General features: G+C 40.2%; 102 protein-coding genes, 1 tRNA gene and 3 pseudogenes (2 of these 106 cut by a window edge). 31 read left to right on the top strand and 75 right to left on the bottom strand.

Translation table 11 applies throughout. The features are described 5' to 3' along the window. A protein-coding gene (locus ACIQ0H_RS01545) for a hypothetical protein (protein WP_403409907.1) crosses the window boundary here: on the top strand, positions 1-356 show its final stretch. 565 nt of this gene lie to the left of the window's left edge; 356 of the gene's 921 nt are visible here — the last part of the coding sequence; its start codon lies beyond the left edge, outside the window; it ends in the stop codon at positions 354-356. Between the two features lie 53 nt (positions 357-409). Here ACIQ0H_RS01545 and coaD read toward each other — a convergent pair whose 3' ends face one another. From coaD to ACIQ0H_RS01530, 3 genes are all read right to left on the bottom strand, one after another. After that, positions 410-892, bottom strand: a complete 483-nt coding sequence (gene coaD / locus ACIQ0H_RS01540) for a pantetheine-phosphate adenylyltransferase (RefSeq protein WP_403409904.1) — start codon at positions 890-892, stop codon at positions 410-412. Between the two features lie 10 nt (positions 893-902). Further along, a complete protein-coding gene (rsmD, locus tag ACIQ0H_RS01535; RefSeq protein WP_403409901.1) occupies positions 903-1,451 on the bottom strand; it encodes a 16S rRNA (guanine(966)-N(2))-methyltransferase RsmD in 549 nt (182 codons plus the stop codon). Between the two features lie 236 nt (positions 1,452-1,687). Continuing rightward, positions 1,688-3,103, bottom strand: a complete 1,416-nt coding sequence (locus ACIQ0H_RS01530) for a hypothetical protein (RefSeq protein WP_403409898.1) — start codon at positions 3,101-3,103, stop codon at positions 1,688-1,690. A gap of 57 nt (positions 3,104-3,160) precedes the next feature. Between ACIQ0H_RS01530 and ACIQ0H_RS01525 the strand changes: the two genes are divergently transcribed. Further along, positions 3,161-3,556, top strand: a complete 396-nt coding sequence (locus ACIQ0H_RS01525) for a DUF7147 family protein (RefSeq protein ID WP_403409895.1) — start codon at positions 3,161-3,163, stop codon at positions 3,554-3,556. A gap of 3 nt (positions 3,557-3,559) precedes the next feature. Here the strand turns inward: ACIQ0H_RS01525 and ACIQ0H_RS01520 are convergent, their stop codons facing one another. Further along, positions 3,560-3,832, bottom strand: coding sequence for a YlbG family protein (locus ACIQ0H_RS01520; protein ID WP_403409892.1), 273 nt, complete (start codon positions 3,830-3,832; stop codon positions 3,560-3,562). Between the two features lie 277 nt (positions 3,833-4,109). Here ACIQ0H_RS01520 and ACIQ0H_RS01515 point away from each other — a divergent pair, with 277 nt between their 5' ends. Beyond that, on the top strand, positions 4,110-5,021 hold the full coding sequence (locus ACIQ0H_RS01515; RefSeq protein WP_403409889.1) for a glycerophosphodiester phosphodiesterase family protein: 912 nt from the start codon (positions 4,110-4,112) through the stop codon (positions 5,019-5,021). Between the two features lie 82 nt (positions 5,022-5,103). On the opposite strand, the gene ACIQ0H_RS01510 is transcribed toward ACIQ0H_RS01515, so the two are convergent. Both ACIQ0H_RS01510 and ACIQ0H_RS01505 read right to left on the bottom strand, forming a co-directional pair. Next, complete coding sequence (locus tag ACIQ0H_RS01510) at positions 5,104-5,547, bottom strand: YlbF/YmcA family competence regulator (protein ID WP_403409886.1); 444 nt, start codon at positions 5,545-5,547, stop codon at positions 5,104-5,106. A 56-nt stretch (positions 5,548-5,603) separates the two neighbouring features. Further along, entirely contained in the window at positions 5,604-7,043 is a 1,440-nt protein-coding gene (locus ACIQ0H_RS01505; protein WP_403409883.1) for a UDP-N-acetylmuramoyl-L-alanyl-D-glutamate--2,6-diaminopimelate ligase, read from the bottom strand. 110 nt (positions 7,044-7,153) lie between these two features. On the opposite strand from ACIQ0H_RS01505, the gene ACIQ0H_RS01500 reads away from it, so the two are divergent. After that, positions 7,154-7,885: an amino acid kinase family protein gene (locus tag ACIQ0H_RS01500; RefSeq protein ID WP_403409881.1), complete on the top strand. Its 732-nt coding sequence runs from the start codon at positions 7,154-7,156 to the stop codon at positions 7,883-7,885. 13 nt (positions 7,886-7,898) lie between these two features. Here the strand turns inward: ACIQ0H_RS01500 and ACIQ0H_RS01495 are convergent, their stop codons facing one another. Then, positions 7,899-8,969 (bottom strand): CAP domain-containing protein, encoded by a 1,071-nt coding sequence (locus tag ACIQ0H_RS01495; RefSeq protein WP_403409878.1) that lies wholly within the window; start codon positions 8,967-8,969, stop codon positions 7,899-7,901. Positions 8,970-9,267: 298 nt separating this feature from the next. Between ACIQ0H_RS01495 and ACIQ0H_RS01490 the strand changes: the two genes are divergently transcribed. Both ACIQ0H_RS01490 and ytvI read left to right on the top strand, forming a co-directional pair. Beyond that, a complete protein-coding gene (locus tag ACIQ0H_RS01490; protein ID WP_403409875.1) occupies positions 9,268-9,633 on the top strand; it encodes a YugN family protein in 366 nt (121 codons plus the stop codon). Positions 9,634-9,906: 273 nt separating this feature from the next. Then, the gene (gene ytvI, locus ACIQ0H_RS01485; RefSeq protein ID WP_403409872.1) at positions 9,907-10,965 is read left to right on the top strand and encodes a sporulation integral membrane protein YtvI; all 1,059 of its coding nucleotides are present in this window, start codon (positions 9,907-9,909) and stop codon (positions 10,963-10,965) included. A gap of 566 nt (positions 10,966-11,531) precedes the next feature. Here the strand turns inward: ytvI and ACIQ0H_RS01480 are convergent. From ACIQ0H_RS01480 to cyoE, 7 genes are all read right to left on the bottom strand, one after another. Next, positions 11,532-11,993, bottom strand: coding sequence for a DUF420 domain-containing protein (locus ACIQ0H_RS01480; RefSeq protein ID WP_403409869.1), 462 nt, complete (start codon positions 11,991-11,993; stop codon positions 11,532-11,534). Between the two features lie 34 nt (positions 11,994-12,027). After that, complete coding sequence (ctaG, locus tag ACIQ0H_RS01475) at positions 12,028-12,954, bottom strand: cytochrome c oxidase assembly factor CtaG (RefSeq protein ID WP_403412300.1); 927 nt, start codon at positions 12,952-12,954, stop codon at positions 12,028-12,030. Positions 12,955-13,185: 231 nt separating this feature from the next. Continuing rightward, a complete protein-coding gene (locus ACIQ0H_RS01470; protein ID WP_403409866.1) occupies positions 13,186-13,533 on the bottom strand; it encodes a cytochrome C oxidase subunit IV family protein in 348 nt (115 codons plus the stop codon). Position 13,534: 1 nt separating this feature from the next. Next, positions 13,535-14,161, bottom strand: a complete 627-nt coding sequence (locus ACIQ0H_RS01465) for a cytochrome c oxidase subunit 3 (protein ID WP_403409863.1) — start codon at positions 14,159-14,161, stop codon at positions 13,535-13,537. Beyond that, a complete protein-coding gene (gene ctaD, locus ACIQ0H_RS01460) occupies positions 14,161-16,035 on the bottom strand; it encodes a cytochrome c oxidase subunit I (RefSeq protein ID WP_403409860.1) in 1,875 nt (624 codons plus the stop codon). Before ctaD ends, ACIQ0H_RS01465 begins: the two co-directional genes overlap by 1 nt. Before the next feature lie 47 nt (positions 16,036-16,082). Then, a complete protein-coding gene (coxB, locus tag ACIQ0H_RS01455) occupies positions 16,083-17,150 on the bottom strand; it encodes a cytochrome c oxidase subunit II (protein ID WP_403409857.1) in 1,068 nt (355 codons plus the stop codon). A gap of 99 nt (positions 17,151-17,249) precedes the next feature. After that, a complete protein-coding gene (cyoE, locus tag ACIQ0H_RS01450; protein WP_403409854.1) occupies positions 17,250-18,167 on the bottom strand; it encodes a heme o synthase in 918 nt (305 codons plus the stop codon). Between the two features lie 324 nt (positions 18,168-18,491). On the opposite strand from cyoE, the gene ACIQ0H_RS01445 reads away from it, so the two are divergent. After that, positions 18,492-19,403: a COX15/CtaA family protein gene (locus ACIQ0H_RS01445; RefSeq protein ID WP_403409852.1), complete on the top strand. Its 912-nt coding sequence runs from the start codon at positions 18,492-18,494 to the stop codon at positions 19,401-19,403. 225 nt (positions 19,404-19,628) lie between these two features. Here ACIQ0H_RS01445 and pyc read toward each other — a convergent pair whose 3' ends face one another. From pyc to ACIQ0H_RS01430, 3 genes are all read right to left on the bottom strand, one after another. Continuing rightward, positions 19,629-23,066, bottom strand: a complete 3,438-nt coding sequence (pyc, locus tag ACIQ0H_RS01440; RefSeq protein WP_403409850.1) for a pyruvate carboxylase — start codon at positions 23,064-23,066, stop codon at positions 19,629-19,631. 18 nt (positions 23,067-23,084) lie between these two features. Beyond that, positions 23,085-24,248: an FtsW/RodA/SpoVE family cell cycle protein gene (locus ACIQ0H_RS01435; RefSeq protein WP_403409847.1), complete on the bottom strand. Its 1,164-nt coding sequence runs from the start codon at positions 24,246-24,248 to the stop codon at positions 23,085-23,087. Between the two features lie 63 nt (positions 24,249-24,311). Next, complete coding sequence (locus ACIQ0H_RS01430) at positions 24,312-24,593, bottom strand: Fpa/YlaN family protein (RefSeq protein WP_403409844.1); 282 nt, start codon at positions 24,591-24,593, stop codon at positions 24,312-24,314. 183 nt (positions 24,594-24,776) lie between these two features. Between ACIQ0H_RS01430 and ACIQ0H_RS01425 the strand changes: the two genes are divergently transcribed. Both ACIQ0H_RS01425 and ACIQ0H_RS01420 read left to right on the top strand, forming a co-directional pair. Continuing rightward, on the top strand, positions 24,777-25,277 hold the full coding sequence (locus tag ACIQ0H_RS01425) for a molybdopterin-binding protein (RefSeq protein WP_403409841.1): 501 nt from the start codon (positions 24,777-24,779) through the stop codon (positions 25,275-25,277). 14 nt (positions 25,278-25,291) lie between these two features. Continuing rightward, a complete protein-coding gene (locus ACIQ0H_RS01420; protein WP_403409838.1) occupies positions 25,292-25,495 on the top strand; it encodes a YlaI family protein in 204 nt (67 codons plus the stop codon). A 21-nt stretch (positions 25,496-25,516) separates the two neighbouring features. Here ACIQ0H_RS01420 and ACIQ0H_RS01415 read toward each other — a convergent pair whose 3' ends face one another. Together ACIQ0H_RS01415 and typA are read right to left on the bottom strand one after the other, a co-directional pair. Next, on the bottom strand, positions 25,517-25,852 hold the full coding sequence (locus tag ACIQ0H_RS01415) for a YlaH-like family protein (protein ID WP_403409835.1): 336 nt from the start codon (positions 25,850-25,852) through the stop codon (positions 25,517-25,519). A gap of 90 nt (positions 25,853-25,942) precedes the next feature. Beyond that, entirely contained in the window at positions 25,943-27,772 is a 1,830-nt protein-coding gene (typA, locus tag ACIQ0H_RS01410; RefSeq protein WP_403409832.1) for a translational GTPase TypA, read from the bottom strand. Between the two features lie 98 nt (positions 27,773-27,870). On the opposite strand from typA, the gene ACIQ0H_RS01405 reads away from it, so the two are divergent. Then, on the top strand, positions 27,871-28,056 hold the full coding sequence (locus ACIQ0H_RS01405; protein WP_403409830.1) for a YlaF family protein: 186 nt from the start codon (positions 27,871-27,873) through the stop codon (positions 28,054-28,056). Positions 28,057-28,195: 139 nt separating this feature from the next. On the opposite strand, the gene ACIQ0H_RS01400 is transcribed toward ACIQ0H_RS01405, so the two are convergent. Together ACIQ0H_RS01400 and ACIQ0H_RS01395 are read right to left on the bottom strand one after the other, a co-directional pair. Next, a complete protein-coding gene (locus ACIQ0H_RS01400) occupies positions 28,196-28,990 on the bottom strand; it encodes an inositol monophosphatase family protein (protein WP_403409827.1) in 795 nt (264 codons plus the stop codon). 314 nt (positions 28,991-29,304) lie between these two features. Then, positions 29,305-29,502 carry a hypothetical protein gene (locus ACIQ0H_RS01395; protein ID WP_403412297.1) on the bottom strand — a complete coding sequence of 66 codons (198 nt, stop codon included), beginning with the start codon at positions 29,500-29,502 and terminating at the stop codon, positions 29,305-29,307. 158 nt (positions 29,503-29,660) lie between these two features. Between ACIQ0H_RS01395 and ACIQ0H_RS01390 the strand changes: the two genes are divergently transcribed. Then, entirely contained in the window at positions 29,661-30,290 is a 630-nt protein-coding gene (locus tag ACIQ0H_RS01390; RefSeq protein ID WP_403409825.1) for a YktB family protein, read from the top strand. Positions 30,291-30,375: 85 nt separating this feature from the next. On the opposite strand, the gene ACIQ0H_RS01385 is transcribed toward ACIQ0H_RS01390, so the two are convergent. The 7 genes from ACIQ0H_RS01385 to ACIQ0H_RS01355 form a co-directional block, all read right to left on the bottom strand. Beyond that, positions 30,376-30,654 (bottom strand): UPF0223 family protein, encoded by a 279-nt coding sequence (locus ACIQ0H_RS01385; protein WP_403409823.1) that lies wholly within the window; start codon positions 30,652-30,654, stop codon positions 30,376-30,378. 15 nt (positions 30,655-30,669) lie between these two features. Next, positions 30,670-31,635, bottom strand: coding sequence for an NAD(P)H-dependent flavin oxidoreductase (locus ACIQ0H_RS01380; RefSeq protein WP_403412294.1), 966 nt, complete (start codon positions 31,633-31,635; stop codon positions 30,670-30,672). A gap of 185 nt (positions 31,636-31,820) precedes the next feature. After that, positions 31,821-33,233 (bottom strand): dihydrolipoyl dehydrogenase, encoded by a 1,413-nt coding sequence (lpdA, locus tag ACIQ0H_RS01375; RefSeq protein ID WP_403409820.1) that lies wholly within the window; start codon positions 33,231-33,233, stop codon positions 31,821-31,823. A gap of 4 nt (positions 33,234-33,237) precedes the next feature. Continuing rightward, positions 33,238-34,572, bottom strand: coding sequence for a dihydrolipoamide acetyltransferase family protein (locus ACIQ0H_RS01370; RefSeq protein WP_403409817.1), 1,335 nt, complete (start codon positions 34,570-34,572; stop codon positions 33,238-33,240). Between the two features lie 36 nt (positions 34,573-34,608). After that, the gene (locus tag ACIQ0H_RS01365) at positions 34,609-35,586 is read right to left on the bottom strand and encodes an alpha-ketoacid dehydrogenase subunit beta (RefSeq protein WP_403409815.1); all 978 of its coding nucleotides are present in this window, start codon (positions 35,584-35,586) and stop codon (positions 34,609-34,611) included. A gap of 3 nt (positions 35,587-35,589) precedes the next feature. Beyond that, positions 35,590-36,705, bottom strand: a complete 1,116-nt coding sequence (gene pdhA / locus ACIQ0H_RS01360; RefSeq protein WP_403409812.1) for a pyruvate dehydrogenase (acetyl-transferring) E1 component subunit alpha — start codon at positions 36,703-36,705, stop codon at positions 35,590-35,592. Between the two features lie 267 nt (positions 36,706-36,972). Next, positions 36,973-37,701 carry a YkyA family protein gene (locus tag ACIQ0H_RS01355; protein WP_403409809.1) on the bottom strand — a complete coding sequence of 243 codons (729 nt, stop codon included), beginning with the start codon at positions 37,699-37,701 and terminating at the stop codon, positions 36,973-36,975. 48 nt (positions 37,702-37,749) lie between these two features. Between ACIQ0H_RS01355 and def the strand changes: the two genes are divergently transcribed. The 3 genes from def (at position 37,750) to rnjA (ending at position 40,449) form a co-directional block, all read left to right on the top strand. Further along, positions 37,750-38,307: a peptide deformylase gene (gene def, locus ACIQ0H_RS01350; protein ID WP_403409806.1), complete on the top strand. Its 558-nt coding sequence runs from the start codon at positions 37,750-37,752 to the stop codon at positions 38,305-38,307. Between the two features lie 262 nt (positions 38,308-38,569). Beyond that, complete coding sequence (locus ACIQ0H_RS01345; RefSeq protein ID WP_203246083.1) at positions 38,570-38,779, top strand: RNA polymerase epsilon subunit; 210 nt, start codon at positions 38,570-38,572, stop codon at positions 38,777-38,779. A gap of 2 nt (positions 38,780-38,781) precedes the next feature. After that, positions 38,782-40,449, top strand: coding sequence for a ribonuclease J1 (gene rnjA, locus ACIQ0H_RS01340; protein WP_403409803.1), 1,668 nt, complete (start codon positions 38,782-38,784; stop codon positions 40,447-40,449). A 101-nt stretch (positions 40,450-40,550) separates the two neighbouring features. Here the strand turns inward: rnjA and ACIQ0H_RS01335 are convergent, their stop codons facing one another. The 4 genes and pseudogenes from ACIQ0H_RS01335 to ACIQ0H_RS01320 all read right to left on the bottom strand — a co-directional run bounded on the left by ACIQ0H_RS01335 (position 40,551) and on the right by ACIQ0H_RS01320 (position 43,163). Then, entirely contained in the window at positions 40,551-41,210 is a 660-nt protein-coding gene (locus ACIQ0H_RS01335) for a potassium channel family protein (protein ID WP_403409800.1), read from the bottom strand. A 793-nt stretch (positions 41,211-42,003) separates the two neighbouring features. Then, positions 42,004-42,456, bottom strand: a complete 453-nt coding sequence (locus ACIQ0H_RS01330) for a TlpA family protein disulfide reductase (RefSeq protein ID WP_403409797.1) — start codon at positions 42,454-42,456, stop codon at positions 42,004-42,006. 123 nt (positions 42,457-42,579) lie between these two features. Beyond that, positions 42,580-42,714: pseudogene (locus ACIQ0H_RS01325) on the bottom strand (peroxiredoxin); the annotation flags it as partial. A gap of 125 nt (positions 42,715-42,839) precedes the next feature. After that, on the bottom strand, positions 42,840-43,163 hold the full coding sequence (locus tag ACIQ0H_RS01320; protein WP_403409795.1) for a hypothetical protein: 324 nt from the start codon (positions 43,161-43,163) through the stop codon (positions 42,840-42,842). A 291-nt stretch (positions 43,164-43,454) separates the two neighbouring features. On the opposite strand from ACIQ0H_RS01320, the gene ACIQ0H_RS01315 reads away from it, so the two are divergent. The 6 genes from ACIQ0H_RS01315 (at position 43,455) to ACIQ0H_RS01290 (ending at position 49,275) form a co-directional block, all read left to right on the top strand. Then, a complete protein-coding gene (locus ACIQ0H_RS01315) occupies positions 43,455-43,997 on the top strand; it encodes a helix-turn-helix domain-containing protein (RefSeq protein ID WP_403409792.1) in 543 nt (180 codons plus the stop codon). A 14-nt stretch (positions 43,998-44,011) separates the two neighbouring features. Then, a complete protein-coding gene (locus ACIQ0H_RS01310) occupies positions 44,012-45,115 on the top strand; it encodes an ABC transporter ATP-binding protein (protein WP_403409789.1) in 1,104 nt (367 codons plus the stop codon). Continuing rightward, the gene (locus tag ACIQ0H_RS01305) at positions 45,105-45,929 is read left to right on the top strand and encodes an ABC transporter permease (RefSeq protein WP_403409786.1); all 825 of its coding nucleotides are present in this window, start codon (positions 45,105-45,107) and stop codon (positions 45,927-45,929) included. The genes ACIQ0H_RS01310 and ACIQ0H_RS01305 overlap by 11 nt, the downstream gene beginning before the upstream one ends. Then, positions 45,913-46,713, top strand: a complete 801-nt coding sequence (locus ACIQ0H_RS01300) for an ABC transporter permease (protein ID WP_403409783.1) — start codon at positions 45,913-45,915, stop codon at positions 46,711-46,713. Before ACIQ0H_RS01305 ends, ACIQ0H_RS01300 begins: the two co-directional genes overlap by 17 nt. After that, positions 46,710-47,783 carry an ABC transporter substrate-binding protein gene (locus tag ACIQ0H_RS01295; protein ID WP_403409780.1) on the top strand — a complete coding sequence of 358 codons (1,074 nt, stop codon included), beginning with the start codon at positions 46,710-46,712 and terminating at the stop codon, positions 47,781-47,783. The genes ACIQ0H_RS01300 and ACIQ0H_RS01295 overlap by 4 nt, the downstream gene beginning before the upstream one ends. A gap of 289 nt (positions 47,784-48,072) precedes the next feature. Beyond that, entirely contained in the window at positions 48,073-49,275 is a 1,203-nt protein-coding gene (locus tag ACIQ0H_RS01290) for an MFS transporter (protein WP_403409777.1), read from the top strand. Positions 49,276-49,318: 43 nt separating this feature from the next. Here ACIQ0H_RS01290 and ACIQ0H_RS01285 read toward each other — a convergent pair whose 3' ends face one another. The 12 genes from ACIQ0H_RS01285 to fadH all read right to left on the bottom strand — a co-directional run bounded on the left by ACIQ0H_RS01285 (position 49,319) and on the right by fadH (position 65,168). Continuing rightward, a complete protein-coding gene (locus tag ACIQ0H_RS01285) occupies positions 49,319-51,913 on the bottom strand; it encodes a VWA domain-containing protein (protein ID WP_403409774.1) in 2,595 nt (864 codons plus the stop codon). Continuing rightward, complete coding sequence (locus tag ACIQ0H_RS01280) at positions 51,897-53,660, bottom strand: vWA domain-containing protein (protein WP_403409771.1); 1,764 nt, start codon at positions 53,658-53,660, stop codon at positions 51,897-51,899. Before ACIQ0H_RS01280 ends, ACIQ0H_RS01285 begins: the two co-directional genes overlap by 17 nt. 12 nt (positions 53,661-53,672) lie before the next feature. After that, positions 53,673-54,545 (bottom strand): DUF58 domain-containing protein, encoded by an 873-nt coding sequence (locus ACIQ0H_RS01275; protein WP_403409768.1) that lies wholly within the window; start codon positions 54,543-54,545, stop codon positions 53,673-53,675. Continuing rightward, positions 54,545-55,537, bottom strand: a complete 993-nt coding sequence (locus tag ACIQ0H_RS01270) for an AAA family ATPase (protein WP_403409765.1) — start codon at positions 55,535-55,537, stop codon at positions 54,545-54,547. Before ACIQ0H_RS01270 ends, ACIQ0H_RS01275 begins: the two co-directional genes overlap by 1 nt. 108 nt (positions 55,538-55,645) lie before the next feature. Next, complete coding sequence (locus ACIQ0H_RS01265) at positions 55,646-57,079, bottom strand: hypothetical protein (RefSeq protein WP_403409762.1); 1,434 nt, start codon at positions 57,077-57,079, stop codon at positions 55,646-55,648. 15 nt (positions 57,080-57,094) lie between these two features. Continuing rightward, positions 57,095-57,946: an ABC transporter permease gene (locus ACIQ0H_RS01260; RefSeq protein ID WP_403409759.1), complete on the bottom strand. Its 852-nt coding sequence runs from the start codon at positions 57,944-57,946 to the stop codon at positions 57,095-57,097. A 2-nt stretch (positions 57,947-57,948) separates the two neighbouring features. Then, positions 57,949-58,878, bottom strand: coding sequence for an ABC transporter ATP-binding protein (locus tag ACIQ0H_RS01255; RefSeq protein WP_403409756.1), 930 nt, complete (start codon positions 58,876-58,878; stop codon positions 57,949-57,951). Beyond that, positions 58,875-61,292 (bottom strand): hypothetical protein, encoded by a 2,418-nt coding sequence (locus tag ACIQ0H_RS01250; RefSeq protein WP_403409753.1) that lies wholly within the window; start codon positions 61,290-61,292, stop codon positions 58,875-58,877. The genes ACIQ0H_RS01255 and ACIQ0H_RS01250 overlap by 4 nt, the downstream gene beginning before the upstream one ends. 100 nt (positions 61,293-61,392) lie before the next feature. Then, a complete protein-coding gene (locus tag ACIQ0H_RS01245) occupies positions 61,393-62,286 on the bottom strand; it encodes a transcriptional regulator CcpC (RefSeq protein WP_403409750.1) in 894 nt (297 codons plus the stop codon). Beyond that, complete coding sequence (locus ACIQ0H_RS01240; protein ID WP_403409747.1) at positions 62,273-63,760, bottom strand: MDR family MFS transporter; 1,488 nt, start codon at positions 63,758-63,760, stop codon at positions 62,273-62,275. Before ACIQ0H_RS01240 ends, ACIQ0H_RS01245 begins: the two co-directional genes overlap by 14 nt. 67 nt (positions 63,761-63,827) lie before the next feature. Beyond that, positions 63,828-64,268 carry a cyclic-di-AMP-binding protein CbpB gene (cbpB, locus tag ACIQ0H_RS01235; RefSeq protein WP_403409744.1) on the bottom strand — a complete coding sequence of 147 codons (441 nt, stop codon included), beginning with the start codon at positions 64,266-64,268 and terminating at the stop codon, positions 63,828-63,830. A 141-nt stretch (positions 64,269-64,409) separates the two neighbouring features. Further along, the gene (gene fadH / locus ACIQ0H_RS01230) at positions 64,410-65,168 is read right to left on the bottom strand and encodes a 2,4-dienoyl-CoA reductase (RefSeq protein WP_403409741.1); all 759 of its coding nucleotides are present in this window, start codon (positions 65,166-65,168) and stop codon (positions 64,410-64,412) included. A gap of 544 nt (positions 65,169-65,712) precedes the next feature. Here fadH and ACIQ0H_RS01225 point away from each other — a divergent pair. Further along, entirely contained in the window at positions 65,713-66,183 is a 471-nt protein-coding gene (locus tag ACIQ0H_RS01225; protein ID WP_403409738.1) for a YkyB family protein, read from the top strand. A 252-nt stretch (positions 66,184-66,435) separates the two neighbouring features. Here the strand turns inward: ACIQ0H_RS01225 and ACIQ0H_RS01220 are convergent, their stop codons facing one another. After that, positions 66,436-67,302, bottom strand: coding sequence for an NAD(P)-dependent oxidoreductase (locus ACIQ0H_RS01220; RefSeq protein ID WP_403409735.1), 867 nt, complete (start codon positions 67,300-67,302; stop codon positions 66,436-66,438). A 295-nt stretch (positions 67,303-67,597) separates the two neighbouring features. Next, complete coding sequence (locus ACIQ0H_RS01215; protein ID WP_403409733.1) at positions 67,598-67,756, bottom strand: aspartyl-phosphate phosphatase Spo0E family protein; 159 nt, start codon at positions 67,754-67,756, stop codon at positions 67,598-67,600. Positions 67,757-68,069: 313 nt separating this feature from the next. On the opposite strand from ACIQ0H_RS01215, the gene ACIQ0H_RS01210 reads away from it, so the two are divergent. Together ACIQ0H_RS01210 and ACIQ0H_RS01205 are read left to right on the top strand one after the other, a co-directional pair. Then, entirely contained in the window at positions 68,070-68,267 is a 198-nt protein-coding gene (locus tag ACIQ0H_RS01210) for a YkvS family protein (protein WP_403409730.1), read from the top strand. Positions 68,268-68,315: 48 nt separating this feature from the next. Then, positions 68,316-68,930, top strand: a complete 615-nt coding sequence (locus tag ACIQ0H_RS01205) for a hypothetical protein (protein ID WP_403409727.1) — start codon at positions 68,316-68,318, stop codon at positions 68,928-68,930. Positions 68,931-69,009: 79 nt separating this feature from the next. Here ACIQ0H_RS01205 and ACIQ0H_RS01200 read toward each other — a convergent pair whose 3' ends face one another. After that, positions 69,010-69,450, bottom strand: coding sequence for a MarR family winged helix-turn-helix transcriptional regulator (locus ACIQ0H_RS01200; protein ID WP_403409724.1), 441 nt, complete (start codon positions 69,448-69,450; stop codon positions 69,010-69,012). 101 nt (positions 69,451-69,551) lie between these two features. Further along, positions 69,552-70,988 carry an ATP-binding protein gene (locus ACIQ0H_RS01195; protein ID WP_403409722.1) on the bottom strand — a complete coding sequence of 479 codons (1,437 nt, stop codon included), beginning with the start codon at positions 70,986-70,988 and terminating at the stop codon, positions 69,552-69,554. A 190-nt stretch (positions 70,989-71,178) separates the two neighbouring features. Between ACIQ0H_RS01195 and ACIQ0H_RS01190 the strand changes: the two genes are divergently transcribed. Next, positions 71,179-72,933 carry a B12-binding domain-containing radical SAM protein gene (locus ACIQ0H_RS01190; RefSeq protein ID WP_403409719.1) on the top strand — a complete coding sequence of 585 codons (1,755 nt, stop codon included), beginning with the start codon at positions 71,179-71,181 and terminating at the stop codon, positions 72,931-72,933. An 86-nt stretch (positions 72,934-73,019) separates the two neighbouring features. Here ACIQ0H_RS01190 and ACIQ0H_RS01185 read toward each other — a convergent pair whose 3' ends face one another. The 7 genes from ACIQ0H_RS01185 to ACIQ0H_RS01155 all read right to left on the bottom strand — a co-directional run bounded on the left by ACIQ0H_RS01185 (position 73,020) and on the right by ACIQ0H_RS01155 (position 85,192). Further along, positions 73,020-74,369 carry a TrkH family potassium uptake protein gene (locus tag ACIQ0H_RS01185; protein WP_403409716.1) on the bottom strand — a complete coding sequence of 450 codons (1,350 nt, stop codon included), beginning with the start codon at positions 74,367-74,369 and terminating at the stop codon, positions 73,020-73,022. Between the two features lie 628 nt (positions 74,370-74,997). Then, positions 74,998-75,765, bottom strand: a complete 768-nt coding sequence (locus ACIQ0H_RS01180; RefSeq protein WP_403409713.1) for a TerC family protein — start codon at positions 75,763-75,765, stop codon at positions 74,998-75,000. A gap of 249 nt (positions 75,766-76,014) precedes the next feature. Further along, a complete protein-coding gene (locus tag ACIQ0H_RS01175; RefSeq protein WP_403409711.1) occupies positions 76,015-77,103 on the bottom strand; it encodes an SDR family oxidoreductase in 1,089 nt (362 codons plus the stop codon). A gap of 216 nt (positions 77,104-77,319) precedes the next feature. Beyond that, entirely contained in the window at positions 77,320-80,385 is a 3,066-nt protein-coding gene (locus ACIQ0H_RS01170) for an efflux RND transporter permease subunit (RefSeq protein ID WP_403409708.1), read from the bottom strand. A gap of 454 nt (positions 80,386-80,839) precedes the next feature. After that, positions 80,840-82,414: a peptide chain release factor 3 gene (locus ACIQ0H_RS01165; RefSeq protein ID WP_403409705.1), complete on the bottom strand. Its 1,575-nt coding sequence runs from the start codon at positions 82,412-82,414 to the stop codon at positions 80,840-80,842. Between the two features lie 221 nt (positions 82,415-82,635). Beyond that, entirely contained in the window at positions 82,636-84,126 is a 1,491-nt protein-coding gene (locus ACIQ0H_RS01160) for a UDP-N-acetylmuramoyl-L-alanyl-D-glutamate--2,6-diaminopimelate ligase (RefSeq protein ID WP_403409702.1), read from the bottom strand. 13 nt (positions 84,127-84,139) lie between these two features. Then, positions 84,140-85,192 (bottom strand): M42 family metallopeptidase, encoded by a 1,053-nt coding sequence (locus ACIQ0H_RS01155; protein ID WP_403409699.1) that lies wholly within the window; start codon positions 85,190-85,192, stop codon positions 84,140-84,142. A 100-nt stretch (positions 85,193-85,292) separates the two neighbouring features. Between ACIQ0H_RS01155 and ACIQ0H_RS01150 the strand changes: the two genes are divergently transcribed. Continuing rightward, positions 85,293-86,867: an ATP-binding protein gene (locus ACIQ0H_RS01150; RefSeq protein ID WP_403409697.1), complete on the top strand. Its 1,575-nt coding sequence runs from the start codon at positions 85,293-85,295 to the stop codon at positions 86,865-86,867. An 18-nt stretch (positions 86,868-86,885) separates the two neighbouring features. Here ACIQ0H_RS01150 and ACIQ0H_RS01145 read toward each other — a convergent pair whose 3' ends face one another. Next, positions 86,886-88,274 (bottom strand): aldehyde dehydrogenase, encoded by a 1,389-nt coding sequence (locus ACIQ0H_RS01145; RefSeq protein ID WP_403409694.1) that lies wholly within the window; start codon positions 88,272-88,274, stop codon positions 86,886-86,888. Positions 88,275-88,311: 37 nt separating this feature from the next. Continuing rightward, on the bottom strand, positions 88,312-89,250 hold the full coding sequence (locus ACIQ0H_RS01140; protein WP_403409691.1) for a Gfo/Idh/MocA family protein: 939 nt from the start codon (positions 89,248-89,250) through the stop codon (positions 88,312-88,314). 144 nt (positions 89,251-89,394) lie between these two features. On the opposite strand from ACIQ0H_RS01140, the gene ACIQ0H_RS01135 reads away from it, so the two are divergent. Next, positions 89,395-89,538, top strand: coding sequence for a hypothetical protein (locus tag ACIQ0H_RS01135; RefSeq protein WP_403409689.1), 144 nt, complete (start codon positions 89,395-89,397; stop codon positions 89,536-89,538). Positions 89,539-89,659: 121 nt separating this feature from the next. Here the strand turns inward: ACIQ0H_RS01135 and ACIQ0H_RS01130 are convergent, their stop codons facing one another. Beyond that, positions 89,660-90,505, bottom strand: a complete 846-nt coding sequence (locus ACIQ0H_RS01130; protein WP_403412291.1) for a DNA-3-methyladenine glycosylase family protein — start codon at positions 90,503-90,505, stop codon at positions 89,660-89,662. A gap of 128 nt (positions 90,506-90,633) precedes the next feature. Here ACIQ0H_RS01130 and ACIQ0H_RS01125 point away from each other — a divergent pair. Continuing rightward, a tRNA-Val gene (locus ACIQ0H_RS01125) sits at positions 90,634-90,706 on the top strand. 139 nt (positions 90,707-90,845) lie between these two features. Here ACIQ0H_RS01125 and ACIQ0H_RS01120 read toward each other — a convergent pair. The 4 genes from ACIQ0H_RS01120 to ACIQ0H_RS01105 form a co-directional block, all read right to left on the bottom strand. Further along, the gene (locus ACIQ0H_RS01120; RefSeq protein WP_403409686.1) at positions 90,846-91,988 is read right to left on the bottom strand and encodes a site-specific integrase; all 1,143 of its coding nucleotides are present in this window, start codon (positions 91,986-91,988) and stop codon (positions 90,846-90,848) included. A 718-nt stretch (positions 91,989-92,706) separates the two neighbouring features. Next, complete coding sequence (locus tag ACIQ0H_RS01115; protein ID WP_403409684.1) at positions 92,707-92,895, bottom strand: helix-turn-helix domain-containing protein; 189 nt, start codon at positions 92,893-92,895, stop codon at positions 92,707-92,709. 697 nt (positions 92,896-93,592) lie between these two features. Next, on the bottom strand, positions 93,593-94,177 hold the full coding sequence (locus ACIQ0H_RS01110; protein WP_403409681.1) for a hypothetical protein: 585 nt from the start codon (positions 94,175-94,177) through the stop codon (positions 93,593-93,595). Further along, on the bottom strand, positions 94,146-94,811 hold the full coding sequence (locus ACIQ0H_RS01105; RefSeq protein ID WP_403409679.1) for a toxin C-terminal domain-containing protein: 666 nt from the start codon (positions 94,809-94,811) through the stop codon (positions 94,146-94,148). Before ACIQ0H_RS01105 ends, ACIQ0H_RS01110 begins: the two co-directional genes overlap by 32 nt. 637 nt (positions 94,812-95,448) lie before the next feature. Here ACIQ0H_RS01105 and ACIQ0H_RS01100 point away from each other — a divergent pair. Then, positions 95,449-95,532 (top strand): annotated as a pseudogene (locus tag ACIQ0H_RS01100) (helix-turn-helix domain-containing protein); the annotation flags it as partial. Between the two features lie 224 nt (positions 95,533-95,756). On the opposite strand, the gene ACIQ0H_RS01095 reads toward ACIQ0H_RS01100, so the two are convergent. Together ACIQ0H_RS01095 and ACIQ0H_RS01090 are read right to left on the bottom strand one after the other, a co-directional pair. Further along, positions 95,757-97,343 (bottom strand): hypothetical protein, encoded by a 1,587-nt coding sequence (locus tag ACIQ0H_RS01095; RefSeq protein WP_403409676.1) that lies wholly within the window; start codon positions 97,341-97,343, stop codon positions 95,757-95,759. A gap of 452 nt (positions 97,344-97,795) precedes the next feature. After that, positions 97,796-98,746, bottom strand: coding sequence for a hypothetical protein (locus ACIQ0H_RS01090; protein WP_403409673.1), 951 nt, complete (start codon positions 98,744-98,746; stop codon positions 97,796-97,798). A gap of 543 nt (positions 98,747-99,289) precedes the next feature. On the opposite strand from ACIQ0H_RS01090, the gene ACIQ0H_RS01085 reads away from it, so the two are divergent. The 3 genes from ACIQ0H_RS01085 to ACIQ0H_RS01075 are packed head-to-tail and all read left to right on the top strand — an operon-like array spanning position 99,290 to position 102,655. After that, positions 99,290-100,582, top strand: coding sequence for a tyrosine-type recombinase/integrase (locus ACIQ0H_RS01085; protein WP_403409670.1), 1,293 nt, complete (start codon positions 99,290-99,292; stop codon positions 100,580-100,582). Positions 100,583-100,593: 11 nt separating this feature from the next. After that, positions 100,594-101,688: a tyrosine-type recombinase/integrase gene (locus ACIQ0H_RS01080; protein WP_403409667.1), complete on the top strand. Its 1,095-nt coding sequence runs from the start codon at positions 100,594-100,596 to the stop codon at positions 101,686-101,688. A 1-nt stretch (position 101,689) separates the two neighbouring features. Further along, on the top strand, positions 101,690-102,655 hold the full coding sequence (locus ACIQ0H_RS01075; RefSeq protein WP_403409665.1) for a tyrosine-type recombinase/integrase: 966 nt from the start codon (positions 101,690-101,692) through the stop codon (positions 102,653-102,655). 314 nt (positions 102,656-102,969) lie between these two features. On the opposite strand, the gene ACIQ0H_RS01070 is transcribed toward ACIQ0H_RS01075, so the two are convergent. The 11 genes and pseudogenes from ACIQ0H_RS01070 to ACIQ0H_RS01020 form a co-directional block, all read right to left on the bottom strand. Next, positions 102,970-103,158, bottom strand: coding sequence for a hypothetical protein (locus ACIQ0H_RS01070; protein ID WP_403409662.1), 189 nt, complete (start codon positions 103,156-103,158; stop codon positions 102,970-102,972). Next, positions 103,155-103,259, bottom strand: a pseudogene (locus tag ACIQ0H_RS01065) (AAA family ATPase); the annotation flags it as partial. The gene ACIQ0H_RS01070 and the pseudogene ACIQ0H_RS01065, both read right to left, overlap by 4 nt. A gap of 20 nt (positions 103,260-103,279) precedes the next feature. After that, positions 103,280-103,453, bottom strand: a complete 174-nt coding sequence (locus ACIQ0H_RS01060) for an ATP-binding protein (RefSeq protein WP_403409659.1) — start codon at positions 103,451-103,453, stop codon at positions 103,280-103,282. Between the two features lie 86 nt (positions 103,454-103,539). Continuing rightward, the gene (locus tag ACIQ0H_RS01055; RefSeq protein ID WP_403409657.1) at positions 103,540-103,689 is read right to left on the bottom strand and encodes a hypothetical protein; all 150 of its coding nucleotides are present in this window, start codon (positions 103,687-103,689) and stop codon (positions 103,540-103,542) included. 403 nt (positions 103,690-104,092) lie between these two features. Further along, positions 104,093-104,278, bottom strand: coding sequence for a hypothetical protein (locus tag ACIQ0H_RS01050; protein WP_403409654.1), 186 nt, complete (start codon positions 104,276-104,278; stop codon positions 104,093-104,095). 515 nt (positions 104,279-104,793) lie between these two features. Beyond that, positions 104,794-108,633 carry a YobI family P-loop NTPase gene (locus tag ACIQ0H_RS01045; protein ID WP_403409651.1) on the bottom strand — a complete coding sequence of 1,280 codons (3,840 nt, stop codon included), beginning with the start codon at positions 108,631-108,633 and terminating at the stop codon, positions 104,794-104,796. 107 nt (positions 108,634-108,740) lie between these two features. Then, positions 108,741-109,652 carry a protein NO VEIN domain-containing protein gene (locus ACIQ0H_RS01040; protein WP_403409648.1) on the bottom strand — a complete coding sequence of 304 codons (912 nt, stop codon included), beginning with the start codon at positions 109,650-109,652 and terminating at the stop codon, positions 108,741-108,743. A 1-nt stretch (position 109,653) separates the two neighbouring features. Next, positions 109,654-111,570, bottom strand: a complete 1,917-nt coding sequence (locus ACIQ0H_RS01035; RefSeq protein ID WP_403409645.1) for a DEAD/DEAH box helicase — start codon at positions 111,568-111,570, stop codon at positions 109,654-109,656. Next, positions 111,518-112,705: a hypothetical protein gene (locus tag ACIQ0H_RS01030; protein WP_403409643.1), complete on the bottom strand. Its 1,188-nt coding sequence runs from the start codon at positions 112,703-112,705 to the stop codon at positions 111,518-111,520. Before ACIQ0H_RS01030 ends, ACIQ0H_RS01035 begins: the two co-directional genes overlap by 53 nt. 174 nt (positions 112,706-112,879) lie before the next feature. Then, complete coding sequence (locus ACIQ0H_RS01025) at positions 112,880-114,766, bottom strand: N-6 DNA methylase (protein WP_403409640.1); 1,887 nt, start codon at positions 114,764-114,766, stop codon at positions 112,880-112,882. A gap of 174 nt (positions 114,767-114,940) precedes the next feature. Next, positions 114,941-115,343, bottom strand: the 3' portion of a protein-coding gene (locus tag ACIQ0H_RS01020; RefSeq protein WP_403409638.1) for a hypothetical protein. It continues 203 nt past the right edge of the window; the window shows 403 of its 606 coding nt (coding positions 204-606); its start codon lies beyond the right edge, outside the window — the gene reads right to left on this strand; the stop codon is at positions 114,941-114,943.

Raw genomic sequence — 115,343 nt, 5'->3', positions numbered from 1 at the left:
AAGAAAGTTCGGCGGTGATCATTCTTGTCGCCACTACCGTCATTTTCTTTTCCTCACTCGGGACGGTCCTGTCAACAATCGGCACCGCCGCTTTTTCGGTCGATACAGGCATTGCAAAAACCATTGCACTATCTTTTTTCGAAATGACGTCAGGCGTTAAATCGGCAACAGATCATTTCTATGATCTTCCCATATTCCCTTTTCTCATCGCTGCAATCCTTTCACTTAATGGGCTCAGTATCCATATGCAAGTTTTTGTTATCGCGAAAACCTGCCGCATCCCGATGACCCCTTATGTAATTGGGCGAATATGGAGTGTCATTCTTGTTCCTATTATCTTTTACTTTATTTTTTGAGACAAAAATGGTTATGATGAAAAGCTTTTTTCACCATAACCACTTTCTACACTTTACGATTTGAATTTCTTTTTCAACGCATCTTCAACTTGCTTCGGCACGAGTTCTGAAATAGCCCCGCCATACTTTGCAACTTCTTTGACAATACTTGAACTAAGAAATGAGTATTGATTGTTTGTCATGATGAAAAACGTTTCGATACTTTCATCTAGGACTCGGTTCATCGACGTAATTTGCATTTCGTACTCAAAGTCTGTGACAGCCCTTAGACCACGGACAACTGCAGTTGCACCGATGCTTTTGGCATAATCTATCATCAGTCCATCAGAACTTGCAACGCGCACATTCGGAATTGTAGCTGTTACAGCCCGGATCAATTCTATTCGCTCTTCGGCAGTAAACAGCGAATTTTTTGCTGAGTTATTCATTACAACAACATTGACTTCGTCAAAAACCCGTGCCGCCCGTTTGATAATATCCAGATGTCCATTTGTCAACGGATCAAAACTTCCCGGCACAACCGCAATTTTAGACAATAGTGAAACCTCATTTCTCATAAATAGATACAGCGCTATTTCCATAGACTGAACTTTTAATTTTGTGATAGGAAGCATACGATTCCGGTAATACCAATTGTTTGTCATGCTCACAGACGATGACAGCATTGTCCGTCAACAAATCCGCTTCCGCAAAATCCCTCGCCAAATCATAGAACGCTATTTCCGCGTAAGGAGGGTCAATAAAAAGTAGCTTGACCTTTTTTTGCGTTGCTTGTAACACTTTCTCTGCATTCCGTGCATCTGCCCGGTGGATCCGTAATTCTTCAGTGAATCGGCATTTTTCCGCATTTGCCTTAATAATGGCACAGGCTTTTGCATTTTTTTCAAAAATAAATGCCTCATCTACTCCCCTTGATAATGCCTCTAAGGAAAGGGAACCACTGCCACCAAACAATTCAACAGCAACGCCTCCATCAAAATAAGGGCCAATGATATTAAAAATAGATTCTTTTACTTTATCGGATGTCGGACGCGTGTCCGTACCTTGTAATGATTTTAACGGAATACCTTTTCTTGACCCTGCAACAACCCTCATTGAACGGCCTCCTCTACCACTTTTTAATCAATTGCGCCTCGGCGTAATTGCGTTCAAATTTCGAACTGCGCTTGCGCAATTTACTCCCTTCAAAATTTGTAACATCCGCCGGAGGCTTAACAGGGATGAATTGAAATTCATTCCTCCTTATTCAGCAAAGAATTTGCCCCCTCACTGATTTATAGGCATCTTATCATTCATACCGCCATTTATGGTAGTGGGGGACTTATGCTGAATTAAGTTAAATTAACAATATCTATAGTATCTGCCGTCTTCTCAATTTTGAACAAGAACAAGCGCTTAAACCAATTCTCCTCAAAATAAACTTCCCCGGCTATTACTTCAAACGGAGCTGTGATGACATCAAATTTCCGATCATTATATACATAAAACAACTCTTTTTTTGGAAATCTAAACTGTCTACTATCATTCACAATGTAGATCGATTGCTCGTTCGTTGTAAACGAATAATCCGCAAGGCTTAAAATGGCCTTCGCGGGATACAGCACTTTTCCGTCTTTCACAATGATTCGAATGCCTGCTTGACTTGTCCCATCTACTTGAAATTCCCGGGTATCCTCGAAAAGAAACGGATAATCTGCTACTTCATCCTGCAAAGTCGTCGTGAAAAATGAAGTCTTCAACCCCACTACTTTGCCTATCATATCGTCCAAAACAGACGCATTCATTTTTTGCCCCGACTTATGGCTTAGTGACTCTTTCAGCCGTTCCAGTTCTTCAACAGTAAGCGCCGCAATAAGCTTCTCATAAGCTTGACGCGATTGCTCCGTGCCTGTCGCCTTATTTCCTAAAATGGACGCCATAACTTCAGCTATCAGCCGTTCATTTTGCGGTATTGAAAAATGAGCATGCATGGCAGACCTGAAAGATTGATCGATTACTTGATCGATATCCTCATTTCCTGTAACGACAAATCGCTGTGACTGGACAGCTATATTCGTATGATCCATGACGATTGTCAAATGACTGGCTCCAATATCTTTAAGTACTTTATCAAACGCTTTGAATCGCCCAGCATCGCCTTTTTCTCCATAAACAGTTAGCCGTTCCCCTTCGTAAAGAAGTGGCACACTATTTTGCTGCCAATAAAGGTCCTTAACCTCTCCCGAACCGTTGAAGAATGCATAGTCTATGAGATCCATTTTTTTAGCGCCAACCTGCTCTAAACCATTTACCCACATCCCACCAATCCCCGTTTCATCAGTCATATGAAATAATGTAGAGGTGGCTGTAGCTCCATGTAGGCTAGCAAATGGCTCAAGGAACAAAGCGGCCTGTTGCATAGACCCCTCTTTCGATATTTTATATGAAAGAGATTGCTGCCCATTGTTTTCATCTAGAAAAGCTGTCAAATTGTCATCCAAATAATCGCAGGAAGTTGCAGTTACGGGATAACACGAACGTTCCACACTTACTTCCGGCCAAACAATTTCAAGGCGCCTTTGAGGCAAACCACTAAAATGATGACGGACATACAATGCATCTTGACGGTTAATCACTTCAATTTCCTGATGATACATCAGCGTTTCAGGTTCTTTTGCAATGACATCCTCTGCCTGTTTATAATGCATATAAATAAGTAATAAATTTACAACAAGTAGGATTGCAACAGTTCTTGCGATAAATTTCAAGTTCTACACCCCTTAAGCGTGTTATAATTGACGTAATTTAGAAAGGTAGTGTTATGTATGATTTTAAATCAAAACTTTATAGAACTTGGTGAAGGCTATGGGGATGTCTACGAATTATGTGAATTGATCAATACCAATACTAGTCGTTTACACAGAACTTTTATCCTAGCTTCACCAACGTCCTCAGGCCATGCTCTATCACTTGCCGTGGCGTTCGAACCCGCAAATGGCGGCTACTTCATGCCTGTCTATATTTGTAGAGAAGGTATTATTCAGCTTGATGAGCAAAAATCGAAACGCAGACTGCTCTTTGAACAAGCTGCCGAAAAAGCCGGCAGCACACCTGTTTATATCGAGTTGAAACACTCCTCGGAATTCGCTGAACGAGACCTTTTCTTTCAATATGTGACAGGTATTCTACGTCTCAATCATTTGTTACCGCCATTAAAATAAATATTATAATCCAGCTTTATAGTCATATTCTTTCGCTTTATCCGGTTTTGCATTTTCGTATTCCGTTTTCACGTATGGACGATAAGATGGCAACACCTTTTTCACGGAAGGAAGACGTTCAATTTTACTCATGACCGTGTCAACGTCCTCCTTATCGCAATAAAGGACGACATACTTCATTTTGCGTGATATATAATGGACGTGACCATATTTCCGAAACGATTTTGCCTGCTTCAAATGTTGCAGATAGACGATAATTCCTTGACGTTCGACCATAGATTTCCCCTCTTTCCTTATCCCATACAATACCATAGGAATGAAAAAACCTGCAACATAAGAAAAGCGGAAGCACCTTGGTAGGGGCGTAAGGCGGAACAGCGACGCGGTGCCTTTTGCCGCATAGCTGGTCTGACTTACGCCTGTCGCTCCTAGGTGCTGGAGCTAGACAATTGAAAAGCAGAAGGCGCTTACATAGACACTGAACATTGCTGACAGCATCATTCTTTTGACTTATAATGAAAAAAGCACATGTAATTGATAAGGAGGATCCTTAATGGGTAGAAAAACAAAAGTTGCCCTTACGGTAGGCGCTGCAGGAGTTGCAGCATGGGCAGCTTCCAAAGTTGTCGCAAAACCGATTCCGCGTGAAGGTAAAGAAGCACTCAACTTTCAAAAACCAGTTATTCTAGCTCATCGGGGCGGTCATTCCGAAGCACCTGAGAACACACAAGCCGCATTCTCTAAAGCGGCTGAACTCGGCGTACATGGATTTGCAGTCGATATTCGGTTAACAAAAGATGAAGAAATTATTGTCTTTCACGACGAATTCACCGATCGGACAACCGATTTCTCCGGACGAACTGCCGAATACACACTTGACGAATTGAAAAAAGCGGATGCAGGCTATCGTTTTGAAGATGAAGCCGGCGACTTTCCCTATCGCGGAACAGGAGAAGTCATCCTAACCCTACGTGAACTATTAGAAAGTTTTCCACATATGTTAATTGCCATCAATCTAAAAGATTCCCCCGACACATACGAGGGAAGTTTGATGCCATCGAAGCTTTGGAGACTTCTTGATGAGCTCGGTGCTTGGGATCGTGTCGCTGTGACAGGGCCCTATGATGAGCAGACCGATCGATTCAACTTATATGCTCAAAATCGTGTAGCAACTGGTGCTGGAGATAATGAAGTGAAAAAAGCTTACGCCGCTTTCACAAGTAAATTAGGACATCTTTACAGTCCCCGTGCCGATTTGTTTAGAATTTCAGAAAAACTTGGCGTCTTCCCGCTAGGCACCGAAAGTTTTATCCATTTTCTTAAACAATTGAATGTCGTTGTTTACTTTGAAGATGTCCATGACAAAGAGACATTCATCAAGTTATTATCGATTGGCGCAAGTGGTTTCATCACCGATCGCCCGACTTTAGCAATGGAAATTATCCAAGAACATATAGGTGAATAATAAAAACAGGTTGCATGTCATGTCGACTTTCCGACACACATGCAACCTGTTTTTAATTTGCTTCAGCAGATTACGCTTGATTTTAAGCAGAACACGAGCAACTTCCGCCCGTTCCGCATCCATCCCCGCAAGATGAACCCGAAAAGAATGCACTTTCCGCCGGTACTTTGACCGTATCTGAAACTGATTTGGCAACAATTGAGCCGACTTGGTCAAATAAATATTGAACATCATTCTCTGCCAATCGAAGTGCCGCTACCCGTTCATTCACATCAAGATTGCGTTTCTGAACACGAATGCTTTTCATCACTATATTATAATCCGGATGATATCTTCCGAATCGTTGAACTTCCTCATATCGTTCTTTCATAGCTGTAAATGCCTGGATTTCTGTGACCAGCACAGCATCTGTATAGACAGCATCATAAGCTTTGCGATACTCATCTACCACATCTGAAGAAAGCAGCATATCCGCTAGCCCTTCAGCCTGCTCAATGATGGTGATCCACTCGCCAGTCATCATCATATAATGATCCCCTCCCATCATTGCTTATCATACCAGATGAGAGAGTCTACATGCACCTACGGATGATTTATTTCATTAAAATCCAAAAAGGTTTTCTCGAAAAGTGCTCGCTCTGCTTCTTCGAAATCAGAAAAAGGAAGCAATCCATCTGCCGTATGTTGCGTTTTTTCGTGACCTTTCCCAGCAATAAGCACAATATCTCCTGGTGCCGCACTAAAAATCGCCTTCCGAATGGCATGTTTTCGGTCCAACACCACTTCGACTGCTGAACAATCACCACCAAACCCTTCCAGTATATCCTCGATAATTGCCAACGGATCCTCATTTCTTGGATTATCTGATGTTACAATGACATTCGCTGAATAGAAAACAGCAAGTTCCCCCATATCTGCCCTTTTTCCTTTATCGCGTTCACCGCCACAGCCAAAAACAGTGATCAGTTTACCGTAACACGAATTTGCCAACGTACATAAGACCGCCTGGAGCGCATCTGGTGTGTGCGCATAGTCGATATAAACACTTACACCATCACGCTCCAATTGCTGCAATCTGCCTTCCGGTAGCTGTAATTGGCTACAATACTGCAAGATATCATCTAAACGATAACCAAGTACGACAAGTGCACCTATTGCTGCCAATGCATTCATCCGATTATAATTCCCCGGAATCACAAACTTTTTTTCAAAATCTGGCACTTGGATACCCGCTAACGAATCTACCCCAAAATAAACCACTGGAACGGTTGCATCTTTAACCATTTCCACACATTGTTCATCTTCCCCATTGACAATCATCGTTTTTACCATCTGACTTAAACGCTTTTTCGCAAGAATATAAGCTAGCTTTCCTCCATGTTCTTCATAATGGTCCGTTCCGATATTCATAAGAATCCCAATGTCAATTTCGCAATGTGCCAAACGATTTGAAGACAATCCAAGTGAAGAGGCTTCCAGCACAATATGCGTCACGCCTTGGTCTTCACATTTCTTCAACAAAGGATGAAGGTATTCTGCGGGTAACGTCGTCATTTTCGGGCTATCATACTCCATCTTCATGCCGTCTATAAAAACCCCAGTTGTGCCGATGACAGCTGCGTGATTACCAAAACAATTCAATAATTGACCAATAAAATGCGTGACTGTTGTCTTTCCATTTGTTCCTGTTACCGCAATTACTTTTAGTCGCCTTGCGGGATAACCAGCAAATCGAGCACTTGCGTGAGCCATGAACACTCTACAATCTGGTACGGTGACGACGGGCACGTTGGTCGGCAGATTGGTTAAATCAGTACGATCGACAACAATTGCTACAGCTCCCTGTTCAATCGCTTGTTGAATAAGTAGCGTTCCATCGCTATGCCCGCCTTTTCTTGCAACAAAAACAAACCCATTCTTTACTCGTGAAGAATTCTCAGTAATCCCCGTGACTGGTGATCTAATTTCGCCTCCACTAACTGTGCAAGGCCAGTCTTTTAATAGCTCCGTTAAAAGCAGCACCACTCTCCCCTTCCCGAACATTTTCTGAGACAGCGAATATATTGAGAGCGAACATACTTTATCGTATGAAGAAAGTGCAATGAACGTCACGAAGAAAGTTGGGAGCATTTATGATTATCCAGAAATTCGGTGGGGTTGCAATGAAGGATGAAATGATGAGATCGAATTGTATTAATCATATAAAAGAAGGACTTCATGAATTCGGGGAGGTTGTCGTTGTTGTTTCCGCTATCGGACGCTTCGGTGACCCCTATTCTACGGACAGCCTTCTACAAGTCACTGATGCCTTCTCGTCTTCTACAGCGGCAAGTGATCTTGTGGCGTCATGTGGGGAACTCATTGCGGCAGCGGTATTATCTGCAGAGTTAGCTCGTGCAGGCGTCGAAAACACCATCCTCCACGGTGTTAAGGCAGGGATATGGACTGATGGGGATTTCGGGGACGGTTCTATTAGTCGTATCGATACTTCGTCAATTCTCGAAAGTCTTGAGCAAACCCACTGTGTTATCATTCCGGGTTTTCAGGGGATAGATGAAGCGGGTCACGTGATGACACTTGGAAGAGGCGGCAGTGACCTTACAGCCATTGCACTTGCAGGGGCATTGGATGCCTCGCATGTGGAATTCTTTAAAGACGTACCTGGCGTCATGACGCATGATCCTCGTGAAGTCGAGAATTGCAACAAGCTGGACCTGTTAGAAATGGAAGAATTCCTTGTTCTACTTGATTGTGACAGACCCATTATCCAAAAACGGGCTGCGATTCATGCCATACAAACAGCGACACCTCTTTATATACGAGGTATCGCTAGCTCAGAATCCGGCACATGGATTATCCCCTAGGCAGTGATGTCATTTATCGCTGCCTCTTTTCCTCTATCGTCATACGAACAAAGTTCTGTGTATAATACTTGCTATATGCACCTGTACCAAGATGTGTGAAATCCTTATCAAGTAAAACATCACGATGTGCTGTAGAATTGAGCCACCCATGAACTGCCTCTATCGCATCTACATAGTTGGATGCGATATTTTCTCCTGCCTTACGATGTTCAATTCCCGCCTCTTTTAATCTATCCGCAAAGCTTCCGGTCACAGGCGATTCATGAGAGAAGTAATTTTGCAATGCCATATCTTCACTATGTTTACGTGCTATTTCTCCCAAATAATAATCACTGAAAACCTTGTCCAAACCGTGCTTCTCGCGGTAGATATTCGTCAATTCAAAAATTTGACGTTCCATCGCCCGATCGACCTCCATTTGCATCGAAGACGAAGGGCGTTGGGGGTTAACGATTTCACCCATGTAGGCCATATCATAGGGTTGATGAAGAACAAGTGTAATAGGGTCAATGTAACGAACCGCCTCCAACATCTCATCAACAGTGTCAATATACAGCTGTGCGTAGACTCCGTCATATTCAATCAATAATCTAGATTTCAGGTCATCTCCATTCAACGTGAACGTGTAGACACTATCATCCACTTCCACAGCTACCTCGGTTTCCACAATCGTAAATCGATAAATGTCTTGTACCTCCTGACCAATTGTAAACGGAGCAATATCAGACGATAAATTCGCTGTGTAAATTTGATTCACTCGCTCGTCGGATACACCTACCATGAATTCCAAATCTGCAGTATAAATCCACCAATCATAACCATAATCAGACGGTTCAACCCTATCTGGCTTCCCCATCTCGTCAATTAGCTTATCGACTGATTGCCCAACAAATAGCGATAGACCAGCTTCGGGTCTAGCGGGATGTGCTGTTGTCAATCCATCTCCAGTTCCCGGTACCGGTATTGCTGTACCATGTTTCACCGGAGATTCGAGCGGCTTATTCTCCTTAACACGATCATCCAGAATATAAAAAAGTACAAGGACGATAATCAGTAGAAGTACTATTTTCCAAAGTACTTTCATTTTCCACACCACTTTCACAATGAATTTGTTAAGGCAAGTTAACATCTGTTACACCGCCTGGATAATTTACAAAATTTAGTTATTTATAGATGAAGGGGTTCCTCTGGAATGCAGGTACATGATTCCCTCTTTTTATTATACTTCGGCAAGTAGATAAAAATGTTGAGGAATGTCTTATTCCCTACAATAATCGAGTTAAGGCAATGACACAATCTTGTCATTGCAACTACAGGCAATTTGCTCTATTATAAATAGGTATAGGGAATTGGCTGAACGATTTATAAGGAGGATATGAACTATGTATATTGAAGATACAGGCATCGAAAATATTGTTGCCGACTTATCACTACTTGATGAAATTATGCTAAAGCACGACCTTATCCGCGGAGGTCAGTGGGACTATGAAAGAGCGACTTTCGATAAGAAATACGAAATCAAAGAAGGTACATACTATCTACGTGTCTTCAGTTACACAATTGATGGTAATGTAGATTCACGTCATGCAGAAATGATCCTTAAAAAGCCAGTCATCGGTAAGTACTACTATCCGCATGGTGTAGAATATGGCGAAGGCGAACATTTCCCTGCAAGCCTGGTCAAAGACTGTGTTGCAACATTAAAAGCAGTACACGCTGAACTACTTCCTTATAATCTTAAAAAATAATCGAGTAACGGAATGCCGGAGACCTTAAAGTTCTCCGGTTTTTTCTATCCTCCATCCTCAGCTCTGTCTTTTCTATCTACTGACTATTGAATCGTCTATATCTTGGTTATAATTGAACTATATGGACAACTATGTAGTTTGGGCGCAAACATCCTTCAAATGATAGCTGAAGTGGCTATGCTTTTGAAGGTTGGCCTTTTTAGGTACCAAAGCTAATTCGAAGGGACTCTCTTTATCAACACTTATCAAGTGAAAACTTTGGGGGAATGACTGTTGACGAAATGGCTCACAAAACGTAATTTTATTATAACAGTAACTATAATCATTACAATTTTAATTTTAATCTTTATTATTCCTGTTTCACTACCCCTCATTTTTGCACTCCTTACCGCAATAATGATCGACCCGCTTGTTCGGCTAACCGAAAAAAAATTTAAGTGGAACCGAAAACTATCGGCCATGTCTGTTTTTATTTTTGTCCTTACCATTATCACATCCATACTGTATTATACGGTTACTCAATTAATCGGAAAGATTATTAAGTTCACGAAAGCCGCACCTGATTATTTAAATTCATTATCCGGTATATGGATAGATAGTCAAAGTAAATTGTTTCAATATACTTCCGTATTCCCTGAGGAAGTTATTAAACCCATCCGTAAAGAATTCAAAGATATATTCGAATCCATGCGCGAATCCATTCTGAGTTTACTCAATTATGAAAAAGTACTGGGTCTAATGACGGAAATTCCAAACTTCCTTGTTAGTTTTATTGTTTTTTTAATTGCTTTATTCCTTTTTATGCTCGAATTACCAGAGCTAAAAAAAATCCTTTTCAGACACTTGACCACAGCAACTGCAGAAAAAGTTCGCTATATGATCACCAAACTTAATTCCGTTATTTTTGGTTTCATGAAAGCCCAGCTATTGGTTAGCCTTATCATCCTTGCCGTCACATTTGTCGGTCTACTGTTAATCACACCTAAGTATGCAATCGTGATGTCGCTTGTCATTTGGATTATCGATGTCATCCCTATTCTCGGCTCCATCATTGTCCTTGCCCCTTGGTCACTGTATTTGTTCATAAGTGGGGATGTCGCTACCGCTACAAAATTAGCCATTCTAGCGGCGATTTTACTCATCATACGCCGAACTGTTGAACCAAAAGTGATGGGTTCCCAAATTGGCTTATCACCACTTCCAACGCTGATTGCTATGTTCATCGGATTGAAACTAATGGGATTTCTCGGTTTTTTTGTCGGTCCACTCCTAGTTATCTTGTTCACAACAGCACGCGAAGCAGGAATCATCAAAGTCAACTTTAGAATTTAAATTAAGTACCTTCTTTCTCACTCGTTCATTTTCGGTCCGCTTTCGGTCATAGATTCACGATAGTTAAAAGGAATTGAAGACTAGTGTGGATTGGAAGTGCCCGAAGATATAATTTCGGGCACTTTTGCACATTGTACAATGAGTTTTTCCCTTACTTCTCATCATGTAACTCTGAATAGATAGTGACATTTCCAGAAATAACAATAGATCGTATCATGACAGAAGAGCATCAGCGGACAAAATTGTATCTTTGGCCGCTTTTCACCAAGTAAGAAATCCTCTATTCCCTTGTTTCCATAAAGTATTTGTACTTCGTGAATGCGTATTTTGGGATACCGACGTTTGAACGAACACCGTTCGATTACCGAAAACACTGTAGGGCTGCTACTTGGTCGCACCCCTACAGATCTAAGGCACCCCGGTAATCGTATAGAAATCGTTCAATCCAAAACATTACAAAAAGAACTATTCACGTAGTACTAGGTGTTTGGTTATTTTTGTCTAAACAACAGCCGTAAAAAAAACACGCAGTCCACACAATATACATGTGGACTGCGTGTTTTTATTTAGAAACCAAAGATTGCCTTGAAGACCGACGTCGTTTCTCCACCCTTGTAGAATACATAAAGGAGAAGATAGACCGCAACACCAGTAATCGCTGTAAAGAGCCAAATCACAGCTGTTATGGGACCTATTTTTCGATGCTTGACCAATTTATTCTTCAATCCGGTGTAAATGGCCACAGTTCCAAGTACTGCACCTGTCATCGCAAGACAGATATGAAAAACAAGGAACGTCGTATAATATACTTTTAAATGATCCGGACCACCAAACGCAGTATTGCCAACAAATATACTACGCGATATATAAATGATTAGAAAAAGAAGTGCCGATACCGCCGCTGCTAACATCATTTTCTTATGCGCTTCTACTTTCTTTTTTCGAATAAGATTCCAGCCAACCGCTACAAAAATAGCCGATAGGACAATCAAAAATGTACTAATTGTAGGCAGTAATGGTACAGTCATTCCTAAGTTCCCCTTTTCTTAAATCCTACTTTATTTATTGTTGGTGTATCGATAATCTTTGTCGCTCCACTAGGGCCTTCTGCGTAATTTCGTCCGCATTATCTTGTTCATCCTTGTACCACTTAATGAAGACTTTACCGATAAATACAATATAAATAACTTCTTGAATAATCTTCATAAGAATTCCACCTAGTTGTTGATCGACCAAAGTGGGCATAGTCGTAAACAACTCTGGGCCAGAAATTCCTAATCCGGAAAGTCCTGCAAGTGTTCCAGCAGGCACACACAGCGCCATTGCTTTTAACCAGGCCTCTCCACTTTGATACGTTTCGTATACAGGCACATCTACAAAGATGATCAGTGAACACGCAGGCGTGAAAAAAATCGCACTCAATATGATATAACCAATTTTTTTCAATCCATGAAGTTGCGGCTGCCCCTTCAATGTATTGACGACTGGCCACCAAAAAAACATAGCTGCAAAAAACAAAGTTATCGTAAAAATGGAATGTAACGGTGCACTTAGTTTCACATTATCCAATATAATTGGAATGTGATAAATCGAAAACATACCTATAAATAATGTGATGGCAATAACCGGTTTAGTAAAGAAATTGATAATACGTTCAATTTTTTTGATATCGAATACCTTTTGCCACATCCAATTTGGGATACCCATAATAAGTAGTGGGGCAACTAATAATAATAATAGCGCCATTTGGACCATATGCATTGTAAATAAAATATGACCCAATAAATCTACAGGCGACCCTTTCACGATATAAAGCAAAACCATCGATAAGAGGAAAAAAATTAATTGCTTGCGAGCAAGTGGTTCGCTCCCTTCAAATCGATGACGCATTTTGGTTGTAAGAAATATATACAACGCGATGACGATTAGGAGGGTTACTAAAAACCACGGACTCCATAGTGCACGAAAACCAAATATGCTTAAAGGCATCATTGCCATTGCTCCTTCCATAAGCTCTCTATCCTTTATTATAAAACGAATAGGGCTGTAACTCAATGTACGAACTATGACATTTCATCAAAAAAACGAGCAAAAAGCACTGGAGCCAAGACGCAAAATCTATATGTCGCAATTTAACCGCAGCTCGAGATTTTATGATTTACTAAGCAAAGAAAAAGCCTGTAGAAGATTAAATCTCCACAGGCTTTTTCGACTGTTTGATTACCACCATACGATTGTGAAGAATGTCAACACAACTGTGAACGCAAGCAATGCACCCGTAAACATAAACATTTGTGGGATACCGTGCCCTTTTTCGCTCATATGCATGAAGTAATACAATTGTAAACCAACTTGAACTGCTGCTAACAACAGTAACATCGGGAAAATGAAGTACTTCGAGAATCCGGCAACGTCATTTTGAAAAGCTGTAACCATTGTGAATGAGATCAGCGTCAGGAAAATCATTAACGAAAACATCATGACCTGATTGCGCATTGCACTTTTCGCACGTCTTTTACCGAGCTCAAATTCCGCAGGTGATTTTTTGTAAACTGGAATGTCCGCCATATTAACCTATCACTCCCATCAAGTAGACTACAGTGAAGATGAATACCCAAACAACGTCAATAAAGTGCCAGTATAGCGAGAACGTATAATACTTAGACGCATTATACAAGTTCAATCCACGCTTCGCGTTACGGAATATAAGTAGCGTAATCCAAACAAGTCCGATGGCTACGTGGAAACCGTGAGTCCCTACAAGCGTATAGAATGAAGAACTGAATGCACTATTACCGAACGTGAAACCTTCATGTACATAGTGTACGAATTCATACACTTCAAGCATAAGGAATCCAAGTCCAAGTAACGCAGTAATGGCAAGCCATAATTGCATTTTCTTGAAGTTATAGTTTTTCAAATGATACATCGCATATACACTTGTTAATGAAGATGTAAGCAAAAGCATCGTCATCACTAAAACAAGCGGTAATTGATATAACTCTTGTGTTGAAAAACCAAAACCACTTGGGCCTTTGTTTTTCAGTGCAAGATATGTTGCAAAGAGCGTAGCGAAAAGAATCGTTTCTCCACCAAGGAAAAGCCAGAAACCAACAAACTTATTCTTCGCTTCCAACGTTGCTTTTTCCGGATGTTCCGGCCACGTTTCAGGGGTGAATTTTTTATTCAAATCCATTAGTTTTGACCCCCTTTACGTTTTAAATCTTTTAAGATATCTTCTTTCTTAACATGGTAACCCAAGTCATCCTTCACAGAACGAAGCGCCATTGCGATGAATGTCCAAACTAGACCAATGATAAGAACTGGAAGACCCCATGGATAGTCAAGGCGGAACATTGCACCAAATCCAGCGATGAACAAACCTAAACTCATGAAGAATGGAATTATTGAACCATGTGGCATGTGAATGTCTGTGACAGGCTCAGCCGGTGTAATTCCAGATTTATTACCTTCCATTTTCTCAATCCAGTACGTATCAAGTCCACGTACTAATGGAGTTTGAGCAAAGTTATAGAATGGTGGTGGTGACGGAATTGCCCATTCAAGCGTACGTCCATCTTCCCATGGATCGTTTCCAACACGTTCGTTTTTAATTGTTGTCTTAATAATATTAATAACAAGTACAATTACACCGATTGCCATGAATAGAGCACCGACTGAACTGATATAGTTCGCTGTGTTCCAACCTTGGCCGTCCATATATGTCCAGACACGGCGTGGCATACCCCATAGTCCTAACCAGTGTTGAATTAGGAATGTTAGATGGAAACCGATGAAGAAGAACCAGAAAGTAATCTTTCCAAGTGTTTCACTCAACATTGTTCCAAACATTTTTGGCCACCAGAAATGAACACCTGCTAAAATCGCAAGGACAACCCCTCCAACAATTACATAGTGGAAGTGAGCTACGATAAAGTACGTATCATGTAACTGATAGTCAAGTGGTGCTGTACCAGCCATAATTCCCGTTACTCCACCCATAACAAATGATGGGATAAAACCAAGTGCATAAAGCATAGGTGTTGTAACTTTGATATTTCCGCCCCAAATGGTGAGCAACCAGTTAAAGATTTTCACACCAGTTGGAATAGCGATTGTCATTGTTGCTACAGCGAATATTGCGTTTGCTGTTGGCCCAAGACCTACTGTAAACATATGGTGAGCCCAAACCATGAACCCAAGGAATCCAATTAAAACAGTGGCAAAAACCATTGCCGAATAACCAAATAGACGTTTTCGTGCGAAAATCGAGAATATCTCTGAGAAAATACCGAAAGCCGGTAAAATCAAGATATATACTTCAGGGTGACCAAATATCCAGAATATATGCTCCCAGATAATCGTATTTCCGCCCATTGTATGGTCAAAGAAGTTACCACCAAACATTCGATCGAATGTAAGGAAGAAAAGTCCAACCGTAAGTGGAGGGAATGCAAAAAGAATCATAGCTGACGCAACAAATGTAGTCCACGTAAACAGCGGCATACGCATGTATGTCATCCCCGGAGCACGCATGTTAATGATTGTAACAAGGAAGTTAATCCCACCCATTAACGTACCACCACCGGCTATTTGAAGTCCGATTGCATAAAAGTCAACGCCGTGTCCTTCTGAAGCAAGGGACAGTGAAGCGTAAGATGTCCAACCAGCATCTGGTACTTGACCGAAAAACCAAGAAACGTTCAAGAACAAACCACCGAAGAAGAACATCCAAAAACCTAATGAGTTGATGAATGGGAATGCAACGTCACGCGCTCCAATTTGGAGTGGCATGATGGCATTCATAAATCCGAATAATATTGGCATGGCTGCTAGGAAAATCATCGTGGTCCCGTGCATGGTAATAACTTCGTTAAAAAGTCCCGCACTGATGAAATCACTGTTTGGCTTGAGAAGCTGAATCCGAATCATTAATGCTTCGATACCGCCGAGCACAAAGAAGAATCCTCCACCAAGGAGATAAAGGATACCAATCTTCTTATGGTCAACTGTCGTCATCCAGTCCCACAGCGTTGCGCCAAAACTTCTTTTTTGAGCAACTGAACTCAATTTGTTTACCTCCCCTTCAAAATCACATTCAAATTCTTATGCAACAATTATTTTTCGACTTTAAGTCCCATGAGGTACTCTGCAAGTGCGTCGAGTTCCGCATCAGTAAAGTGTGTAGATGCTGGCATCTTGTTCCCCGGTTTGTATTTCTGAGGATCAACAATCCACTTTTTTAAGTCTTCTTTCGAATGGTCCAAAAATCCAGCTACACGGTTACGGTCACCAAATGTTGCTAAGTTTGGCCCCTGTGCACCCGTTTCGCCTACAGCTGATGTCGCGTGACATCCGATACAGCTATTTTGTGCAAATAATTCTTCACCTTGACTAGTAGCCGGGTCTGAAACACGAGTATCTGTTGCCTGCATTGCTGCTACCCACTCGTTAAATTCCGGACGTGGCATTGTTTTCACTTTGAAGTCCATAAGTGCGTGTGAAGGACCACAAAGCTCAGCACATTTACCGTAGAACACGCCATCTTTTAGATTTTGTGATTCTTTTTCAAATTCCAAATAGAATTTATTAACGTTTTCAACGTTGGTATCGAGCTTCCCACCAACTGCTGGAATCCAAAATGAGTGCTTTACGTCTGCAGCAAGTAGGTTGAAGTACACTTTTTCGCCCGTTGGAACGACAAGTTCCTGTGCAGTGACGATTCCAAGATCAGGATATTCAAACTCCCACCAGTAAAGTTTCGCTGTTACATCAACGATTAGGTTCTCTGCATTACCATCCTCGTCGACAGCATCCATTGCCGATACATCACCAAATTTATATGTGTAATAAACAGTTGGAACAGCAAGAATTATTACAAGAATTACTGGAATTACTGTCCAAATCAATTCAAGTGTATGACTTCCTTCAACTTGCTTAGGAATATGGTCTTCACCTAATTTTGAACGTCTAAAACGGACAATTGCAATGACATAGATGAGTACAACTACAATGATTACCAGAAGCATGATTACCGATGTTAACATCAGCAATTTGAATTGATCCTTTCCGACTTGACCAGCCGGAAGAAGCGTAGATAGCTCTTCTTGACCACACCCTGCCAGGAACACAGTTAGAGCTGCCAATAGAGAAAAGAGACGCCACTTTTTAAGTCCTTTCATCATAGCTTAATGATACCTCTCTTTCTAAAAAATTGTTTTTTTACTTATGAGGACTGCTGACCTCTCTATATGAATTCCTGTTAAAAGAAAGAATTCCGGGTATTAAATAAATATCGAAAAAATGATCATCGCAACAAATAAGATTGTCATATAATTTAGCGAATAAATGAACATAGCTGATGCCCATTTCAAATCATCTTTTGCTTTGAAGCCTTTCAGTGCAAGATACAGCCACCCGATATTCAATACGGTTGCGAGTACGATGAAACTAATCCCAAGTTCCGTTAGAAGGAACGGTAATGGGAATAACAACAACACCCAAACCAACATCGATTTCTTCGTTCTTGCAAAGCCTTTTACAACAGGTAGCATCGGAATGTTTGCAGCACGATATTCTTCAGTCCTACGCATCGCAAGTGCATAAAAATGCGGCGGTTGCCAAATGAACATAATTAAAAATAATGCCCATGCACCTGCACCTAGTGCTGGTTCCACGGCAGCCCATCCAATTAAAGGTGGAATTGCCCCTGAAATACTTCCGACAATTGTGTTACTGACATGTCTCCGTTTCGACCACATCGAATAGAGTACAACATAACTGAAGATACCCGCAAGCCCCCAAAGACCGGCTGCTGGTGATGCGGCAAACAATAGGGCTTCACCTGCAATAATAAATGTGAACGCAATTGCCCAGACAGTGGATGCTTTGAATCGTCCGGTAACTGTCGGTCTTGACTTAGTTCTAGACATGATTGGATCAATATCACGATCAATCAGGTTGTTGAGTGCGGCAGATCCGGCAATAATCAATCCCGATCCCCCAAGGGCATATATGAGTAAATCTATATGTTGGAGAAAGTTCTTGCCTGAGAATTGAAATGCTAAGAATAAACCAGTGAACGCCGTAATCATATTAGAATTGACAATGCCTATTTTAATGAGTGCTAAAAAATCCTTCAGCACTGATACCGTTTCAATATCCGACTCAGTAGCTGTAGAAATTGTTCGATCGTTCGACATACTTCCCCTCCTTTCAAAGTTGCCGGCGAAGACCGTCATGCTTAACTATATCGAAACTTAAGTAATATTTCTATACTAAAACGAAATTCCACGCTTTTTGCTAGAATATCTTCATATGTATTACATTCCACTTCTTATAGTAAATCATTTCTACCTACCTTTTGTGAAGTAAAAACGTCTTTTTTATGAACAATTTGTGAAAAGGGCTACTACTGACCTATTTCTAATCGATTGCCGTTGTTTTTTCGCCATTTCTTCGTTATCATCAAAAAAGCAGGGACCTTTTCCACGATGGTCAACAATTATAAAGAAGGTGTCTAACTTTTGCGATATAACAAGTATTTAAAATGGTTTGCAGTCGCTTCAACTATCGGCATGCTACTAATTCTTCTAGGCGGAGCCCTCGTAACAAAAACCGATAGCGGTATGGGCTGCGGTAGGCATTGGCCTGGTTGTAATGGACAACTTATTCCCGATGAAATTACAGCTGAAGTGCTCATTGAATTTTCACACCGACTTGTCACCGGATCAGTCGGAATCTTTATCGTCATATTAGCTGTTTGGTCATGGAAGTCCATTGGACATATTCGTGAAACCAAATTTTTAGCTTCAATGGCCGTATTCTTTCTTATTTTACAAGCATTAATCGGAGCTGCCCAAGTGTTATGGGGACAAGGTGATTTTATACTTGCACTCCACTTTGGTATTTCACTCATTTCCTTTGCATCAGTATTTTTATTAACACTTCTTATCTTCGAAGTAGACAAAAAATTTGATGCTGATAAGTTACGAGTAGGTACAAAATTGAAATGGCATACAATCGGTGTATCCGTATACTCCTATATTGTTGTCTATACTGGTGCGCTTGTCCGTCATACTGAATCTGGCCTTGCTTGCGCAGACTGGCCACTATGCCGCAATGAATCTTTTCAGCTTCCTCAAAATATGTACGAGTGGGTACAGATGGGTCACCGAACAGCCGCAGCATTGATCGTTGTTTGGTTGGGAATCATTATGATTCATGCCATTCGAAATTACAAAAATCAGCGCGTCATCTACTGGGGCTGGATTATTGCATTTACGATTGTAGTTCTTCAAGCATCTACAGGTATGCTGGTAGTCCTCACAAGACTTAATCTCTATATTGCTTTGCTCCATTCACTATTCATCACATTATTATTTGGCTTACTAACGTATATGATTTTACTTGTTTCAAGAAGTAAGATTAAAAAGTAAACATTGAAGGGCTGTCTGCTATTTTTGGAACAGTCCTTTTTTGTTCCAAAAAAATATCCAAAGAATCCCGCCCCACTAGCCATACACTAGTACGGAAGAATTCAATTCCCCTTCAAACTCATTTCAATAGGTTAGGTTAACTATTCCCTACTTTTATACCATACCCTGTTTATCTTGCATCATAACAAAAGCACTCGAAATAATTCTCCGAGTGCTTCCGTCAAATCAGTGCTCCAATTCAATAAGCAAATCGCCCGTCGCAATGGATTCCCCCGCAACGGCATAAATCTCTTTTACCGTACCATCAAATGGTGCTTGAATCGTTGTCTCCATTTTCATGGCTTCCGTAATGAGAAGATGTTCGCCTCTCTTTACTTTAGCCCCTTTTGAAACTGCCACTTTCAAAACAGTACCAGGCATTGTTGCCGCAATATGTGCATCATTTGACGAATCTGCCTTCTGCTTCCGAACGGTAACAGACTCCACGCTCAGATCCTCAATAATAACTTCACGTGGTTGACCATTCATTTCAAAATAGAGCACTCTTGTTGCATCTGATTGTGGTTCGCCAATCGACACTAGCTTAACGATTAACGTTTTTCCTTTTTCAATCTCTACTTCAATTTCTTCACCAAGACGCATTCCGTATAAGAATTCAGGCGTATCAATCACCGATACATCGCCAAACTCATTATTCGTCTGAGAATACTCATCGAATACTTTTGGATACAATGCGTATGAAAGTACTTCATGGCTTGTCACTGGACGTTCCAACTTACCATTCAGTTCATTCCTTAACTGTTCGAAATCGACTGCCTCTAGCAACTCCCCAGGGCGCACAGTGATTGCTTCACGCTCTTTCAAGATGACCTTTTGTAGTTCCTCTGGGAATCCACCATACGGCTGACCAATATAACCCTCAAAAAATTCAATGACTGATTCTGGGAAATCAATTGTTTTCCCGCGAACCAGGACTGATTTTTCATCAAGATCGTTTTGAACCATAAATAATGCCATATCGCCAACTATTTTAGATGAAGGAGTCACTTTCACAACATCACCAAATAGTAAATTGACGCGAGAGTACATATCCTTCACTTCTTCCCAACGTTCGCCTAAGCCTACTGCTTTAGCTTGTTGTTGCAAGTTCGAATACTGGCCGCCAGGCATTTCATGCACATAGATCTCCGAATGCGGACTCATCATGCCACTTTCAAAGTGTTGATAATACTTTCTGACATCTTCCCAGTAATAGGATAAATCCTCAAGTGATTTAACATTTGCACGGACACCGCGTTTACCGCCTTGTAGCGCATAATGAAGTGAGCCTGCTGAAGGTTGTGACGTTAGACCCGCCATTGATCCTAAGGCCGTGTCAACAATGTCTACACCCGCCTCAATCGCTTTAGCATACATATAAATTCCATTACCGCTTGTATCATGCGAATGCAGATGTATTGGCAAATCCACAGTATCTTTCAATTCGGAAATTAGTCGATATGCAGCTTCCGGTTTCAACAATCCGGCCATATCTTTGATTGCTAAAATATGAGCACCGGCTGCTTCCAGTTGCTTTGCCATATCCTTATAGTAGCCAACCGTGTATTTCGCTCGTGAATCATCAAGGATATCCCCTGTATAACAGATGGCAGCTTCCGCGACTTTACCAGCGTCACGTGTCGCATCAATGGCAACTTCCATTCCTTTAATCCAGTTCAAGCTATCGAATATCCTAAATACATCAATCCCTGCTTCGGCCGACTTTTTAACGAATTCGCGAATGACATTGTCAGGATAATTCGTGTAACCGACAGCGTTGGCACCACGGAATAGCATTTGGAACAGCACATTAGGAATTTGTTCACGCAGTTTCAATAGCCTGTCCCATGGACTTTCTTTCAAGAATCTGTAAGAAACATCGAATGTTGCGCCGCCCCACATTTCATACGAAAATAAATCTGGCATTAGTCTAGCAGATTCCGCGGCAATCGACGTCATATCAGAAGTTCGTACGCGAGTCGCCAGTAGAGATTGGTGCGCATCACGGAACGTTGTATCAGTTAATAGAACATCATCTTGTTCTTTGATCCACTTGACGAGCCCTTCTGCACCCCGTTCATCCAATATTTGCTTCGTCCCAGGTGTTGGTGGTGTTAACAGGTCCACTACTGGTTTTCTGACAGGATGGAATACAGGCTTCGATTGTTTCCCAATCCCAGGGAATCCATTAATCGTGACATTCCCGATATAATTCAACATTTTTGTTCCACGGTCTTTTCGATTCGGGAACAAAAACAGCTCTGGCGTTGAATCAATAAAACTTGTATTATAGTTCCCCGTTAGGAAATTGTTATGTTTCACTACATTTTCAAGGAACGGAATGTTCGTCTTAATACCACGAATCCTGAATTCCTGCAAATTTCTGTCCATTTTAGATGCAGCTTCACGGAATGTCATTCCCCACGTAGATACTTTAACAAGCAAAGAATCATAGTACGGTGTAATGACAGCCCCTTGGAAACCATTACCCGCATCCAGTCGGACTCCAAATCCACCACCAGATCGATAAACCATTAACTTACCTGTATCCGGCATGAAGTCATTTAGTGGGTCTTCTGTCGTTACACGAGATTGAATGGCGTATCCGAATAAAGGAATCTTATCTTGTGCCGGGATACTCGCTTCGCCTTCATGAAGATTTTTTCCATCGGCAATATGGATTTGTGAGTGAACAATATCAATTCCCGTTACCATTTCTGTAATCGTATGTTCAACTTGGATACGAGGATTTACTTCGATGAAATAAAAGCGGCCATCAGCAACGAGGAATTCCATAGTACCCGCATTGATATATCCGACATTTTCCGCTAATTTTACGGCAGCATCGCAAATTTGTTCACGCAGTCCATCCTCAAGTGAGATGGAAGGTGCAATCTCCACCACTTTCTGATGGCGACGTTGAATCGAACAGTCTCGTTCGTACAGATGGACGACATTACCGTATGTATCTCCAAGTATTTGTACTTCGATATGTTTTGGTTCAAAAACATATTTTTCAACATATACTTCGTCAGAACCAAATGCTGACTTCGCTTCTGACCGAGCACGTTCAAATGCCTCAAGAACTTCGTCAGCAGCATTGACAATCCGCATTCCACGTCCGCCACCACCGAGAGATGCCTTAATAATAATCGGATAGCCATTCGTATCCCCAAAAGCAGTGACCTCTTCAACGGAAGTAACGGGGCCATCAGTACCAGGTATCACAGGAATTCCTGCTTTGATTGCCTGCTCTCTAGCTTTCACTTTATCTCCAAACATATCAAGATGCTTCGAAGTCGGACCGATAAAAATAATTCCCTCTTCTTCAAGGCGTCGTGCAAAGTCTACATTTTCAGCAAGAAAACCATAGCCCGGGTGTATAGCGTTTGCGCCGGAGTCTTTGGCTAGTGCGATAATCCCTTCAATATCCAGGTAAGCATCGATGGGTTTTTTCCCTTTCCCCACAAGGTATGACTCATCTGCCTTGTAGCGATGGAATGACCCACTGTCTTCTGTTGAATAGATCCCTACTGTAGGAATATTCAGCTCCGTACAAGCACGAAAAATACGGATAGCAATCTCCCCGCGGTTAGCAACTAGGATTTTCTTAATCTTATCCATCACAAGGCACTTCCTTTTCTATTTGTTTTTTTCATATTTTACGAACATTGAGACATTCATCAATATTCCTAAACTTAAAGATAACAGAATAATTGAAGTTCCGCCATAGCTAATAAACGGCAAGGTTACCCCCGTAAGTGGAATTAGTCCCGTCAAACCACCTAAATTGACGAATGATTGAATGCCAATTAAACTACCAACTCCGGCAGCTAGCATTCGAGCATGCGGATCTCTTGCCTGAAGTGCAATCCATAAAGCCCTCATAACGATGAAGCCTAGTCCACCTATCACAATAATCGCTCCGATTAATCCCATTTCTTCAGAAATGACCGCCATGATGACGTCGGTATGTGGTTCAGGTAAATACCCAAGCTTTTGAACGGAGTTGCCTAATCCAAGACCTTGGAGGCCCCCATTACCGATAGCAATATATCCATTGGTAACCTGAAACCCCGAACCTAAGGCATAATCAAAGGGATTTAAATACGCAAGAAGACGACCTTTCCTACTATCTGTCATTATGAAATCCCACGCAAAATACATACCGATGACTACCGGAACGAGAGCTATAGAAACGATTCCGATCATTTTTATAAAGGTTTGCTTTTTAATCCCACTAGCCGCTAATACAGACAAGGCAGCCGCTATGATGATGATCGATGCCCCAATATCTGTCTCTGTCATAATTGACGCTACCGCTATGGCCAGAATAATAACGGGTGGCACAATCGCTTGGTTAAGGTTGTCAATCGTCCCAGCTTCATACTTCTTAGCGAAGACACTAGCAAAGTATACAATGATTACTAGTTTCGCTAATTCAGACGGTTGAATATTACCAATTGGAAGGGCAATCCAACTTTGGGCACCAACATCTCCACCAAATCCAATAACATGAACGAGGAATAAGAACAAAAACATAACAATTAAAGCTGAAGCCATTACCCCTTTTCTCTTATAGTTTTGATAAGGAAATAAGGACGCAAGAAAAAAAGCAGGAATGGCAAGGGCTAGATTACGCAGTTGTCCAATATAAAAATGGTCTGGTTCATATCCATATTCGCTAACAGCCCAGACCATACTAGCGCTATAAATTGCCACAAGGCCAAACAAACAAAGTAGCAGATAGACAAAGAATAGCGGGAAGTCAAAATTCCGTAATATTCGTTTCATATATGTTTTCATCGTCATGACCTCATTATCATTAAACAAAAAACCCAAACCTTTATGTCAGTTTGAGTTTTCAGCTTATTTTTTCGTATATAGTTCGTGCAAGACTGTCATTTCCTTCTCAAGTAAAGAAAGGATTTCATTCCCGCCCTGACGATCAATCAGGTCTAGCTTTACTGCAAAATCAATTTCACGGGCCAACCCATACATCTGTGTGTCTAGCACTTCTTCGTATAGAGGGCATTGCGGCATCGTCAAATGGTCCATTTGCACTTTGATAAGTTGTGCAATCTTATCAGCATCGGCTTGAAGTTGCTTCAATGCCTTTTCCTGATAGGTTTCTTGTAAGTCTATCTCCATGAGGACGCCCCCATCAACCTTTTATTTCTTAACGGTTATTATGAATAAATTGTAACTTTTGAAACAGAAAAATGCAAGTGTTTCCCCTTTAACTCTTCACAACAAGTCTGTATTCCTTTTCCAAAGGCCATTAAAGCGTTATACTAGATGAAAAAGCTTTTTTAATAGTAGGAGGATATGGACTTGGAAGCAATAATTCCGATTAAAGGTAATGTGCGTTATGCAATAACACTCGATCCAGGCGTTTGGATTTTTGATGATCGCCGGATTGATTTGAAAACTTTCTTTACTGATAGTCATATTGAAAAAGACGATCTTGAAGAATATAAAAAAGAAATGGGTAAGCATTGGTCACGCGAAATTATGGAGGGTGCAACATTTCCACCCACATTGAAAACAGAAAAGAAATTTGAAAAAACAAAAGTGTTAACAGGTACCTATGGCATTCTACTCAATCATTTTTTAAAAATCGCCGAGCCCGCTAAAGATGCCACCACACTTACTTTTGAAATAGTCGATGGTACAAGCCACTCGTTTCCAATTGCAGAGGCAGAAGAATTCATCTTCAAATTTAGTGAAGATGGCAAACCACTTATCAATGATGGTCTGGTACACGTCCTCTTGAAAGATGGTTCAAATACAGACTCACCAATTCGAGATGTCACCGCGATTAGAATCGACTAAAAGGAGGACTTCCAATGCGCGTTAAATGTGTCATTTGCGATGAAGTTGGACAACTCCCAGACGATGCACCTTTAGCCAAAACACTGAGGAACCGTCCTATTCATACGTATATGTGTGATCAGTGCAACGAGCGAATTGCCGATAAAACAATTGCTCGTATCGCGACCGGAAATTTTGTTTTCCGGCGCAGCTCGCACTCTATCGAAAACAATTTTTAAAAAAAGAAGACTCTGTTGCGATTATGCAACAGAGTCTTCTTTTTTATATTCATTCATTCTGCGGACGCGGTAGATGATTAAAATCAAAGCCGCTACAATTAGTCCTTCTACGATTGGAAGGAATAATGCTAAAAACGTCAATACTAAACAACCAATGAACAAAGATATATAGATTATTATATTTTTTAACAGTGGTAGTTTCTGAGCAAACCCAAGTTTATAAACAATTGCCGACATGAGAAAGACAAGGGCTAAAAGCACGTAACCAGCTGCATCGTCAGAAGGCATCACTTCATAAATGAACCTTGCAATACCCGACATCCGTCCCATTACGAGTTCCGTTTCCCCAACACTCATTCAACACAGTCCCTTCTATAGTGCACATCTTCAAATACACCGGAAGTAATAACATTATCCAGAAAGGTAATACCTTTCCGGATAATTGTATTATTTCTTCTTCTGCGAACGCTCACGCTCATTTTTATCAAGTATCTTCTTACGAAGTCGAATTGAAACTGGTGTGATTTCGCAATACTCATCATCATCCAAGTATTGTAATGCTTCTTCAAGTGACATAATACGTGGTTTTTTCACTGTAACAGTTTGATCTTTCGTAGCTGAACGGACGTTTGTCGCTTGTTTAGCTTTTGTTAAGTTGATTGTCAAATCGTTTTCGCGTGTATTTTCACCGACGATCATTCCTGCATAGATATCAGTTCCAGCGGCAACGAACATAGTACCACGGTCTTCTAGCTGCATGATACTGTAAGGTGTAGCTGTTCCGTTCTCCATAGAAACAAGTACACCATTTCTACGTCCTCCAACTTTTCCTTTTGCCATTGGCTGGTAAGAATCGAATGTGTGATTCAAAATTCCGTACCCTCTAGTCAACGTCAAGAATTCAGTTGAATAACCAATTAATCCACGGGCCGGTACATTGAAAGTAAGTCGAACTTGTCCGTTACCATTGTTGACCATATCGATCATTTCACCTTTACGCTCACCCATCGATTCGATGATTGAACCCGTATGCTCTTCTGGAATATCGATTTGCACACGCTCAACTGGCTCCGAACGAATACCGTCGATTTCTTTTACGATAACAGATGGTTTCGAAACTTGTAGTTCGAATCCTTCACGACGCATGTTTTCAATCAAAATCGACAAGTGAAGCTCCCCGCGTCCTGAAACTGTCCACACATCTGGTGAATCCGTTGGATCTACACGAAGTGAGACATCTGTTTGCAATTGCGCTTCAAGACGTTCTTCGATTTTTCTCGAAGTTACCCATTTACCTTCTTTTCCTGCAAATGGACTGTTGTTGACCAAGAATGTCATTTGAAGCGTCGGCTCATCGATGAATAGTTCAGGTAGCGCCTCTGGATGATCTACCGGACAAATCGTTTCACCAACGTCGATATCTTCCATACCAGATACCGCAATCAAATCGCCTGCTTTAGCTTCTTGAATATCTATTCGTTTCAAGCCAAGGAACCCTGACATTTTTGTTACACGGAAGTTCTTCACAGAGCCATCACGTTTCAATACAGAAACTTGTTGACCAACATTCATCGTTCCGCGGAACACACGTCCAATACCGATCCGTCCAACATAGTCACTGTAGTCAAGAAGTGACACTTGGAATTGTAATGGTTCTTCACTATTGTCGATTGGCGCTGGAATATGCTCAATAATTGCATCATAAAGCACACGTAGCGTATCTTCCTGTGAAGTTGGGTCTGGAGACAAGCTCGCTGTACCGTTAAATCCAGATGCATAAACAACTGGGAAATCTAATTGCTCATCATTAGCGTCTAGTTCGATGAACAACTCAAGTACTTCATCGACAACTTCTTCTGGACGTGCAAATTCGCGGTCGATTTTGTTAACAACAACGATCGGCTTAATGTTTTCTTCAAGCGCTTTTTTTAGTACAAAACGCGTTTGTGGCATACAGCCTTCGTATGAATCGACAACGAGAATAACGCCGTCAACCATTTTCAAAATCCGTTCCACTTCGCCACCAAAGTCAGCGTGACCAGGTGTATCTAAAATGTTGATTTTTGTATCTTTGTATTCAATTGCTGTATTCTTTGCAAGAATTGTAATTCCGCGTTCGCGTTCAATTTCATTCGAGTCCATGGCACGTTCATCTACTTGTTCGTTAGAACGGAAAATGCCCGATTGTTTCAAAAGTTGATCGACTAACGTCGTTTTTCCGTGGTCGACGTGAGCGATAATTGCTATGTTACGTAAATCATTGCGTGTTTTAGTCATGATTTCACTCCATTATTCTTTTTTCAGGTGATTAACTGTGTTATCATAACACATGATGACACAATACAAAAACATTTTCTACGGATAGAGGGATTTTTTTGAAAAACATCAAATGGATTTTCGTCTTTTATTCCATCGCCGCAATTGCATCTATGTGCGCAATCGGTGTAGCCGTTGCTATGCGTAGCATACCCATTGCTCTGCTTGCTATCCTTGCGCTTATCCTGATAATGGGCAATGGATTCAAAACAAAAAAAAGAATGCGCGAGCAAGGTGCTCTCTAGTCTTATTCACTTCTGAAGAACTGCCAAGTAACCGGAAAAACCGGCACTATGGGCAGTTCTTTTTTTAGAGCAAAGAAAGTATACGCTTTTTAACTTGGAGTCGTGTCTAGACTCCAGCGCCTAGGCGTTTACGCTCTTCTTATTCTTTCATCCGAATATAATTCGTTAAGATGTCATGATGCAGCCCTGGTCTCGCAACAATGAATGGTTCTTGACCAAGCAAATGTGGTGCTTCCCCTTGCATATTACTTGCGACTGCACCCACCTCCCTTGCAATTACCATACCTCCAGCAATATCCCAAGGCGATAATCGCATAGATATATACGAATCGATTCGGCCAGCCGAAACATAAGCCAGTTCAATCGCAGCAGAGCCATACGATCTTGTTCCCCTGCAATGTTGGACTAGCTCCATGATTTTTTCATTGTCCACATAGCGATTCGGGGCTAACCAACTTGCACTAATCCCAATAACAGCTTGCTCAAGGGGTGTAATCTCTAGCTGCGGTAGCCGCTCATCATTTAAGTATGCCCCTTCACCTTTTGCCGCACTGTAAAAGTCATCCCTCATCACATCGTATATGTAACCAAGCATTCCGACCCCATCTGCGTAAATGCCAAGCGATATTGCGAAATTTCGTTTTTGATGAACAAAATTCATCGTCCCATCAATTGGATCCAGCATCCAAATAACACCATCTAGCGTTTGAACAACATCTCCAAATCCTTCTTCACCTAAAATTCGATGCTCCGGAAAATCTCGTTTAATCCTACTGATAAAAAACTGCTCTACTTCCCGATCAATATTTGTGACCAGATCATTGACATCTGCTTTTGAGTCAATGTCAATCTGGTTAAAAAAAGAATTACGGATTATATGACCCGCTTCTTTGATCAAAGACTTCGCATAACGATCAATATTTCCCCAGTTCATGGCATCATCACTCCCCACTATCGGTTACACCTTGGCGTAACCGCGGCCAAAATTTGAATTGCGCTTGAATCCTATAGGCGAACCACATCCTCCCTTGTAGGTTATGCAGTCATTGCAACAGGACGCCGCAACCTAAGACAGCCCTCCTAAATTCCCTACAATGGTTGCCGATGGCTCAGGCAAACAGGGAATTTAGGCATCTGCTGATTCAAGTAAAACCTCTTAATCATAGTATAACGAAAAAAACACCCCATTACACATTCTTCGTTTCCGAAGGATGTGACGGGATGTCCTTTTTGGTAAACCGATGCTGATTATGCAAAGCCATTTAAGATCTCCAATTCGTGACGAATCTCCATGAGCCTACGTTTACTTTTCGTTTTCTGCTTTGCATCATTTTGCTGTAAAGCATCAAACAACGTAGCCAATTCATAATCCAATTCAAGGTTTAGTAGCCTGACATATTCTTTCTCAACATCCGCCTTTCGAATGACATGGACAACTTGTTTCATAATCAACACCCCATCTCCTGGATATAGTCCAAATTTTCCGTTAGTTATAATTACAATATGCCGCAGTTTAAATCTGCATTAGTTATAAGCCTTGTTACTAAAGATTGTTCCCCGTTTTCTGTTAAGATAAACGTGAATATCTAATTGGGGGATTGACTTTGAAGAACCATTTTTGGGTAATAGATGATTTTGATGTATTTTCAATTGCAGGGCTTGAGAACAGAATGGAGGCCCTCCAAAATAAAATTCAACCGAAATTTACAATACTAGGTAGACATTTTGCAGATCGCCTTTCCGCGCATGGTACAGATGAATTTTATCCACATGTTGCGAAACATGCGAGAAGAACCGTAAATCCGCCAAGGGATAGCTGGGTAGCATTTGCGCCAGCAAAACGTGGCTACAAGGCACTTCCTCACTTTCAAATCGGTTTATGGGGGACACATCTTTTTATTATTTTAGCCGTTATTTATGAAAATCCCGACAAAAAGGGAATTGCGGAACGTTTAAGCGGCCAATTAGATGTCCTTACTTCATTACCAGCAAGTTATATTGTATCTGGCGATCATATGAAGCCTGAAGCTGTAAGTATTGCCGAAACTGGAGCAGACGGACTTCACGTTCTGCTAGACAGACTCCAAACCGTCAAAAAAGCAGAATTTCTTGTTGGACGTCACTTATCACGCGAAGACGCCGCCGCCCTATCTAACGATGAGTTTATGGTATTTGCCGAGGAGACATTTGACCAACTACTTTCGGTTTATGATGTCTTGATCGGTAGAAAATAAGCTACTGCGGAGATTTTGGATTATCGAATAGTTTATCCAAAATCAAAATTTTTTAATACGGCAAAACACAAAAAAGGAGTGCAGCTTAACGCCGCACTCCTCTTATCATTTCACCATCAACAGCCCCTTTAGCTGTCTTTATAACACGGTAAATCACATAACCACTGACTTCCTCGAACTCCTTGTCTAGCGTCTTTTCTTCAGCCATAGAAGGAACTACTTTTTTGAAACTACGATAGGCATCCATCAACTGTTCTTTCAAAATACCTGATTCATACGCTTTTTCCACTGCCTCGTAAAACGCCACAACTGTAATCATTTCCGCAGTTGTCCAGTCATGTCTAATCGGATAATTATAATCCACTTACAACTTCTCCCTTCATTTTTCGAAATTCCAGCTAGCGCGAATTGCAGCCGCCTCCGTTACCATTCGTTCGAATAAGTCCGATACTGTCGGAACATCATCGATTAGTCCTATCACTTGTCCTGCCCACCCAAAACCATTGTCGACATCCCCATCATGAATAAAACGTCGATTCGCATCCCCACTAATATAATCTTTCAACGTTTCGTATGTCGCTTGCTGCACTTCCATCTCAAGTATCTTTTCCGTCCAATTCCCCGCAAGTGCGCGTGCTGGAGCTCCAAGCGTTCGCTTAATGACTGTCGTATCCATCTCACCACTAGCTAACAGCGCATCCTTATAAGCTTGTGAAGCGTGAACACACTCTGCTGTAGCGATGAAGCGTGTGCCCATCTCAATCCCCTCCGCACCAAGCGCATGCGCAGCCATCCAGCCACGACCATCTCCAATCCCCCCTGAAGCAATGACCGGAATCGAAACAGCATCGACAACCTGCGGCACTAATACCATCGTGCCGATATCATCGCGTCCCAAATGGCCTCCACCTTCCTGACCCACAACCATTACAGCATCCGCACCTAATTCTTCCGCTTTTTGCGCCTGGCGTTTCGCAGCAACGAGGACGAGTGTTTTCACATCTGTATGTGCAAGTTGAGCAAAAAACGGCGCGGGATTTCCACCTGTCACCGACATCACTTTGACTCCCTCCTCAAGCGCAGCCTCCACCATATGGGCATACGGACGCCCATGCTGGCCAATTGCAAAATTCACACCAAACGGTTTATCTGTCATCGCTTGCACTTTGCGGATTTCCGCACGCAATGCATCTGGTGATTCCAGACTCATAGCCGTAATCTGTCCCAGTCCACCCGCCTTTGACACAGCCGTAGCTAGTTCGGCATACGCCAGATAGGCCAATCCCCCCTGTATAATTGGATACTGAATACCAAGTAGCTCCGTTACCCTTGTTTTCCATATCATCAATCAGGCACCCCCATATGTATCATTTCTCTACCTGTAATAGTAGCACGAAATCGGCGTTCATCACCCAAGTATTGGTGCTCGGGAACAACTTATCGGCGAATAATGACGCGACTAACATAAAAAACCGCCTACAGGGTAGCCTCGCTCCCCCATAGACGGTCATAATCTCTTATAGTATTAACTTATTTTACAATCATATGAATTGGTTTACCCAATGCAACTTCCGCTGCTTCCATTGAGATTTCTCCCAATGTTGGATGCGCGTGAATTGTCATAGCGATATCTTCAAGCGTCATTCCCGCTTCAATTGCAAGACCAAGTTCAGCAATCATATCAGATGCATTTTCACCGACGATTTGCGCACCAAGAAGAAGACCGTCTTCTTTACGTGATACAACTTTAACAAATCCTTCTGTCGCATCAAGTGCAAGTGCACGTCCGTTCGCAGCAAACGGGAATTTCCCTGCTACAACGTCATACCCTTCGTCTTTCGCTTGTTGTTCGTTCAAGCCAACAGACGCAAGTTCAGGATCTGTGAAACAAACAGCCGGAATCGCCAAGTAATCAACCTCAGATTTTTCACCTGAAATCGCTTCAGCAGCCACTTTTGCTTCATAAGAAGCTTTATGTGCAAGTTGAAGACCTGGAACGATATCACCAATTGCATAGATGTTCGGAATACTTGTACGGCATTGTTTATCGACTTCGATAAGACCACGTTCAAGGAACTTGATACCCATCTCTTCTAGACCGATTTCATCCGTATTCGGACGACGACCAACTGTCACAAGAACATAATCAGCTTCGACTTTTTTCTCTTCGCCGCCAACTTCGTATGTAACCGTAACGCCAGTGTCCGTTTCTTCAACACCTTTTGCAGATGCTTTAACAGCAATCTCTACGCCTTTTTTCTTCAAGCCTTTTTTAACGATTTGCGTCATTTGCTTTTCAAAGCCCGCAAGAATATCATTGCCGCCTTCGATAATAGTTACTTCTGATCCAAGGTTTGCAAAAGCAGACCCTAGTTCAGTACCGATATAACCGCCACCGATGACAACAAGTTTAGCTGGAACTTCAGAAAGGCTCAATGCGCCTGTTGAGTTAATAACACGTTTTGTATACTTGAAAGTCGGAATTTCAACAGGACGTGATCCCGTAGCAAGAATTGCGTTTTTGAATTTGTATGTTTGTGCAGAATCTTCCTTGATAACACGAACTGTGTTGCTATCGACGAAGTATGCTTCACCTTCAACATAGTCAACTTTATTTCCCTTAAGAAGGCCTGAAACCCCGCCCGTCAACTTGCTAACGACACCGTCTTTGAACGCTTGCGCTTTTGCGAAATCTAGTTTAACTCCAGTCGTTGTAATACCCATTGAATCAGAGTTTTTAGCATTTGCATAGCGATGTCCGACAGCGATTAGTGCTTTCGAAGGAATACATCCTACGTTCAAACACACGCCACCAACAGTTCCTTTTTCAACAACTATAACTTTTTGACCCAATTGCGCTGCACGAATTGCTGCAACATAGCCTCCAGGTCCTGACCCTACGACAAGTGTATCAACTTCGATTGGAAAATCTCCTACTACCATTTGTTCACGCCTCCATTAATAGTAATTCTGGATTGCCGAGCAATTTCTTCAGATGATTCAATGCTTGTTGGCCCGTTGCACCATCAATCACTCGGTGATCAAACACCAATGACAATGCTAACATAGGTGCCGCTACAATTTCACCATTTTTTACGATAGGTTTTTCTGCAATGCGGCCAATTCCCAAAATTGCCACTTCAGGATGGTTAATAATTGGCGTAAACCACTGTCCTCCTGCAGAGCCGATATTCGTGATAGAACATGATGCGCCCTTCATTTCCGCAGCCGACAATTTACCGTCACGCGCTTTCACTGCAAGGCTATTAATTTCATCTGAAATTGCGAATACAGATTTACGGTCTGCGTGCTTGATAACAGGCACAAGTAGTCCACGCTCTGTATCTGCCGCAATTCCGATATTGTAATAATGTTTTTGAATAATTTCCTGCGTTGCATCGTCAAGTGACGTGTTCAGCGCTGGGAATTCACGTAATGTGGAGACAAGCGCCTTCACAACATACGGTAAATACGTCAACTTAATATCTCTTTCAGCTGCGATGTCTTTGAACTTTTTACGATGTGCAACAAGTTCTGTCACATCAACTTCATCGATCAATGTAACGTGCGGCGCAGTTTGTTTCGAATGGACCATTGCCTTGGCAATCGCTTTTCGAATTCCTGACATTTTTTCACGCGTTTCTGGGAAATCACCTTCAAGATACACTGGAGCCTGAGCTGGTGTTTCTTGAACAGCGCTGTCTGTTTGCTCAATTTCTTGAGATACAGCAGGTGTCGCTGTTTCCACTTGCGCTTGTCCGCCATTTAGGAAGGTTTGGATATCCTCCTTCAACACGCGACCATTTTTACCAGTACCTGCAACCAGACGGATATCAACACCTTGCTCGCGTGCAATTTTGCGCACAGACGGCATTGCGATAATTCGACGATTTGGATCAACGTCAACTTGTGCTTGAACGTTAGCTACTGGAGCTCCAGTTTCTTTAGGTGCTTCCTCTTTTACAATCGATTGGCCTGCTTCAGCCGTCGCTTGGACTTGCGCTTCAGTTTCAGCCTGTTGCTCGCCCCCAACGTTTTCATAGCCCGGCGCATCAAAAGTAATCAATAAGTCTCCTACGATTGAAACTGTGCCTTCTGTAACGAAGATTTCATTGACTGTACCTGTTACTGGCGAAGGTATTTCTACAACTGACTTATCGTTCTGGATTTCAAGAAGTGTATCGTCTTCATTGATTTTATCGCCCTTAGCAACAAACCACTTAACGATTTCACCTTCATGGATTCCTTCCCCGATATCTGGTAAACGGAATTCAAATGCCACGTGATTCACCCTTTCTTTTTCTATCGATCAATAATATTAGAATGTCAAAACTTTTTTAGCTGTTTCGATAATGTCTTTTGCACCTGGTAGCCATGCATTCTCGCCTTGAGCAAACGGATAGATTGTATCCGGTGCTGCAACACGAAGTACTGGTGCTTCTAGGCTAAGAATTGCACGTTCTGTGATTTCAGCCACAACGTTTGCTGCAATTCCCGCTTGTTTTTGCGCTTCTTGGACAACAATTGCACGGTTTGTTTTTTCAACAGATGCAATGATTGTTTCAATATCAAGCGGTTGGATTGTGCGCAAATCGATAACTTCCAGTGAATAGCCTTCTTTTTCAAGCTCTTCAGCTGCTTTTAAGCTTTCATGAACCATTGCACCATATGTGATAACCGTAAGGTCTGTTCCTTCACGCTTCACATCCGCTTTACCCAATGGAATTGAATACTCTTCTTCCGGAACTTCCTGTCTGAATGAACGGTAAAGTTTCATATGCTCAAGGAAAATTACTGGATTTTCATCGCGGATAGCGGAAATAAGAAGTCCTTTCGCATCGTATGGAGTAGAAGGAATAACTACTTTCAAACCAGGCTGAGAAGCTACAAGACCTTCGAGGCTATCAGCATGCATCTCAGGTGTCGCAACGCCTCCACCAAATGGTGAACGAATCGTAACAGGCGCATTAAATCGTCCTGCACTACGGAACTGCATACGAGCAAGTTGTCCGCTTACAGAGTCAATGACTTCGTAAAGGAAACCAAAGAACTGGATTTCCATTACTGGACGGAATCCTGTAAAAGCAAGTCCAATTGCAAGCCCACCGATTCCAGATTCCGCAAGTGGCGTATCGAATACACGGTCTTCACCGAATTCTTTTTGTAAACCTTCTGTTGCGCGGAATACTCCGCCGTTATTTCCAACGTCTTCACCGAAGACGAGAACGTTTTCATCATTTTTTAGCTCCGTGCGCATTGCATCGGTTATGGCTTGAATCATCGTCATTTGTGCCATCGGTTACTTCGACTCCTTTTCCGTGTAGATCGCAAGCTGTTCCTGTAAGTTATATGGAAGCTCACCTTTGTACATAATGTTAATGAAATCACTTACTTTTTGCTTAGGTGCTGCATCTGCTTCTTTGATAGCAACTTTGATTTCTTCCTTAGCACGTTCAATGACTTCGTTTTCTTTCTCTTCATTCCAAATACCTTTTCCTTCAAGATATGTACGGAAACGGATAAGCGGATCACGTTTTTCCCACTCATTATCCGTATCTGATGTACGGTAACGTGTCGGATCGTCTCCTGCCATTGTATGTGGTCCGTAACGATAACACATTGTCTCTATAAGCGTTGGTCCTTCACCGTTGATTGCGCGCTCTCTTGCGTCGCGTGTAACCGCATACACAGCTAGTGGATCCATGCCGTCAACTAGGATGCTTGGAATACCCGCTGCAATCCCTTTTTGTGCAAGTGTTTTCGCCGCTGTTTGTAATCCACGAGGTGTAGATATCGCAAATTGGTTATTTTGAATAATGAAGATTGCAGGAGAACGATAAGCTCCGGCAAAGTTGATACCTTCATAGAAATCACCTTGTGAAGTACCACCATCACCTGTATACGTCATTGCAACCGCTTTCGTTCCACGTTTCTGGAAGCCAAGCGCAATACCTGCTGCTTGAATATATTGTGCACCGATAATAATTTGAGGCGGGAATACGTTGACACCCTCTGGAATCGCTCCACCCTCGTAATGCCCACGTGACCATAAGAATGCCTTAGTTAGTGGTAGACCATGGAAAAGCATTTGAGGAACATCACGGTATCCTGGAAGGATGAAATCCTCTTTTTCAAGTGCAAAGTGAGAAGCTAGTTGGGAAGCTTCCTGTCCCGCTGTTGGTGCATAGAATCCTAAACGACCTTGACGGTTCAACGAAATAGAACGTTGATCCAAAATTCTTGTATATACCATGCGTGTCATTAATTCAACAAGTTCATCGTCAGATAAATTCGGATTAGCTTCCTCATTGACGATTTTGCCTTCTTCATTCAAAATCTGGAACATTTCAAACTGATCTTCAATCGTGTGAAGTGTCTTCACCGGATCGAACTGCTTGTCTGTTTTTGCAGCCATTTCGGCAACTCTCCTTTATAACTGTATTATGAATCAGCGATGTATCGATTAGTACAATATTTCACTTCTCAGTATACTGAATCAAAACACAATGGTCAATCATAGGATTCGCATGCCTTATTGTCTGCCGCCAATGTCGGAATTGGTAGTAAGTATCGAACTGTATTAGCACAATAATATATCTGTAGTATAATAGAATACTGAAAAATTTACCTTTTCAAATAAACAAAAAAGAGCAGAAAAACGTGCCTCCGCCCTTTGGTTTCCTCATTTATCAGTCTGTAAAATTGTAAAAACATCCTCTTTTACGATATTAACCTTTTCAGTCGACTCATTAAAAGTAGTGACTACAGCCTGGACTGTCACATTTTGTGAATTCACTTTATCGACTTGTTCAGTTAACTCCCATAATTGAGTACCGTCCGTACTTAACATTTTGTACAATTCTTCCTGCAGTGCCGCTAGTTTTTTATACGCCGCTATAAATTCAGCGTGATATGCGTAGCGCTCATCTACAGCAACCTTCAATCTCTGGATTGTACCTTTTTCTTGTTCATCAGCTTCTTTAATAATTGCATCAAAGTCAGTAGCGGTAGCCTTCGCTTTGTCTATCGCCGCCTCCTCCTTTTGGAGCCTATCAAGTCGTTGACCAAGTAATGCTTCAAGCTCAGTCACTTTAAGCGTCAGTTCCTCCTGCTGTTGTTGCGTCAATTTCATAGTTTCATTGAATAGTTGTTGTTCGGTTTTCTCAAGTTCTGTCAATTCGTCTTGAGCCAGCCGATAATCTTTTTCTGCACTATTCATCACTGTCATCGTATCTGCTAATTGTTTTTCAATTGATGATTCGATATTACAGCCAGTTAGCATCAGCACTGCCGTGAATACGAATCCCGTCAAAATTCCCTTCAAAATAATCCCCTCGATTCCCCTTAAACTATAGCTTTTCACATTTCTATATTCAAGTTTGCGCTGCATTTCTTTGCCCCGTTTTTCCAATTCGATTATACTATTTAGAATAAGTATACCCGAAAGGAAGTTTGTACGATGATTTTAATGGAACATATCGTTCGTGAAGGACACCCTGCCCTTCGCAAAGTTGCAGAAGTAGTAACATTTCCACTATCCGAGGCAGACCGGAAGTTAGCCGAGGATTTAATGAATTATGTCCAAAACAGCCAAAACGAACTTATTTGTGATCAATATGGCCTGCGCCCTGGAATCGGCTTAGCCGCACCGCAAGTGGATAAATCAAAAAAAATATTTGCACTACATATTACAGAGGAAAATCGTGAGCCACTGAGCATCATCGCCATTAATCCCAAAATTGTCAGCCACTCCGTCGAAAAGACTTATCTAAGCGCCGGAGAGGGTTGCCTATCTGTTGACCGTGATGTAGAAGGCTATGTACCCCGCTATGCGAGAATTACCATTAAAGCATTCGATCTCGAAGGGAAAGAATACAAAAAACGGTTAAAAGGACTCGCCGCCATAGCTTTCCAGCACGAACTTGATCATTTAAATGGCGTCATGTTCTATGATCATATCGATAAAAAATCACCCTTCAAGGAAATTCCAGGTGCCATTCCTTTTGAACGCGATTAACAAATGCCTATGTGTCAAGGTATAAATAACTTGACAGAAAGTTTAGACAAAGGTATAATTGAACCGAGGAAGTGATGTAGCCATGTACAAACGCCTTAAACGTAAACTGTTAAAGCGGCTGAATGGCATTCTCGGTAAAAAAACAATCGCCTGATATCTTAGCTCACCAACCACAAATTGGTGAGCTTTTCTTTATTTTAAGGAAGTGTCATGCTACTATAAAGAGAATCAGTTCAATCGAACGTAAAAAGGAGAGCAAACGATGATTTATAAAGTCTATTATCAAGAAAACATGCTACAAGTACCTGTCCGCGAAAACACACAAAGCATGTACATCGAAGCGGACTCGGAAAGGTCTGTCCGCGAGAAGTTGAAATCACGCAACTACAGTATCGAATTTGTCCAACTTCTTGAAGGTGCACACCTTGAACACGAGCAGGCAGCACCATATTTCGAGCTCGAGCAGGTTTAAAAATGAAAGCGATTAAAAATAATGAAACAGCCGTTTTCGCTTTAGGCGGACTAGGAGAAATCGGTAAAAACACATACGGTGTGCAATTCCAAGATGAAATCATCTTGATCGATGCCGGCATTAAATTTCCTGATGACGAGTTACTAGGAATCGATTACGTTATTCCTGATTACACGTATCTTGAACGAAATGTGGACAAGGTCAAAGGTCTATTCATTACCCATGGTCACGAAGACCATATCGGAGGCATTCCGTACTTACTGAAAAAAATCAATGTCCCTGTATACGGTGGGAAGCTTGCGCTCGGATTATTGCGCAATAAGCTGGAAGAACACGGTCTACTACGAACAACAAAAATGATTGCGATTGACGAAGATGATGTCATTAAATTCCGCAAGACCTCAGTATCATTTTTCCGGACAACACACAGTATTCCGGATGCTTTCGGCGTCGTCGTCAAGACACCTTCTGGTAACATCGTCCATACAGGTGACTTCAAATTTGACTTTACACCTGTTGGGGAACCAGCAAACTTGACGAAAATGGCGAAAATCGGAAGTGAAGGTGTCCTTTGCTTGCTATCAGACAGTACAAACGCTGAAGTTCCAAACTTCACAATGTCTGAGCGTAAAGTCGGAGACAGCTTGAATGATATTTTTAGAAAAGTGGATGGCCGCATCATATTTGCAACATTCGCTTCAAATATTCACAGACTTCAACAAGTGATCGAAGCTGCTCAGCAATTCGGCCGTAAAATCGCGGTGTTTGGTCGCAGTATGGATAACGCGATTACAATCGGGCGTGAACTTGGCTACATCATTGCACCGAAGGAATTGTTTGTCGATACACAATCATTGAACAGACTTCCCGCAAACGAAGTAATGATCCTTTGTACCGGGAGTCAAGGCGAACCGATGGCAGCACTCTCACGTATCGCCAACGGAACGCATCGACAAGTTCAAATTCATCCTGGGGATACGGTTATCTTCTCGTCTTCTCCAATTCCAGGTAATACGCTAAGCGTTAATAAGGCAATCAATGCATTATTCCGCGCAGGTGCTGAAGTGTTACATGGTTCGTTAAATAATATCCATACATCCGGGCACGGTTCACAGGAAGAGCAGAAACTAATGCTTAGACTGATCAAACCTAAATTCTTCATGCCAATTCATGGTGAATACCGGATGTTGAAAATGCATACAAATCTTGCTGTTGACTGTGATGTCCCACGGGAAAACACCTTTATCATGGGCAACGGTGATGTACTTGCCTTAACTCATGATGAAGCACGCCTTGCTGGGCGCATCCCTTCTGGTGATGTCTACATTGATGGCAGTGGTATCGGTGATATCGGCAATGTCGTTCTTCGAGACCGCAGAATCCTTTCAGAGGATGGTCTTGTCATTGTAGTAGCAACAGTCGACATGAAGCGAAACCGCGTTGTGTCAGGACCTGATATTATTTCTAGAGGATTTGTTTATATGCGTGAATCCGGCACAATGATTCACGAAGCACAGCAAATGCTTTCTAAACAAATGCAACGAAAACTTGCCAACTCACCAGCTGATGTTGCTGCACTAAAAAGTGAAATCATTGATGTCCTCGGGCCTTATTTATATGATAAAACTAAGCGTAAACCTATGGTACTTCCTGTTATTATGGAAGTTTAACAAAAATCCCGCTATACACATTTCGATGTGCATAGCGGGATTTTTTTACGTTTATTTTAACACACCTGTTGATTAACCATTTTCGGTCCACTTTCGATATTTTAATGAAGCGCCTTTTTCTCAAACTTGTGAATATCCGCATCCGAACCAATGACGATTAAAACATCTTCGCGTTGAATCTTCTCTATCGCCTTGGGTGACACAAGAATTTGTTTTCCACGTTTGATGGCAACAATATTAACACCATATCTAGCACGAATGTTAAGTTCAATCAAGGTAGCGCCCGCAAGTTTATCACTCGCCTTAATTTCTGCAATCGAATGCTCATCCGATAATTCAAGATAATCGAGTATATTATTCGATACCATATTATTGGCTATTCGAATCCCCATATCCCGCTCCGGGTGAACAACTTGGTCAGCCCCAATTTTTCTTAATACTTTTTCATGATAATCATTTTGAGCTTTCACCGTGATTTTCTCTACACCAATCTCTTTCAACATAAGCGTCGTTAAAATACTAGCTTGAATGTTATCACCAATTGCTACAACGACATGCCCAAAATTTCGAATACCCAATGATTTAAGGGCCGATTCGTCCGTTGTATCAGCTACCACGGCTTGCGTTGCAATTTGAGCATATTCATCTACCCGTTCAGATGAAATATCAATGGCCATGACATCTGCATCCAGTTCGATTAATTCTCTAACGATGCTTCCACCGAAACGACCTAACCCAATGACTACAAATTCTTTCTTCACAAAGCATCTCCCCAATCCGCTTACTGGATGCGATTAGTGTATCATATTGAATGTATCCACTCAAATCCCTACTTGAAGGATCACGTCTGTTGATTAACCAAAAAATAACTAAATTTAGCACTAGCATACTGTGTACAATCATTTTGGATTGCTTTGGATTGAACGCATTCGATACAATCACCGGGATGTCTTGATCTGTAGGGGCGCGACTTCTTCGCACCCCTACAGTTTTTTCGGTCATCGTATGGTCTTTGTTCATCCGTCGCGCTCCAAAATCTCAAGTACACAAAGTGCGAATGCTTTTTGGGATGAAAGAGCAGTCTGCCTCTTACTTAGAGAGGCGGCCAAAGATACAATTTTGGCCGCAGAAGCTTTCGCCATGGTCTTTTCTTTTGTTATTGTAGGAAAGGTTCACTTTCTAATAGGCTTTCCATATTAAGAGGTCTAAGCCTTGCTACAAGTAAAAAAGGAACGCATTGTACAATAGACAAGAGTGCCCGAAATTGCATATTCGGGCACTTACTCTCCCTATAGAAAGTCATCTATTCTTTTCTTTCCAAACAACCGCATTCTTCACTTAACTATTGGAGGTACGCGACATGTAATGAGGCACAACAGCATTATGAAAACGAGTATGTCTAGAAAGCGAACCGGAAATGGTTCAGGGAATATGAAGAGTAGAAGTACTTCCACCAATGTTTTATGCAAGAAAATGATTTATCAACAGACGTGTTGAAGGATAGTTCTATAAAAAAAACCCGACAACGCAAGTGATGCGCAATCGGGCGGGATGTTAGTCTCTTTTCATTTCAGCTAATACACGGTTCACACGTTTTTCAAGCATCTTCATACCGCCACCGCCTGCTTGGAAGTGACGCAACTGACCATCTTTATCAAACACATAATATGCAGGCACGTATTGGTTATCAAATTTGTCGGTTAATGTCGCATCACTATCGACAAATATCGGTTGCGTAATATCATGCTTTACAGCTACCGACTTAATTTGATCCATATCTAAGTCATCCGCTGAACGAGGCATATGGACAGCGACAACGTTTAAATATTTTTTAAAGCGGTCTCTAAATTCATTCACTTCAGGCATTGCTTCTTTGCAAAGATGGCAGCTGATTGACCAGAAATGGATAAGCGTCGGTTTTTCCCCGACAAGTTGTGCTTTTGTTTGTTTGCCGTTCAACCATGCTGTTGCACCATCAAGTTCGGGCATTTGATCACGTAATTTCATAGTTATCGTCCCCCTTAATTTTCATAAAAAAACCCCCACTGCTTATTGTATGCGTGGGGATGTTCATTGGTAAAAATTATAGTGTCTTCTGACTTGATCTCCAGTTAGAAGAGCTTGAGGGACACGTATTGCAATACCATCTTCTTCAATCAATGCGCCGTAATCACGCGCTACTTGGTGATTTGTATCTGTAGATACATCGATACCCTCTGCATCAAGGTCTTCGAATTCATTATAACGGTCTGACATTGCACTAATCCTTTTTAGGACGTCAAATTGTTGGCCCAATTTGACATGAGTTAGGTTTAATTAGTTTTTATCGAATTAACGACAAAAGACAAATCTTTTATAATTTCAATCTTGCTCTAAAAGTAAACAGATTGTTATTCACAAAGAGATGGTTTTGCTGGTCTTGCTAGACAATATTCACAATCTGGATCATCACAAGATGTTTCGCGCCATTCATCACATGTTGGACAGAAAACGGAGTCATGTTCGTCATTATAAGCTAGCGGATCGAGGCAAACAATACAGTGATTGGGTAGTTCAAATAATTCACGAATTTTACCGTTCTTCATCAAAAATATTCCTTCAATTTCTTTCTTACCTTCCCTCGGTTCATCTATCACTTCCCAACTAAAACCAAGGTCCTTCATTGTCCATTTTCGTTCATCTGGATCTAAATAGAAAACTTTCTTTTTTCCCAATCGTAGCCCCTCCTTACTTGCTATATTATACCATGAAATAAGTGGAATTCAACGTTGGTCGTTTTTACCAAAAGTCCATTTTATGGACATAATTCATACAACAACCATTGTAAACACGGCACCTTCTCTTAGTATATTTACCACATTCAAAATTTCCACTATTACAGATTATTTTTCTAAAAAAATAAGTCTTGATTTTCAAGCGGTATTTTGTATAATTGAAAAGGATTTTAGTAAACTAAAAGTATAGTATAAATAAACTTTCGTAAAATTGATTGTGGGGGGATGTCTGTGGAAATAGGACGTAAGATTAAAAGCCTGCGTTTGAAGAAAGGGCTGACTCAAGAAGAACTTGGAGAACGGACCGACTTGACGAAAGGGCATATTTCGCAATTGGAACGCGATCTCAACTCACCTTCAATTGAAACACTTTTCGCTTTACTAGAAGTTCTCGGAACAACACCTAAAGAATTTTTTGATGAACCAAAGAAAAATGTTACCGTTGTGTACTCGACTGATGACCAAACCATTTATTCAGATGATGAGCTCAAATATAGCATTCGTTGGCTCGTACCACGCTCGAATGAAAATGACATGGAACCCGTACATATTACCTTTCAACAACAAGGCGAATTCAAAAGATTTGAGCCTTCGCTTGCCGAAACCTTCATATATGTACTCAAAGGAAAAGTAACCATTGAAATTGGCGACAAGCATTACAATGCCAGTAAAGGGGATGCTGTCTATTATGACGCATCTGAGCACCATCGTTTATCAAACGCACATACAGGTACGAGTGAATTACTACTCGTTGCTACTGAATCTTATTTATAAGGGGGACTACCGGAATGACACAACCAATTATTCGTTTTGAAAATGTCACAAAAAAATATGATGAAGATACAACTGTACTAAACGGGGTTTCTTTTGAAATGGAGCGCGGAAAGTTTTATACACTACTAGGTCCTTCTGGCTGCGGTAAAACAACCATCCTTCGACTGATTGCTGGTTTTACTGAAGCAACAGATGGAGAGATTTTTTTCAACGGCAAAAAAATCAACGACGTCCCCGCTAATGAACGACAAGTGAATACTGTTTTTCAAGATTACGCATTGTTCCCCCACTTGAATGTTTTTGAAAACATTGCATTTGGTTTACGCATTAAGAAAGTGAAGCAAAACGAAGTTGACCGTCGCGTACGTGAGGCCCTCAAATTCGTCAATCTTGATGGCTATGAATCACGAGAAATCTCAGAAATGTCCGGTGGTCAGCGCCAACGGGTTGCCATTGCTCGCGCCATTATTAATGATCCAGAAGTTATCTTGCTCGATGAACCACTTTCTGCACTTGATTTGAAATTACGTTCAGAAATGCAATATGAGCTTCGTGAATTGCAACAGCGTCTCGGCAAGACATTTGTTTTCGTTACGCACGACCAAGAAGAAGCACTTGCTATGTCTGATGAAATTTTCGTTATGGATGGCGGCAATATTCAGCAGTCCGGTACACCGCTTGATATTTACGATGAGCCCATCAATCGCTTTGTTGCCGATTTCATTGGCGAATCAAATATTGTGCCCGGCGTTATGATTGAGGACTATGTTGTACAATTTACAGGTCGGACTTTCGAGTGTGTCGACCAAGGTTTGAATCCTAACGAAAAAGTCGATATCGTGATTCGTCCAGAAGATCTCGAACTCACCACTGTCGATAATGGAAAATTGAATGTCACAGTCGATACGCAATTATTCCGTGGTGTTCACTACGAGCTTTCCACATATGATGCAGATGGCAACGAATGGCTGGTCCATTCCACTAAAAAGGCTGAAGTTGGTGTGCAGGTTGGACTCGATTTTGATCCAGAAGCTATTCACGTTATGCGTCTGAATGAAACCGAAGAGGAATTCGACGCCAGACTTGAGGCATACGGGGTACCGGATCATGAACAATAAGCCGCTACGTCCGTTATACACCGTTCCCTATACTGCTTGGATTATCCTATTTGTGATTGCGCCGATTGCCCTCATTGTCTATTACTCATTTTTCGACTTGGCCGGCAATTTCACATTCGATAACTATAAAAACTTTTTCTCATCTGTCTATTTGAAGCTGACAATTAGTTCGTTCTGGTATGCATTTTTAATCACTTTCTTTTCGTTATTATTTGCCTACCCAACTGCTTATTTTCTAACGAAGACGAAGCATAAACATCTTTGGTTATTGCTCATCATTATTCCATCTTGGATCAATCTGCTGCTCAAAACGTATGCCTTCATTGGGCTCTTTGGGCTGTATGGTCCTATCAATGCATTGTTAGAAGTGATGGGCATCGGTCACCAACAAATTCTATTCACCGATTTTAGTTTTGTATTCGTTTCTGTATACATTTTTATTCCGTTTATGATTTTGCCCATTTTTAATGCGCTCGACAAATTAAACCCGGCCTTAATTGATGCGTCACGTGATCTAGGGGCCAACGCATGGACAACTTTTAGACGAGTCATTTGGCCTTTGACTTTAAATGGTGTGAAATCAGGGATTCAAGTTGTATTTATCCCTGCCCTATCGCTATTCATGATTACGCGACTTATCGCCGGAAACAAAGTCATTACACTTGGGACTGCTATTGAACAGCAATTCCTAGTCACACAAAACTGGGGAATGGGTTCGACCATTGCCGTATTCCTTATTCTATTCATGTTCATCATCATGTTAATTACAAAAGGGAAAGAAAAGGGGGCGTCCAACAATGGAAAAATTAAGTAAACTCCCTAAACTCTATTTAGCGGTCGTCTTCATCATTTTATACGCACCGATTTTCTATTTAATCTTCTACTCCTTCAACTCGGGTGGAAGCATGTCGAATTTCGAGTCATTTACACTGGAACATTACGCGGCGGTCTTTGAGGATACACGATTACTTGTCATTTTACTCAATACCATTGTTGTCGCACTGTTGTCGGCACTCATTTCAACAGCCATTGGGGTTCTTGGTGCCATTGCTATTCTGTTCATGCGCAATAAAGCGATGCGCAACGCCGTTTTGTCGCTCAATAACATCTTGATAGTGAGCCCAGACGTGATTATCGGGGCGTCATTCTTGATTTTATTCACCATGATTGGGGTCAAGCTTGGATTTGCTTCGGTGCTAATTTCACATATCGCCTTCAGTATTCCGATTGTCGTTATTATGGTATTACCGAAGCTACAGGAAATGAGTCCAACATTGATTGACGCAGCGCTAGATCTTGGTGCCACTAAACGCGATGTCTTAACACGTGTAATCATTCCGTTCATCAAACCAGGCATATTGGCAGGATTCTTTCTTGCGTTAACCTATTCCCTAGATGACTTTGCGGTCACCTTCTTCGTCACTGGGAACGGCTTCTCGACGCTGTCTGTGGAAATCTACTCGATGGCACGTGCCGGGATTACACTGACGATTAACGCCTTGTCCGGCCTCATTTTCCTCATCACGGTTGTGCTCGTCATCGGCTATTATATGATTAGCCGTAAGACCAAATCACCACTTGCGGGGGTGCGAAAATGAAAGGGATTTTACGTGGGGCGGCTGTCATACTAATTGTTGCTGTCATACTGCTCGTCATCAATGCAAAATTAATTGAAGGCGGAGGCAGTGCTAGTAAAAATTCAATTACGGTCTATAACTGGGGCGAATATATTGATCCTGATCTTCTAAAACAATTTACACAGGAAACAGGCATTAAAGTCATTTATGAAACCTTCGATTCCAATGAAGGCATGATGGCAAAGATTGAACAGGGTGGTACGGCGTACGATATTACAATGCCTTCCGAATATACGATTGAAATGATGAAGGAAAAAGACCTTCTTCTCCCGATCGATTATAGTAAAGTGCCGAACGTTAAAAATATCGATCCGTACTTTCTTGACTTGCCTTTCGATCCAAACAATCAATTCTCACTTCCCTATTTCTGGGGAACGGTTGGGATTGCCTATAATCCAACGCTACTGGAAGGACAGACATTTGAACGTTGGGATGACTTATGGGATCCTTCTCTCAAACAAGATGTCATTCTCGTCGATAGTGCTAGGGAAACGATTGGCATGGGGTTAAATTCACTTGGCTTTTCATTGAACAGCACGGATTTAGGTCAATTGCGTCAAGCAACCGATAAATTGAAGACGCTTAGTCCAAATGTCAAAGCTGTTATTGGGGATGAAGTTACACCACTCATGATTAATGGTGAAGCGGCTGTTTCTCTAACATGGTCTGGGCAAGCGGCAGATATGATGTACGAAAATGAAGACATCGATTATGTTGTTCCTGAAGAAGGTTCCAATCTTTGGTTCGATAATATGGTCATTCCTCGCACATCAAAAAATATTGAAGGTGCACATGCCTTCATTAACTTCATGTTAGATGCGGAAGTAGCTGCACAAAATGCTGATTATGTCGGTTACTCTACTCCGAATCTTGCGGCACTTGATTTTATGGATCCTGAAGTAACTGGGGATGAGCGCTTCTATCCCGACGAAGAAACCCGTAATCATTTAGAGGTCTATAGAAATCTAGGACTTGAAATGCTTGGGGTTTATAATGAATTATTTTTGGAGTTTAAAATGGATATGAAATAATGAAAAGCGTAAGGCGCCTGCCTAGATGCGACAGGCATAAGACGAGTCGACGCCGTGGCGTACTTTGCCACATTGGAGGGATGCAGTCCAATCCCTCCCTGTCGACTTGGCTTATGACCCGAGCATCTGGCGCCTGAAGCTAGACAATAACAAAAAGTAGCAGCCTGCTTCGTATGCCTGCTGCTTTTTTGTTATTTCATTCGACAAAAGTCGCTTGACGGTGCGTTGATATACAGCTTATGGTACGATACCTTAATGACACGAAACAGTTTGGAAAGTTGGGATAACAATGGCGGTTAAATCGAATAATTTTGCCTTATACATTTTAATGTTCAATATGTTTATTGCCATGTCAGGAATCGGACTCATTATTCCGATTATGCCGGAGTATTTAGCTACTTTCGGTGTTGCAGGTCAAGCGCTTGGTTTCATGATTGCCATCTTCTCTTTTGCACAATTTATCTTCTCGCCCTTTGCCGGTGATTTGTCCGATAAGCACGGACGTAAAAAAATCATTGTTATCGGACTCATTATATTCGGATTATCACAGCTAGCTTTCGGGCTGTCCACTGAACTCTGGATGCTCTTTCTCGCGCGCTTCTTTGCCGGATTCGGCTCAGCATTCATCGTCCCACCAATGATGGCTTTCGTTGCCGACATAACTACCTTAGAAAATAGAGGAAGAGGAATGGGGCTTCTTGGTGCTTCCATGTCGCTCGGCTTCATGATTGGGCCAGCAATTGGCGGATTTCTTTCCAAGATTAGCTTAGAGTTCCCTTTCTACTTCGCGACAGCAGCGGCCCTTTTTGCAGCACTGCTTTCTGTATTCATCTTACCTAATCCCAAACCAGTTGTAGCAGACAATCCTACAGTTAAGAAAAAGCGGGAAAACCTATTTCAACAATTGGCACGCTCAACTAAGACTTCCTATTTCGTTGTGCTCATCGTCATGTTCGTCTTTTCGTTTGGATTGGCAAATTTCCAGTCTACGATTGCGCTTTATGTCGATCATAAATATGGCTATACCCCTACTCAAATCGCTGTACTTATCACGGTAGGCGGCTTTGTAGGTGTTATTGTCCAAACGTTTATCATCAATCCTTTGTTTAAACGCTATGGTGAAATGCGTGTAATTCTCGTCAATCTTGTCATAGCAGCCTTCTCACTTATTGGCATTATTTTCGTCGATATGTTCTGGTCTATTTTACTTGTCGCAACGATCTTTTCCACAGCCACTTCGCTGCTTCGTCCAGCCGTCAATACACTGATTTCGAAGCTAGCAGGTAAGGAACAAGGCTTTGCGGCGGGTATGATGAATGCCTATATGAGTTTAGGAAATATGGTCGGCCCAGCGATTGCTGGCATCATATTTGACATTAATATTATCTATCCCTATATTCTCGGCATGGTAATCCTACTCGCTTCTTTCGCTATCGCAGCTATATGGGCGAAACGTAACCAAGGTTTATTGGCAGAAACAAGAACGAAATAATAAAATGCCCACGCTATCGAGTTGGTAGCGTGGGCATTTCTTATTATCTTTTCTTTTTCGCCTTCAACAGTTCTGAAATACTTTCCTGCGCTGTTGGACCTTCCTCAACTACCGTCTGGCGAATTCGTTTCACACCAAATCCTTTTAACATGCCAAAGCGACGCAAAGTGATATCGATGAAGAACAGGATCATCGCTGCTAGGATTAGCCATTCCGCAATTGGTTTCTTTTCACCACTTTTTACTAGCTGATGACGGAATGCTTCTGCAGGTTGTTCTAATACTTTTCCACCTGTTCTTTCCGCAATTTTCGTCATTAATGCAGCATTCGGTGATGCCGGCTTATATTCATCGCTATAAGGGACTGAAACACCTGCTTCAAACAATCCGCCCCTGTCATCCGATACGCCGAAAAACACCAGACCAGGCTTTGTATCGACAGTCACTCGTACTTTACCAGGTGCAAGTGGCTCAGAAACAAATGGCACATCTTGTCCTTGTTCGTCCACAATAGCGATATCCAGGAATGCAGCCTTACGTGAACTGTCCGTCACGGTATACGTGCCGCCTCGTTCATGCGTAATGATATAGGGTACTTCTTCATAAGTCGGCAATAATCTAGCTACCGCTGTATTCCAGAAGTTTGCATAGCCGTCCCATCTTGCCAAATCTCCTGTCCACTTTCCTGTAGAATCAGACGTAAAGGCAACTGTTCTGCCTAATCCATACATCCATTCCGCAATGACTGGATCTTCCTTATGGCTTTCTCCTACAATGGTTGCCGTGCTTTTAGCAGTCGTCGCAATATACGCATTGATCTGCGGCACGCCATCTTTGAACAAAGAGGTCCATTCCGGAACATTTGCCATGGTCATATAAAATGGATTATCTTCAATATAAGTTCGCGTTAGCATCGATGTTTCTCTGGTCAAAATTGCTGGTACCGTCGATTCATCAACCACATCGTAAAAACGCCCGCCGCCAAATTCGGCAAGTTCTTCTAGTAGCGTCCAGTCCGCATCTGTCCCGATTGCCACCGTTGATAAGGTAATGTTGTTCTTTTTGCCTTCCTCCATCACTTCTTCATAATCAGGAGGCATATCCGATTGACCATCTGTTAGCAAAATGATATGTTTCCGTTGCAATTTCAAATCGGCTAAATCTTCATATGCTTTTTGCACCCCAGGAAAGATGTTCGTCCCTCCTGCTGATGGAACAGAAAGAATTTTTTCGATTGCTTCTTGTTTATCGCCCACCTTATCAACCGGGATCACTTCCCAGACTTGATCGTCGAAGGCGGTGAATCCGAATGTATCATCATCGCGGAGAAGTTCGACTGAGCGAGCTGCCGCTTCCCTTGCCAAGACAATTTTCGAACCTGACATACTTCCTGATCGGTCTAGGACGATGACGAGACCAAGCGATGGAAGCTGCTCTTTCCCTTTCACTTCCATCTCAACAGGTAGAAGCCTTTCAATAGGAGATTTAAAGTAACCCCCAAGTCCGAAACTCTCATCCCCACCAACCATCATGAACCCTGTACCGAAATTTTTCACGGCTTGCTCTATGACCGTCATCTTGTGCTCTCCAACGACATGACCAGGCACATTATCAAAAATAATTGCACCGTAGCCGAGATAACCTGATAACGTTTCAGGCAATTGCACTGCATCGACAACGTCAACGCTCATCGCACTTTGGTCGAGTATCGTTGGGATAACAGATGGATTGCGTTCGGTCTGTACAACCAGAACACGTGGAGATTGTTCCATCATCGTAATAGACAGCATCCGGTTATTCTCCAGAAAGCCATCATCTGGCACAATTAGCTTTGCTTCATACTTCAACAGCCCGCTACCTGTTGCCGAGGTTCGAAACGAAAATGTATTTTTCCCCGGCTCAAGCTGGACCAGCTCCTTGATAATTTCCTTATCATTTTGATAGATCAATATCTCTCCCGCTGTCCGCGTGGAAGATTCTACTTCTACTTGTAGCAGCTGCTTTTCACCTTCGTAGGCAGTTCTCGGTGTGTCGAAAATTGAAATAGAGGCATCGGCAGTTCCAGGCCGTTCTAGTAGTACAGTATCAATCGTGACACGTCCGCCACTATACTTCGGCAATAACTCCTCAACTGAACCAATCGTCTCTAATCCGTCCGATAACAGCACAATCCGGGTCGCTAGTTCTTCCTTAGCAATCGCTGCTGCCAGATCAATCGCTTTCGCAATATCTGTCGCATCCTTTGCCTCTATGTCCTCAACGACCGGAACTGTAAGCTCTGCATCTGTCAGCTGCATGTCTGTCCGAAACATCTCCGCAAAAGAATACAAGCCCACTGATTGATTTTCTTTACGCTCTTTCAAACTTTCCGCAAGCCATTTATCTGCCGTATCTTTTGCGCCTGCAATGGAAACAGAACGGTCCACAACAAAAAGAATTTGTTCTTCATTGGCACGTAATGTCATATAAGGCGAGGCAAGTGCAAAGACTAATGCCATAATTGCAGCACAGCGTAATGCAAAAAGAATCGTCCCTTTACTTCTGAAGCGCATCGCTGATGATTTCCACGAATACGCCATATATAACGCAATTGGAACGAATAACAGAAGCCACAACGGCTGATCAATTCGGATATCCACGTCGTCGTTGCACCTCCCATTCAATAAGAAGCAAAAGGAGTAGCGGCAATAGCAATAGCCAGCCAATTCGATTCTTTCCTTCTTCTGCTCCTTCGCCACCTGCCGTTTGTCCAATCCGATACAATGAACCCGTCACGAGCTCTTTTTCAGATTGTTCCAGTTGGACAGCAAATAACTTTTCTCCCCCGCCATCTCGGGATTTATAAATTCCAGGACGCGTGGGTGCCATGAAACTTGAACCGTCTGCAAATGTTGTGACGTATTCATCCTCCACCGTATAGACTTCCATGCCTTCCGTAGCGCCACTCGACAAAACCGCTTTCCGTTCATTCGGTACAAATAACCCTAACGTATCCGTGTCTGAACGCAGTAACTCTGCCGAACTCCAAACGAATAGCGGGAACGACGGATGAAGCGGCCAGTCCGTCAATTCAATATCCGCCAACACAACAATATCCCCGCGCTTCGATCGTTGAATGAATGGCTGATCCCCTACCGTCGCTATCGTTGTATACGACGTAAATGGTGGATATAGCGCACTAACATAGACATCGCTAATGTCCGCAATGGTGAACAGTGGGTCTGCCGTGCTCTTGACGGCCCCAGAAATTGGTGTAGGCGATTTATCATTACGACCAATAATAATAACCGGCTTAGTTCCTTTTTTTAGCAATGAAACATCATTTGTCACAATAATCGAGTGGTCCTGTGCGGCCAGCAATTCATCGGCAGAGCCCGTTGAAACAGCTAATCCGACCGCTTCGAACGCCCGCTTCACCAGTTCATGTAACTGACCATCAACGACTGCCTCTGACACCTCATTGCCTAGTAAAACTGCTGCTGTATTATCCGCTTCATAGTCATCTTCCACAACAATTGCAGCTTGTAACACGTTACTGTCAGGCAGTTCCTTAAACGATAACAACACGTCTTTCCCAGCTTCAACAGTAAACTTTTCATCTAGCAGTCGATCATCTGTCAATAAGTTTATCAGTTGCACTTGTCCGGTTTGATCGACATCCGAAGCATTGACAATTTTAATGATTGCTTCCGTTCCTTGCGCTGTTTTTACCGCGCCAAATTTGTAAATGGATAGATTGACGAATTCCTCTTCCGAACCATGAACGGTCCATGCAATATTGCTGTCACCTTCAGCAAATGCCGCACGGTCTAGTGAATCTGTGTAAATATGAATATCCGCGCCATCGACGGAAGCTATAGAACGAGCGAATTCCAACGCCTTTTCTATATTTTCGTGTTCATAAGACACGGCTAATTTATCGATGGCAGCTAGTATCGCTTCCCCATCTGTTTGTTCCCGCACAACAATTGCTGGCTCCTTACCGGTCGTCACAATGGTAAATGGCTCGCCTTCACGGCTCGTAACGAGTTCTTTCATAGCTTGCTGCTGTCGTGCAAATAGGGTTGTTTGATCCTTACCGGCAAGCATACTGGCGGACGTATCTACGATAAGAATGGTGTGGCCGCCAATTGCTTGATCTTTAGGCAGAAAAGGACCTAGTAAAATAAATACCAATAAGAGAAGTGCCGCCATTTGAAGATAAAATAATGCATTGCGCTGCAAATTCTTCAAGTAGGGAGATACTTTTGTTTCCCGCATGGATTGTTGCCAAAATAATGTCGATGAAATCGTTGTGACTTCATACTTTTTCCGAAAGAAGTAATACAACAAGACAACCAACGGAAAAATAGCCGTCCAGCTATTGACAATGTTCTCTAATCCCATTTGGTTGCCCTCCTATCGCAGCCAACCTGCATGGCGCATTTTTTTCGTCACCGTTTCCATAACTCCTTCTGACACTTCCGCACGTATCAGGTCAATCCCAAACTTGCCAGCAAGTGCGGTCAATTGGGTTTCATGTGCTGATTTGGTATCCAAATAATCCTGCACTGCACGCCTTGTCACAGTCACTTCGACGCCTGCACCACTCTCGCTATCAATAAAGCGGACATCCCCTTCATAATCGGGGGCTTCTTCCGGTTTTGAATGAATGGTCAGTATGCGTATATCCCCACAAATGCCCGGTAGACGACGGAAAAGATGCTCCCACTTGTCCGTTTCCTCCAGTCCATCTGTAATGATAAACAGAACCGTTACCGCTTTTGGAATATGACGCAGTGCTCGATCCGTAAAATTACTTGTTGATCCTGGCGTGTCAATTGAAGAAATGAATTTTGTAAGTGAGGCTCGATGCGCAGTGCCTTTTCTTCTATAAAAATAATCTTGTTCATCTGTCCACGTTGAAAATGACACCGTGTCGCCACTTTTTAGCGCGATATGCCCAAGTGCGATGGCTAGTTGACGGGCATAATCCCATTTGCCATCTACCCCCATCGACTTTGTCGAATCAAGCACAATATGTATGCGCATCTCTTGCTCGTCGAGAAATTGTTTAATATACGGCTTATCCGTTCGTGCATAGACATTCCAGTCAATATGACGCAAATCATCACCCGGATGATATTCCCGAAAATCGGAAAAATCAAGCGATGAACCCGTCTTTCTAGAACGATGTGTCCCTTTATGATGTCCGAGTCGCCCAGACCGCGAGACTATGGATAGGGCACCAAGTCTTTTTGTCAGTCTATCGGGGAACAATTCACCACTCATTACACCGAGGCTCCTTGCCGTACTTCTTCAAGCAATTTAGTGATTAAGCCGTCGACATCGACACCTTCGGCTTCGCCTTCATAATTGATCAGAATACGGTGACGTAATGCAGGTTTGGCGACCGTTTTAATATCCGCAATCGATACATGATAACGCCCAGCTACGAGTGCACGAGCTTTTGCCAGCCTAATGATAGACTGAAGGCCACGTGGTCCACTTCCGTATTGAACATATTTGGACCATTCATCTGCAGAGCCGCTCTTATTATGTGTTGCTGCGACTAAGTCCACTGCATAATCGATCATGTCATCCGCAATCACAATTTCTTTCACCATTTCCTGCGCCATCACAATGGTTTCTGCATCCATCACTTTTTGAACCGCAATGTTCTTCGCCCCCGTCGTACGTAAAATAATTTCTTTTAGTTCCGCTTTCTCGGGGTATGGTAACAGGATTTTGCACAGGAACCTATCCATTTGCGCTTCTGGTAATGGATAAGTTCCTTCCATTTCAATAGGGTTTTGGGTAGCCAGAACAAAAAATGGACGCGCCATTTTTCGAGTTTCTCCCAGCACCGTCACAGTTTTTTCCCCCATCGCCTCCAGCAAAGCACTTTGTGTCTTCGGCGTCGCACGGTTAATTTCATCCGCTAGTACCATTTGGCTAAAAATTGGTCCTTCCTTAAAGGCAAAGCGTTGCATCCCTTCTTCGTTCCGTTCCAAAATACTCGTTCCCGTAATGTCAGCCGGCATTAAGTCCGGTGTGAATTGAATCCGTGAAAATGACAAATCCAAGACTTCTGATATGGTTCGAATCAGCATTGTTTTCCCAAGTCCAGGAAGCCCTTCTAACAACGCATGCCCATCCGCTAGTATCGAATAAAGGGAAAACTCGACCGCTTCTTGCTGGCCAACGATAAATTTCCCAATCTCTTCTTTAACTGTTCCAAGCTTGCCGCTCATTTCTTTAAACTGCTCTGGTGTATATGGCATTCCAACACTCCCATTCTATATAAGTTGAAATAAAGAATCCGGTTTAATTTGCTACGGCGCTAGGAAAGGATGCGCCGTAGCTCAGTCTATACAGGTACTTATATTTCCTCATTCAATTGAGGAGAAATAGTCAGACAGGATATGTTGTAAATCTGGTGGCAGCTTCATTTTATCTGTACTCTTCAAGTAAGAATCTTTATAGTCACCCACAACTTCCTTGTAAGGGCGAATTGTTCCCTTTTCCACAAGACCTTGCGTTTCACGTTCCTCGATGAAATCGCCCTCTCCGAGATTACCACCCACAACCGATGATTCTCCTTTTTCACCTACGCGGTCGTAAGGAACAGATAACAGATTTCTGCCACCTGATCCTTTACCCGCTCCGGAACCACCTTGACCCTGACCTTGACCGGAGCCAGAACCAGAACCAGAACCTGATCCTTTACCAGAACCCGAGCCAGTACCCTGGCCTGAACCCTCACCTTGACCTTCGCCCTGCCCTGACTCTTGACCTTCACCTTGACCCTCACCTTTGTTATCACTATCCTGCTGCTTTTGGTCATCGCCTTCGCTATCCCCTTGACCTTCACCAGTTCCTTCTCCCTGACCTTCACCACTTGCCTCGCCAGGTTTACCGCCTGAAGCGGAGGAAGATGAATTCGTGTTTGCATTGGCCAGAGCAGGCAGTGTAGGGGCTTTGCCTATGTTATTCAACGCACTATGGGCTTTCCCTAAATTTCGGGCTAACTTATCTGCTAACTTGCCGAGTTCCTTTAGTTCTTGCTCCTCAGCATCCGTCAAAGCATCTGCTGGATTGTCAGACTTTGTTGCCGCCTCTTTCTTATCGGCAAGACGCTGCTCTTTCAGACGTAATTCTTTCTGCTTCTTGACGAGCTCCTTCAATACGTCTTCGGACAGTTCTGCTGTAAGCAACTTCTCTGCAAGATCCTGTAGTTCTTTTTTCACTTCAGGAATTGGTTCTTTTTTGACCAATTCCTGAACTTCTTTTTTCATTTCTTCAATCACTTCTTTTTCCTTTTCAGCCGCTCCTGCTTCCAACTGTGCTTCGGACGGAAAACTGACTAGCACTGTTAGGCAGGTCGCTAATAAGATGAAGCCCCCAAACATTTTCGGATTGAAATAATGCTTCTTCCTTTTCTTAAATCCCTCAAAGGCAGTCGCAATCTTCGCTTCTGCTTCTTGGGTAAGCGCCGCTGCAAGATGTGTTTCACCGACTTTATCATCCAGCGCAGTGATCAATAGATTATCCGGCATATAACTGTCGAGCTTATGAATCGCTTCACTTTTCCGCGAGCGTTTATAGATCATAAACATAATCGTTGCCACGAGTGCACTCACCGCAACAATCCATGTGATTCGTCCATAATAGGGCAAGACGAATAGTCGAGAAGCAAAGACAACAATTACTGCAAGCAAGGTTGCAGTAAACAACCCCGTTTGTAGCGTATGGACAACCTGTTCAAAACGAAGCCGAGCCAATACAGCATTGACATACTTTGTTAGTATTGGTTTCCTTTCCATTCGCCCATCTCCTTATCATTTCGATTTTTTCATATTGATACGTAATTTTTTCACAGCAATAAACAAAGATAAAACAGTAACCGTTAAATAAAAAATGAGATATGCAATCCAAATTGGGAATTTCACCTGCGTCATTTCCCCTATTGCCTCTGACACACCTGGTGACAGTAATGATGCGAAAAGCACCGCCGGATTAATAGACGCTAGAATTTGCCCCGTTATAGAAGGGGGTGGTACGCCCACTCCACTATAATTGAACTGCACCACTTGCATCACAATGAGAAATAAAAATCCTGTGACAGCTGATAAGAACAGCATCGTTCCATACGTTGCAATCATCGACACAATGGTTCTTCGAATCAGTGTCGAAAACATGATACCAATGCTTCCCATCGCCAATAGCGTCACAAATAAAAACAAAAATACTTTCACAAAATCCATTGGTGATATACCACCAAATAGGAACACTAAACTATAAATCGGCAACCCCGCCACTGTCAGTAGTAGCAAAAAGGCAATGGAAGACAATAATTTCCCCGAAATAATCTGAAACGAACTTTGTGAAGTCGTCAGTAAAATCGGCAGTGTCTGTTTTTCCCTTTCACTACTGATTGCACCGGCCGTCAAGCCTGGTGTGATAAATAAAACCAATCCCAGTTGTATAAATACTAGGAAAGAAAACAGCAGTACACTTTCACTCGGCCTAAAATAGGAGACACCTGTCATGCTCATCATCGTAAAGATAAAACCAAATACGAAAACGCACATCGCCACTAAATAGAAAAGAAGTCCCACGAAACTTTTGGGCGACCGAAATCGCAGTTTCAATTCTTTAAACAGCACAGGGTTATTGTAATTCATCTTCATCGTCAGTCGTCCCCTTTCGTAATTTCCATGAACACATCTTCAAGATTGGTGATATGCTCCATGAACGAAAGGATTGGAATATCATGAAGAATCGCCCGTTTTAACAAGCCAACCTGATCGTCCTCCGTTCCTTTATATGAAAATGTAATCCCAACACCATCATCCATTCGTTCAATATTAGTGATGAATGGATCCTCCTCGAAAAAGGCAATGATCTTATCCGAAGAATCCGTCAAACGAACAGTTATCACCCGCTCACCGCGTAATTTTTCTTGAATCTCAGCAACTGAACCATGTGCAACTAGGCGACCATTATCAATCACACCAATCTCATCACACATTTCTGCAAGCTCAGGCAAAATATGCGATGAAATTAAAATCGTTTTGCCCATCTTTTTAAGTGTTTTTAAAATATCTCTCATTTCAACACGCGCACGTGGATCAAGACCAGATGCCGGTTCATCGAGGATAAGTACTTTCGGATCATGGATAAGACTACGCGCCAGGCATAACCTTTGCTTCATCCCCCGTGACAGTAGATCGACATAGTCATAGCGCTTATGCGACAAATTTACAAGTTCCAACAATTGCGGAATTAGGATTTTCCGCTCCGCTTCTGGAATGCCATAACTAGCGCCATAAAAGTCTAGATACTCCTCCGCCTTCAACTGATCATACACACCGAAAAAGTCCGGCATATAGCCAATCATCTTACGTACTTCAGAAGGGTTCTTCCGCACGTTGACACCGTTGATGAACACATCTCCCGCTGTCGGCTGCAGTAATGTTGCTAAAATAAGAAACGTTGTTGATTTACCTGCACCATTTGCCCCTACAAAGCCAAAAACAGTACCTTCCGCAAGCGTCAAATTTAAATCATCAAGCGCGCAAAACTTTCCATACCGCTTTGTTAACCCTTTAATTTCAATCATTTTGCCACCTCACCATTCAACTTAAGCTGCGGAACGCGTCCTTGCTGTCCATTTTGTGCATTCTTTACTAACAAACGAAGAACGACCGTTCCTTCAGGCGATAGATAACTATCTAAATTATCAGTCAAGGTGAATTTACTAGCATCTTGTTGCTCGTATTCTCCTGTTTTGATGTTCAAAATACTGACATCAAATAACTGTTTTTGTATTTTGGATACTTCAAATGATGCCCACTTCAATTTCATACCTTTCAACTCTTCCGGTAGCTGCCAAGTTTGAAGATAGACGGGTTCATGGAAAAAATATTCGTCCACTGTATTGCCTATTTTATCTGCTTCATACAGGGCATCCTCCGAAACAAGCGACATGTTCATCATTTCTGGAACAACTGTAAATGTATTATTAAATGTCACATCTACTTCGACCGGCTGTGTAATCATCGTCATCGATGAAATACCCGGTTTGCCTTGAACCAGTTCTATTGGAACAATTTGTGTATCGGTATAACCGATGAGTACCGGTTTTGCTGTCTTATTCATTTGTTCATCCGAAAAAGTTAAGAGGCTGTCTTTTCTCATCTTTGTTAAATCTTCACCATTAGACGCTGCAGGATTCATATACGGGTTATAGATCGATCGTCTAGGTAACAACGTGTTAGTCTTCAACGTTTCATCTACTTGAACGGTCTCTCCCGGGCCAAGATCACCAATTGGGATTAACGTACTACCAGACCAAATGGAAACTTCCGTCAATGCAAATGGAAAATCATTTGTAATCGTACCTGTTAATTGTTTATCGTCAATCCTCAACTGGCTTTTATAAGTCCCAACCTTCTCCACTGTCGATTGACCATAAACTGTCGCAACATCCCAATAACCTGCATCACGGAGATGGACCGTCGAACCTGTTAAATCTTTTTCTAGCATTGTACTTTTATGGTTAGGAAATGACGAAGAACCGAAGAGGTTGTCTCGACGCAGTGACGAATACAACGTAGTATCCGACGGCGCTGTCATTTGAAAGTCCCCTGATTTATTGGTTAGTAGTGATTCTGCAAAATAGCCACTTAAACTACCGTCAAGTGCCACATCCAGCACAGCTGTATGCTGAACTTGTGCACGAGCAATTCGATCTTTTGCTCCGTATCCAAAAATAGCAACAGAGACTACCACTGCAATTGCCGGAATAATCCACCATGTATATTCCCGTTTATCCTTCCTTTTCAAAATAAAATACAGCACTGGGATAATAATAATCATATAAAAGATAATGATTCCTAAAATTAAGGGTGCTGACACTTTAAATGAAGGAAATAATTCATTTGCACTCCCTATCGTATAGACAATCGACTCCATGGGATCATTATAATAATAATTCTGCGACATGGAATTCCCATAAATCATGCGTTCGCCTTTTTCAAGCAACGTATTCCAAAATGCAGTCATACCATCCATTTTAGCTAAAGGCTCATCACCTACAGAGAATGCCGTTTGCATGATAAGGCCTTCTCCCAGTTGTTTATAGGCAGCCCATACATTATTCCCCTCTTCAAGTAACGGATGTGCATCCGCAGTTAATTCCGTAGTATAGGCTGCAATCATCCCCGTAAAATCTTCTGTTGCCGCCCATTTATTCAAAATAGCCGTATTCATTTCTGTATTCCCTTGTAGCTTTAATGGTAAATAATCGGCAAACAAACCCGCTTCCGCAAGACTATTGTCCGAACTACCAAAGACCATAATTCCGCCGGCGCGTACCCAGCCAATTAACGCTTGTTGCTGTTCCGAAGTTAAATCCGCTATTGGGTATTCATCAACAATGATAACGTTAGCCGCTCCCCAGCCAACCGCTTCATCAGGAAATTTGGATGCAGCAATTTTATTGGCATCAATCAATACCATTTGTGACATATTACTGTATCTCACTGTTTTTAAGGCTGCTAAGCGATCCACATTATCAGTAAATTGGACACTAAATTTGTTGTCATCAGAATGCAATGTTGTCGTTATATTCTGCGACCCTTTATGTTCAATTACCTTTCCTTTTTTCCAGCCGCCTTCATAGAAAAATATTTTTTTTGAATTTGCCATACCATACATACCGCTGTTATCATTCATTCTTTGAACAATGAAAGTAACCGTTTTTGTCTCACCCGCACCAATTTCAAGCGGGTACGCTTCCCCGGTGCCCATCGAATAGGTATATTCCATATCGATGACCATATCTCCGCTAAAAGCCGTTCCCTTATTATCTATCGTCAGCGTTACGGGCGCCCCTCTTCCATACTTTGCTTTGCCATCAAGCCCCGCCGATACACTTACCTTCAATTCCGGTGCTGCAAGGGCTGACGCAGTCGGCATGAAGACGATTGATGCCATCAGCAACGTGACAAACAGCGCAACTTTTTTCCACATATCCATTATCCTCCTGTCGGTACTAATTACTAAAATAGTAAATAGAGTAATAGTGCTCCTATATTAGTACGAACCAAACAAATCAAAGTTCCATAATCTTTTATTTATTGTAATCTTTTTGTAATCTTTCAGCGTGTTTCTGTACAATTTGCGCAAAGGCATCTACTTGTTTCAATGCAAACGTGGATTCATACCCAATCAACCATGTATCTCGCGTTAATTCAAACTCTTCTTCACTGTTCAACAAAGGAATTTTATTGACATCTTCATCCCCCGTTAAAGTGATGGACGGCAATATGGCATACCCAATGCCATTCAACGCCAACTGTTTACATGTTTCAATTTGATCGACCGTAATTTGACGACCTGGATTTTTCGGGAAATGGCGTTGCCACCAACGTTGGATTTCCATAAAATAGTTCGAATCACTTTTAAATTGGATGAACGGTCGATCCGTATCCTTCAAATCATCGATAGACGTAATCTCACGGTCCACAAGATAGAGATGATCGCGGAACAAATAGTTTTTCCGACTCTTCCAATCCACCTGTCCCCGTACAATACCAACATGCGCATCACCTTCGTAAAGCGCCTTCACAATTTCCGAGCTCCATCCCGTCATCAGTGAAATTTTGGCATCTGGATACATCTCCACATATTCTTTTAATACTTGCGGTAACCACGTCTGTCCGACAATCGACGCACAGGCAATTTTCAATGTCCCGTGCACCTTATCCGCCATCGAGGCAATCATCGCAAACGTTTCTTCCTTTTTCAAAATCGTTTCCCTAGCATGCGCAATGACCAATTCCCCCGCTGGCGTCGGTTCAAGACCTTTCTGCGAGCGGATGAACAGCAAAGTCCCCCACTCCTTTTCAATTGACTGCAACCGTTGAGAAAGAGCCGGTTGCGATAGAAATAATCGTTCCGCTGCTTTCCTCATATTTCCTTCTTCAGCAAGTGCTTTAATGATTTCAAGTTCAGTCGTTGTCACTTGATAACCCCTTTCCACGTGGAATCCGTAATATCAGTAGCAAACTGATGACCGCAAAAGCCGCGACCCCGATATAGACCCATTGCAAAGAACTATCCAATGCAGCTTGAAGCGTAAATAGATTTTCGCGTGGTAATGTACGCCTGGTTTCATCCGTCAGCAGCAGATTAATATCTTCCAAAGTAAAATCCGTTTTTTCTTTATGAAAACGGGCCATTAATGAGCCGTTCAAAACGGCGCCAAAAAGAGCAGCACCAATTGTATTCCCAAAATTTCTCATGAACATATTAGCGGCCGTGGCAGATCCCCGTTGTTCCCTAGTTACTGCACCTTGAATGGTTACGGTAAATGATGTACTCGTCAATCCCATGCCAATTCCTACAAAAAAACTTGCCATTGCCGCCCACCATGGACCGGAGCTAGCATTCATCACAGCAAATAGAATCGTACCAACCATCAAGGATAATCCACCGAGAAAGGATACTAAAAACGGGCCATACCGCAATAATAAATGTCCAGCGGCAGAGGATGCTAACGGCCAACCAATGGACATCGCCGTCAATGTGAAGCCTGCAATCATTGCCGGCTGTTCCATCACACCTGTGACATAAGTCGGCAAATATGAGGAAATTCCTATTAAAACCACACCTGTTGTCAATGACACTAGATTGGCATAAAGAATGACAGGATTTTTCCACATAGCAAACGGCATTATTGGGCTTTCCGCTTTGCGTTCTACATGAGTAAATAGCATAAATAAAACGAGTCCTACCACAATTAACACTACACTTATCAAGGATGTCCAACCAAATGATCGTCCCCCTTCACTTAGCCAAAATAAGATGGCGGATAGTGATAAGGTAAGTAGCACTGCCCCTTTATAGTCAATGGAAACTTTTTTCTGCCGCTTCGGCTCATGAAGAAATAACCATATACCTAGCATCGCCAACAGGCCAAGGGGTACATTGATCCAAAATACAAACTTCCAGTTTATGTATTGTACAATCAATCCACCAATGAGAGGACCGGATACAGCAGAAATCCCCCAAACACTTGCTAGATATCCCTGAATCTTCGCTCGCTCTTCCGTCGTGTACATATCCCCAACGATAGTTGTTGCAATCGGCATCACTGCCCCCGCTCCCAAACCCTGGATCAACCGAAAAACGATTAATTGTTCCATCGAAACGGCAAAACCACAAAGTATGGAACCAATTAGAAATATGGTCAATCCAATAAACAAGATAGGCTTTCTGCCAAATAAATCAGCTAGTTTACCGTAGATAAGGACAGTAACTGTACTCGTCAACAAATAAGCAGAAAATATCCAACTATATCTTGAAAACCCACCCAAATCCGAAGCAATTGCGGGCATTGCTGTTGTAACAATTGTCGCCTCTACAGCACCAACAAACATGGCTAACATAACAGCAATAAGCACCAATGAACGTTTTGTTTGTTTCGTTCTGTACATTATTCTATAAGCTCCTTTCCACAGAAAAAGGCTCCATCCATGGAGCCTCTCAATTCGTTATGTTTCGTTAGTCAACGGAATAGATATATTTTTTAAAATGCTTTAGTATGACGCGTCGCGTTAATATTCCGGCAAATGTCCCATCTTCCTCTACTACACAAAGAAATGGATGGTTAATAAGTAGATCTAGTCCTTTTTGGAACCTGTCAGTCGTTTTTATATAAGGTATATCGGTCTGCATAATGGAATCCACTTTTAAATCGGCTAGACGTTCATACTCAATACGTTCCATCCCTAAAATGGAATCTGTAATCATCCCTATTCCGAGCAGCCCTTTTAGATGATATTTCGCATCTAGGACTGGTAATGCTGAATAACCCGTTTTCGTTAGTACAAGTAGGGCGTGTTCTGCATTATTGCCAAGTTGAACATGCGCAACTTTTTCGGATGAAATGATATAGTCCACAATTGGTGTGAAAAGAAAATCCCTGTTATTAACAGAAATCATGTGCATCAACTCCCTCTGTAGCCACGTTATTCATGATAGAAGCTACCTCTCTATCATACCATAAAAGGTTTAACCAAACCTTAAGTATGGTATGTACAATGGATGCCCGGAGTTTAGGCAATCATATGAATCTAGCGCCACTTAAAACGGAAATTGGTTTAGCCATTGTCCACCATCTAGTGTGACAATTTCACCATTCATGTACGATGCTTTATCGGACATGATGAAAGCGGCTAATTCTGCAATCTCTTCTGGCTGCCCTAAACGCCCTAGAGGAATCGATGCAATTGTACGCTTTGCTGCAGCTTCTGACTCCCATAGCTTATCCGCACCACCCGTACGATCAATTGGGCCCGGTGCAATTCCATTGACACGAATCCCGTATCGTCTACCCCATTCCACAGCCAACGTCCGGGTTAAGGACATCACACCTGCTTTAGCAGCCGCCGAATGAACAACACCAGGACCGGCATCCCATGCATACGTCGTTAGCATGTTCAAAATCGAACCTTTTTGCCCGTTAGCAATCCAATACTTACCGACAGCACTAGAACAATAAAACGTTCCATTTAGCACAATATCGATGACAGTCTTCCAGCCATTTGGCGATAATTCCTCTGCTTTCACGATGAAATTCCCAGCCGCATTGTTCACCAGCCCATCGATCCGGCCAAATTTCGAATCCGTAAAACCAATTAGCGCTTCGATGGCTTCAATATCTCGTACATCCATTTGGAATGGATGCGCAGAATCCCCGATTTCTGCTTGTGCCGCCGTCAATCGATCTATATCCCTGCCCGTAATAACAACTTGTGCACCTTCCGCGGCAAACTTCTTCGCCATATACTTCCCCATACCATTCGAACCACCCGTTACAATGATTACCTTATCATCAAACATTAGTAATTCCCCCTATATGAATGAATATTCACTCATAATTGTAACATGTTCCCAAACACATGACGAGAACAATTAAGTGGATAATTCTCATAAATTAACACGTCAGTTGATTAACAATTATCTTGTATAGAACACGGGTAGAAAAGACTTAAAACCTTCATTATTCATTGGAGCATTTTCGGGGCGATTAGTTGCCTGTTGCCGCCCTACAATGTTCAAGTAAAAAAATGCTGTTTCTTAAAAATAAACGAAGAAAAAATCATAAAGAAAGCATCAGCCGACAAAATTTCATCTTTGGCGGCTCCTCTCCAGCTAAGGGGCATGCTATTCTTTAGTCCCAAAACCTTCGACAGTTCGTGTATCTAAACATTCAGACATCCCGGTAATCGCATAGAAGTCATCCAATCCTAAGCAATACCAAAGTAACTATACACGCAGCGCCCAGTATGTGATAAATTAATTTGTTACATATGTACAATTCCACTTATTCTTGGTATTATCAGAACATATGTAATCATCTATCATTCCAAAAGGAGGCCTATTATTGGATAATAAACAATCGATTCGCCAATTAGCAATTGCCATCTATACGGTCAATCGGCATGCTAAAACCGCACCCGACAACAAACAACTATATACCCTAAAGAAAATGGCAATCGACAAATTGCTTCATTCGGGCAACGCAGAAAAAGTCGGATTACATTTTGTCGATAATCCGAAGTTTAGCAAGCAACATTCCACAGTACTCATCCGATGCGACGAATTCCTCTTCCATACAATCCCGGAAAAAGAAGACTTCAATACGCTTCCACACCTCGGACAACAAGATCCCGCTTCGCGTAACCCACAAGAACGGATGAGTCTAAAGGCAGCGCGCGAACTTCTCTCCACTTATATCGATCCTCCACACCCGATAACAGTGGTCAAGCAAAAAGTAAAAACTGTTCGCAAAAGATCCATTCATTCAATTCAAAACAGCCAAAGCTTCCGTTCCTCTTATTTAGATGGCAAATAAGAATGGCCTAGGGCGCCTGCTAGACGCGACTGGCATAAGTCGATCTAGCGACGTGGCGTTCTTTGCCACAAAGGAGGGATGGAGTTCAATCCCTCCCCATAGCTTGATTGCTTATGACCCGAGCGACTGGCGCCCGGAGCCAGACAATAAGAAAAGCAAAGGTGCCCGAGCTAAGACAATAAGGTAGGCATACCCTAAAAAAGGCGAATCATACCGGGTTACGGTGTGATTCGCCTTTTTCTTTACGTAAGACTAGTTATAGCTTTTATATAGTACCTGCGTCCCTTTGTCACTAAATCCTTGTTCCACAAGCTTATCGTACATCTCTCGTGCAAGTTGAAGACCTGGAAGCATTAAATTCATCGCCTCCGCTTCCTGCAATGCAATATTCATGTCCTTCAAAAAGTGTTTAACATAAAAACCAGGCTCGAAATCACCTTGTAACATGCGAGGCGCCAAGTTCGATAATGACCAAGAACCTGCAGCTCCCGATGAAATAGACGCTAACACCGTCTCAGCATCAAGCCCCGCATGCTCAGCGTACGCTAAGGCTTCACAGACCCCAATCATATTTGTCGCAATCGCAATTTGGTTACACATTTTCGTATGTTGTCCAGCTCCTGCCACACCTTGATAGACAATTTGTTTACCGAAGATTGAAAGGATTGGTAAAATCCGCTCAAATACCTGCTCGTCTCCACCGCACATGATTGACAATGTGCCATTCTGCGCACCAACGTCCCCACCTGATACTGGCGCGTCAATGGATGCCATCTTCAGCATCGTAGCCTTCTCAGCAATCCGTTTGGCAAGCGCAGGACTGGACGTTGTCATATCAACGGCAATCTGACCTTCTCTACCACCCGCAAAGATGCCATCCTCCCCGAAATAGACCTCTTCAACATCGGTCGGATAACCAACCATTGTGAAGATCACATCTGCCCCAGCTACGGCCTCCCTTACCGTTTCCGCCCAAGTTGCACCCATTTCAACAAGTGACACCGCTTTCGCTTTCGTCCTTGTATAGACAGCTACGTCGTACTCATTTCGTAACAAATGTTTAACAATAGAAGCACCCATGACACCCGTTCCGATAAATGCAATTTTACTCTTTCCCATTTATATCTCCCCCTATACTTCTTTTCAGCATCTGTCCATTTTATCAGAGTACATACTATTTTCCATCATTTATTACAGAAGGGCAAATACTCCGTGGCATCATTAATAAAAAAAGGAGGACGGACCCTGTAATAGGGTACCGTCCTCAAAAGGGGGAAATGAGAATGTTGCTGTGTTCAATTATAATTTCCCCGTTTTTTCGATACTTTAAACATCTTTCGAAAAAATATTTTTCTTTTTTTCAAAACAGGATTACATTCACCTTTCATCACACACTAAAAAGCAGTAACTCCACTTATGATTTGCAGTCCCTTTGTTTGTTATACTCGTTGATGAGGTTGTCAAGTTTTCTACTGAATGCAATCGTCTTTTCGGCAGTTAGTCCATGCTTTTCCGCCGTCTCCACCATCGCTTTGCGCATTAATTCTATTTCATCCTTCACATTCCGCTCCAAGACAACCCCTCCATCCGTGGGATAAAGCATAGTCACTCCCATATTATATAGGAATGTTTACAAAAAAAGCGAGGGTATCCAACCCTACTTCAGATAGTTCGAAACGATCAGTTAACATGAATAACAACAGAAAACACTTTACGTCACACTGTTTTTAAGGCACACTATAAAGGATTAAAAAAATATGTTTTAGCGTGTTTACGTCCAATCATTTTTCGAGGCTCCTCGGTAACTTCTACCGAATCAAGCTAAAAAGAATAATCAGCGACTTTGGCGCCCAGATCTAGACTATCCATAAAGGAGTTGTTATATAATGTTAATTGCTGCAGTTGGAAATATCATTGAGTTCAGAGATGGACTACAAGGCATCGTGGAAAAAGTAAATGAGAACTCAGTCATTGTAGACCTTACATATATGGAAAACTTTGAAGAGCTTGGACTTGAAGAAAAGACTGTCATCAACCACAAACGCTATACAATCATTCATGGCGAAGGCCAAATAAAGGAATGAAACATTTGGACGACCCATACGTCCAATTTAGTTAAGGAGGGGTTTTCGATGAAAAGCAAATGGAACCTTTTATATGCGGCAATCGCAACCGCTTTGCTACTTACTGCTTGTAGTACAGATAATGATAATACAAATGGATCTTCAAACCCAGTAGAAGAGAACGAAAAGAAGCCTAACGAGGGACAAGATGAGGCAGATACACCTGCCGATACACCAGATTCGGATGGTATGAAGGACGCTACGCTAACAGACAGCGAAGAGCAGGATTACACGATCGCTGTACTCCCTCACTATACATTGACAAGTGAAGAACCAGGTAAAGATAGTCTGATGTCTGACGCTGATGGATCCCATTTTATGCGCATTGAGACGACAGTAAAAGAAGAAGGTACTTATGACTACTTCGTGGACAACATGATTGATGTGCTTGAAGCAGCAAGCGAAGGCAGCACACCTTCTGAACTCACAGATGAAGCATCAATTCCCAAAGGTGACGGAATTGACAATGTAAAAGTCTTCTCTACACAAACTGAAACCGGCCCTGTTACGGGAATCGTCTTCGAACGAAATAATATGATTGTTAGACTTACCATTTTCGATTCACCGGAAGAAGAACATTTCTCAAACTTCCTCCACATGGGCGAAACGATTATGACTAAATAACAAAAACCGTATGGATGATCCATACGGTTTTTTATTGCCTATACCAAAAAACGGCACTCGTTCGTCGAGATGCCGTTCCCTAGGATAGACTTTTTACTGATAAGCCCAGTTTTCGGATTAAATCAATGGCCAGTTCTTGCTCCTCCACTGTGAGGGCAGCCATAATGGATTCGATACTTTCTGCATTTTCCGGGAAGATTGACGTCATTAAATCTTTCCCCTCAGATGTAATCGACATATATGTAACTCGCTTATCTTCTTCGCAAAAAATGCGCTCCAATAATCCTCGCTTTTCTAGCTTATCAACAACGTACGTCATCGAGCCACTTCTGAGCAAGATCTTTTGACCGATTTTTTGAATGGGTTGTCTTCCTCTATGAAAAAGTAGTTCAAGAACTGCAAATTCAGTTGGATTAAGACCGAACTTCTCAATTGGCTTATGAGCTTCTTCCAAAATCACTTTACTTGCCCTTGAAAGGACGATAAATAACTTCAATGCCCGTTCTGTATCTTTTGTCATTTTTTCTGTTCCACCTTTTGTTTCTCATTCAGGAGTCGCAATTATTATACCGGCAAGCACCCCTATATGTCAAAAGGCCAACAAACGGATAAGCGGTTCCATTACAAAGATAACAGTTTTTCCCCGTCAACAACAGCTTCTGGAACATGGGCAATTGCACGTGGAAATGTTACTATAAAGGTCGTACCTTTACCAACTTCACTTTCAACTGAAACGGTTCCGCCATATCCTTCGATTGTTTTCAGGACAAAGGGCAATCCAAGTCCAGTTCCTTCTGGCTTACATGTAAAGAATGGCATAAATACGCGATTCATTTGATGCTCATTCATTCCTTTGCCTGTATCGGAAATGTTCAAAATTAGTTGATCCTCATCATCCAATTCTATAAAAGTTGTGAGGGTACCCCCAGGAGACATGGCTTCAAATGCGTTTTTAAAGAGGTTAAGTAGCACTTGTTTGATTTTATCCGCATCGGCTTCAATCAATGTATTTCGCAGATTACTCTCTTTTTGTTGAATTGCGATTCCTTCCAGCAATGCCTTTGGGTGCATGACTTGGATCATATCATCCACTAATACTTCAAGGGAGAATATCGATTTTTTGTTCAAACCAGGTTTGGCTAAGATTAGCATCTCACTCAGTATCGATTCCATTCTAGCTATTTCATCATCAATAACGGAAAGATACTTCGTCGCATCATCATTAGCAGATAACTTCAGTAATTGGACAAATCCTTTTAATGTCGTCATTGGATTTCTAATTTCATGGGCAATACTTGCTGCTAATTCACCAACAGTCGATAATGAACCGGAATGAGCCAAACGTTCTTCAAGAACCATTTTCTCTGTTCGATCATCGATGCGTATTAGATATGTTTTTGTTTCACAATCTAAAAAGGTAGAAATATGATAACATCTTACATCATCAACCGAGCGTTCATACCTTTTGATGGCCTTAGCATCGCCATGAGTGGTAATATCTTTCATATAATCGTCAAGAAATTCTGGGTCTTTCTCGAAAATTCCTATCAGTTCTTCAACTTTCTTGCCGATAAAGTATTCTTTTGGTAATGTGAAAAATTCTTTATGCATGTTATTAACATCGCGGATGATTCCGTGACGATCAGTAACCGCCATGAAACTATCCGTATTGCGAAAAGCGTGTAGATACACGTTTTGTGATAATTCACCGTTTGAAAGATGGCTGACATCGAATTGTGCAATAATATGATGAACATCATCTAAATACATAAGATGCACGTTAACAACTTGTTTTCTACCGTCAGCTAAACGCACATTCATTTCCACTGTTTTTTGCTCAGATTCCTTGGTAGAATTTATAATTTCATCCCATAGATTCGCAGATTGTCCGACGATGAATTGATTAATACTACCTGATTCTTCAGCATGAAACTCTTCACGGAACGCGTTATTTACTTGTAATAGTGTTCCTTCAAGATCAATAACTACAACCGGTTTGGTTGATTTATTCAATAAAAAAGAAATATGTTTCATTACCTTATCCTTTTTACATTTCAAGTGTATTCCTCCTGATCCTGTTTCAAGACAGTATGAAAAATGTACATGATTCATGCAGAAAGGTCAAATTTATGCAAAACGCCACTAATTCAGATTATTTCATATTATAATCATGTTAGATATAGAACTATTCACCTAACTTCACAGCTTACACAAGTGTAATAATTATTAAGAAAAGAGGACTAGAACTATGAACATTGTACTATCAACTTTAAACGCCAAATATATCCATACAAATTTGGCCATTCGTTATTTAAAATCGTATGCATTACCAGAGTATAATTCCATCCTTGCTGAGTACACAATCAAGGATCCCACAATGAACATTGTATCAGATTTATATCAAAAAGCGCCCGACATTGTTGGATTCAGTCTATATATCTGGAATATCGAAGAAACCATTAAAGTGATTCGAATGCTGAAGAAGGTGAAGCCCGACGTCAAAATTATTGCCGGCGGACCTGAAGTAACGTATGACTACGACTTTTGGCTAGATCGCGTACCCGAAATCGATGTGATTGTCATCGGCGAAGGGGAAAGGACGTTTAAACAGCTTCTTGATGCTTATGCAGGAGGTGCTGATCTTTCAACAGTACAAGGCATTGCCTATCGAAAAGAAGGCCAACAAAAGTTTACAGCACCAGGACCTAAACTAGATTTACGGGAACTCCCTAGCCCTTTCCACCTTGCAGAGGATGTGCCTGAACTCGGCAAACGCGTAACCTATATCGAGACAAGTCGCGGATGCCCGTTTTCCTGCCAGTTTTGTCTGTCATCTATTGAAGTTGGCGTTCGCTACTTTAATCGCGATGTCATTAAGGACGATATCCGTTATTTGATGGCCAATGGCGCCAAGACCATTAAGTTCGTCGATCGTACGTTCAATATAAGTAGAAGCTATGCAATGGAGATGTTTCAATTTTTAATTGACGAGCATGTACCAGGAACGGTTTTCCAATTTGAAATCACGGGAGACATCATGCGCCCTGAAGTCATCCACTTTTTAAATGACAATGCACCTGCCGGACTATTCCGTTTTGAAATCGGCGTTCAATCTACAAATGACTTAACAAACGAACTCGTGCAGCGACGTCAAAACTTTGAAAAGTTGTCCCGTACGGTGACGATGGTCAAAGAAGGCGGCAAGATAGACCAACATCTGGACTTAATCGCCGGATTGCCTGAAGAGGATTATGATTCTTTCCGCAACACGTTTAATGAAGTGTTCGCCATGCGACCAGAGGAATTGCAACTTGGCTTTTTGAAGTTACTACGTGGAACTGGATTGCGTATCCAAGCCGAGCAGTATGGCTACACATTCGTGGACGAGGCACCTTATGAGATATTCTCGAATAATGTGCTTTCATTCGATGATATTATTCGTATCAAGCAGACCGAAGATGTCCTCGAAAAATATTGGAATGATAACCGTTTGCCGCGGACTGTCGAATATCTTGTATCAGAGGTCTTCGAAACACCGTTCGATTTCTTCCAACAGTTCGGGACTTACTGGGAAACAAAGGGCTGGTCCAGAATCGGTCATCAACTGGAAGACTTATTTTTGCGTCTGAACGATTTTCTTACAGAACATAGTCATGCAGACATAGCGATTACGCGCAGTCTTATGAAACTCGATTATCTTGCACACCATAAGTTCCAACCACGAAAAGTATGGTGGCAAGATGATATGCCCGCGGAAGAGCTTACGGCGATTGAACAACTACTCCTTAACGACCCAAGTATCATGGGAGAAAGTTTTTCATCCTACGGCTTAACTGCCCGCACGATCCGTAAACAAACGCTCATCACACCGATTGCCGTGAACCCTGAAGATGTTGAAATCGGGATTGTTGCAAAAGTGTCTGGCTATCTTGTAACGGTATTTAAGCATGGTGAACAGCCGAAGTTTCTTTTCCTCGATCATGTGGTAGCATTTTCATCATAAAAGCAAACAAGGCTGTCCCCATTATCGGAGGACAGCCTTGTTTATTCATGTCTAACATCAGCACCTAGGCGCTGATGTTTTTCTTCTTAACCAATAATTACGCGCTCTTTCGGGTAATGATAATGCGGTTTCTTAGTTTGACCTCCCAGCATATACAGGAATGAAATGAGCCCCACTCGCCCGATGAACATCAATATCATAATGATTATTTTTCCTGTACTCGAAAGATCCGATGTGATACCGAGCGACATGCCACAGGTACCGAATGCAGAGGTGATTTCAAATAATAAAGCGACAGCCGATACGCCAGGTTCCGTAATCAGCAAAATGAGCAACGCCGTCATAACCATGACACATGCAACGAGAATAACCGCATACGAACGGAATACGTCGATCAGTTTAATTTCCCGATTAAATATATTGATCACTTCATGCCCGCGTGCAAAGTTAATAAGAAATAGAAGTGCAATCGCAAAAGTTGTTGTCCGAATTCCACCCCCAACCGAGCTAGGCGATGCGCCAATAAACATGAGCGAGCTAATAAAAATATCCGTCGCTTCACTAAAGGTTGTGATATCATGCGTTGTCAATCCCGCCGACCTCGATGACACAGAGTGGAATAACGAAGTGAATAGTTTCTCATGCCATGCCATTCCTTTGAAAGAGTGAAAAGATTCCAAGATAAAGATCATCACAGTTCCCCAAACCAACAGGAAACCGAATGTCACGGTCGTTATTTTTGTAAACAATGAAAAACGGAAATGTGGCACCTTTTTTGAGAAGTAACTTTTCACTTCGATTAATACTGGAAAGCCGATCGCGCCAAGAATAATCAAAATCATAATCACCGATTGAACAAAATAATCATTAAAGTAAGGTACAAGGGATGCACCGGTAAGATCAAATCCTGCATTTGTTGTTGCAGATACCGCCATGAAAGTACCATTCAGAAGTGCCTCACCAAACGTATCATAAAACCGCATGATATACGTCGTTAATATTAAGCTACCTATAATTTCAATCAAAAAAATGATTTTAACGATTTCCCGAATCAAATGGACGACTCCAGCTAAACTATATTGATTATGGTCGACCATAATCAATTGCCGTTCCCGCATACCAATTCGTTTTTTAACGATCAACCAAAAAAATGTACCGATTGACATAATTCCGATTCCACCAAATTGAAGAACAACCATGATCATGCATAGTCCAAAAACCGAATACGTATCCGCAATACTAATTGTAGTCAGCCCGGTTACACTAACAGCACTAACTGCCGTAAAAAGACTATCAATGAAATCAACCTTGACCCCCGGCTTATAGACACCAGGCAAATTTAGTAATAGAACCGAAAAGGCAATGGCTAAGAAATAATAAAATACAATAATTTGTGCTGGTGTAAATCTACGAAAGTTTTCACGAGTGAACTTCAACTATATCGCCTATCCTTTCGACCACTCTAGAGTATTGTACCTATTTTAGAGAAGTCCGGATGAAAATGAAAGCAAGATCTTGTCTTACGGAGAAAAAAATAATAAAAAGTAAACGAATCACGCCTGTTGATTAACCCTTTTTTGTATAAAACACTGGTGAGAAGGGCCGAAGAACCTCAATTTCCATTAGGCAATTTTCTGTCCGCTATCGGCGAATTACTCACTGCAGATATACCGAGGAGAGATTAATTGCCTGTCGAGCACCTACAATGTTCAAGTGAAAAATGCAGTTTCTTTGAAATAAAAGAATAGATGACCTTCTATAGGGATTGAAAGTGCCCGAAGATGTAATTTCGGGCACTCTTGCACATTGTACGATGTGTTTCCTACTTACTTCTGAAACGACTATGCATATAACATCGGGATATCTTATTGAAAGTAATACTTCTTTAATAAAAAAATCCATAGAGAATGCATCAGCCGCCAAAATTTTATCTTCGGAGGCTTCTCTCCCGGTAAGAAGCTGGTTATTCTTTCCTCAAAAAAACTATACACCTAAAGACTACCCTATTTCAGTCATTTTCAGCAAAAAAAATAGCCATGCAAAGTTCGCACGGCTATTTTCTAATTATGCTTTCTTGTTATTTTTCTTTTCTTTCACTACGCCTAACAAATATCCACTGATAGCGATTCCAGCAAGTACAACCCAGAATGTCACTTGCCATACAGTTGAGTGTGGGAAGTCCACAGGAAGAATCTGTACTTCTTTATGCGCCAACGTAAGCACGAGTAATTTCACACCGACCCAACCGACAATCAAAAAGGCTGCCGTTTCTAAAGATGGGTATCTCTCTAAAATGAAAACGAATTGACGAGCTGCGAAACGCATGATAACCAATCCGATAATACCACCTAACAGCATGACGATAAACTGTCCACCATTAATGCCACCGATGTGGAAGTTACCCAGTTCAGGGAGTGTTATTGCAAGCGCAACCGCAGCAAGCATTGAATCGAGCGCAAACGCGATATCCGCAAGTTCAACTTTTAGAACAGTCATCCAGAAACCAGAACCTTTACGTTGTTTGCCTTCCGCTTCTGAATCATCATCACCTTTTCGCTGATCGATGAGACTTTTAATCGATATGAATAGTAAGTACGCAGCTCCAATCGCCTGTATCTGCCAAATATTCACAAGAATTGTAATCATGAACAATGCTGCAAAACGGAAGACAAACGCACCGAGTAATCCGTAGAATAGTGCTTTCTTCTGCTGATCTTTTGGCAAATGCTTCACCATAACTGCCATAACGACCGCGTTATCTGCCGCCAGTAATCCCTCTAGGACAACCAGTACGACGAGTACCCATGCGTATTCCAATAATATTGCTTCCAAATCCATTCCTCCTACCATTTTTTTGCGAATAAAAAAGACCCTCACCTAATAAAAGGCAAAGGTCTCGCTAAGTCGGAATTTTAGTTTGCAAAAATCCAGCTATCATAACCGATGGCGTACGCCATGTATTGACGACTATGAAATAGGTTTCCCTATAGCTACTCCCCCTTGACATAAAGTCAAAAGTTATTAAGTTGTTGGGTACTTTTGTTTTATTATACCATTACAATTCTAAATGTAAAATAATAATCATCCGATTTTTATATGAAAATCGGGATTCGCCTTATTTTTTTCATAAAAAGCCGTCATTGAAGGGATTGACTCGAGAAAATCAACGCAGGTTATCCCGCTCCCTTTAAGTAGCCTTTCGGCATTATTGGTATCAAATGCCGCATTCCATATCAAATAGTCCATCGTTTCTGCCTCAACACCCAGTTTTCGCTGTAATCGAATCGAAGATAATCCTTTTTTAGCTAGCACAAGCGGCAATCTCCCTTTTGGCTTTTTCCCCGTCAGTTCAACGACCATTGCCCCGTAAATCTCCTCAATTGGATGTGGAGATGGGTCCGTTAAATGGACAGTTTGGCCTGCCGCCTCCACTTTGCTGGAGAGAAAGACCGTCGCATTTATAATATAGTCAATTGGTACAACGTTTATATATGCTTTTGTCTTTCCTACGTAAGGAATAATTGGCATCCATTTTAAACGATCAATCATGTTCATGAAAAAATAGGGTCCATCGAACTTAATGGTCTGCCCTGTTTGAGAATGACCGCGCACGATTCCCGGGCGAATAATCGTCACAGGCACATTCGCTTTCAGTTCTTCGACAAGAAGTTCTGCTTCAAACTTTGTTTCCTCATAATGATTCTTAAAGGCATTTGGGCGCAGCAATTCCGTTTCCAACAAGAGCCCTTCACGTTTTCCCGCAACATAAGCCGTACTAAAATACATATAACGCGTGATAGAAGAATGATTTCGTACAAACTCATTCACCTGCCGAGTCCCTTCTACATTGACCTCCCAGGCAATTTCCGCTTTAACAGCAAGATCGTATATCGCCGCAAGATGCCAAACCGTTAACGTTTCGCCATTCAACTTATCAATGAGCTCCCCATTTATCCCAAGATTAGTTTTCGTAATGTCACCAACAATGATATCAAACGGAATCGCCACATTCAGTTCTTCCATTATCAAAGCTGCTTTGTCCTTTGCACGATTGACTTGCTCTGCTTGCACGACTGCATACAGTTTTTCCACTTCACCAAGACCCACCAATTCTTTGATCAATTCCGTCGCAATAAAACCAGGAAAACCCGTAAAAAAATGAGTTTGCATACAATCCACCCCTTATTTTATAAGTATAGCATCGGGTTTGAATTACCGAAAGAATATTCAGATTAGTCAACGCAGTTGTAGATACATATACAAACACCGTATTAAAGTGGGTTGGACAATTTTTATTGCCGTTATACTCTGTTAATCAATAAATAATGCCAGCTACCACCATTCAAAGAGCTCAAATGGTTTCAGTAACTGGCATTATATCGTTTGTTATTTGTTCGCGTCTGCACGCTTTCTTGTTTCACGGTCAAATAAACTGTAAATAATCGGCACGATATAAAGCGTTAGCAATGTCGAACTGAGTAATCCCCCAATGACCGCAATTCCCATTGGCTGATTCATTTCCGTTCCTTCACCGAGCCCAAGTGCTAACGGTAACAGGCCTAAAATCGTCGTCAAAGCCGTCATAAGAATTGGACGCACCCGATCACGAACCGAGGCGATAATCGCATCATACGAGCTAAGTCCTGCCGCCTTCCGCTGATTGATATAGTCTACAAGGACAATCCCGTTATTCACAACAATTCCTACGAGAACGAGAACCCCGATAATTGCCGTCACACTAATTGGAGTAGCTGTCGTATACAGACCCATTGCCACACCAATCACCATAAGTGGTACTGAGAACATGATAACAAATGGATATTTGAATGATTCAAACTGTGCCGCCATGACAATATAGACAAGCACTACGGCAAGCGCAAGTGCCATCATCATATCGTCAATCGCACTATCAAATAGCTCTTTGTCGCCGCCATATGACAATTCGGTCTCCTTTGGCATATTCAGTTCTTCGATAACGTCATCCACGGTCTTTGTCATTTCACCAAGTGTCAAAGATGATTCATACTTCACATTAAATGTGACCGAGTGCGCTTGATCGACACGTTGAATCGAAACAGGCGCTTCCGCAATGGTAATTCTCGCAACTTCCCCTAGCGACACAAATGCCCCTGATGGTGTACGAAGTCTTAATTTTCTAAGCTGATCCGTACTGTCACGGAATTTCTCGTCATATTTCACATACACGGAAAATACATCTTGCTGTTCACTAATCATCTGTGTGGCAAACGAACCTCTCGTCACTTGATTGACTGACTGCGCAATCCCATACGGCGTCAATCCTTTGGCAGCTGCCAAGTCGGGAACCACTTCAATTTGAATTTCATCCACTGTATTCTGGAGATTGTTGGTCACTTCCATAACCGAATCAAGTTCGGTCAGCTCCTGATTTAACGCAGTCACCGTTTCATTCAGACGCGCCTCATTCGTATCATTCAATGAAAACGTCAACGTATTCGGGCTTGAGCCCGCTGCGGTTTGCATCACAAAGCCAACTTTCGCTTCCTCTCCAACTTCTTTCAACACTTTCGGTTGGACTACATCCACAAATTCAAAAATGGAACGTTTCCTGTCCGCAAGTGGCACAAGCTTGACATAAATTTCAGCCACATTCGCTTTCGATGATCCTTGGGCTAGTCCTTCCTGGGTCCCCCCGACGAGACTAACGTACACTTCTACGTCTTTCTCCTCTTTCAGTTGCGCTTCAATTCTTTTAACAACTCCATCGGTCGCAGCTGGAGATGAACCATTTGGCAACTTCACGGAAATGCTAACAAATCCTTCGTCCGTTGCTGGAAGGAATTCAGTACCCACCTTGAATAAACCAAAACCACTTAACACCAGTAGAACTAAAGTCACACCCAAGACAAGGAAACGATATTTCAACGCCCACTTCACGGACTTCTCAAAGTTGCCCAATTTTTTCGAGCGCCGTCTACGTGCTTCAACGTTTCTTTTCGGCTTCTTCAACATACGGCTCGCCATCATCGGCACGACCGTCAAAGCAACTACCAGCGATGCAAACAAACTAAACGAAATCGTCAACGCGAACTCTGTAAAGATTTGACCAATCAATCCACTGATGAAAATAACTGGAACAAACACAGCAAGCGTCGTTAAGGTCGAAGCGGTAATCGCTCCGCCAACTTCTTTCGTCCCTTCAACAGCAGCCTGTTTCGGGTCTTTCCCCATCGCCAAATGTCGCTCAATATTTTCGATAACCACAATCGCATTATCGACCAGCATCCCAATACCTAACGCTAGGGCGCCGAGCGTCATAATATTAAGCGAGAAGTTAGCAAAATACATCAGAACAAATGTGACAATCACGGAATAAGGAATGGCAATGCCAATGATAAGCGGGCTTTTTATCCCCCGTAGAAACACGAACAAGACAAGCATCGCAAAAATACCACCCAATAAGAGTGATTGACCAATATTATTGATGGCAATTTTGACATAATCACCTTGATCAAACAGGATATCGGATTCTACCCCTTTAAATTCATCCTTTTCGAGTAGCGTATCGAGTGCTTCTTTAAATGCAGTCGATACATCCGCTGTGTTTGTACCCGATTCTTGTAGAACAGACATCAGTACGGCCTGCTGATCATTCGCACGCGTTTCTGTAGCCGATTCAGCTTCAACTAGCGCCACATCAGCGACATCAGCAACCGTTACTTTCGCGCCTGTTAAGGGGTTCGCCCCGACAATGACGTCTTGAATATCGGCAATTGTTGTTAAGGTGCTAATAATACGAGTTGTTAACCGTTTACCGTCCTGCGTCTCAATCGGTTCCCCCGGCATCGACACATGATTTGCCTGAATCATTTGAACGACATCCGATTGTACAAGCCCGTTTGCTTCCAGCTTTTGCTGATCTACAATGATTTGTACTTCCTCCACCAATTTCCCCGAGACGGTAACACTGGCAACTCCTTCTGTTCGTCGTAATTCGGTCTCCAACTTTTCCGCAATTTGTCGGATATTTGCATCATCCGTTGTCGCCCGTAGTGACAATTGGATGACCGGAAACTGGGACGGGTCAAATTTCATAAAACGCGGTTTATTAGCACCTTCTGGAACCTGTATCTGATCCACGCGTTGCATAATATCGAGCTGAACGTCGTCGATATTCGTCGACCAATCGAACGTAAGCAATATAAAGTTTGAACCTTCCTGTGACGAGGATTGCAACGACTTTAATCCCGGCGCGGTCGACAAACTATTTTCGAGCGGTTTCGTTATTTTCTCGCTTACTTCAGCTGGTGATGCCCCCGGATAACTTGTCACGACAACCGCAATCGGCGGATTCAATTCAGGAATCAGCGTCACGGGAATCCGGAAAAACGACACAGCGCCAAGTATAATAACAAGAAACATCGTCACAATCGTAAATACAGGTCTTCTTATCGAGAAGTCACTTATTTTCATGGGCCACGGTCCTTTCTTAGTAATCTAATCATATTCAAAGAACGAGACGACTTCAAATGACAGCATCTTTTTTGGACAAATAAAAAAACTGGCAATGCGGATAACCGCCTGACCAGGTGATGAATCATAACACGTCTGTTGATTAGTCAAAAACAACCAAACCCTAGACACTCCGTGTTTCGTACTTTTCGGACTGCTTTGGATGAAACGATTTCTATACGATTACCGAGATATCTTGATCTGTAGGGACGCGACAGGTAATGAGTCACAATAAGGGTATTGAAAAGAGTAGCTAGGAATGACGGAGTCATTCCTAGCTACTCTTTCCTTCAATTCTTCTAACTATCGTGAATCACTTACCGAAAGCGGACCTCAAATGAACAAGTGAAAAAGGTTCTTATGCCCTTTTACCCTTCCAGCCGACAATTAAATGGTTAATCAATACTCCGTGGAATTATAATAAACTATACAACCGGATATCCGGATACTTATCGTGGAACCAACGCATAGCGAAATCATTTTCGAATAAGAACACTAAATTGTCGTGGCGGTCCTTCACAAGCATCGCACGTTGCCCAGTCATGGAGTCTTTAACATCACTTTCATTTTCAATCCAGCGTGCAACTTTCGACCCAACATGTTCCATACGCACTTCAACATTGTACTCATTTTTCATGCGATGTTCGAACACTTCAAATTGGAGTTGACCAACAGCCCCCAGCAACACTTCTTCTGTATGAAGCGTTCGGTAGTACTGAATAGCCCCTTCTTGTACAAGCTGTAAAATCCCTTTATGGAAATGCTTAGATTTCATCACGTTTTTCGCAGTTACCCGAACGAAAAGTTCCGGCGTAAACTGTGGCAACGCATCGAATTGGAAGGACGATTTCCCGCCGATTACTGTATCACCGATTTGGTAATTCCCTGTATCATGTAAACCGATTATATCCCCTGCGACTGCTTCATTTACCGTTTCCCGATCATCCGCAAGAAATTGAGTCGTCTGTGTCAATTTGAACGTTTTTGAAATACGTGGCACAGTAACAGTCATTCCACGTTCAAATGCACCTGAAACGATACGAACGAATGCAATACGGTCTCTGTGCATTGGGTTCATGTTCGCCTGAATTTTGAAGATGAAGCCTGAGAACTCTTCCGAATACGGATTGACTTCCGCCTCTTCTTTCGTCAAGCGTGATTGTGGAGCTGGTGCAAATTGTAAAAACGTTTCTAAAAATGTTTGCACACCAAAATTCGTCAAGGCACTACCGAAAAATACAGGTGTTAGTTCACCTTTTGCAATTCGCTCTTCATCAAAATCATTACCCGCTTCATTCAGTAAAAGGACGTCATCGAGTGCTTGTTGATAATAGGAAGTCGCCACCATCGGGTGATCTTCGACAAGACCACCGTCTTCGTTCAATGCAAGAAAACGTTTGTCTTCTTCCACGCGCACTTGTTCAATACGATTGTTGAAGCGATCGTAAATACCAAGGAACTCTTTCCCCATCCCGATTGGCCAGTTCATGGCATATGATTGAATGCCAAGCACTTCTTCCAATTCTTCCATCAGTTCAAGCGGCTCTTTCCCCTGACGGTCCATTTTGTTGATGAAAGTGAAAATCGGAATCCCGCGCATACGACAAACTTTGAATAGCTTAATCGTCTGCGGCTCAATCCCTTTAGCCGAGTCAACCATCATGACAGCCGCATCGACAGCCATCAGCGTCCGATACGTATCTTCACTGAAATCTTCGTGTCCAGGTGTATCAAGAATATTGACACGCTTGCCGTCGTAGTCAAATTGCATAACGGATGATGTGACCGAGATTCCCCGTTGCTTTTCGATTTCCATCCAGTCAGATGTCGCAAACTTCCCTGTTTTCTTTCCTTTTACTGTACCTGCATCACGGATAGCACCGCCGAAATAAAGCAGTTTTTCCGTAATTGTTGTTTTACCAGCATCCGGGTGGGAAATGATTGCAAATGTACGCCTTGATGCTATTTCTTCATGTATTGGTTTATCCATGTTCAGTTGTCTCCTTCTGTTCTGCTTTTCTTAGCATAGACACTATGGGGAAGGATTTCAACAGTTTTTCATTAGAAATTAGTAACTATATTTGTTGAAAGAAAGAATACCTTCAATACCTTCGCTGCGCTCCGGGAAAGATTGAACTACAACCTTCTTTTAGAGTGTAAAAAACGTCCCTTCAAAAAAGCCGCCCCACAACAGGACGACTTCTTCACCGCTTATTTTTCCACTACTCCCGTACCAAACTTCTTCTCCGCCTCAGCTAGTGCGATTTCCGCATCAGAGTGTGGATATTTTGTCGTGCCGATAATTTGGAAATCCTCATGACCTTTACCCGCGAAAATAATAATATCGTCACGCTCTGCAACAGCTACGGCATGGCGTACAGCTTCTGCACGATCACCAATACAAGCAAACGCCTCATGCTGCATGCCAGCTGCCAACTCGCCAACAATCGACTCATATGGCTCATCGCGTGGATCATCTGTCGTCAGGATAACATAGTCTGCAACTGATGCTTTTTCCGCCATGATTGGACGCTTCAAGCGATCACGGTTGCCGCCCGTTCCGATAACAAAAATGAGTTTGCTATCGGCCTTCTTATAAGGAAGAACTGCAGCAATTGCTTTTTCAATTGCATCTGGTGAATGAGCGTAATCGACATAGATCGTTAATGGTAATTCAGTCGGTACTAGTTCCATTCGACCTTTCACAGCAGGCACCTGCTCTAGATAGCCAAGTATGTCCTCAATCGCCATCCCTTTCGCAGACAACGCCGCTATGACGGCAAGTGCGTTATAGACGCTGAATTCACCAATCAAATTCATGCGTACGTTAAATTCCCCGTCAGGCGAAGTCAAGGTAAACGATGTACCATTCGCAGTCAGTTTAATATCCGTTCCCCGAAACACAGCGTCGTTGTGGATACCAAAAGACAGAACCGGGTATGGCGTCATCTCTTTCAATTTAGCACTCCACTCATCGTCTGCATTCACGATTGCAAACTTACGCTTGTCCAAGTCTTGTCCCAGTTGGGAAAATAACAGCCCCTTGGCATGTCCATATTCCTCCATCGTCCCGTGAAAATCGAGATGGTCATGTGTCAAGTTCGTGAATATCGCAATATCGAATTCTGTACCTGACAGACGTCCTTCCACCAGTCCATGCGACGACACTTCCATTGTCATAGTCGTGCACTCTTCTGCTGCTGCCTGCGCAATCATTCCCTGCGAAGTTAACGCATCTGGTGTCGTATTATCCGTATCGTACAACGTCCCATCTACATTAAAGCCGATGGTCCCCGAGGCAGCAGACTTCTCGCCCGCCAGTTGTAAAACAGCTTGGATAATGCCACTAACGCTTGTCTTACCATTCGTACCCGTTACCCCAATCATCGTCATGCGTTTGGAAGGATAGTCATAAAAACAGGCCGCCAACAAACCGATGGCCCGTGACGTATTTTCTACAGTGACGACTGCGACTTGATCCAAATCGACAATGACAGGCTTCGAAGCCACAATAACCCTAGCCCCATTGTTGACCGCTTTTTCGACGTAATCATGACCGTCTACCGTAAATCCTTCGATGCAGACAAAAACTCCTCCGGCATTCACCGCACGCGAATCAACCGCAATATCCGTCACAGTTGGCGGAAGCGTACCCATTACTTGTTTAACAGCCAACACTGATAATAATTTTTCAGTATTCATCAAAACCCTCCGTTCAGTCCATCATCGCTGAAGTAACGTATGCGCGAAGCAATTGTGCAGTTGCTGTCAGTGAATCAATATGTGTTCTCTCCAATGCGTGTGACGATTCGATACCTGGTCCAAATAGCGCATGCTTCACATCAAAGCCTGCCCGGATTGCAGCTGACGCGTCCGAACCGTAATGCGGATAAATATCCAATTTAAACGGAATACTTCCCTCTTTACAAAGACCCGTCAAATGCTGCGTCAATGCATAATGATACGGCCCACTTGAATCCTTGGCACAAATCGACACTGTATATTCATCTGATGTCTGTCCATCACCAATCGCACCCATATCGACTGCGATATACTCGACTGTCTCCTCAGGAATATTGGAGTTCCCCCCGTAACCAATCTCTTCATTGTTGGAAATATAGAAGTGCGTTGTATGCGGAAGTACAATCCCTTCCTCTTGTAACGAACGAACAAGTTCTAACAGCAATGCCGTACTCGCTTTATCATCCAAATGGCGTGACTTGATGAACCCACTATCCGTCGCCTCAAAACGCGGATCAAAAGATACGAAGTCACCCACTTCAATACCAAGTGCACGAGTGCCGGCTGCATCTGTCACCTTCTCATCAATTCGGACTTCAATATTGTCTGCACTACGTTCCGCAGTTCCGGCGTTTTTATACACATGAACAGTCGTTTGATGCATCAAAATTGTACCGCGTACCTCTTTCCCACCCGCTGTATGTATAAGACAATATTCCCCTTCTACAGCATTCCAATTGAAACCACCGACCATCGCCAACTTCAAACGCCCGTCGTTTTTAATCTCTTTCACCATTGCCCCTAGTGTATCCGTATGGGCAGTTAGCAGACGATGACGTTTCTTATCCGCTCCCTCAATTGTGGCGATAACTGCCCCTTTATTCGTCTGCCTATGGGATACGCCGATGTCATCGAGCTCTTGCATAATAAGTTTCATCACTTTTTCCGTATAACCTGATGGGCTTGGTGTTTCAACAAGTTTTTTTAGTAGTTCGATTGTCCGTTTCTTATCCAATAAAGTTGTCATTTCCATGTCCCCTTTCGCCGCGTCGAACAATGTCATATAATGTTCTCGCAGACTCGTGTATGATAAGTCTGAGTATAAATGAAAGTAGTCGAGGTACTAAATGGAACATTCAACGATCATCCATTCACGCAACAAGTTTATTATACTTTTTTTCATCGTAGGCGTCATTGTTCATCTTATTTATATCCCTTTTTTAAGCAATATCTATGAAACAAGCACTGCCTTATTCGGGGTAATATCTATCCTAGCGATTCTTTTCATGCAACATAGAGGCATGCAGCCGACTACATTGCGGCTAATCATTATTCTTGTCCATAACGTATACATCTTTCTCATCAATTTATTCGTACCCGATTTATCCAGCTTAATATACCTTATTTTGCCAATATTTATTACAACCATCTACAACTCCCTGCGCATCAATATCTTGATGACAGCGATCACTGGTGTAGAACTAGGCTCACTGTTCTACTTGTACCATTACTCTCATTATACCGTCAGCAGCGGATCCGCAGATGTCGCTCATGTCATAGCTGTTTTCTTCATGGTCGCGTTTCTTTGCATTTTATATACATGTAAAATTAGTCCTCAATGGAACACTATTTTTAGCGAAAATAAAAGGATGGACAAGATCCTCACATCAAAATCAGGCTATCTAGATCTCTTTTTTGAACATGCAGAAGATGCCATTGTGGTCTTTGGTCTAGATCAAAAAATCATTGAAGTCAATCCGGCATTTGAAAAAATTTATGGTTGGAAAAAGAGTGACTGTATAGGACAATCGCCGAGACTGTTTCCCGATTCTGAAGAATCACAGGTCCGAGAACGAAACAAGAACTTGTTGAAAGGAAAAAGCTACCATCAGCTACGCACAAAAGAAATGCGCAAAGATGGGTCGACATTCGATGCAGAGCTCACCATCAAGCCCGTTTTCAATGAAGTACAAGAGATTATCGCCATGACATTTATCTCTCGTGACATCACGCTAAGGTTACAAGCTGAACAACTAATAATTGACACAGAAAAGGTCAAGGCAATCGGCGAAATGTCGGCAAGCGTTGCTCATGAAGTACGGAACCCACTAACGTCAATTTCAGGTTTCATGCAAATCATGAACAATGATCCCACAAATCCCTATCGAGCCTATACGGATATTATGCATAGTGAAATCAAGCGAATTGATTTGATTGTTAGCGGGTTTCTTGTGTTATCAAAACCAAGTTTGAAGACCTCGACACAATTTTTTATCGAAAAAACACTACGGGATGTAATCACGATGTTTGAACCAGAATTTATGCAACGGTCCATTTCCTTAGAGAAGCAAATCCCAGAAAATACGGCAATGATTTGCGGTAATGAAGACGGAATGAAGCAGGTTTTCATAAATTTATTTAAAAATGCGTGTGAGGCGCTTGTTGAAAACGGCAATATCGTGGTGACACTGACTCGACAAGACCACAATGTAATCATCACCATACGAGATAATGGTCCTGGAATGGATCAGGAAACCATGGATAATCTTTATAAGCCTTTCTTCACTACGAAACAGGCAGGGACTGGACTTGGCATGATGATTTCCAAAAAAATTATCGTCGACCAAGGTGGAACATTGACCGTTACAAGTACCGAAGGCAAAGGAACCAAAACGGTCATTACACTTCCTTTTACATCATAACCCTAAAAGCCGCTCCCCTTATCGGATGAGCGGCTTTACTAATTTCAATTTTTGACCGTAAGGTGGGTAAGCAATTTTCATTGGAATCTTGGTGCTTTTTTTCATCATTGATTTCGCATGTGTAAACGTGTCAAAACTATATTTTCCATGATAAGCATTCATACCGGAAGAGCCTACCCCACCAAACGGCAGATTCATATTCCCAACATGAGTAATCGTATCATTTATACAACCACCACCAAATGGTAATTGATCAATAAAATACGCCGAAGCCTGCTCATTTTCCGTAAACATATAGGCAGCAAGCGGTTTCGGCAATTTACGGATACGGTGTACAGCCTCACCCAGATTGTCGTATGTCAAAATCGGCAAGATAGGTCCAAAGATTTCATCCTGCATGGACGCACTATTCCACGACACTCCGTCAAGCAATGTCGGTTCTATATACAAATCATCACGGTCAACATCTCCCCCATAGATCACGAAAGCACGATCCAATTCAAGGATTTTCAATAGTCGGCTATAATGCTTATCATTGATGATTCTGCCGTAATCTGGACTTCTCTTAACCATTTCCCCATAAAATTTTCGAATCGCCGCACGCATTGCTTTGACGAGCTGGTTTTTAACTGCGTGATGGACCAGGACATAATCGGGCGCAACACAGGTTTGTCCATTGTTAACGAACTTACCCCATACAATTCGTTCAGCAGCCTTAAGGATATCTGCTGTTTGATCGACAAGCGCTGGACTTTTCCCTCCGAGTTCAAGTGTAATTGGCGTCAATCGTTCCGCAGCCGCTTTCATGACAACTTTTCCAACAGCCACGCTGCCCGTAAAGAAAATATAATCGAATGATGCATGAATGAGGGCTGCTGTTTCTTCTAGCTCTCCTTCTACGACGCGAACGAATTCCGGAGGATAAATCGCTTCTAACATTTTCTTTATTACTGCTCCCGTATGAACGGCAGCCTCTGACGGTTTGACAATCGCACAATTGCCACCTGCAATCGCACCGATTAACGGCTCCATCACTAACTGAAATGGGTAATTAAATGGACCTATAATAAGCACGGATCCGTATGGTTCACGGACAATAAAACTTTTAGCCGGTTGTAAATGGATAGGCGTCTTGACGATTTCCGGTTCCATCCACTCCGTCACATGTTTGATCATATGTGAGATAGTTGAAAGTACTAAACCGATTTCCGTCACATACGATTCAAAAGGGCTCTTCCGTAAATCTTTATGGAGCGCTTCCGTGATAGCCTCTTCATTCAATAGAATAGCTTCTTTCAGTTTCGACAGCATAGCAATACGAAAATCTGCACTTCTCGTCTCCCCTGTAAAATAGAAGCTTTGTTGCTCGACAATCATCGACTCCACGCCTTGTGCTGTAAACCTCATGAAAATCCCTCCATTTCTTTCATTTAATCCTCTACCATTAATCCAGCAAATGGTCAATAAGCTTTTGGACCTCAAGTCCTTCATCGAACGAAACAAGTAATGCTTCCGCACCATTAGCGGCCGCAATGCATTCCTGGGTCAATGAATCCACAGTATCGAAGGAAGTCAATATTTCAAAAGGACTGTCTTTTTGTGCTACGCTAAGTTCCGACCAATTACGCAGTTTTAGAACACCCTCTGCTCCATATACTGTATAAGACAGTTCTTCTTGTTGACCAACCCCTGAAACGCCGTTTATCAAGAATGGAATGTCACTCCCTGTTTTACCGATTGCTAAGACACCTATTTCTGCAAGCGCTTCATCTTCAGGATAAGCGGTTTCATGGGAAGTGATCGTTAGTGGACCAAACATCCTGTACATAAGCTGAAAGTAATGCGGAAATACCTCACGTGTGAAACCACCTTGTTCGCGCGAAGCAATCCAAGGGTTTTGTTGCCACACACGTGGCCAATGTGGGAAGTGCGTTTGTAATTCGACACGAACGATTTTACCAATCGCACCTTCTTCAACTAGCTTCATCATATGCCTGACAGATGGACTGTAAAGCAATGGGAAATGCATTGCCGTCCGGCTCGCGCTATTCGTAGCTGCTGTCGCCATGACTAATCCATCTTCCGCATTATGAGCAAGCGGCTTTTCACAAAGGACATTCAGTCCATGAGCGATTGCTTGCTGACTCAGCGTCGCATGTGAAATAGGTGGAGTACCGATATAGACCCAGTCCGGTTTTAGGGAAAGTACCTCTTCATAAGAGGATGCCGCATACAGTCCATATGTATCCGCCATTTCTTGCAAACGCTTGTCGTTTTCGTCAAACAACGCAACGATCGACGCCTCAGTACACGTTCGTAATTGATTGATGATGCGCTCGCCGACGATACCTGTCCCGACGATAGCAAATGTAGTTTTTTTCATTGGATTAACCCCTTTATTGGCATTGAGTAAGTCAAGGTGAAAAGGATATGCCCTATGATTCTTTTCGGCCTTCCATGTTTAAGATTATAACATTCAGGGAAAAAGAATGTTCAAACAACAAAGATTATAGAGGAGGAATTAGTCATGACAACAACAGAAACTTGGTGGGAAACAATCTTTGAAGGAAATCTTTCACTCGGCCTAAATAAAGAACGGTTAACCGAACTCGACGAAGAAAATTTTCTTTATTTTAATGACGAAGAACGCATACAGGAGCTTCCGCACTGATATTGAGTGAATGTACAGCGACGATGATACCTATTTCAAGTGAACCCTAACAACAGCTTTCCCATGTAATTACGGAAAAGCTGTTGTTTTTATGTATCTTTTTTCGAGGAACGTACACCCCTCACTCAATACTACGCCACAAATACAAGGCCGCGTAACTCAAATACGGTGACCAATCTGGAAAACGAGCAAGCATTTCCTCTTTTGTCGGCTTGCGATCCATTCCCCATAACTTTTTCAACGCATTTTGTAATCCGATATCCGCCAAAGGGAATAAATTCGAGCGCCCCAGCCCAAACATCAAAAAGTTTTGCGCCGTCCAAGGACCGACTCCACGGAATGCCACCAGCTTAGCCACCACTTCCTCATCATCCATTCGTTTGAACTGCTCGAGGTCCAATATCCCCGATGCAATTGATCGTGACAAACCAATCACATATTCCGCCTTACGTGTACTAAATTGCCGGTCACGTAACTCTGAAACATCCAATGATGCGATCCGTTCTGGCGTTGGATAGAACCAAACTCCGTCTACTTGCTCTCCAAATGATTCCACAAAACGCTGCGTAAGCGTGTGCGAGAATGATAAATTGAGTTGTTGATGGATAATACTTGTCATCAGATCCCCATATAACGAGAAACTTTTAATAAGTGGAGTCCCTTCATGGTCAATAAAAAGCTGTTCCAAATCCGTTCCAACAAAATGGGCTTGAATCCCATCAAGTGGTCTGTCGAAGTGGAAGATTGATTTAATTTCGTCCAGCTGAATATCGTCTAACACCCCTTGCATTTCGAAAGTAGGTTGCTGCACCGTCCCCGTTCCCCGCAATGTCACAACATTCCCCTCTGCCATCGGAATACGGATTATTCGCTGAGCACAATCAACCGCATTTACAGGACTAGCCGCAAGTCTTTCAAGCGCACGGTCAAAATCATAAACGAATGGTAACTCAATTTGTCTATCGATAAGAAACACTCCCTTTTTATCTTTTATTATACCTTTTTTAAAAAAACTTTTGAAAAAGTGTTGACTTCTTTTATAGATTAGCTATAATAGTAAATGTGCAGTAAGCAGTCGCACACAATAACTTCCCAGGTTCCATAGCTCAGCTGGGAGAGCACTACCTCGACAAGGTAGGGGTCGGCGGTTCGAGCCCGTCTGGGACCATAATGTTTCATTCCGTAGAAAACTTTTAGGTATAAGGTTTTCTGAACAAAAAGACGTTTGAGCCACTGCGCTTGGACGTCTTTTTTGTTGTGTTTTTTGTGTCTTGTCCGCCGTTTGTCCGCCATTTATCTTCTGGATGTTATTTCTTATCATTTGTATGATTTTGAATCGCATCTTGAAATATATCAGCTACGTCACTGTCTGAGTTAGGTAATAAGTGGGCGTAGCATTCATACGTGATTTTAGGATTCGCATGTCCAAGTCGATTCGATATTTTAACGATATCAATTCCTTCTGATATTAGGATAGAAGCATGCGTGTGCCGCATATCATGAAATCGAATTTCCCTCACTCCAGCTTTTTTTATCAGCCGCTTCATGACCCGGTTTACATTTCGTGGATCTTGCATGGTTCCCTCATTCGTACCAATCACAAGATCCTGATCCTCATATAAATCTCCAATCAACTCTTTCCATCCATATTGTGTATTCTTATGCACCTTAAGTTCATTTAAAACAAATTCAGAAATCGGAATTTGACGTTTCGACTTTTTAGTTTTTAACGTAGTAAGTGTATATCCGTGACCTGGAATATGAGCTAAAGATCTTTTGACGTAAATTTTCTTATTATCAAAATCAATATCGCTCCACTTCAAACCAAGTATTTCCCCTCTCCTCATTCCGGTATAAATCGCAAGCAAGAATGTCAAATAATGCCGTTCACCCCTACAAGCATTTAGAAATTGATGAATTTCATCGAATGACCAAATGAACATCTCCCCATAATTTACTGCCGGCGGATCTGTATCAGTTATAGGATTACTTGCGATTTTCCCCCATTTTACCGCCTGATTAAATGCCTGATTCAAAAGTTGATGCATTTGGCGGATATAACTTGTACTGTATTTTTCCTGTATTTTCTGATTATAAAAAGCATCTATATCTGATGCCTTAATTTTTGATATGGTTTTATTTGAAAATAGATTATTTTGTAGGATATGCCTCTCCATAAGGTACGCCCTGTTTGATACAGTCGTTTTCTTAATTCTATTTTGATAATGCCCATAAAACCAATCGCCCGCGAATTCCGAAAAAATCTCCTTACTTGGTTCAATATATTTATTATCATCCATTTCGGATTCAATTTTACGCGCCTCGGCTTCAGCGTCTTTTTTCCTTATAAATCCTCCCTTATTTATTTGTTTTCGTTTACCAGTGACGGGGTCCCTACCTAAATCAATGGTATAAGAATAAGTTTTGCCTCTTTTTCTAATGTGCGCCATTTGTCACTTACCTCCAACACTTTTTATTTTGCACACAGAAAAGTAAACAAGTGGTCTATTAAACATTCTGGCCACTTATTTAACTTTTTATAATACTATATTGGTAGTTTAGATATTAGAAAAAAACATAGATTTCTTAAGAATCCACTTTTAGTGTCGAATGTGGGTAGCGCAAAATGAAAGTACATAGTATTGCGGACAGAATGAGCCACTGTTTACGGGCAAGAGAGCCACTATCAAAAGACCCCTATACACGCCTAAGGTAATGCAAATGCGGTAGTCCGCCACCACCATTGACTATAACTTTGTCCGTGTAGTAGAACTATCGCAGGCGTTGCATAAATAATGCCTTAGAGGCACACCTGCTCAAATATGATAACACGGACAAATCGATTCTAAGCAATCACCGGCGGGGCCCCGTCCCCTTCCAGTGTCTGCAAAGAATCGAGCGTTATAGTCAATGGCAAGCAGCTACGCTGTGGCTCACTATTCCGCAAATGGTGGCTCTTTTCATCCGCAATAATCACCAAACTTGGCGTTGCGACATTATATGGAGTGATGGGCATGATAGCCTTCGCAGGCGAAGCCAGCTCTTGATATAACTGACTTCTTGGCTTGGACTCATGCCCGCAGAGGCTCCATCTTAAGTTGCAACATTGTGTAGTTGCAATTGCAATCCTCGTATTACGTTTTTGCAAGAGACAGAATGGCCAGTATTCTATTTATGATTGGACAACCATAAATAGAATTGATCTCTTAACACCCGTTTACATCTCCCAATTTTTATCAAAGGAAAATCAGTTCGCTTCATAAGTTCATAAGCACTAGGCTTAGATATTTGTAAGATTTCACTAATATCAACTGCGGTTAATACGATTGGATAAGAGTCAATGTCATTTTTCTTCATTGGAATATCACCTTATGAGCTTTCACTGTCCTTCTCAAGTTCTCGTAACCATTGCTCAATTAACTCCAAAGCCTTAGCTTTATTTTCTTGTTCTTTGACGTTCGGATTACTCTCTTCACATTTTTTCACAATAAAACCTCCTTTAATTGATCTCTATAAAGACTCCCTATATATTTCATTTCTTTTCATCTGGTCGATAAATCGACCAGATACAAAAAATCATTAAAACAAAAAGACCTTTTAAGAGCTAACTTAAAAAGGTCTTTTTTGTTATTTACCTGTTAGAACTACTTTCCAAGCCAAACATGAAAAATAGAAAACGCCTAAAACCTATATACATCAAGGGTTTCAGGCGTTTTTTAAAAATCACTAATTCAGGTTAACTATGATATTATGCGTAGCTTGGGGCATGAGAAAATTGATACAACCATGATCTACTTAGATAAGATATTCGAGAAAGAACGTCATGCAATCCACTCTTGGAAATCAGATCAATTTGGTGATTATATATAAGCAAGCGCCAAAAATACCAATGCGTTTGTTACTCATCACTCTCATGCTGAATTTTTTGCAATCGTCATTATAACTTATAAATTATGCCCATTTACGATATGAAAAAGGAAGCCTTTACAAGGTAAAGGCTTCCTTTCACTTTATTTAACTATCTTGTACCCATTATAAAATTTGATTTCTGATTTCAGCTTAAAGGTGCATCGAAAATAGTGTCAAAAATACCTTTATAATTCATTTTTATGTTATCAATATTCTTAGGGTCTGCGGAAATGATATTGATTACGTCCCCACTCGGTCCGAAATGGATTAGAAACTTACTCGTGACAATAATTAATAAAGCATTGGAGGCGCGTTCGTTTTTATAGAGAAGTACATCTGTTGTATATAACATCAAATCATTTACTGAAACATCTTTTATTAAAGCAATTTTGCCAAAGCCCTTTTCAAAATCAATTTCTTCACTAGTGAGCTTGTATTCCTTCCAATTAGTCAACCGGATGCGCTTTGATAAGTTATTAGAGATGTATTTATTTCTTCTATTACATCCTAGAGTTATAAAAAGATCGACTGTTGGTTCATCTAATGTAAGGTAATTGATAAACTTTTGAATTCCTTTTACTCGAACTTCTCTAAAATAATCTGTTGCGAATCTAACTCGATTTTCCATCGGTGATTTAAAATACATTGTAGAACCCCACGGTTCAGTTAGTAGAACTCCGGACTTAGTATTAATGAATTTAGTCGCCGACACGGTTAAGGTCTTTGTCATATGTGCCACTCCTTGTTGTTTTAGAACAGATGTTTTTTGCTGAAGAGCCGCCTTTCCAAGCTCCAACACCAGAATGATTATCTAAATCACGAGATATAAAACCAGGTCCAACTTTGGTTTTTTTATCCTTTTTAAAAATAGCTACACCATCTTTACATGTCTCATTTACTTTAGTATATCCTAGTTTGTCTGCGGCTTTTTTTGCTTCTCCATCTGTCTTGTATATAGGTTCAGCTTTAGAAAAAAGTAAATCTATGATATTCTTTGCAACTGAAGTAGTGGCTTGCCACATCACATCTCCAATAATAACAGCACCTGTTACAAGTACCATAACTGTTCCAATACCCGGGATGACATATTTACCTGGCGTTATGACTCCATAAGTAGTATATATATCATCTCCTTGATAATCTTCTAATAAAACTCCTTCATCGGATGACTCTATCTCTTTTATTATTTCGAGTACTTTCAAATCATACTCAGTAAGCTCACTTTGTGGGTTCTTTTCCAGTTGGTTAAGCTCGGTAGAAGTTAGAACCTCTCTTTCTTCCGCACTTGCTAAAGGAACCAAAATAGTGGTGCTGAATAAAACTAAAAGACTTAATAACGTAACAACTCTTTTCATCTTTTCCATTCATAACTACCTCCAAATATTTACTTTAAAGCCAATATTGATTATCACATACAAATTTCCCTAAAAGAAGGGTATTATGTATCATTTTGTCGAATAAAATATTACTTTTCTTCTTTGGGTGTAAATAAAAGAAACAAATGACTTCATCCAATCATGAAGTCATTTGTTTAATTCACATGCCAACCTACTACATATATAGAGGGGGTTAAACATTATTATGTTCCATAAATAATCGATTTTCATATTTTTTTGTTACAATGCTTTCTATTCTCTAACAGTGCTGAATGCACAGATATACCTCCCTAAATTATTGTAGTTTATATGTGAGGCTAGCTCCGCTGAAACGAACCCCTTGGTATATCTTCGGGTTAGCTATACTTTCCGGTCCAACCGTAAAACAAATAAAAACGCCTAAACCCAATAGCATCAATGGTTTCAGGCGTTTTTCAAAAATCATTTAGTCGGGTTAGCTAGAAAATCATCCTCTGAACTAAATGCACACACATACCCTCTTTTTCGCCTAGCAATCGAGGCAAAATCAAGGCTCTCGATGGTTTTTTCGGACCAATACGTGTAATCGTCTGTTAACAACGTTCTCAACTTTTCATACCCATCTGTCTTTTACAGATATAAAAATGATGAAGGCACACCAATCAAATATGTGGCCGAACGATGGGGTGTTTCTCGAACAACCATCTATCGCTATTTGGAACGTAAGTGATTTGGTGGAGAGATAATTTCAAGTAATCAATCGTAAAATGGGACAGACACATTTATGATTATTCCGTTTTTAAAGTATTCAAACAAAATCCCCCTCACTCTGGCCAACTTCATAGTGGTAGGGGATATTTTGTTTATGCAATTTATAATGAATAATCTTAGTTTTCACCTGGGACGTGAATTATAAAGATAGGAATTGCGGAAATTTAATATCACAAACATTTCTTATAAAAACTCACCATTAATATAACGTTTCTTGAACTCATCGAAATTTTTACTTGTAATATCATTTCTTCCATAAACTTTATGAAAAAGCTTATGAATGTGTGGCTTCAAAGGTATTCCAATAATGTCATAATGTTTTTCTTTGAATCTCGCTAGTATTTCATTTAATTCATTTTGACTAAATTGGTATCTATATTTCTTTTTGTGAAAATTTAACTCTTCCAGTACTTCGTCTCTTACTTCTTTAAACGATTTAGTATGGTGAACTTCCAACTTACCCCCTTGCAGAGTAATTGCACATTTATAATTAGTTTCTTTTAAACTGTCTTTTATCCACTCTTTTAGCTCTGCACGTAAAAATCCATTAATTGAGGAAATCCCTCCTTTCCAAGCTGCGGATCCACCTTCCCCGGTATATTGATCATTAAAACAATAAGGACACCCTTTACCTGATTTAAAATCCTTAAACGAAATTGTAGACACAATATCCAAATGGTTATTGCAGCAGTATCTCATTTGGATTGTATTATTTACATAATCTGATTCTATTAATTTATATCCTCTTCTTTCAAATTCAGACTTTACTTCACTATAGGATAACCTGAATTTGGCCGCCTTTTGTTGTGCAGCACAGTACCTACACCCCCTACCACTTTTTAATTTTTGATATGAGATAGATAAATATTTATTTGAATGATAGGGGCAGATATATGCTAGTTTCTTTTCGCTATCTGTATAATTCGTTTCCAATAGTTGGTAACCGCGTTCTGCGAAAATCTGCTTTACTTCTTCATATGATGCATGAAATCTATTCGAACATAAACTGCACCCCCTCTGCCCTGAACGAAATTTATCATATGATATTTTCAAAATTTCTGAAGGATGAAAAAGGCAACGGAAGGATAATTTTTTTCTGTCATTTTCATATTCACTGTCTATCAACTGACAATTTCTTCCATCAAATTCTTTCTTCACATCCTCAAAGTCAATCTTCACCCTGGCGCAATATGGACATCCGTATTTTTTATTCTTTAAGTGGGCTAAAGTAATGCTGTTGAACTTGTCAGGATGCTTTGGGCATTTGTACCTTAGCTTTCCTTTACCGCTGTAGCTAGTTTCTAATAATTCAAACCCTTTTTCTTGAAATAATCTTTTTACTTCTTCAAATGGAGTCATTTTGCGCACTGAAGCTTCCAGGTTTCTACAAGCCTTGCACCTTTTCCCGCTTTTCAAATTTGATAATGACATACTCAAGCTTAACTCTGGATGTCGAGGACACTGATAGTCAAGTTTAATACTACTGTTCTTATATTCTGTAGATAAAAGCTTATATCCAGCTTTATGAAACTCTTTAACAACTTCTTCGTAGGGTAACCGCAGCACCCTTGAACGTTTTTCGCTACTACAATAACAGCAAATAGTTCCGGTTCTTAAAGAGTTATAACTTATTTTAGTTTGTTTATCTGGATGCTTAGGACATTCATATCTCATAGGAGTATCTTTAGATATATACTCCTCATCTAACAAATCATAACCACGGTCCTTAAAAGCGTTCTTAACAAATTCAAAAGATAATTTTTTTGGCAATACAATCACTTCCCCTATTCTTATGATAAAAAAAGTTACAATGAATATTTACTGTTAGTATAATTATGGCACGTATTAAAAACTGAGTCATCCGAACATTCCGTTCTACCCCTCGCGGATGGGTGGAAAATAAGGGTTTATGGCTATTTTTTTTATTTTATAAACACCATCATCTAAAATTTTTATACCAAAATTCGAAAGAGAAAAATAGTGGACCAAAAACGTTGCTCAATGACTCGTGAACATATAGTGGGAACTCATTTCACATTTTAGATTTTGAAACGAAAAAAACCACACCATATGATGTGATTTTATTGTTTTTCCCGGTGCATTCATTAAAAAAGCTCCCTCTAATAGGGAGCTTACTGATTAATAAAGAATATTTACAGGATGACAATCCCGATTATCAGTTAGACATACTTAGTTGGACAGCTAGTTCCTTTAAACATTCCCTAACTCCTTTGAGGCTTTTGACGATTTTTATTATTTAAATGTTGTTCGTGGTTTCCCCCGTCCTTCATATCCTCCTTCTTTATCCTCCAATCATTGCAAAACATCAAATTGTCTATTAGCACATTTTCATTTAAATAAGGAAGAACAGGCATATAAGAATCATCGATAGAAATTAAAATGCATAACTTACGAGTATTTCTCAAAAAAGCATTACTATAATAAATTTCACATTTCACTTTTATGAATCTCTTGATCTTATCTATTACCTGATACCTAATTATTGTGTCAAAACTTAGATGCATCTCAACTGTAAAAAACTTTTCTCTTATATCAACACGAGTATAAATATAATTTTCTTTATATTTCAATTCATTATTAAATAAATCATTTTCTAATCTAATTCCAAATATTTTTCTATTAGTTATTGAATCCCGCGACATATATTCAAGTGTATCTTCCACTAACTTTTCTAATGAAGTCGTCTCCATTTCTTCCCTTTCGTATTCATCGAATGAAGGAATCATATTATATCGTGTTTGTGCATCCGAAAGGTAACGAAAAGGTAAATCGAAAATGAAGGACAACTCACGAATTGTTTTCGAAGAGAAATTCCGTTGTGATTCAGCATTAGTATCACCATTAATTGTTAGGTTTAATTTTATGAAATCACCAATTGTACGCCTTGAAGTACCAAAAATCCCTTGTATCTGCCTATCATTTAAATCAAATATGACTTTCATAACCATACAGCGGATACCAATTGAAGTATAAGCTAAAAACAAATTTAACATATCCGGATAATCAATTGCGATTCGCTTAAACTCATACAACCTCGGCAATTTTTCCGTTGGGCTTATCCCTCTCTCTTTGCTATATTCCTTTAGACTAATTTCACCACTATTAAATTTCCCTATAAGATCACATAAGCGTTCCTCTTCAGTTTTCATCATCTTAGAATCACCTGATTATAAGATTAGAACTTAGAGATGCACAAATGTTCTGTGGTCGATATTTCGACCACGATATTAAGCTCACTAATTTAAAACCATACTTTGAAAAGCAGCAAACCACGGTTCAACCAGACTTGTGGCTGCCATTTCCGTTCAAAATAAAGAATCTTTTTCATTTAAACCCTCCTCTAAAGTTGCGAGGAACTTAAATTCCCCGCAAGTTTGTAGTATAAACCTCTAAGAACATGGAAATAAATAGGATGAATTGATGTTCGAAAATAATTTCGAAAAATCACCCATTTATCTTTTTATGCCAATGCAAAAAGCACTTTTGATAAATGGACATACGAATCCCTTCTCGGGTTATCGTTTGAACACTTATCAAAAGCGCTTTTGAAAAAACTCCTCTGCCGCTTGGTTGAGGTTATCTAATAATTGTGGATTCTTCTACACAATTATTATAGACAAAAGCAATATTTAATTCAAGTAGAAATTAATTAGTCCGTATCCTGAAAGTAAATCCAAAATGAATGGAGAGTAGTAATGGAACTAAGAAAAAATGTTAATAATTCATCTGTGCACTTTTACGATAAACCTTTCAGGAAAGTTATTGAAGAATTTTTAAAGGAAAATCATTTATCTGAACAAAATGAAATCGAACCATTAGTTGAGTTCTTTTACAAAGAGTTTTTAAAAGAAAAAGATTTATTCCCCAAAAACAAGAATATCAACTTAAAAAAATTACAAATAAATCATGTTTTAAAAATTCAGGACCAAGTCGAATTTTTAACTACCAATAACCACCTTGAAAAATCGAATGCAGCCTCTATTCTAATTTTTCTAGATGCACTTTGCCGGTATCTCACCAAAAAAGAGATAACAAAAATTTATTATAGAACTCCTCAAACGGTTAAAAAACCACAAAGGAAAATCCGAAATAACTATCCAATTCTTTCAAATTTTAAAGACTACATGAAAAACAAAAATTATTCTAATACTACTATTCAATATTATATTACAAGCGTTAAATATTTTCTGAAGTATTCAGCCTATAATTCCGATATTCAAAACAGTAATCAATTTTGGCTAGCAAAAATTAATCAATTTGAGGATCATTTAAATAAAAAAGTTTTATTAGAAAAAATTGCACTTAATACTGCTTATGCATATTTAAAAGCATTGAGACTATTCACAAATTATTTACACACAAAAAAAGAAATTAGTTTTATTTACAACATTCCTAATAAAATGTTTCAAACCGGGAAAAGAAGTAATGAATACGTTAATATTCATGATGTCCTGTTAGTAATGGATAAAGTTTTCGAAACATCAAACGATGTTTTAAGGGATATTTCAATCATTCTAATACTATTGAACACAGGATGCAGGCCAATTGAGGTTGTAAATTTGAATATAGATGATATTTATTTCCACGAAAAACTAATCATCCTAAAAAGTAAAAAATCATTTCAAAGAACGTTGTCTCTTACAAAAGAAACACTTTCATTTATCGAAAAGTACTTAAAAATCCGAAAAAATTATCACCCCCTTGATAATACAGAGGCATTATTTTTGTCTCCTACAGGAACAAAAATGGACAGCGTATTTATCACTAGACTGTTCAGAAAATACAATCATCAAACGTTTAAAGAAATCAGATTTACTCCTAAGACCCTAAGACACACTTTTATTACTGATGCACTTAATGATGATGAAAATACTATCGAACAATTAAGGGAAATCGTTGGCCATAAACACTTAATCTCTACAAAATATTACTTCTTTAGGGATATTAACAAGATGAAAGAAGTTTTTTTAAAAATAAAACTATTTTAACGGAGGCCGTCATGGTAATTGAGAAATCGATAAATATGTCAATCGAAGATATTTGTAGCCAACTAGGCATTTCTGAAAAATCCTTATTAAATTTTCTTGATGCAAAAGGCAATAATGAATTTAACATTCAACCTTTTCCTTCCAATGAAGGAAAAGAAGCAATTTATGTAATTGAGAAATACCAAGAATATCTAAAAAAAATGGTTAGTATAAATAAACGTTCTGTCGAGACATGGAAAACTTATAATAACTTCTTACTAAGAGTGAAATCATACTTAATAAACAACAATCCAAACTTAAAAATTAACGAACTTAATGAAGTTATCTTAAATGAAATTATCACTCATAGTAATGAAAAAAATAAACCGTATTCCATTAGAACTATCAATAAATATAACGCTATAATGAAAAGCCTTTTAAAATTTGCTTTTGAAATGGATTATACAAATAAAGACATTCGTCACAAATTCACAATTGAAAAGACTTCATTACTTCCTCGTTATATAAAAGAAGACCAAATACCTGAAATACTAAAGATCGTAGAAAGATTTTCAAAACCCTATCGTTGCAGAGCAATGATTATGTTTTTATTATTGACAGGTTGTAGGGTAAGCGAAGTTTCAAATATTAAAGTGAAAGATTTTGATGTAGAAAACAATTTAATCTATATTTTTAAAAGTAAGAGGAACCAAGACAGAATTATACCTATGTTCCCGGAATTAAAGGAAGAAATATTACTATATTTACAAAAAAGTCGGATGAAAGTTTGGGATCCAGCATGTGATGGATTTTTATTTGCTCGAGATGAAGGAATTATAAGAAAGAGGAAAATCCCTATTAGAACTATTGAGTATTTAGTTGAGAGGATTCGTAAATTCATACCTGAGCTCTCAAGCATAACGCCTCATTCCTTCCGACATACATTTGCTGTTTCTTGTTTAAAGAAAGGAATAAAAGAACATATTATTACAGAAATTTTAGGGCATGCTGACCCGAAAACGACAATGATTTATACAAAATTGCGTGGTGAAGATTTAAGAGATGCAATCACCAACAATTTCCCATTCCCCTTTGAAATTCTATTAAATACAATTAACGAGGATTAGAATGAAAATGAGAACAGTACTTGAAGAGCTTGAAATTTATAAAAAAAATGTTCGATTAGCTAAATCTACAATTACAACTTACGTTTTTTATTTAAAAAAATTCATTTCATTTTTATCAACTGAAATGAATACTAATACAAAAGACATTTATTTAGATAAAGTGTATTTATTAAAAGATTCCACCGGAAAACCACTTAAATATTCGCCAATAAATAGTGATATAATCGACGATTACTTCTTATCCTTGAATAATAAAAGTTTTAATGTACTTAAAGACAATTATAAATCATTAATGAGTTTTTTCAAATTTCTCGAAAATAATTATAGTCTAGCTAACCCTTTAATCGATATTAAATTTCAACTCAAAGATTATTTACCGAAAAAAAAGTTCTCGAAAATCTTAACAAGAGGGAATATTTTAAAGTTATTAAACTCGATTACTACTCATTCAGATGATCTAATAACAGACGCTCTTTTGTTTACAATTATAATTGGAACAGGTGTTAGAATTTCAGAAATTATTAATCTGAAATGCAACGTTATTGATTATGAAAATAGTTCATTTCTTATATTAAATACTAAAGAAAAAGATGAGAAAATAATTTTCCTAAGACCCGGAACGGGATATGAAATACAAAAATACACACAAAAGCGCAATAGGCAGCATTCAGACTATTTATTCATGAAAGATAATAAAAAACAATATACTAGCAAAGATGTGAATGAATTATTGAAAAAATACTTAGATTTTGCCAAGTTACCTATAGTTACTGTACATGCATTAAGACACTCTTTTGCAACTCTAATGGCAGATCAGGGTACACCTTTAGATATCATTCGGCAAATGCTAGGTCACAAAAGTGTAAGTACAACTAAGGGGTATATTAATCCACATTATGTAAGAAACAAAAACTTCAATATGCCTAAAAATCAAATAATTACAGATTATTTAAAAGGAAAGATATGACCTTAACAGTTTTTTGCTTGGTAAGTTATTTCAAGCGATTCGCAATTAATTTGGATACTCAACGCAAAGTGCCTTGCATCAAAAAAAAATCAAAATTTGGGAAAACGGATCAAGCTGAAAGCTTTCTTGAATGTATTTTTCAAGTGTAAAACGGTCCTTACGCGAATCTGGTGAGATGACATTCGGAATGCTAGATTGATATAATAAAAGGAAAGTGAGTATTGCAGACAAGTGAGCCACGGGTCAGATGAAGTTGTAGAAACAGCCATTGAAACCGGGGTTGCAATGGCTGTTTGCGTTCTTTATCGAAATGATTAACGATCTAATCCTTGATCTATGATGTGAATAGCCAAAAAAACTATTTCATCCACATCTATTTCCTCATCCTCAGACTTAAGACAACGAGTTAGTAATCCATTTACTACTATCTCCATTACCTCATCAGGCAAGTATCTGTGAAAATAATAAGTAGCGATACGATTTTCTATTTCCTCTGGAATCATCCCCTAACCCCCAAACCATGACTTTCTATCATCGAAACTTCCCCTGCAACCAGGATCTTATAAGAATCATGCACAATTCGGTCGAGTATCGCATCTGCGATCCGGATGAAATTAAATGTCTTCAATGGCCGCCGTTGGATTTTCGACAATCATATCCATAGTCAACCAGGAGGTTGAAGCGATCATCAAAATCCATTGCTCGATAGTCTTTGTTCTGGCCCTGTTGTTGATAAAGTTCCGCCATGGCTCCCATTTTCATTTCGGTTAATTTACGCGACGTTTCTTGGTTCATCATTTGCTTCCCCCTCCAGAATATTTAGCCCAAGTGTAAAGCCGTGTTTTTCATGTTGAATAATTGGATTACTATCTTTTGACTTGCGCTTATTTTTCCTGTCTAAAATCCGCTTGAAGTACCTGTAGTACTTCCCCCAAAAGTGTCGGGTTGAACCCCTCTTCGATTTGGATGGAAACAACACCTAATGCCAGTCTCAATTGGGTAGGTATACTTGCTTTCGGAGTGATTACTGCCAACGGAATGTACCACCAATGCCATCTTTCTTACCACTGATTGACAACAAATGTACCAGAGGATGCCAGACATTTACCACACGCTGACTGGGGTACAGATATATGAACTCACAACTTTACACCGAGTGGCAGGCATGATAACCTTGGCGGAACTAGCCAGCACATAATGCTGGTTTCCTGGCTAGGGACTCATGCCTGCGGAGGCTCGGTGTCAAGTTGTTAACCGGCTACATGTCGCTTTGTAGTCGTACTGTTAAACCCACTCACTCCCCACCCGGCCTGCCTTCCCAGCGCACTGGTAACCACGTTGGCAATGGGTGGTACAATTCGTGGCAAACGCTGGTACAAAAAACTATGACAGAGGTGGTACATTCTCGTGGCAGTCATCACTTTCGGAGCAAGTGTATCAAACGAAACCCACTGTTGGACCGTAGTGTAGTATCTGTTTTTCGCCAATATTTTTTGAGCCAAGTATACATACTTTGAACACAGATATTATTTGTAGCAAACCGGGCTGCGACGCTAGATTTACCACTCGCTTTAAATGCTTCAATCCGTGCGTGCCATCGGCACGGCTTTCGTCTCTTGTCATGAAAAAACCTCCTAACCATTGATGTTAATGTGATTATCACATAACACGAAAGGGGTTAGAAGGTGGGAGAGTATCTGACGCTTACTTTACACCGAGTGGCGGGCATGATAGCCTTGACGGGACAAACCGGCTTATGTTGCTGGTTTCCTGGCTTAGGACTCACACCCGTGGAGGCTCGGTGGCATGTTATTAACTGCACATATTGCTTTGTGGTTATGCTGTTAAATCGTTTCTCTCCCCAACTGACGTGCATTTCAGTGTATTGGTACATAGGTCGCGTTATCTGGTAAATCTTTTGGCATTCCGCGGTTAAAAAGATGTCACAAGTGGTACATTCCTGCGGCTGTAATTAGTTATATCTAACGCCTACTGATATTAAGTAAGCTCTGAGTAAAGTATAGAATGAAATGATATTTGGTAATGCTTGTTACGACTCAATTTGGCACCATTTAACATAAAGATAATTTCGTTGCATTTACACAAATCAGAAAACGTAATAATAAAATATTTAAATATCAATACATAATATTTCTTTTATTATTAACATGCAAGAAATCGCCTTTGATTTGGACACTTGCAACAATTTGTTTTTCCTCTAATTCATGCAACAATTTAAAAGTATCTGAGGAATTTTTGAATTCTATATTTCTTCTACTAGGTATGCTCAATAACGAGAACGGTTCGGACAACTCAGATAAAAGTCTATAAATCTCATTACTAGAATAATTATAATTTTTCATGCACCCATGAAGAATAAAAGCAATGTTTTCTTGTTCTTCTAATGACGGTAGATACTGCTGCTCAATTATTGATTTACTTAAAAAGTTATTCACGAACTCAAAGCCTTCATTTCTAAATATTTCAAGAAGCCATTTTTTAATATCACCCTCTAAAGGAATATCTAATGCTTCCAAACTATTTACTAAATCCAATCTTATTTCCATGGAAATGTCTAAGTCTCGTAAAACATCTAAAACAAGTAATGAATCGAATTCAACTTCTGCAATTTTCTCAATAAAACGATTATCTTTAAATGATGTTATATATTTATACGCTTCCTTTTCATCTCTTTCATCAATTAAATAATCAAAAACATCTTTATTCCAGGGGATTTTTGAATTGATGATTAATGAATTAATTTCTTCATAACTCAGTGATTCCTTATTAAGCATAAAGTAATTCAGCGCTAAGTTTATACTTTTACTTCTTAAAAGTTCTAATATATCTTCATTCCAAGATAATATATTCTGTTCTATTAAGAATGCATATCTCTCCACTCCAATTGAATCCGGACTACTCAAAATGACCTTCCTTCTTACATTTCCAATTAAGGTTAGCAATTGATCATGTTCTATGTCTTCGGAAGCTAATATTAAGTTGAGAATGCCTTGGAAACAATCTTCTTCAATTTCTTCGCAATTTGTTTGTTCAGTATCAATAACGAATTGTTCAAAGTTAGCCGAATGTATTAAGAATGACTGAAGTAATTCTAGACTTTCACCTTCTTCTAAGGCAGAATAGTACCTACATATATTTATCCAAACAGGTTCCATTTTATTACTTTCCAAGATTTTTTCAAAAAGAACCTCAGATTTGACTTCATTAATATCCGTAATCCTTCCACTCCACTTTTCTATTAACTTCAGCTTTAATTGTTCTTCCAATCTTGTATGGTTCAACAAAATCAAAAACATTTCATTTGGCTCATGATAACTAGATTGAACTAATAATATATTTAATATAAATTCATTTATTCCTTCTTCAATCCTAACTTTTAAAGCTTCTGAGGGATTCTCCAGGATTAAGTCGTAATTTATCTCTCCGGTATTCTGTAGTAGTGTATTAATCATTTCACTAGTTAGTTCATAGAAATCATTTTCAATTATCATGTCAATGAGTTCGGTTTTATTTTCGACATAATCTAGAGTTGTAAATCTTACATTTAAGATTTCTAAGTGTTGTTTGAGTTTTTCAATATCTGGGTTTCCCCACCAAGACAAAAAGTCACTACACTGCTCAATAAAATGAGTTAAATTACTATTATTATTTAATAATGATAATTCTTCTGCTGATAAGGAATTATAAAGCAATAAAAAAAACTGAATTTCCTTATCTTTGTCGTTAATATTCAACTTCATATCATTCCATAAATAACTATTACTCCCAGATAACCCTTTAATAAACTTCGTTAAAATCAAATTAGTATTTTCAATACTATTCTCTATAAACCCTGATATAAAATCAAAATTCAAAGAAATATCTTTACTAATAAAACTAATTAGGTAATTCCTCTTTTGCATGTAATCTTCTTGTTCAATGTCTAGCAAATAAGTAAGTAACTGATAATTTAATATTGCAGTTGTGAAAAAATGTTCTTTACTTAATTTCTTTTGAACCTCGTTTTCATTTTTTAATTTGTAATCAAAATCCAGCGGATTATTTAGCCTTACAGACCTCAAAAAGATTATGTCTTCTTTTGACAATGCCCCTTCATAAAAGTAGGTTATATATTCATCATAATCCTCGTCTATCCACCCCTGCAGGACTAATGCTTTTAATAATTCCCTATTTTCAAAATCAAAATCTAACATATCATTAGCTTGCCGAACTAACTCTGAGAAACTAAGAGTTTTCAGTTCTAATAAGCACCTATTAATTTCTGAAATCTTTCTATTGATAGAATCAACTTTATTATCCTTTTTATTCAATATTGCTTTAGCTCTTATTATTATATCAACACTAGTTTCATTAGCAGTGCAAAAATCATTAAAATTCAAGGTAGTTATATTGTAATTTGATCTACGAATTATAATATTTGGTTTTGACGAACTGATTTCTATAATCTTTAATAAAAATTCATGCATAGAACTTTTATCACTAATTTGGTATGTTGAATTTCCGATTTGCAAATAATAATCTACTTCTAATAGATTTATTTTTCTTAAATATATTATCACTAATTCATCTAGGCTATCTGCAAAATCATTATTAACTTGGATTAAGATTTTTTTTAATTCTTCTAGCTCTTCTTCATACTTTAATTTATATTTAACTAGCAAACTTTTCTTTGAATTTATTAAATTATATAGATTTCCTTTACTATTTAGTAAATCAGAAAAATCTTTAGGATAGATATTTTTATATACTATAATGGCAAAAAGCTTGTCTTGTAATATGCCTGATTGCTTTAATGCAGATCGGTATATTATGTATTCATTACAGATATTCTTTAATATTCTCATATCATTTATAAATAATGATATATCTGTCAAAACTTTCGCAGAAAGCCCGTCATTTTGTATTGCGGCATCTTCACTTTTAATATACCCCTTAAGTTTAGTCTGAAGGATACTTTCCGAGTTTGAAGAATGCATAATTCTGACCGTCGGCATAATAAAATCAAAAAACTTTGTTCGATTTTGAACTTCTTGAAAATCATCAGTTTCCGAAAAAATATCATCTCTTAATGCATATACAAAGACGATATTCCTATCAACCAATTCATCAGATTGATTTAGTAGATGGTTCAATCCACGCAGTCTTTCATATATTAACAAGTTATTAAATCTATCCAAATCTTCAAAAACGACTATATTAAACTTTGTCTGTTTAAAAAAGTAAATTATTTCATCTAAATATTTATTAAATACAGTATTACTGTTATCAGTATTTAATTCGATTGTTGTATTACCAATTCCAAGTGTACTTAAGCGAAAATTTTTGATCCCCTGCAAAGCCCTAAATACAACAAATACAGTAAACACTATACCTGACGAACATATGAAGATATATATTAAGCTAGTACTAAAATTATAATCTCCATTAATGATATTTATATATAAATTAGGAATCCAATTATATTTAAAAGAAAAATAGATCAATAAAAATGTTAATAAATATAAAGTAATATCAATTATTATTGACACTTCACTTTTACTTTCACTTTGAATTCGATTAAATCTAGAAAGAGGAATTTTATCCGGTTCTACCTTATAAAACATCTGCTGCATTATATTTTGCTCGAGGACATTTTCTATACTAACGTTATCATCCTCTTTTTCTCCATCTCCTTCAACATCTGTAGATACCCGTGTTCTTAAGAATTTTTCATCTCCATTAAAAGTCGCTGCTGATATTTCTAACACTTCTTCTTTTTTCTTAAAATCTTTCCAAAATGTTTTTAATATGCTACTTTTTCCAGAACCATATGCACCTGTAATTGCTAGGTTTTTTATAGATTCATTTTTCAATGCCCATTCTAGTGTAGCAAGATAAGTTTTTTTGCTTTCTTTCTCACTAATGTCCGGCAATAATGTTTCAAAATTCTCGAGATTAATATTTTCCTCAGTATTCATAAAGAACCTCTCCTTATCCTTATTAATTAAAAACACATAAAGAACAAGTTGAAAATCAGCATAATTTAAATTACCCTACTGTGAAAGATCGTGATTGTTTGTTGCTTTTATAAGGTATATCGGATACACATAATTTCTTTTTTTGAAAAGAAATTATCTAAATTTAATATTGGGTTTTGAATAATATCAACACTTTTACTTTTTGTATTGACCAAATACAAAAAGTAATTTTCCTCCAATCGCTGAGCGGTTAACATTTCATTAACAGAAAGGTAAATACCATTATTATCAATAGCTTTCACCTCAATGAAACGATTATGCTGCTCTACAGAATTTGTAAATGATTTAATATCATACCCTGCTTTAACGTTTTCTTTTGATATTAACCTACATAAAATACTTTCCTTTTCAAGGCCAGCATTCTTTAACCTATTAATTTCAAAATCAAAAGCAATTTTCTCGGCTAACTCCCCAAGCAATTTTTGTTTTTCAAGTGCAATTAATAATTCGTCTTCACTCATCATATTTGAAGATAGATACTCTTCATAAACAGCCGAATTTTTATTCAGTATAATAGAACCAAGCCTCTCACTTACGATATTTAGTGTTAGCATATGTTCGGTAAACTGTTGCAAGTGATATGGTAGAAGATTACGTTCGATTGATAAATTTTGCGACTCAAGTATCCCAAACCATTCATTAGCTAAGTTTATATACTGCTTTATAAAAGAAAGTGCACATATTTCCATTTGCTTAGGGGACAAATCGTACGAATCCCTTCTGGTTCTAAACCATTCGCTCCCCTGTAATGTCAGACGTATTTCTTTATCTTTATCTTTATCTTCATCTATGATTATTAAATTGTAAGCAATAAGATGATCCATTAGATTCTTTGACGTTAATAAAGTATTCGATTGTAGTATCTTTTGAAGATACCGCTCTGTAATATTCTGATTATTTCTCATTTCAAAATAACCAATCTCTTGCAAACTCCAATTCATTTCTTGGAAAATCCCCATTTTACTCACCTCTTAGTTGTTTTAAATGAGCAAGTACAGCTAAGAAATCGTCTTCTTCACCAAAGTCTCTCCCATTAAATTCGCCTGTAGCAACAGGAATTTCATTAGCCAAAATCCGGTTCATAGCAGTTTCTTTCTCATTTAACCTTTGATTAATAACCTCATCTATTGAGTTTTCATTTTGAATGATATAATATTCCGTTAAAGTATTTTCCGGTAATCCTACTCTGTGGATTCGGTCTTTTGATTGCATCCAATGAGCGCAATTGAAACTTCTATCCATGTAAATAGCTGAATGACATTCATGGTGAAGTGAAACAGCTTCCGCCATAGTCTGAGGATTTGCAATTAGGATACTTGCTTCATTTTCTTTAAATGCGGCTATCTGACCTTCACGAGTTAGTACATCACCAACTTCATCCGTAGCCTCTTTCGGAATCTCACCAAAAACATGAAACGTCTTTATATTATTTTTAGTGAAATATTCATATAGATATTTAATGTTTAATACGAAGTCACACCAAATTACTACACGTTTTTTATCTTTAATTAATCGAGTAGCAATTTCAATTGTTTTAGCTATTTTACTAGATATTTCTAAATCGGGATAATTTACTATCTGACTGTAGAGTGTTTTGTTATCAATAGATGAATTATTTAATTGAATTTCTGATATAGCTTCAATTAATAGAGCTGGGTTTGAGCTTATTTGACGAAGCCTAATTAGTCGCGCCCGACATATTGATAAATATATACTTGTGTCACTCACATTTAAATTTGAAACTTCATCAATAATTTGATTTGCTATCAACTCATATAAGCGTTTTTGGATAGGGGCCATTTCAACGGGTTCAGGTATGAATATAGTTTTCGGCAAGTCTAATTCACCTTTTGTAACACGGTGACTTAAGGAATTTATTGTTTCTAAAACTTGAAGCTTAGAGTAATCGTTACTCATATTTGTCATATAACGTGTTCGATTTCCTAAAATCTCATCTGTCCCCATTAAAAACGTGAACTGACTCCAAAAATCATATTCGCTATTTGGAGCTGGGGTTCCACTTGAAATTAATCTTATCTTTGCAAACGATGATATATTTAGAACACTATTTGCCCAAGTAGCTTGTTCTGAAAAATTCTTTACATAGTGACTTTCATCAAGTACAAGCATAAAATTATCACTTTTCAATAGTCTAATGATTTCATCTATGTCATTTGTTAATGTAGCATGATTAATTAAATATAATTCATAATCGTTTTTTGTATCATAGCCGCGTCTACGATTCTGTCCATTTAATCTAATGGAATTGGGCTTATTATTAAAACAGCTAACATATTCAGTTTCCCATGCTTCAAAAGCATTAATAGGACATACCACTAAAATTTTGTTTACAACTTTTTCAATATACTTTTGATGGGAATATGTTGCGTAAATCATTGTTGTTTTGCCTGATCCAGGGCAAGAAAAGTTTGCTGAATGCTTAGCAACGATACTATGCTTCACAATGTTTTGCTGAAAATCTTTCAAATCTCTTTTAAATGGTCCCAGTGATAGCTTGGTAGTTGTTGGATTTTTTTTGATTTCTCCGGCTTTTTGAATTCTCCATTTAAGTTCTTCTACTTCATCTTGTTTATGCATTGCTTTTTCAAGTATCCCACTGTGGTCTACTACAATATAGCCCCGTTTTTCAAGCTGTGACTTTAAAGGTAAAACGGACTTAATTTCCGCGTTAGTGTACGGCATTTCATACACTAACGTATCTTTATTTAAAGTAAATCCTGCAGAAGTAAACATTGTAACTTTTATGCCTTTTGATAGCTCCAAAGCATTTTTTATATCTACAACTACCTTCTCATCTGACTTTTCAAATGTTAGCCATTTTTGCTTCTGCAATTCTAACTTGCTTATTTGTTTCATCAGAAACCTCCTTAACAAATTTGTTAGCATCATTTTCGAAGTCCTTTAAAGCTTTTAAAATTACTAAATGCCCTTGATTTTCTAGTATATATTGACTTTCAGTAACATTGATTCCTGAAATTTGACTTCGTAATTTTTCAATAGTTTTTAATATGCTTTCGTTTTCTTTCCGCGCTTTGGCTAAAGATTTTGCAATTGCAACATCATCCAATATATTTTGTTTTGCATTCGGATTATCACTATCCAAGTTTCGCGTTAAAACTGCTGCTATTTTAGGATCAATGGATGCATAAAACAATGTGTCACGTATATCTTTATGAGCAATCACTGGTGAGGTTTCTTCAATATTTATTTTCATTAATGCAAAAAATGTTTCTTCTGCTGAATATAAATCTCCATTATTTGCTTCGATTTTCTCAATTTCTTTCACGTAATCAACAAAGTGTTCTAGCGTATTTGAAACGAGGCCATAATTAGCTTCTTCATCAATCTCTTCAAGAAAGAGTTCAATTTTATCAAGAACCATCATTCCTCTTGTAATTTCTTTCGAAGAAATATTGTGATCTTTCTTCAAATTAGTATGGTTTTTTCCTAATTCAAGTGCTTTGCGTATCATAAATAATCGGTTGATACCTTTATACTCCCTCTTATAGTCACCAGTAACTTGGAGACCAAATTCGATATCAAATAATTGTTGTTCTGTTAATGATGAGGGTAGAATAGCTACGAGCATAGTGGATTGATTTAATGTCCTTTTAGCAGCATAACGCCTATTGGAATTTATTATTCGACCATCCGTAGTAATTAGACCTGGATCTATCTGGCCTGGGTTTTGCATTTGTCGAAGTAATTGACGTGTTTCTTCATCATCTGGTAATAAAAGCTGGGTAAGGAGTTCATAATGCCTTGGATTCGCCCGTTCAATTTTATAACCAAGTTTTAACTCTAATGCGATTTTTTCAGTACTAATTCTACCATTTGTGTCATTTGGATAAATTAAATCTAAGTCTAATTTGTACACTTCTAAATCATAAGATTCGTTTAATAAACTAAACTTGCTTTTACCTTGTAAACAATCTGGGTTATTAGCAATATACTGATTAATTCGATCTTTCCTCGATAAATTTTGTAACATAATGAACAACCTCCATTTTTTATTGTTTTTCAAAGCAATGTATCATTTTAGAAACCTCGTAACCTGAAATATCTTCATCTTTCTAGGCTAAAACGTTAACTCCTTTTCTCAAACCATTGTTCATATTTACGGTTGATTATCTAGTACGATCATCCACATTAATCACCTCAGTTTTTACTCCTTAATAGTGAACACCTCCCTGAGCCCCATTTTGCTATATGAGTGTAATTTCATTTCATATAGCTCTTGTTTCAATTCTTCAATTTTTTGTTCTATTGTATTTTCTTTCGATGTATACATGTTCATTATTTCTTTTTGTTCTTCTAATGCTAATAGCGGTATCCCAAGTGTTTCAACGTCATTTCTACTTAAAGTTGCAATCGCAGTTCCAGACATCATATTAGTCAGTAAATATTGGCCAACTGGACTTTCTAAATAAAGCTTTAGAAACTCTGGATTGATATTATTTCCGCATCGTATACCTAGAAAATTTTGAGAAAGTAGTAACTTATTATCATTTTCGGGTATGATAGCAACTTTCAACGTCTGACCCCTAATTGACAGAATTAAATCTCCTTTCCGGAGAACATACATCTCTATTTTTGCATTATTTTCAATTGTGTACCTAGATATTTGATTCAAGAGTAATTTTCCATCTTGGACATCGGACAATTTTACAATTCGATATTCACCATCTTCACTTTCCAAGTTTTTCGATCCTACATTGAAGCCTCTAAAGAAACCTGCCATATCTTTTAAGGGCTTTGTATCGACTTTTTTTAAAGCATCTAATGCGAATGTAACTTTTCCAAAACCCGCGACATTAAACTCACTAGGTAGTAAGTATCTACTAGGCAGTAAGCAGTCATCTTGAATATCCTTTGTTTCTATAAAAGTGCTAAATTCACTAATTTCTTCTCCGTTATGAACTACTTTAACAATTTTTTGAATATCTGTTTCCGAAATAATTCTCTTCGATCGGCCAGTTTCGGTAAAACAATCCTCTGCTTTTACTAGGAGAATCTTATTTTTTCTTGATGAGTCTTTGTTTTTATTGAATAGCACAAGATTAATTGAAATAGCAGTATGTTCATGAAGCCCGGACGGTAATGAAATCACGGCTTCGATTAAGTCTGAAACAATGATGTTTTTCCGTATGGTACCTTCTGCTCCTCCTCTAAATAAAGCCCCTTCAGTTGTCACGACAATTGCTTTTCCGTCTTCTCCAGTTGATGCAAGTGCTTGAGATATGAAAGCCATATCTGCACTTCTTTTTGGAGGTACCCCATAAAAGAAACGGTTATAGGGATCATTTTTCAAAAAATCGTAATTTTTTATCGCTAAATTAAATGGTGCTTCCATATACACGTTATCAAATTTTTGAAGTTTATCACCTTGAGTAAAACCAGGTTTTTCAAAAACATCGCCTTTAACAAATTGAGCTTCCTCAATTCCAGATATAAATAATCTTATCTTCGCTATAGCCCATACTTTGGAATTTAGTTCTTGACCAAATAACCTTATTGACTTCCCATGATTTTCAGCGAATCGTCTAGCTTCTAACAACCCTCCCCCAAACCCTGCAACGCTATCATTAAATGATCCATACAAAGGGGACAGGATGGAGATAGCCAACTTATTTACTGATTCAGGAGTAGAATGATTATGATAGCCATTATTTTTTCCAGCTTGTTGATTAACAAGCTTTATTGCACTATCAAACCATTCACCATAATTTATTTTTTCACTGGCAATAGAATTAAATTCGTAAAGAATCCGTGTCAATTGTGCTGAATTAATTTTATTGATTACATCCAACTCTTTTAGAACTCCTGAGAAATAAGGAATTTCATTTTCCAGTTCTTTAAAGAGCTTTCGTATTTCAATAGTAATACCTTCGCCTGCCCTCAACAATGTAGCCATATTAAATTCGGATGAGTAATCAGGTTTTTCTTGTAAATAATTTAGTAAAGCACCTATTGCTACCATCTCTAGTTGATCATCAGAATTTAATACCGAACCTAACAAATCAAACATATTATTAGTACTTTCTTCTTTCACAGTAAATCCTCCTGCTTAGTTAGTAACTCGTTACTAATTTATTGTGCTTAAAAAAATTTAATCTGTTGCTTAAACTTAATTTAACACAAATTTTTAAGTAAGTCAATAAATTTTAGTTAGTATTTCTGTACTAACTTTACATGTTAGTCTTATTGTAAACATTTTTCATTAACTTTATGACGGATTCAGAATAATAGCGATGTCTACGTTGCTAGGTTGGTCGACTGCTGATTTAAACTGGGAAGCTATAGAATCCCGACTAACGTTGTAACCGACATGAGTTTGAAAAATTTTCGGTGCTCCTAGTCTTTTTGTTTCAAAATTAAACACAGCCCATGCTCTACCAAATCCAGTGGTCACATTGTTCGACCATATATTCACCCTAGTAGGACCAAAAGCTAAATTAATTATCTCCATTATTTCAGAAGCACCAATTGAAACACTTCCTGATGCTACTCTTCTCGAGGGGTAAATTGCTCGCACTGTACCAGAACCGTTGTGGTAGCCTGCGGGAATGGTATATGTTTGATTTTGTGAGGTTAATTCATACGCGCCTACATTTCCTCTATTTGCCATT

The sequence above is a fragment of the Sporosarcina sp. NPDC096371 genome (genome assembly GCF_044762865.1).
Taxonomy (GTDB): Bacteria; Bacillota; Bacilli; order Bacillales_A; family Planococcaceae; genus Sporosarcina.
The sequence above is the reverse complement of the archived record's forward strand: the minus strand, read 5'-3'. Positions and strand labels throughout refer to the sequence as shown.

Excerpts from the sequence above, each read along its gene's own strand:
- ACIQ0H_RS01415 (WP_403409835.1), bottom strand. The coding sequence starts at position 25,852 with ATGAGTGTTGGGGAAACGGAACTCGTAATGGGACGGATGTCGGGTATT.
- ACIQ0H_RS01090 (WP_403409673.1), bottom strand. The coding sequence starts at position 98,746 with ATGATGAAAACTGAAGAGGAACGCTTATGTGATCTTATAGGGAAATTT.
- ACIQ0H_RS01395 (WP_403412297.1), bottom strand. The coding sequence starts at position 29,502 with ATGAAACAAGTTGTCCATGTCATTCGAAAGGCGGATGTTGAGAAAGAA.
- coxB (WP_403409857.1), bottom strand. The coding sequence starts at position 17,150 with ATGATGAAAGGACTTAAAAAGTGGCGTCTCTTTTCTCTATTGGCAGCT.
- ACIQ0H_RS01115 (WP_403409684.1), bottom strand. The coding sequence starts at position 92,895 with ATGAAGAAAAATGACATTGACTCTTATCCAATCGTATTAACCGCAGTT.
- ACIQ0H_RS01280 (WP_403409771.1), bottom strand. The coding sequence starts at position 53,660 with ATGGGATTAGAGAACATTGTCAATAGCTGGACGGCTATTTTTCCGTTG.
- ACIQ0H_RS01150 (WP_403409697.1), top strand. The coding sequence starts at position 85,293 with ATGGAACATTCAACGATCATCCATTCACGCAACAAGTTTATTATACTT.
- ACIQ0H_RS01295 (WP_403409780.1), top strand. The coding sequence starts at position 46,710 with ATGAAAGGGATTTTACGTGGGGCGGCTGTCATACTAATTGTTGCTGTC.
- ACIQ0H_RS01465 (WP_403409863.1), bottom strand. The coding sequence starts at position 14,161 with ATGGATTTGAATAAAAAATTCACCCCTGAAACGTGGCCGGAACATCCG.
- ACIQ0H_RS01470 (WP_403409866.1), bottom strand. The coding sequence starts at position 13,533 with ATGGCGGACATTCCAGTTTACAAAAAATCACCTGCGGAATTTGAGCTC.
- ACIQ0H_RS01030 (WP_403409643.1), bottom strand. The coding sequence starts at position 112,705 with ATGTTACAAAATTTATCGAGGAAAGATCGAATTAATCAGTATATTGCT.
- typA (WP_403409832.1), bottom strand. The coding sequence starts at position 27,772 with ATGACTAAAACACGCAATGATTTACGTAACATAGCAATTATCGCTCAC.
- ACIQ0H_RS01060 (WP_403409659.1), bottom strand. The coding sequence starts at position 103,453 with ATGATGAACCAAGAAACGTCGCGTAAATTAACCGAAATGAAAATGGGA.
- ACIQ0H_RS01420 (WP_403409838.1), top strand. The coding sequence starts at position 25,292 with ATGCGCGTTAAATGTGTCATTTGCGATGAAGTTGGACAACTCCCAGAC.
- rnjA (WP_403409803.1), top strand. The coding sequence starts at position 38,782 with ATGAAAGCGATTAAAAATAATGAAACAGCCGTTTTCGCTTTAGGCGGA.
- ACIQ0H_RS01165 (WP_403409705.1), bottom strand. The coding sequence starts at position 82,414 with ATGGATAAACCAATACATGAAGAAATAGCATCAAGGCGTACATTTGCA.
- ACIQ0H_RS01080 (WP_403409667.1), top strand. The coding sequence starts at position 100,594 with ATGGTAATTGAGAAATCGATAAATATGTCAATCGAAGATATTTGTAGC.
- ACIQ0H_RS01305 (WP_403409786.1), top strand. The coding sequence starts at position 45,105 with ATGAACAATAAGCCGCTACGTCCGTTATACACCGTTCCCTATACTGCT.
- ACIQ0H_RS01045 (WP_403409651.1), bottom strand. The coding sequence starts at position 108,633 with ATGAATACTGAGGAAAATATTAATCTCGAGAATTTTGAAACATTATTG.
- pyc (WP_403409850.1), bottom strand. The coding sequence starts at position 23,066 with ATGGATAAGATTAAGAAAATCCTAGTTGCTAACCGCGGGGAGATTGCT.
- ACIQ0H_RS01515 (WP_403409889.1), top strand. The coding sequence starts at position 4,110 with ATGGGTAGAAAAACAAAAGTTGCCCTTACGGTAGGCGCTGCAGGAGTT.
- ACIQ0H_RS01310 (WP_403409789.1), top strand. The coding sequence starts at position 44,012 with ATGACACAACCAATTATTCGTTTTGAAAATGTCACAAAAAAATATGAT.
- ACIQ0H_RS01265 (WP_403409762.1), bottom strand. The coding sequence starts at position 57,079 with ATGGAAAGGAAACCAATACTAACAAAGTATGTCAATGCTGTATTGGCT.
- ACIQ0H_RS01330 (WP_403409797.1), bottom strand. The coding sequence starts at position 42,456 with ATGAAATTACGTGATCAAATGCCCGAACTTGATGGTGCAACAGCATGG.
- ACIQ0H_RS01200 (WP_403409724.1), bottom strand. The coding sequence starts at position 69,450 with ATGACAAAAGATACAGAACGGGCATTGAAGTTATTTATCGTCCTTTCA.
- ACIQ0H_RS01525 (WP_403409895.1), top strand. The coding sequence starts at position 3,161 with ATGATTTTAAATCAAAACTTTATAGAACTTGGTGAAGGCTATGGGGAT.
- ACIQ0H_RS01190 (WP_403409719.1), top strand. The coding sequence starts at position 71,179 with ATGAACATTGTACTATCAACTTTAAACGCCAAATATATCCATACAAAT.
- ACIQ0H_RS01070 (WP_403409662.1), bottom strand. The coding sequence starts at position 103,158 with ATGATTCCAGAGGAAATAGAAAATCGTATCGCTACTTATTATTTTCAC.
- ACIQ0H_RS01380 (WP_403412294.1), bottom strand. The coding sequence starts at position 31,635 with ATGATATGGAAAACAAGGGTAACGGAGCTACTTGGTATTCAGTATCCA.
- cbpB (WP_403409744.1), bottom strand. The coding sequence starts at position 64,268 with ATGATTTCTGTTAATAACAGGGATTTTCTTTTCACACCAATTGTGGAC.
- lpdA (WP_403409820.1), bottom strand. The coding sequence starts at position 33,233 with ATGGTAGTAGGAGATTTTCCAATCGAAGTTGATACACTTGTCGTAGGG.
- ACIQ0H_RS01035 (WP_403409645.1), bottom strand. The coding sequence starts at position 111,570 with ATGAAACAAATAAGCAAGTTAGAATTGCAGAAGCAAAAATGGCTAACA.
- ACIQ0H_RS01500 (WP_403409881.1), top strand. The coding sequence starts at position 7,154 with ATGATTATCCAGAAATTCGGTGGGGTTGCAATGAAGGATGAAATGATG.
- ACIQ0H_RS01400 (WP_403409827.1), bottom strand. The coding sequence starts at position 28,990 with ATGAACTGGGGAAATATTGATCGTTATGCGAAGTCTTTGATCAAAGAA.
- cyoE (WP_403409854.1), bottom strand. The coding sequence starts at position 18,167 with ATGTCGAACGATCGAACAATTTCTACAGCTACTGAGTCGGATATTGAA.
- def (WP_403409806.1), top strand. The coding sequence starts at position 37,750 with ATGATTTTAATGGAACATATCGTTCGTGAAGGACACCCTGCCCTTCGC.
- ACIQ0H_RS01345 (WP_203246083.1), top strand. The coding sequence starts at position 38,570 with ATGATTTATAAAGTCTATTATCAAGAAAACATGCTACAAGTACCTGTC.
- ACIQ0H_RS01365 (WP_403409815.1), bottom strand. The coding sequence starts at position 35,586 with ATGGCACAAATGACGATGATTCAAGCCATAACCGATGCAATGCGCACG.
- pdhA (WP_403409812.1), bottom strand. The coding sequence starts at position 36,705 with ATGGCTGCAAAAACAGACAAGCAGTTCGATCCGGTGAAGACACTTCAC.
- rsmD (WP_403409901.1), bottom strand. The coding sequence starts at position 1,451 with ATGAGGGTTGTTGCAGGGTCAAGAAAAGGTATTCCGTTAAAATCATTA.
- ACIQ0H_RS01075 (WP_403409665.1), top strand. The coding sequence starts at position 101,690 with ATGAAAATGAGAACAGTACTTGAAGAGCTTGAAATTTATAAAAAAAAT.
- ACIQ0H_RS01085 (WP_403409670.1), top strand. The coding sequence starts at position 99,290 with ATGGAACTAAGAAAAAATGTTAATAATTCATCTGTGCACTTTTACGAT.
- ACIQ0H_RS01160 (WP_403409702.1), bottom strand. The coding sequence starts at position 84,126 with ATGAATACTGAAAAATTATTATCAGTGTTGGCTGTTAAACAAGTAATG.
- ACIQ0H_RS01430 (WP_403409844.1), bottom strand. The coding sequence starts at position 24,593 with ATGGAGATAGACTTACAAGAAACCTATCAGGAAAAGGCATTGAAGCAA.
- ACIQ0H_RS01240 (WP_403409747.1), bottom strand. The coding sequence starts at position 63,760 with ATGTACAGAACGAAACAAACAAAACGTTCATTGGTGCTTATTGCTGTT.
- ACIQ0H_RS01155 (WP_403409699.1), bottom strand. The coding sequence starts at position 85,192 with ATGACAACTTTATTGGATAAGAAACGGACAATCGAACTACTAAAAAAA.
- ACIQ0H_RS01275 (WP_403409768.1), bottom strand. The coding sequence starts at position 54,545 with ATGAGTGGTGAATTGTTCCCCGATAGACTGACAAAAAGACTTGGTGCC.
- ACIQ0H_RS01495 (WP_403409878.1), bottom strand. The coding sequence starts at position 8,969 with ATGAAAGTACTTTGGAAAATAGTACTTCTACTGATTATCGTCCTTGTA.
- ACIQ0H_RS01490 (WP_403409875.1), top strand. The coding sequence starts at position 9,268 with ATGTATATTGAAGATACAGGCATCGAAAATATTGTTGCCGACTTATCA.
- ACIQ0H_RS01120 (WP_403409686.1), bottom strand. The coding sequence starts at position 91,988 with ATGGCGCACATTAGAAAAAGAGGCAAAACTTATTCTTATACCATTGAT.
- ACIQ0H_RS01250 (WP_403409753.1), bottom strand. The coding sequence starts at position 61,292 with ATGTGGAAAAAAGTTGCGCTGTTTGTCACGTTGCTGATGGCATCAATC.
- ACIQ0H_RS01270 (WP_403409765.1), bottom strand. The coding sequence starts at position 55,537 with ATGCCATATACACCAGAGCAGTTTAAAGAAATGAGCGGCAAGCTTGGA.
- ACIQ0H_RS01435 (WP_403409847.1), bottom strand. The coding sequence starts at position 24,248 with ATGAAAACATATATGAAACGAATATTACGGAATTTTGACTTCCCGCTA.
- ACIQ0H_RS01255 (WP_403409756.1), bottom strand. The coding sequence starts at position 58,878 with ATGATTGAAATTAAAGGGTTAACAAAGCGGTATGGAAAGTTTTGCGCG.
- fadH (WP_403409741.1), bottom strand. The coding sequence starts at position 65,168 with ATGTTTGATGATAAGGTAATCATTGTAACGGGTGGTTCGAATGGTATG.
- ACIQ0H_RS01220 (WP_403409735.1), bottom strand. The coding sequence starts at position 67,302 with ATGGGAAAGAGTAAAATTGCATTTATCGGAACGGGTGTCATGGGTGCT.
- ACIQ0H_RS01480 (WP_403409869.1), bottom strand. The coding sequence starts at position 11,993 with ATGACTGTACCATTACTGCCTACAATTAGTACATTTTTGATTGTCCTA.
- ACIQ0H_RS01170 (WP_403409708.1), bottom strand. The coding sequence starts at position 80,385 with ATGAAAATAAGTGACTTCTCGATAAGAAGACCTGTATTTACGATTGTG.
- ACIQ0H_RS01175 (WP_403409711.1), bottom strand. The coding sequence starts at position 77,103 with ATGCAAACTCATTTTTTTACGGGTTTTCCTGGTTTTATTGCGACGGAA.
- ACIQ0H_RS01145 (WP_403409694.1), bottom strand. The coding sequence starts at position 88,274 with ATGAGGTTTACAGCACAAGGCGTGGAGTCGATGATTGTCGAGCAACAA.
- ACIQ0H_RS01140 (WP_403409691.1), bottom strand. The coding sequence starts at position 89,250 with ATGAAAAAAACTACATTTGCTATCGTCGGGACAGGTATCGTCGGCGAG.
- ACIQ0H_RS01205 (WP_403409727.1), top strand. The coding sequence starts at position 68,316 with ATGAAAAGCAAATGGAACCTTTTATATGCGGCAATCGCAACCGCTTTG.
- ACIQ0H_RS01510 (WP_403409886.1), bottom strand. The coding sequence starts at position 5,547 with ATGATGATGACTGGCGAGTGGATCACCATCATTGAGCAGGCTGAAGGG.
- ACIQ0H_RS01105 (WP_403409679.1), bottom strand. The coding sequence starts at position 94,811 with ATGGAAAAGATGAAAAGAGTTGTTACGTTATTAAGTCTTTTAGTTTTA.
- ACIQ0H_RS01110 (WP_403409681.1), bottom strand. The coding sequence starts at position 94,177 with ATGACAAAGACCTTAACCGTGTCGGCGACTAAATTCATTAATACTAAG.
- ACIQ0H_RS01040 (WP_403409648.1), bottom strand. The coding sequence starts at position 109,652 with ATGGGGATTTTCCAAGAAATGAATTGGAGTTTGCAAGAGATTGGTTAT.
- ACIQ0H_RS01290 (WP_403409777.1), top strand. The coding sequence starts at position 48,073 with ATGGCGGTTAAATCGAATAATTTTGCCTTATACATTTTAATGTTCAAT.
- ctaG (WP_403412300.1), bottom strand. The coding sequence starts at position 12,954 with ATGCCTTTAAGCATATTTGGTTTTCGTGCACTATGGAGTCCGTGGTTT.
- ACIQ0H_RS01300 (WP_403409783.1), top strand. The coding sequence starts at position 45,913 with ATGGAAAAATTAAGTAAACTCCCTAAACTCTATTTAGCGGTCGTCTTC.
- ACIQ0H_RS01260 (WP_403409759.1), bottom strand. The coding sequence starts at position 57,946 with ATGAAGATGAATTACAATAACCCTGTGCTGTTTAAAGAATTGAAACTG.
- ACIQ0H_RS01520 (WP_403409892.1), bottom strand. The coding sequence starts at position 3,832 with ATGGTCGAACGTCAAGGAATTATCGTCTATCTGCAACATTTGAAGCAG.
- ACIQ0H_RS01210 (WP_403409730.1), top strand. The coding sequence starts at position 68,070 with ATGTTAATTGCTGCAGTTGGAAATATCATTGAGTTCAGAGATGGACTA.
- ACIQ0H_RS01135 (WP_403409689.1), top strand. The coding sequence starts at position 89,395 with ATGACAACAACAGAAACTTGGTGGGAAACAATCTTTGAAGGAAATCTT.
- ACIQ0H_RS01050 (WP_403409654.1), bottom strand. The coding sequence starts at position 104,278 with ATGACAAGAGACGAAAGCCGTGCCGATGGCACGCACGGATTGAAGCAT.